We start from the raw sequence: 115,343 nt of genomic DNA on the forward strand, positions 1-115,343 counted from the left end.
CAATCTCTACGATCCCAAGGTGATCGCGCGCTACGGCATCGAATATTTCTCGATCGGCAGGATGGCGGCATGAGGGCGCCAACCAGACATCTTACTTCAACATGTCCGACAGGGCAGCTGTAGTTCCTATCGTTGTGGGCCGGAGCGCTTCTTCGGTGCGCAGCCCACGTTCTGCTCTCAATCCGGCACGGGATCCCTACTTCCAAGCGCCTCGAGCATCGTTGAGAAGATGCTGCCGACCTCCTCCGAGATCTCTTCCGATCGAATTCCAGCCTTTTTTGCGTCGCTGGTTAATCGCCTTGCAAGCTCTTGCGCTAAGATCGTGTCAGATGATGAATGATGCGGCAGATTGCTATCCATCCACTCCTGAAGGAATTTCAGGCCTCGTTCACTCACTGTAAAACCATTCCAGGGTTGTATCCATGATTACGTGCAATCAAGCTTGACCAGTTTTCCACGCTATAATTTGTCACCGCCGGGATCGTTCCCTATTCAAACTCGCATATGGCTCATATTGTCCGCGCATGGAACGACGGCACGCCATCCGGCGGGGAATGGACAGGCTTTGGGAGGTCTACGACGTAGGCGACCAAAAAGTTTTGCTCGTTGACGGAATTCCTTTGGCGCATTTGCGGGTCGAAGAAGCGCTGGACGCTCTGGACCTGCTAGAAGGCGGCTTCCTCGTTCCAAGTGACACTCCCCTGGTAGGGTGAAGTGATTGTCGACGGCCGTCCTTCGACGAATATCCCCAAACCGTTGCGACTCTCCTCTCCAACATAGCGCAACTAAACGCCTGGCTAGGTGAACCTCTTCACATGGCGGATGATCGGGTCCGCTGCGGCAACGCAGGCATATCCCGGTGTTGTTAGACCCAATGAGCTTTCACCTCCGACGCCCTCATTCATTTAGCCGATGCGCCGGCATGGCGGCGGTTCTAAGCGGGAGGATTGACGAGGTTAATTGCCGCGGCTTGAGAAAGCTCCAGCAGGCTCGATCGAAGGACTGACGCGTTTGCCGGCAACGGACACCTGCTCGCTGGTGGCGAGAATGACCTTTCCATTCGCGTTGGTGGGAATTGTTTTATTAGCTCTGCTGCCCGGCGCTATCCTCGATATGCTGGGCATGGGTTTCACGTTCAGTCACGACAAGCTCAATCATGCGGTCGCCTTCACGACTTTGGGGATCCTCGGCGGTCTCGGTTGGCCCAAGCAAAAATTGAGGCTGGTTGTATTCGTCCTTTTTGTAGGGGCGGCGATCGAGGTTCTTCAGGCCACCCCGCTGGTGGCGCGGGACATGGACATGTTCGACTGGATTGCTGATTTTGCAGGCGCGATCTGCGGACTGGCCATCGCCGCGTGGACAAACAGGATCGCCGGCGGAACTCGCTAAGTGCCGTCGATGCAAAACCGGTCGTATCGCCGGTCGTAGAGATTGCGGTATTTCCAAAGGACCGTCCGAAGGACAGCAACCGAGTCGATCGCGCGCTGCGCGCTGTAACTATCTTCAAAATTTTCTCAGTGGATATCGTGTAGCGAGTGGCTGAGCGCGACATGCCTTTTGGCAACACAGACCGTGGCGCTAGACGAGCCATTCAGAATGCAAATCTGCCCCGGCCCGCGCCGCGGCATCAGCTCTCCATGTCGCACGGCTGTTCTTTAGTCTGACGCCCCGCCGCCATGAGGCGGGCGCGAAATTTTTCGATGTACACCTCTAGCGTCGCCAGCATCATCAGAATGATCGATGAAATGGTTTGGGCGGGCGGCGATAACTGACGCTATCCATAGCGTGAGCCCGTCATGTCACCAGCCTACTCAGGATCGGAACTCGCGATTGAATATCCGCGGACGGATTCTCAATCGGCGGCAAATAACAAATGGACGAACGTCCCGGAATACGCTCTCGACCAAGGCGGCCCTGTCTTGCGCCCCTATCAGCGGATGGACGCTGATTATGCCGATGTCGCCATTGTCGATCATTTGAAAAATGTGGCCAGTCAGTATCCCGAAAAGCTGGCGATTACCGACGCAACCAACCGCTTCACTTATTCGGAACTCGTCTCGGCTGTCGAAGCACTGGCTAGCCGCATCCTCGCCATCACTCCCGCCGAAAACGCCGTCGGAATTCTCCTTGCGAATACGGCCTTCTTTCCTTTGGCGATGCTGGCGAGCATGGCCGCAGGGCGGCCTTTGGTACCCCTGAACACGAGGGATCCGGATACCAGGATCAATGCGATCGTGTCCGAGGCGCGGTTATCGACCATCATAGGGGATGGAGATGTCCGACCCACGGGCCTGCCGCGAACTGTCGGCTGGATAAATGTCTCGCCCCGCGGCGAACCGAAGAGCGATCGCGTTCCCCAGCTCCATCCGGTATCCGTGGATGCCCCCGCGATCGTCCTTTACACTTCGGGCAGTACAGGTCGGCCAAAAGGCATCGTTAACAGTCAACGCAGCCTGCTATGGCGTGTTCAGCAATATGTAAACGCCTGTCACATCAATGCGCAGGACGTATTTCTGCCTCTCACGGGACCGGCCACTATCGCTGGGTGTCGAGAGGTGCTCGCCGCCCTTCTTACCGGCGCCACATTGCATCTTCTTGAGGTCGAAGCCGTAGGCTTGCGCGCGGTTTTACACCGGATGCAAGCCGAGGGAGTGACTGTCACTTACCTGGTGCCGGCTCTCCTGCGGGCGCTTATGGCGAACAAATCAGAAGACGCATTCCGCAGTCTCAGGGTGGCTCGGATCGGCGGCGAAAAGGTTTCATGGTCTGACATCAAGCTGCTACGCGACGCCGTTTCAAGCAACTGCCTGGTGCAGATCGGCTACTCGTCAACCGAGACGACAGGATCACAATGGTTTGTACCGACCGATTGGCCGGAGCAGGCTGCCTCGGTTCCTGTTGGATGGCTCCTTCCAGGGATTAGTTTCGCGATCATCGACGAGCAAGGACGCCCGGTGCCGCCCGGCGGGACTGGAGAGCTTGTCATAAAAAGTCCGTATGTCTTGCTTGGCCATTGGGAGAACGGCGTCGTCGTGCCCGTGGCTGCAGACCCCGAGAACCCGTCCGTCCGCATCTTTGAAACGGGTGATCTCGTTCAACTGGACGACCATGGCCTGCTTCAGATCATGGGTCGCAAGGGACGTCAGATAAAAATCAATGGCCGACGCGTTGAACCCGCGGAGCTGGAGCGGGTTTTGCGTGGCGCGCCTTCCGTTGAGGACGCTGTAGCGATTGTGACGGCGTCAACGGAACTCATCGCCTTCGCCGTACCTCGCGGGCCGGCCACTTCCAACTTCGCGGACGATCTCCGCCATCTTGCGCGAACGACACTGCCGCCGCCTCTGTGCCCATTGAGACTGCACGCCATTGCCGAAATTCCACGCCTGCCGGGCGGGAAGGTCGACATGGCGAGGCTTGCCGAGTTGGACGGCGCAAGCGTGAGGCAGGACCGCATTGTCCAGGCTCCGAATACAGGACCCGAACGGACTATCCAGCAGATCGTGCAACGTGCCTGGACCAAGATTCTGAACACGCGCGTTGCCGCGGGACGTTGGGATGACGCCGGCGGCGATTCGCTGAAGCTGCTGCATTGTGTCATGGAGATCGAAAGCGTCCTCGGCCTGGAGATCGACCTTGAACCTTTCACCGTCGGAATGAATTTCGACGAAATGGTGAGGGCCGTCGCGGCCGCGAAAGCAGGTAACGAGCAGGCCAGCTCGCGCAAAGAGCATCCGCCAATTCTCTTCCTGCTCCCCGGGTCCGTCGGCTATGGCCCTAGCCTTGCCGCCTTCGCGGCCTCCATGGGTAGAACCGCCCGGGTTGTCCCGATCAGGTATCCCGCCTTGGCAATGATATTGCAGGGAAAAAACTCGGTCGCAGATATGGCCGAGGCCGCGCTCGACCAGATACGGCGCGCCCAGCCTGAAGGTAACGTACGACTTCTCGGCCATTCGCTTGGCGGCGTCGTTGCTTTTGAAGTTGCTTCAAGGCTGCTGGCTGTCGGGCGAAATGTGAAATTTCTGGGCATCCTCGACACCAGCCTGCTCGGTGAACGGAGCACTTACCGAGAGACGGTCGTCCGCACAATTCATCGAATCCGAACCAATCGTATTACCGCCTACAGAATGGCTTGCCGCGCCCTTGCAAAAGTCGTGGTCCGAATGGGCTACGAGATGCAACTGGCCCGCTTGCTTGATCGCTATGCCCAGGAGAAATTCAACGCGACCAGCTTCAGGGCCAAGCTGGAGCTTCAGGAAGTTTTGAGGGCCAAAGCGTTTTTTCAGTGGCTCCAGACGCCAAGACCCCGACTGCCGATCACGGGTACCCTATTTCGCTGCGCCCGTCCTGGAATGCCTCGCGCCATCGGGTGGGACAATGCTTTCGCAGACCTGGATGTGATCCCAATCATTGGCACCCACATCGACATGGTCTCAGAGCCTAACGTGGCCTTCAACCGACCGCTCATCGAGGCGGCCGTGGCCCGAACTTATCTGCCAGAAGAATCTCGCCAGGGGGAGGAACGGTCATCGACGTGATCTCCGGGTTTGGCAAGGATGCCCTGGTGCTCGACGCTCGTGCCGAGGTCGATCGCATCGTAGAAGCCTTGCGTCGACAGGTCTTTGGTGCACTCCGGCGCCGAGGCGTCGTTGTCGGCCTCTCTGGGGGCATCGACAGCTCCGTTGTCGCAGCACTCTGCGTCGGCGCGTTCGGGAAAGATAAGGTCCTCGGCCTATTCATGCCGGAATCCCATTCTTCCGGCGACTCGCTGCGGCTTGGCCGAACGGTTGCGTCGCAACTTGGTATCGATTCGATCGTTGAAGACATCACGCCTGCCCTGGAGGGCATCGGTGCCTATTCACGTCAGATCGAGGCGATACGGACCGTCGTTCCCGCCTACGGTCAAGGCTGGAAGTGCAAGCTGGTGATGGCGTCGGTTCTGGAAAGCAACGGCATCAACATTACCAGACTGACGGTCGAGGATCCGGATGGCAAAGTCGACACGGTCAGACTGCCACCCGCAACCTATCTGCAGATCGTCGCCGCCACCAACTACAAGCAACGCGTGCGAAAGATGACGGAGTATTATCACGCGGACCGTCTCAACTACGCGGTGGCAGGCACGCCAAACCGGCTGGAACACGACCAAGGCTTTTTCGTCAAACAGGGCGATGGAATCGCCGACGTGCTGCCGATCGTCCACCTCTACAAGACGCAAGTCTATCAACTTGCGGAGTATCTCGGGATAGACCCTGAGGTGCGGCGCAGGCCACCAACCACGGATACGTTCTCCATGGCGCAAAGCCAGGAGGAGTTCTATTTCGCATTGCCATATCACCTGACGGATTTGTGTCTCTATGGCCTGAACCACGGCATTTCTGCCAACGAGATCGCAGCGGTCGCCGGCCTCACTCCCGACCAGGTTCAGAAAGTCTTCAAGGACATTGAAAGCAAGCGGCGCGCAGCGCGTTATCTTCACGCGAGACCCCTGCCCGCCGTCGAGATGGACGAGGGCTGAGCGTGTGCGGCATAGCCGGAATCGTGGCACTGGACGCTACCGCGGCGCGGCCTTCGCGCGAGGCGCTTCTGCGCATGGCGGGGTCGCTCGTGCATCGCGGTCCGGACGAACACGGCCTCTACCGCGACAATCGCGCGGGGCTGGCCCACGCACGCCTTTCAATTGTCGACCTTTCGAATGGGCAACAGCCGCTTGCCGACACGAGCGGCAAGACCTGGATTGTCTTCAACGGCGAGATTTTCAATTACGTTGAGCTTCGCGAGAAGCTGGTCGCGCTCGGTCATCGCTTCCGCACCCGCAGCGACACCGAAGTGGCAGTTCATGCATATCGCGAATGGGGCGACTCCGCTTTTGAGCGGATGAACGGGCAATGGGCAATCGCGATCTGGGATTCGCTGGCCGGCCGCCTCGTGCTATCGCGCGATCGGTTCGGCATATGCCCCCTGCATTTTTGCGAGCACGCTGGGCGCCTCTATTTTTCCAGCGAAGTGAAGGCCATTTTCGCGGCCGACGCGGCTTTGCCGCGAGCCTTCGATCCAGCCGGCATTGATCAGACGTTCACTCTCTGGACGGTGGTCCCGCCGCAAGGCGTATTCAAAGGGGTCCGGGAACTCAAGCCTGGCCACATTCGGGTCTATGAGAACGGAACCGTTCGTGAGCAGGCATTCTGGAAACCCAGCTATCCGGAGGCGTTCGACGAACGCCATGAATTCCCGGGGTCGCTCGATGATGCCGTGGACGAAGTGCGCGAGGCTCTGCAGTCCGCGACGGCGCTGCGGATCGACCAGGCCGATGTGCCTGTTGGCTGCTACCTGTCTGGCGGACTCGACAGCTCGCTTGTCGCCATGATGGCAAGCCGCATCGCCGGCGACCGCTTCCAGACGTTTTCGCTGCGGTTTGCCGATGCTGAGTATGACGAGACCAGCTACCAGCGATTGGTGGCAGGCGCGACCGGCAGCGAGCACCACGAGGTGACGGTTTCTCGCAGCGATATCGCCGATGTCTTTCCGGAGGTGATCTACCACACCGAACGTCCGATCCTGAGGACCGCGCCGGCGCCACTGCTTCTGCTTTCAAGATTGGTACGCGAGCACGGAATCAAGGTCGTGCTGACGGGCGAAGGCGCGGATGAAATGTTCGCTGGCTACGACCTGTTCCGGGAAGGGAAGGTGCGCCGTTTCTGGGGGCATCAACCATCCTCGACGAGACGCGCGCGATTGCTGGAACGCCTGTATCCCTATCTCACTCGTTCCCCGGTGCATCAGCAAGCAATGGCGCGTCAGTTCTTCGGACATGATATCCATGCCCATGATGCGCCAGGCTTCGCACATGGTACCCGTTGGCGCACGACCAGCGCTCTCAAGCGGTTGTTTTCTGCCGACATGAAAGCCGAGACGGAACCGTACAACGCGGCCGCCGCGTTCCTTGCGCGCCTGCCCGACGAATTTTCGCGCTGGGACTCTCTAGCACAGGACCAGTATATCGAAATCCAGACTTTGATGTCCGGCTATCTGCTCTCCTCGCAGGGAGACCGAATGCTGATGGGCAACTCTGTCGAAGGGCGCTTCCCGTTCCTCGACGATGACGTTGTAAAACTCGCGAACTCGCTTCCAGCCAAATACAAGCTGCGCATTCTGGACGAGAAGCATGTGCTGAAGCGGGTGGCCGAGCCGATCCTGCCGCCGGAAATCATCGCCCGCAAGAAACAGCCCTACAGGGCGCCGAACGCTCAATGCTTCGTTGCCGACAATGCACCAGCCTATGTGCGCGAGGCACTTTCGGAAAGAGCGTTGCGCGACGCAAATGTCTTCGATGCGGAGTCGGTCGCGCGCCTGCTGGGCAAGTGTCGAGCCCGGACCGTGGACCAAGATCTTTCCAATTCCGACAACATGGCGCTGGTGGGCGTGCTCTCCACGCAGCTTCTTCACCAGCAGTTTATCGCAAGCCGCCCCATCGGCAGGCAGAAGATCGAGCTCAGCGTCGACGTTGACCATGAGATCAAGGAAGAGGTGTTGGCATGATGCAGGGAGCCATACCGCTGTTGCACGACTATCTCAGGCACTCGGCCGACCGGCTGGGTGACAAGGTGGCGCTGGTCTGCGGCGGGCAACGCGTGACCTATGCCGAGATCGAGACTCGTGCCAACAACGTTGCGCAACACCTGGCTGACGCTGGCGTGACGCGCGGCGATCGCGTGATGATCTTCGCCGACAACACCGTCGAGACGGTCGTCAGCTTCTGGGCCGTGCTCAAGGCGAATGCCGTGGTGTGCATCGTCAATCCGCTGACCAAGAGCGACAAGCTTCATTACCTGCTCAACGATTGCCTGCCAGCCGCGCTGATAACGGACAACCATCTGACCTCGGTCTTCAGTGAGCCGGCCCGCAACTGCCCGTCACTGCGCCGGATGATTGTCTCCGGGCCTATAGATGACGCCGAGTTGATGCAACTGCCTCATGCGGTTCGCTGGGATGTTGCGATTGCCGGCAACGGGGAGGCACCGGCGCGCCGATGCATCGACATTGATCTCGCCGCCATAATCTACACGTCAGGTTCTACCGGCGAGCCCAAGGGCGTGATGCTGACGCACACAAACATGATGGCGGCTTGCACCTCGATCGCATCGTATCTTGAGCTCGGCGAAGACGAAGTGATCCTCAATGTCCTGCCCTTGGCATTCGATTACGGCCTGTACCAGATGATCATGGCGTTCCGCACTGGCGCCCGTCTGGTGCTTGAACGCTCGTTTGCTTTTGCTGCGCAGATCCTTGGACTGATCAAGCAAGAACGGGTCACAGGTTTCCCCGGCGTGCCTACTATTTTTGCGGCGCTCTCGGAGCTCAAATCGCTGAAGGATCAGGATTTTTCGAGCATTCGCTATGTTACGAATACCGCGGCCGCCCTGCCGTTGAAGCATATTCTCATGCTCCAGGACCTTTTTCCGAGCGCGCGCATCTATTCAATGTACGGGCTCACCGAGTGCAAGCGTTGCACCTACCTGCCGCCAGAGGACCTTGAACGAAAGCCGTCGAGCGTCGGGATAGCCATCCCGAACACGGAAATGTGGATCGTCGACGACGACGACAAGCGGGTCGGCCCCGACGTCGTCGGCCAGCTCGTCATCCGCGGCGCGACCGTGATGAAGGGCTACTGGGGCAAGCCAGAGGCGACCGCAAGGAAGCTTAAACCTGGTCCTCTGCCCGGTGAACAGGTCCTCTACACCGGCGACTACTGTCGGATCGACGCGGAAGGGTACCTTTATTTCGTAGGTCGTGGCGATGAGATCATCAAATCCCGTGGCGAGAAGGTCGCGCCCAAAGAGGTTGAGAACGCGCTTGTTGGCATTCCAGGGGTGCGGGAGGCCGCCGTGATAGGCGTTCCGGACGAACTTCTTGGGCAGGCGGTGAAGGCGTTCGTCGTGATGGAGCAAGGAAAGTCCATCGACGAGAAACAACTGCAGAAGGAATGTCAGAGGCGCCTGGAAAATTTCATGGTCCCAAAATCAATTGTCATTGTACCCAGCCTGCCGATGACAGATACGGGAAAACTTAAGAAGACGGCTTTGTCATGAGGCGTTTTCCGCGAGACTTGGCGTCAATTTTCTTGTTTTAACCGGGGAAGCAAAATGTTGTCCAGCGAAGACAGGATAGAGACTTACAGCGAGAAAATTCGGGGGTTTCTGGCGTCCAACTTCTATGTTGCTGACGCTGAGGCTCTGGAAAACAATACGTCACTGCTCGACCAAGGTATCGTCGACTCGACGGGAGTCCTGGAGGTCATCGGATTCATTGAGGAAACCTTTGGCATTGTCGTCGAAGACAGCGAGCTTCTGCCTGAGAACCTCGATTCCATCCAAGGGATTGCACAATACGTCATCCGAAAAAAGAACTGATCATAGCTGTCTCCCGAACGACAGCATTGGGAAAAGCGGGTTGTCGTGAGCCAAGAAATCAGCGTCGAGGATGCCTACAGCAAAGGGCGCACCATCTTCATGGGGCTGGAGTTGCTCGTGGCACCTGGCGCGCTTGTGCCACGCCCGGAGACGGAACTGCTGGGCACAGCCGCCCTCGGCGCCTTGGATCAGTTGAGGACTGCAGAACCCCGCGTTATCGATATGTGCTGCGGCGCCGGCAATCTGGCATGCGCCATAGCGCACTATGCCCCCACCGCGCGGATCTGGGCGAGCGACCTAACGGATGGGTGCGTTAAAGCCGCGCGCCGCAACGTCGACCATCATGGATTGGCAGGGCGCGTTTCGGTGCTGCAGGGCGACCTGTTTGAGCCTCTCTCCGGCCCGGAACTTGTCGGCAGGATCGACATGATCGTCTGCAACCCGCCATACATCTCGGAAAAGCGGCTCGAGGGCGACCGCTCTCACTTGACCGAGCTCGAGCCGCGCGAGGCGTTTGCGGCTGGCCCTTACGGTCTGAGCATCCACATGCGGGTGATAAGAGACGCGCCGCAATACCTGCGGCCAGGTGGCATGCTGCTGTTCGAGGTTGGCCTTGGCCAGGACCGGCAAGTCGTGAGTCTGCTCAACCGCGCAAAGGCCTACGAGAATATTGGCACGATCTCGAACGAAGCTGGCGAGGGCCGTGTCGTTGTCGCCCATATGAAGAACCCCGATGAACCACGCGCGTCGAATGTCTGATCAGGTCACTTTCCTCATCCAACAGACACCAAAACGTGATCCGACAAAGGGCAGACCCCGTCGACCTTCAAATGGTCAATAAACGCTCGCTTTCCAGGGTCGGTTATCCCCAGCTTGTTCGTGGCGATTCACGATTTAGCGTCTGAGCGTCACGATTTTGCTGCATTTTGATAAAATTTGACGAATGTTAGCTTGATGTAATGTTCGGGGTGGGCGGGTCACAACGAAAGGTAAGATCTTGTCCTACGCTGACAGCGTCCACGAGGCCGTGCGACAATCTCGAGTGAGAGATCGCGCGTCGTGAGGGAACATCGTACGCAACATTTGCTCTCAGCCATGTCGGGTTGTTGGTCCGGGCTGGTTGGCATTGGTCTCTTTTCGGCGGTGATAAATATTCTAGCCCTGACCGGCTCCGTCTACATGCTGCAGGTGTATGACCGTGTGCTTCCCTCGCAGAGCGTTCCGACGCTCGTGGGATTTACGGTCGGCATGCTGGGCCTCTACGCCATATACGGGCTGCTCGATTTCGTGCGGCTTCGCTTGCTGGTTCGAATCGGCAATCGCCTGTACAGAAATCTGCAGCACAAGGCCTTCACCATATCGCTGTCGGTACCCCTGGTCGCCGGGCAGGAGGCGAACCGGGTGCAGCCGCTTCGCGACCTGGACCAGCTGCGCGGCTTTCTCTCCGGCCTGGGGCCGACCGTTTTTTTCGACGCCCCGTGGATGCCGTTTTACATGGTGGTCATCTACCTGTTGCACCCTTCCCTTGGGCTACTGGCAACCGTCGGCGCCGTTGTTGTCGTGCTTTTGACCGTGGTCGCAGAAATTGCCGGCCGCGGCCCCGCGGCCCGAACTTCCGAAACACTGGTTGCGCAACGCATCCTTGCCGATGCGGGCCGCCGCAACGCGGAAGTCGTTCAGGCGATGGGTCTCTCCGCCAGGCTTGGCCGACGCTGGGGAGAAGTCAGCCACGCCTATCTCAAGAACCAGGAACGGCTCTCCGACATCGTGGGCGGAACCGGATCATTGTCGAAGACACTCAGGATGGCCTTGCAATCGAGTGTACTCGGGCTGGGCGCTTATCTGGTGATCGGGGGGGACGCTTCCCCGGGTGTGATCATCGCATCTTCGATATTGCTTGGCCGCTCTTTGGCGCCGGTCGACGCCGCGATCGCAAACTGGAGAGGATTTCTGGCCGCACGCCGAAGCTACTCCGACTTGACTGCAGCGCTGGATGCTTTCGGTAGCCAAAGCGCTCCCATGGAGCTTCCCAGCCCGCGGGGGCAACTCTCCGTCGAGGAATTGACGATAGCCCCTCCAGGCGCACAACGGCCGACGGTTCTCAATGTAAGCTTTCGCCTGGCGAGCGGCGCTGGGATGGCAGTCGTCGGCCCTAGCGGTTCCGGGAAGACAACGCTGGTGCGTGCCCTGGTCGGAGTATGGAAGCCAATTCGGGGAACGGTTCGATTGGACGACGCTGCTCTCGATCAGTGGAGTTCGGAACTGCTCGGTGCTCATATCGGCTATTTGCCGCAGGATGTCGAACTGTTCGACGGAACGGTTGCCGACAACATTTCGAGATTTGGTGGCCAGAGCGACCCAAAAGGCGTCATGGCAGCCGCTCGAGCGGCTGGTGTCGACAAGATGATCATGCGATTGCCTCAAGGATTCCAAACACGAATCGGCGAAGGCGGGACGGCCCTGTCGGCCGGGCAGAGGCAACTGGTCGGATTGGCCAGGGCACTTTACGGCGATCCGTTTCTCGTCGTGCTCGACGAACCGAATTCCAACTTGGATTCAGACGGCGATGTTGCGTTGGCGGGGGCGATCCTGGCGGTGCGCCAGCGTGGCGGTATCGTGATCGTCGTGGCGCATCGCCCTTCTGCGCTCGTCAATATTGATCAGGTATTGGTCATGTCGAACGGGATGGTCCACGCATTTGGCCCGCGAGAAGATGTTCTCTCAAATGTCGTCCGCCCCTTCCCCCAGCCGGCAGTCGTTCCGCTGCAAAAAAATGCCGGTAACGCTTGAGGTCCTATTCCGTGTCTGACGCGACGATTTCCTATGCTCGTGTCAACGACGCAAGTCGTTGGCTCGGAACCAGGCTGATCAATGATCCGGATGGCATCCGCGCCAACCTGGTTCTGGGCTTGGCAACCACCGCCTTTCTGCTCGTTGGCGGAGGGACGTGGTTGGGACTAACCAAGATCGCCGGCGCTGTGATCGCGCCAGCGACCGTTGTGGTCGAAAGCAGTGTAAAGAAGGTCCAGCATCGGACCGGCGGCACCATCGGTGGAATCTTCGCCCAGGATGGTGATCATGTGCGTGCCGGCGCCGTGTTGGTCAGGCTTGACGACACGCTCACACGCTCAAACCTGCAGATTGTCAGTGAAGATCTCGACCGAGTCACCATCCGCCTGGCCAGGCTCGAGGCAGAGCGGCAAGGGCTGCCGGAAATGCAGGTTCCTCCCAGTCTGCGCGTGAGGATGAGCGACCCGCGGGTGGCTGCTCTTGTCAATGGAGAACGTGCCTTGTTTGAAAGCCGGGCTACGGCATTGGCTGGCCAAAAGGCGCAGTTGCAGAGCCGCTCGATGCAACTTCGACATCAGATTGACGGTCTCAAGGCTCAGCTTGCCGCGACGAATGACTCCTTGGATCTCCTTACCCGCAGCCTTGCCGACGTCCAAGCTCTTTACTCCAAGAAATTGGTGTCCAAGGAGCGACTGAGCAATGTCAGCCTGGAAGAGGCTCGTGCTCGCGGTGAGTCGGGGCGACTTGTTGCAGCAATCGCGGAGGTGCAAGCCCACATCAGTGAAACGGACTTGCAGGTGCTTCAGCTCGACGAGCAGATGCGCAGCGACGTGACAAGCGAGCTCCGCGAAAACGAAGCGAAGCGCACAGAGCTCGAAGAGCGCAAGATAGTGGCCGACGACGAGCTCGCAAGGACGGATATCCGATCTCCCCAGACCGGGACGGTACAAGAATCCTCTATCCACACCGTCGGAGGCGTAGTTGGACCGGGAGAGGTGCTCATGGTGGTTGTGCCCGACACCGACAACCTTGTCGTGGATGCGCTCATTCCGCCGACCCGGATGGATGATGTCCAGCCCGGGCAGCGGGTATCAATCCGCTTTCCCTCTTTCGACGTCGGAACCACACCTGTCTGCGAGGGTTCGGTGAAGCGTATCTCTGCAGATCTGATCAAGGATCAGGAACGCCAGCTTTCCTATTTTTCGGCTCGCATCCACGTCGACAACCAGGCCACCTGCCTGAAGGGTGAGAAAATCCTAAAGCCAGGCATGCCTGCCGAAGTTCACATAAGCACCGAGGAGCGCAGCGTCTGGTCGTATTTGCTTAAGCCATTGACCGATCAGATTTCCCGGGCCTTCAAGCAATAGCGGGATCGCAAACGCGGCCCCCTACTGGCTTGCTGCACGTCCTAGATCGCTGCTGAACCTCACCTCGATCGTATCTCCCGGAAGCACTTCTGAATCTTCTTCGACGAGTTGTTTGCGCCATTCTTCACCAATCTTGCGCACGATGGTGATCTGGGTCTGAATGGCTTCTCCGCTTACCGGCAGCGGCAGAGCGGACGCGCCAGCGGGTTGTAATTTCTGGCTGGTGGCGTGGAGCCTTGCGGTGGTGTCGGCAAGACGGACATCGGTATCTTTCAACTCGGTCAGCAAGCCGATCCTTCGCAGGTTTTCATTGCGCTCGCGTTGCCTGAGATAATCTTCCTGCTGGCGTCGCGCCCGCATGAGCTCGACCGATGTCTGAAGCTGCCCATTGGAAGAGAGTAGCGCGGAGCGCCTGACGTCAGACAGCCTGGCGTTGGTCAGATTGCCCGCTTGAAACAATTTCGTCACCCGAGCCAGGTCATCCTCATCCGCCTTGACCCCGTCGCTCTCGACCTGCTGGCGCTTGGTCAGAACGTCGATCTGCGCCGCGGCATCCTTTGCGCCCTGATCAACGTAGCTTTGTTCCTGCTGGAAGTTATCGAGAGAGATCTTCAGCGCCTCTCTTTCGGCGTCGGCAATGGCCGAGCTGAAGGCGGCAGACAATGGCGACCCTTGGGGGGGCTTGGTATCGAAACTTGGCTGATCCTGCAGTTCGGCGCGAATGCGAGCACTGTGGTAATAGTCGCGGGTGTATTCCCCCCAAAGCGATTCATAGTCGCGCTGCAGATCAACCGGGTCAGGACCGGTCTGATTTACGCGTGAGCGCAGAAGGCTGAGACCGCCAGACACAGCAATCGCCTGTCTCACCGTCATGAGAGGCCGATATGCCTGCTGGCCGGGAGTGAGCACCTCGCCAGTCACGTAGATCGGGCGATATTCCGCGACTATCGCGGTCACGTCGCCAGGTTGGACAACGATCATCTGCTCTCGCCCATCGGGCAAACGCTGCTGAAATATCTTGGTAGGCAAGATCGTTTCCATGCGGGCCTGCAGCTCGGCAGGCGTCAGACCGCCGATGGATATCTTCCCGACTTGGGGAAGCGCGATCGTACCGTCCATCTGGATTACCGCACGTTGAGTTCGTTCCGGTATCGAAGAGATTCCTATTTCGACGATGTCGCCGGGGGAGAGATGGTAGGCTGGCCGGTCGTTCGCCGCGGAGGCAGCATCAACCGCAGCCAGCACACCTATCGCTGCAAGAAGATTTCGGTTCATGAATGCCATCGGTGACATCTCCATTCAGTTCGACTTCGCCTCTTCCGACCAGTCGACGCGGGTGACGAAATCATAAACAGGTCCGCCGGGCACACCCCAGTTGCTGGACCAGATTACCTGCGAGCCATCGGGCGATGGCGAGGCATGGGTCTCGCTGCGGTAGTCGAAATCAACGCTGCGCGTTTGCGCTATGCGCCGAACCTCTCCGCTGCCATCGAGGCGCAGCGCGATAACCTCTCGTGCATAGGGTGCCATTTCCGGACGGGCCGAAACCACATTCGGGTCGCCGCCGTAGCTCAGGAACACCCAGCCAGGTTTGTTCAAAGCACGCAGAGAAGCATGCGAGGCCTCGCCGTATTTCATAAGCGAAGTTACTTTCCCGTCAGACAGCCGGCGTTTGATCACCTGATAGCTGTCCGGATAGGATTTGCTGATGCCGACGTAGATCTCGCTCCCATCGGCGTCGACCGTCATGTCGCCATGCCCCGGCCGATGATGCTCTGTCCACTGCTGGCCTGGAGCGCCGTCGATCGAAAAAATAAACGACTGTTCGGTGCCGTCCGCGAGTGCCTGGATGCAGAGAATGTTTTCGCCCAGAGGAGAGATCGAACAGTTCTCATTTACCCCAGCAAGCCGCCCAAGTGCAATATCGGCGAACTTGCTATGCTGCTTGAGATCGTACGCGAAGACGACCTCGGCACCGTCCGATCGAAGTGCACGCACTGCCAGGCGATTACCGTCTCGGCTCGGGTTACCTTTGCCTGGTCCGAAGTGCAGATCCCGATAGTCCTTTGAATCGAACAGCACATCCTCGTGATTGGTCCGCGGCGCCCAGGTCGATATTCGCTGGCCTCGAACGCAGATCATCAGATCCGCATTTTGGGGATGCCACTCACATTCCCCCGATCGATCGCGCATCAGCAGCGGTAGGAATGTGCGTCCGTCGAAAAAGCACATCCCGTTGCAGCCGTTGGTTATAACGAGAAGGCTCTGGTCCGCATTCCAGGCTTGGGCGCTGGAATAACGGTGGCTGCAATAATCTTTTATACACGCGACCCCATTTCCAAGCGGCCCGGATTTTGTGATTCGGGTGAATGTTTCCCCAAACGCGGGATCGACCGTAGGACGCAGATAGTCGGGCAACTGCATCGCCGGCGTCGCAACAAAGTGCGTTGACGTATTGCCCGCCTGGCTTGCGGCAGCATGCGGACCAAGGCACGCGACAGCGAAGATCATCGACAACGCATGTCGGCGACGACAAGTCATGTCATGTAGCCCATTTCCCGGCGCACCCGCCCCTCGCTGAGACGCGCTTTCCACCACGATATGGTGCGCTCCAACCCATCTCGCAGATTGGTACGGGCTCGCCACCCGGTCTGCGTTTCGAATTGCGTCGAGTCTGCAAGCAACGCGCGAACCTCGGAGTTCTGTGGGCGCAAGCGGCTTTCATCTCGATAGACAGGCTTCTTCGATCCGCTCAACTCGACCACCAGGTCCAGGACTTCCGCGATCGTCGCGGCACGCTGGCTTCCGGCATTGTAGGCATGGCCGAATTTGAGTTCCGCCACGCCTGCGGTCAGGAATGCTGCCGCCGTGTCTTCAACAAAGGTTAGATCGCGGATAGGGCTCGTATCCCCGACCATGATAGCCGAACAGTTCTTGTCGAGGGCCTGCCTGATTATGGTCGGCACTATCGCCCTCTCGCTCTGGCGTGGGCCGTAGGTATTGAATGGCCGCAGAGTTACGACGGGAACGTCAAATGACCTGGCGTAGGCTTCGGCCATCATGTCGGCACCGATCTTCGATGCCGAATATGGAGACTGGCCCTGCAGCGGATGAGATTCCTTGATAGGCATGGTCAGCGCCGTGCCGTAAACCTCGCTGGTCGAGGTGTGCACGACGCGTTCGGTGTCCCACTGACGCGCTGCCTCGAGAACATTCATCGTGCCCATGACATTGGTTTCTACGTATGACTGGGCAGCCGCATACGAATATGGAATCGCGATGAGAGCAGCCAGATGAAAAACCACAGCTTGGCCGCGCATGATCCTGTTCAGGAACGCGCTGTCGCGCACGTCGCCACGCACGGATTTCAGGTGGGCTCGGATGTTGTCCGGCAAATCGTCAAGCCAGCCGTGACTGTCGAACGAATTGTAGAGCGCCAATGCTGTGACATCCGCTCCATTGCGGACCAGCGCCTCGGTGAGATGCGATCCGATAAATCCATCGGCGCCCGTGACCAGTACCTTTTTGCCTTTGTAGTCCATGACCAATCGTCCCTCTTGCCATGTCCACTCTGACGGTGACACTCACCGGAGTGTCAGCCCGAATGCGCTTTAGTCGCGATCGGCGACGGCGGTACCCGGCCTACAACGGCTAGAAAACCGCGAGCCATCCAGACGGCGTCAGCCACCAGAGTTCGCTGCGGATAATAGGAAAGGTCGATCCTGGCCTTGGCGGGAAACAGGGTCTCGCGATAGTACTGCACCGGATCCGTGAACTTCGGATAGAAATTCGCTTCGTTGCGGAAGAGAACCTGGCTCGGACCGAGTAAGCCAGGCTTGTACTGCAAAACAGCCTCGGCGCCGCCGTGGAAACAGTCGGCGAACGCCAGGCTCTCCGGCCGCGGTCCGATGATTGCCATGTCGCCTATGATCACATTCCACAGTTGCGGCAATTCATCGAACTTTGTCGCGGCGAGCACGCGCCCTATCGTTGTCATGCGCTTGTCGTCGGCGACCGTCAGCGCGAGGCCGTGGGGATCGCATCGCACATCGAACTTGCGGAACTTGTACATGCGAAAAGGCTGAGCCCCGGCGCCCAGGCGGGTTTGTGCAAACAAAACCGGCCTACCGCCCTCGGCCAGAAGGGCGATGGCGATCAGCAGCATCAGTGGAGCAAACAAGACCGCAGCAACGCTCGCAATGGCAATGTCGATCAAACGCCGCGCAGACCCGTGGGCCGAGACTGCAACGAAGCGTCGGTGGAGGGATTGATCTGTCGCATTCATGCGGCCGTTCCTGCTTTGGTACAGCCGTTCACCGCAGTTGCCAGAGCCTCCACAACCGCTTCGACCACCGCTGAGGTCATCTGCGGGTGAAGTGGAATCGTCAACTCCCGCTGAGCAAAGTCTTCTGTTCGCGGCAATTGGGTCCCGGGAAAAAGCTCGCTGTACAACGTCATCCGGTGCACGGGCGGATAGTGGATCGTTGTTTGGATTCCCTGGTTGCGCAGTTCGTCGATAACGGCTTGCCTGTCGGCATATCGCGGTAAAAGTATCGGCATGATGTGGTGCGCCGATCGCCGCGATTCACTGAATGGAACGATTATTGCCGGGCAGTGCATTGCGATGAGTCGCCGATAAAGGACGACGAGGATACGCCTTACTTCGTTCCATTCTTGCAAGTTTCCTAACTGGACAAGTCCGATTGCGGCCCGCATCTCGTCCATACGATAATTGAACCCAAGCATGGTGACGTCATACTGCGGCGTGCGGCTGTTCAGCCGCTGGTGTGTGCCGGTGGTCATCCCGTGCCCGCGCGCTTGGCGAATCCTTTCGAGCAGTTCATGGTCTTGGGCGATTACGGCGCCGCCCTCGGCGGTTGTCATGTTCTTGTTGCCGTAGAAGCTGAAGGCCGCGGCAACGCCGAAGGTCCCTACTTCTCTCAAGCCAGGAGCATGCGCCGCGTCTTCAATGATGTGCAGTCCCCGAACACGAGCGAACCTTTGCCATTGTTCTCGATTGGCCAGATACCCGGCGAAGTGAACGAGAATAATGGCCTTCGTTCGCGGCGTGCATCGAGCCTCGGCTTCCGCAAGCGACATCAACGGCAAGTCGGCTGACTCAATATCGACAAAGACGGGAGTTGCACCGACATAGAGCACTGAGTTCGCGGTCGCCACGAAAGTTAGCGACGGAACCAGCACCTCATCGCCCGGACCAATGCCAAGTCCGTGCAAAATGAGATGAAGCGCCGCGGTACAGGAACTCACCGCAACGCAATCGTCCGCGCCATGCATGCGGGCAAACGACTCTTCGAACAATCGAACCTGCTCGCCCATGGTCAACCAGCTGCTATCAATGACCTTTGATAGAGCCGCCTTCTCCGGAACACCCAAAATCGGGGCACTGACCAAGAGCATGGTGACCTCACTCCCAAATCATCATTCGTGTTTGAGTTTCTCGCCGTTTGTCAGGCAGCCGCTGCCGCGACTTCGATCGAAGCCGACTGCTCTTCCCAGGAAATGGCTTGAGCATTCTGGAAATCGTCGACGCGGCCGATATCGAGCCAGAGTCCCTCATGCTTGTAGACATGGACGACCGTGCCTTGCTGCATCATCTGCAGCATCAGGTCGTCGAATCCGAATGGAATGCCGGAGGGAATAAAACTCAGAACATCCGGATTCATGCAGTAGATGCCCATGCTAACGAGATGAGAAAGCGTCGGCTTCTCGCGGAACATCTGCACTGCATTGTCGACTTCGTCGATGACGCCGAAATCCATCTTTATAAGACGGTTGGCGGTAGCGATGGTCACCGGATCCTTGTGCTTGCGGTGGGCAGCTGTGAATCGGCTGAGGCTAAGATCGGTGAGAACGTCGCCGTTCAGCACGATAAAGGGTTCGGTTAGTTCATCTCGGATAAGCGACAGTGGCCCGATGGTGCCCAGCGGCTCCATCTCCTGAGTGTACCGTATTTTCAGGTTCCATTGCGAACCATCACCGCACACGCTGCGGATGAGATGGCCGAGATACCCGGTCGTGATGTAGACCTCTTCAATGCCATTGCGTCGCAGCCACTTGAGAAGCAGCTCGAGCACCGGCCGGGCACCAATTGGCATCAGCGGCTTCGGCAACACCGACGTAAAGGGACGAAGTCGTGTTCCCATCCCACCGCATTGAATAACCGCTTTCATCCGATCCTCCATAGTTCAACGCCGCTTCAATGGTTGGTGCGTGGGTAGACGTGTTCAGACCTCTTCCGACTATGGGTCGGATAGAAAAGTCGCCACGTGTCCGTCCCGAGCATCTTATGAAGAACGGTAAGTGAGCGTTCGAAGGATGTCGTCGTGCAATCGAATGGCACCAATCCATTGCCTCCGCAGGTTCAGCGACTAGGCCGGTCCGCCCTGTCCGCCGCGAGGCACGATGGCACCGAATATGCCGACCTACATCTGCAAAATTGCTTGGCCACGAGACCTTCAAATGCCCCAGTGCGGACTTCAGAATCCACCTGCTGGAATTTACGTCTCGCTACTGCTCAAACAGCTGATGTCACATGGAATTTGGTAGTTGGCCATAGACGCGCCTGATCGCGATGTTGGCTTTCTGACAAAGGCAGAGACGGTGCGATTCAAGCCGGTTGAACGTTCCTCGGAAAAAAAAAGAGATTTTTCCGCCATAGAGGAATATATTAGCAATACGGCGCGCAAGTGGTGCGGATTTCTGGGCGTTCGACGAGTGGTTGGCCACCGCCAAGGCCATTCCCCGATTGATCGTTTAGCCGCATTAGGCGTTTCAGGGCCCGCTTTGTAGGGCCTGCGTTGGGGTGGAATGCAAATGTATCGAGTCGTCATTGCGGACGATCACGGTCTGTATCGTCGTGGGCTGAGTTTGGCGCTCAAGGCCGAGCTCCCGGAACTGGAAATATTCGAAGCTGGATGTTTTGATGCCGCTGCCAGTGTCCTGGCTCAGCGGGACATCCATCTTGCCATTCTGGATCTGAACATGCCGGGACTGTTCAACCAGCAAGTGCTCGGCGACGTTTTGTCAGCGTATCCGGACACCCGTTTTGCAATCGTTTCCGGCAATGATTCACGAGCGGAAATATTGAAAGCCCTGTCGATCGGGCTGCACGGCTACATCGTGAAATCTCAGACGGACCAAGAAGTGGTGTCGGCAGTGCGCGAGATTCTGGCAGGCCGCATCTATGTGCCGGCGCTGTTGTCTCGACCTTCCGGGGGTCCCGGGTCACACGCACCCCAATCGGCGAGGGCATGGACCCAACGGCGGATGGGAGCGGCCAGCCTTAGCAAGCTGACTTCAAGGCAACGTGACGTGCTCAAGCTGATGGCGGAAGGCTTTTCAAACAAGGAGATAGCTCGCGATTTGGACATTTCCGAAGCAACGACAAAAATTCACGCCGCTGCGGTAATGCGTGAGCTGGGAGTACGCAACCGCACCGAGGCAGCCGTCGCGCTACAAAACTGGCGTTCGAAATATATCGACTAGGGCGCGATTTCACGTCGAGACAGCCGCAGCGAGTATCGTAGACCGCCTTCAAATATTTCCAGCTTCGAGGCATGGCCGATAAGCGGCGCGGTGTTGACGCCCAATATCATCGAACCAATGCCATGGCCGATGTTCTTGGCCTTCCTGCGTCTTCCCGATTCTATCCAATCGAAGACGACGTCATCGCTTTCTCCACTATCGGCCCATCTAACCTCAAGGCGCCCTCGGGAACCGCCAAGCGCGCCGTGTTTGACAGAGTTCGTCGTAAGCTCGTGAACAACCATTGCGAAGGTTTCGGCAGCGCCGCTTGACATCATGACGTCAGGGCCATGGGTCTTTATCTTTCGCGTTTCCATGTAGGGCAACAGTTCCTGGACCACGAGATCCCGGAGCAATACCGAACTGTCGGTGCGACCGGAGATCATCATATGCGTGACTTCAAGCGCTCGTATCCGATCGATTAGGTCCTCCTTGAACTTCATGACATTGTTCGCCGGAGCACCAACCATTTTGACCAGCGCTATCACGACCGCGAAAAGATTGCTGAATCGATGGCGCTGTTCGATCAAAATACGATCCCGTCTCCTGACCGTGGCGCGCAAAAGCGTGGTCTGCCGACGTTCAGTCAGGTCAGCTGCTATCCCGATCAGCAGCTGCTGATCATGATACCGCTCCTCCCGTCCGCGCAGAGCGACCCAACGAATAGGTCCATCCGGACGTCGCACCCTTATCTCAACGTCGTAATTCGTGGTCGCGCCGGATTCTTTGGGGAGTGCAAGCTTTGGCCAGTCCGCGGGATAGACGACTGCAGCTAGCTCGTCTATCGGCCGGCTGGTGGCGCGCGGCAGGCCTAAGATTTCCCAAAATTTGTCGGAACCCGTGACGACGCCGCTTTGGAGGTCGACTTGCCAGGTTCCCAACCGCCCCGCCGAAAGCGCCAGATCAAGCCGTTCCTTCTGGACCCGGATCGCTTCGCGCGCCGTCCGTCTTTCCGAGATATCATCGACAACGATGATCGCGCTCTCTGAAAGGAGGCCGTCGGAACGGTACGACGATAGGTTCAGGCGAGCCCAGAATGTGGACCCGTCCTTCTTCTTCAATCGGGCTTCCATATCGAATGGCATCGCGGACTTGCCTTGATCGGCAAGCGCTTCAACAACGCTATCGCGATCATCGGGATGAACAAGCTGCGCAAGCGGAAATTGAGCAAGCTCAGCTTCGGTATATCCCGTCAGCTCACAAAGACGTTTGTTGGATTGCAGAAGCTCGCCTTTTTCATTCGTGTTCGCAAAGCCGAGGGCCGCACGCTCGAACACCGAACGGAAGCGGCTCTCGGTGGCCTCGACGGCGGCCAGTCGAGTTTCGGCGACCTTCAGGGCCTCGCTAAGGTCCTGCCGCAAGCGGTGGAACATGAAGGCGATCATGAAGCCGGAAACCAGGAGAAAGATTGCTCGCGGCCAGTCCTCTGCAGGAATCGAACCGCGCAGAAGTCGTTCGGCCCCGAGGCTGGCGGCGACTGTCACGAGAGTTGCAATGATTGCACCGCGACGGCCAACAAGATATGCAGCGACAATTATAGCTGGAATAGATGATATGAAGGTTGCTTCAGTTTCCGTCTGAATTAAGTTTGTTATTACGAATATTAGCGTGAAAACTAGCACCAACATGGAAGCCATGTGAGCTAGCGAGATGCCCTTCAAGGCCGAAACCGTTCTACGCAGATGCAGCCCCATACCTCACAGACTACAACTTTCGGATTAGTCCGTCGAGCCTAGAACTCCACCGCCTGATCTAATACCACTGCCGGATTGCGGCCCTCAAATCCAAGCTTACTATCATTTACGAAGAGCGTCCGGTTCGCCTGGACTCTTTGTAAGAGAGCATGAAGAAACCGATGCAAGCCTCTGAGATCAAAGATTTTTGGCAGAGAAATCTGTCTTGGAGTCAAGCGTAACGATTGGAGATCTTAGCGGTTTTCGGCCAACAGGGGTGGGAAGGCAATGTCTTTCATTGATAGGCACAACGATACCGTTGCGAATAAGCGCCATATTGAATTGAGCACTGCTTACGGCGGTGTCGCTCGCCTGGCACGCTACACGTCGGACAGGCAGGGCACAGCATGCGCGTCAAAGCGTCGGAGCCTGGAATCCGTCACCGGCATGCTGGACCGCATTGGCTGTGGCTTCCTGGTCCTCAATCGCGAGAAAAAGGTGGTGGAGTGGAACATTGCCGCTCAAAGCACCTTTGAACGACAGGGTGAGACGGCCGGCACGGCTCCGGAGCTTACGGCTGCGCTGAGGCGGCTGGTCGCGAACGTTCCAACCAACTTCCTGCCAGGTTCGTTGTCGTGGGTGGTGATCCGCACCACTGACGATCGGCCGGTGATACTCAATGAGGGCGGGGTGATTGCGCCCGACGGAACAAGTATCGTCGCGTTGTTAGACCGGGAGACCCGGTCCTCGGCTAATCCGCAGACATTGCAAAAGATGTTCGGCCTCACGAGCGCTGAAACTCAGCTTGCCATGAGGTTAGCTCAAGGGGACGCACCATTGGAAATCGCCCGCAGCTGGCATCTCAGCCGCACCACGATCCGGTCCCAGCTTGCCTCGCTTTTTGCCAAAACAGAAACCAAGCGCCAGGGTGAGCTGGTAGCTCTGCTCGGACGAATTTCCGTATTGCCGTGATAATGCCGCCTCGACCGCGAGGCGGCGCGTATCCGGTATGTTGGTTTGGCATTGCGTCTGTGCGAGCGCGTTCCTGCCTGATCCAGATATAAGCCGACGATCTCGATGCAAAAATTTCGAAGCGGGGCAATTCGTCATGGCCGGACATAATTCCAAGACCGCGGGCGTGCTTGACGCACAACCTGACAAATCCAGTTCAACAGGAACGAAAGCCGGTCGATCCAGTCCGGACATGGCGGTTATGCAGCTGGCACGAAAAGGTCCTGTCGTAGTCACCGGCGCCGCAGGCTTCATCGGGTTTCATGTGGCGTCGCGGCTTTTGCGTCACGGTGCGCGGGTCATAGGCGTGGATAATTTCACGCCCTACTACGATCTAAAGCTCAAGGAAGCGCGTTTTGCGCACCTCTGCGCCGAGCCAGGTTTCACTCCAATGCGTATGGATCTGGCGGATCGATTGTTGGTGCAAGCTTTGTTCTCCGACTTTCAACCATCGTATGTCGTCCACCTGGCTGCGCAGGCGGGCGTGCGTTACTCCCTTGTCGACCCGCATGCCTATGTTCATTCCAACATCGTGGCGTTTCTCAATGTTCTTGAGGGTTGCCGGCACTTCGACATCAAGCATCTGGTCTACGCTTCGTCCAGTTCGGTTTACGGCGCCAACCAAACCATACCTTTTTCCGAACATGGCGGCGCTAACCATCCAATAAGCTTCTATGCCGCCACCAAGCGCTCGAATGAAGCCATGGCGCATTCCTATAGTCATCTATTTCGCTTGCCGGTGACAGGATTGCGGTTCTTCACCGTCTACGGACCATGGGGCAGGCCCGACATGGCTGTCTACGCGTTTACCCACGCCATCGCCGAGGGACGCGTGATCGAGGTGTCCAATGCCGGCCGTGTCTGGCGAGATTTTACCTACATCGACGATATCGTCGAAGGGGTGGTTCGAATACTCGCAACGCCACCGTGTGCCGACCAGAATTGGGACGGTCACGCGGCTGATCCAGCCACCAGCTCAGCCCCATATCGCCTGTACAACATTGGCAATGACCGGCCAGAGGAGATCAATAGGCTAATCGCGATTATAGAGACAGCCGTAGGTCGCAAAGCTCTCAGGAGGGATGTGCCTTTGCCTCCAGGTGATGTTCTCGAGACGCGCGCCGATGTAGGCGATCTTCGCCGGGCCGTAGACTTCGCGCCGGCGACCACGCTCCAGGATGGCGTTGCCCGTTTTGTCGAATGGTATCGACACTTTCATGGAAGCGCGACGGACCCTGAGACGGAGCAACAAACGCTCGTGTCAGCGTAGATTGCCGGCAGTTCGCGCTGCTCACTCAGACCCGCGCGATCGGCTCACTGGCGTCGCCTGAAGGTGCGGCCCCTCTCAACGCGCTCGCCTCGCTGATCGGCAAGAACGAGGCATTCTCTGCGTCTCTTTCGTTTGGCGTTTCATCGAGACGCCGATACGCAAGCCCGCCAATCCGTACGTACCTTGATGCCTGCGTTAGAATGGATCACATCGCGCCAGCCGGGGTCTGTCGCCGGTCACCAATCCCAGAGCATCGAGTCAGCGCAAGAACCAAGTCCGCTGGGTGCTTTCGACCGTGCGGCGGTTAAAAGACGTAATCGCGTAGATCAGTCCGGGCGTGATCTTCAGTCGCTTGCGAATATAAATCGCCATGGCGACGTTCCATACGACCAAGGCAAGCGCCAGCCCTATTGCTGCGCCCAGCGGACCGTAGATCTCTACTCCGATAGCACAGCCGACGACACCAAAAGCTGCCCCAAGGATCATCGTCACAGCGGCCGCCCATTCGTTTCCGGTCATGGTCAAGAGATTGAGCTGCGGTCCGCACAGGGCCACGAATACGTACCCCAGCATTAGCACCCGCGCGATCGGTGCTCCAGTTCCGAAATCCTCACCGAACCAGCTTAAAAGCGGCCGAACAATCAAGAGCAACGGGATTGCCATTGCTATTGCGGCACCGGAGGAAAGCAGGGCAGCTCGTGAAAACAGCTCTTGCAAACCTCTTCGGTCGTTTTTTGCGTAAAGCGTAGCTGCCGTCGGCGAGAACATTGTAGAGACGGCCACCAACGAGAGACCGACAAGCAACGCGACATTGAGCCCCAGGGCGAAAATGCCTGCGTCGCGTATGTGGCCGGTCCAGCCGAGCACCATTACCCCCGCCCTGTTGATGAAGACGTCAAGACCCGCCATCAGCATGATAGGGGGGACCGCCGACCACCAATCCTTGGATGCATCGGCAGGTTCAGCATGTCGTAAACCCGGCGGCTGAAATCTTGCCAACAGGACAAAGACGAATGCGACTGTTACGGCCGAACTCGTCAGCACCGCTTGCATGACCAACGGTGCATTCAGAGTCCACGAACCGGACAAGGCGGCGGCACTTAGCAATGTGAGCAGCAGTCCATCACGCACAATGCGTTCTGGCAGAAGGGCAGAAACACCGCCGCCGAAGGCACGGATGAGAGCCGCGCCCAAGGCTGAAGTCGTGACCAGCGGAACGGCGGCCATACCCAAGAGCTGGCTGATCTCAAGTTCCCTGTTGTGTGAGGACGAAGACAGAAAGATGTAGGTCGCCCCTGCCAAGCCGAATAGAGACGCCACTGCCAACGAGCGTTGAAAGGCAAATCTGATTATGCCGTGGGCCAGGTCCAGGCGCCCCTGGGCCCTATAGGCAGATACGAAGCGCAACAACGATACGTTGAAGCCAAGGGTTGCGAGATATGCGAGCACCGATGTGGTTGAAAGGACGTAGGAGTAGATACCATAGCTGGTAGAGCCTACGATACGAGCAATCAGCAATTGCGCCAGGCTGGTTAGACCTGCCCCGGTCACATAGATCATGAGCGCAAAAACGGTGGCATAGCCCAGGCTACGGTTTATTTCTTGCTTCCCGAGCGTTACCGCATCGCTTCCAGCTGCGGAATTTACGGGGTTCTGTATTGTTATGGTATCCACGCCGTCATCAAGGTAGGCATTGTCTACCGTCAGCGGCTGCGATGAGTGGACAACTTGATGTCGGTACATGGGAGTGACCTGATCGCGGGCCATCTTGAAGGCGATCTTGCGGCTGACGAGTTCAACGCTTTTCGACAACGATGGGTCGTCGAGGGTTTCAACGGAGATTGTTTTCCTGTCGGTTGCCACAAGGATGTCGTTGATATTTTGAAACACTCCGAAAGCTCGCATGCTCGCTTCGAAATCCGCATCGAGAATGCGTTCGGCCGGAGCCGCTTGCATCATTCGCTCCCGCAACCGCGCCTCGGCTGCTGCACGAGGCAATACCACTCGCAAGGTAAAATCCGCGGTAGGAGTGACCTTCAGCGCTCTTGCAATCGCAACGTTGTCGACGCACCCGTGAAAAATCGACAGTGAAGCAACAGCCTGCACGTATCCCTGGTCGAATATTGTAATCTCTCTGCACTGTCGCGCTTGGTCCCAACGATTGGAAAGGTTTATGATTTTTTGCCAGACCCGAGCTCGCCAAATAAATTTCCTTGGCTCAATCGCCTTTAGCATCGACGACGCGATCGACAGATATTTTATCAAATCCGACGTATAGAAGAACAGTTTTGCAGTTGAAAATATTGCAGAAAATACTCTATAGATGAACATAAATATCCCGAGATCTACACTCCTTGACCTTCTACTTGCTTTGTGACTGAAGACCACCTTCGTAGCGTAGCCCTGCCCACGCAACGATTTGGCAAGCGCATGGGCAAAGACTGCTTTACCAGCACCAGGCGGTCCAAAGAGTTCGATAATCATTTCTCGCGACCCAGTGGGCTTGAGGGCTTTATCGTTTTCCGAACAGCAGAAGATCGCCACTGTCCCCAAAATGATATTTGGCGTGCTGCTTGAGATTTACTCCAGTGAGAGCAATCCCTACCGGAGCGGATCTCGAACCATCAGGCTGCAGCGATTCCAGAATACCGCGCGCGACACTGCGCGGTGTCTTGGCCCACCGGACAGCAAAGATAACGGCATCTGCCCAACCGCTGAGCAGTCGGGATTCCGGACCGTGCAACCCTGGCGGCCCGTTGAGAATGACGAGATTGTACACGGCGCCCAGCTTGTCCGCGAAGTGTCGCGGCACATCGACGTCGACCAACAGCTTCAAAAGATCGTCCGAAACTATGGGTGAGGCCATGAAATCGATGCCGATACCGGGCATGCTCACAACAGCCTCGTCTAACTCGCAGCGGCCCCTCACATAATCCGCAAACGACTTATGCGGCTTGGAAATGCTGAATTCGCGCACAAAGTCGTTGGTCAGTTGCTTATCCTGCGGGTCAAGATCGATGAACAGGACATTGCTGCCCAGGCGTGTGGCCGAGAGCGCCAAGCTCCATGCCAGCTCTGTTTTCCCATCACCTTTATCGCTGGAAGTGACGAGCACCATCTGCGACGATCGTCCGGGGGCCGGTTCGGGTGCCACATTGATCAATAGCGACAAGGCAGCGCGGCCATAGGCGGAATTTTTCTGGCTTAGAATGAGGGTCTGCAAGCGCTTCGCACTCGCTCTTGATGCCCTGGGCAATAGCCCAACGGAAGGGAAGCCGAGCGCTGCTTCTGTCTCAGCCTCACCGCGCATTATGCGGCTCATGCGATTTTTCAAGAGAACCAAGACGCCCCCGATGAGGCCGAATACGACCATACCCGGCGGGATGAGGAAGATCGGTGAAAGGCTCTTCGGGTTGCTCGGTGGCCATGCCGCCGAAATTATCGAAACTCCCGCAGACGGAACCGCGATGCGGTTCCTCAAATCCTGTTGCCTGTTCAGAAGATCATTGTACCGCTGCGTCAATATGGTGACTGCCGGCTCCAATGCGTGAAGCCCGGAAAGCCTGCCTGCCGTGTCGGCTACGACCGCGTCAAGCACATTCTTGCGCGCCTCCAGAGCGGAAACCTGCGCGCGATAGATGTCGGCTTCCGACTTGATGCGTTCGATGCTCTGTTCGATCTCGCGCTTGACGGCAACATTCAGATCCGCATCGGCCGCGGCGCCGCCCTGCCGGGCTATCAGATCGCTCAGCGTCGGCGATCCGATTGCGCTCGCAAGCGTGGCGCTCGTGGCGCCGGAGCGTTGCAATTCTTGTATATGCTGAACACGGGCCTCGGCTGTGGAGAGGTTTGCGCGAGACAATGACAGTTGCTGATTAAGCTCGGCCGTGTCGCGGACAGCATTGTCAACGGCACCCTGGTCGACAGTCCCGTGACTTAGCCTGTATTTTTCAAGACGGTCCGTCGCTTGCGCGAGATCGGACTGCACACCAGGCAGCGCAGCGACGACGGATTCGAGCTCCAACCTATCAGCGGCCTGAGCAGTCCGCGCGAGATCCTGGACATACACTTGCGCGAATGTGTTGGCCACGAATGCCGCCCGGACGGGATCCGGATCGGTAAAGCCGATGGTAATGACTCGCGATCGCAGTTCCTGCCCGACCCTGACGTAGCGCCTTAACGCCTTCAGCCTCGCAGCCTCCCTGCCCTCTGGGGTCATGTCAGCGTGATCCGGCCAAACCCCGGCCAAGAATGCACCTGCAAACGATTGCGATTCGGCTGGGGAAGCGGCGTTTTGCGCCGCGGGGCCGTTGAGGTTGGCCTGCCGATCGGGCGTTGCCTTGTAAATTGCGTCAATTACCCGACGCAGATGAGATTGCGAGGCCAGCATCGTCAGATGGTTGTCAATGCTGGTATCGAGCATATCCTGACCGCCCGTCGGCTGAGGAGTGCTTCTGGTCGGATTGTCGACGATGATTTGCGTGGTGGCCTCATACAGCGCCGGCCGGGCGAAGCCGGCTAGACCCGCGACCGCACCGCCCAAAACGACCATTGCGACCAAGAACCATTTGCGCGCCGCCAAGGTAACCAACAATTGGCCGAAAGGGGTCAGGTCTTCTCGGGGGTCACGTAGCGGACGCCGCATGCGCGGATTGGGCTCTCGCACTTCGACGCGCATCTCTGTGGCGCGCGGTAGCTTTGTTCGCCTGGCTATCGAACCTTCCATTTTAAACTCCCGTCATTTCAAGCAAGCGCGACTGTCTCGCGGGCACTGGAAGCCGGTTGGCGTCGGCGCGCCATGCCAGGAACATCAATGTTGCCCAAAGATCCCGGGAATGATCCCGCTTTCCGTTGACATGATCGCGCCAGCACGTCTGGACCTTATCGATGTCCAGAAGCCCATCTCCTGACTGGCGCATGTCGGCGAACAGGTCACTCGCCCATGCACGCAACGGTCCTGTCAACCAGACCGCAATCGGAACATCGAAGCCCTGCTTAGGCCTATCGATGAGCCGCCGGGGAACGTAGCGATGCAACAACTGTCGAAGCAGCCACTTGCCTCGTCCATGGCGGACCATTGCATCCGGTGGCAACCGCCAGGCGAATTCAACGACGCGATGGTCGAGCAGCGGGCAGCGGCCTTCCAGCCCGTTCGCCATGCTGGCTCGGTCCAGCTTCACTAGGATGTCGCCGGGCAGATATCCTGCCATGTCGTTGTAGAGGAGCCGGGACAGCAAATCGTCGAGTCGCGGAGTTCGCCGAGTTGACGCCCGGTGGCCAAATCGGGTCAGGCTTGTCGTCGATGACCCTGTCAGACGCTGGTACAGTTCTTCCTGGTCCGAAGCGGCGAGCAATTGAGCCAATCGCTCCAGCCGATCACCGCGCAACGCATGGCCGAAGAGCGCTGAAAGTGGCAGCCTGCCAAAAAAATCGTAACGGGTGGCGCGCGCCACAAGCCCGATGCATGCGGCAAGTGAACCACGCAGCGACGAAGGCAACCGACGACGCCGATTTGCTTGCGCCGCCATCAGATGGCGAGCGTAACCGGCGAAACATTCATCGCCTCCGTCGCCCGTCAGCGCCACAGTGACGTGCTGGCGAGCAAGTCGCGCCACCAGCAGAGTGGGGATTTGCGATTCGTCAGCGAACGGCTCATCCCAGGCACTGGGCAATTCCGGAATGACATCGCGCGCGGAAGCAGGGGAAAGGTGCAGTTCTGTATGATCGCTGCCTATGTACTGAGCAACCGCAGCAGCATGAGGAGCTTCATCGAATCCGTGCTCCCCGAAGGCGATCGTGAAAGTGCGAATAGATTTTCGGGATTGGACCTGCATTAGCGCGGCTACGGTCGAGCTATCTACGCCGCCCGACAGGAAGGCGCCGAGCGGCACATCCGCGCACATGCGCTCTCGAACAGAAAGCCGAAGCAGCCGATCGAGTTCATTCGTTAAATCCTCGTCGCTGCCGACGATCGGGTCTTGCCGGCCCTTCGCGGCGACGTCCGCCAACGACCACCAGAATCGAACTTTGTTTCGAACAGTTCCCGTACGGCGCGCTTTCGCGAAATCCGCTGCAGTCAAAGATAGGGCCGATCCCGGCGGCAATTTGAAAACGCCGCGCCAGATACAACTGTCGTCCGGCACCCAACCTTGCGACAGCATAGCCCTTACGGCGCTGGGATTGAGTTCTGGACGGAAATCCGGGAAACACCGAATGGCCTTGAGTTCGGAGCCAAAAACCAGGGCATGGCGGGTCGGGGCGACGTAGATCGGCTTTTCCCCCATCCGGTCGCGGGCCAGATGAAGAGTTCTCGTTTTTGCGTCCCACAATCCGAACGCGAACATGCCGACAAATCGCGTAAGCGCAGCTTCGAGCCCCCACTGCTCCACGGCCCCAAGCACAACTTCTGTATCGCATGTTCCGCGAAAGCTGTGGCCGGCATCCTCAAGCTCTCGGCGCAAGTCCCGAAAATTGTATATCTCCCCATTGAAGGTGATCACGTACCGGCCGCTGTCCGAGCGCATGGGCTGGGCGCCGGTTTCCGACAAATCCACGACTGCCAGGCGGCTGTGGCCGAAAGCGATACCAGCCTCCACATCTTTCCAGAAGCTTTCGCCGTCGGGCCCTCTGTGACGGAGGGCTGTTGTCATCTGCGCTATAGCTGCGAGCGGCCTTGTGCTGGGCGAGTCTGGCGCAAGAAGGATCCCGGCGATTCCGCACATATCAACGGCTCCTCGCTCCTGCAGTTGCCGCGATAAACTTGGGCTGCCCGGCTACGAGGCAAAGTGTGATCGAGAACCAAACGATCGGGTGGCGAATGACCAAATGCGGGAAGCCGAAGATGCCGATCGACAACGCAAGTGCCACCAGAGCGTCGAGCCTTGCACGCCAGGCAGAGATGGCCGCGAGGCCAAGGATCCACAACAGGGCGAGAACCGCTAGAATGCCTCCTTGAGTATACAAGTCCAGTAGCGTGCTGTGAGCCTCGAAAGGCAGGTCGATAAACTCCTTGGTCACGACAGATCTGTCGACATGTGGTCCCGGGCCGAGGCCCAGCGAAGCAGACCCCAACCCCTTGCCCAGAGCATTGGTCCAGATATTGATGCGCAGATTGGCTGTCTCGGCTGTCGCCTCACCACCCTCGCCTTTGGTCAGGCTCTTGGCGAAATTTTCAACAGTGCTCGTTTCCGCAAGCACATAGGGTGTTGCGGAGATTGCAAGAGGGACCAAAGCAAGCAACAGCAAAAGGCTGATTTGACGACCAAGAGTGACCCTTCCGCCAACCGCGACCCATCTCCGGACGCGCAACATCAGGAAAACCAAACCGGTTATCACTATTGTCAATAGATAGGTATCGCTCTTAGTCAATCGTCCGACGTATACTATGAGAACAATGCTTACTATGCCAAATGTCCTGGCTATCATATTACTTGTTGTCATTGAAAGGTATAGTGCAAGGGGACCGAACAGCGCGCAATAAAGTGCCAGTTGGTTTGGGTTGTCCGACCATCCTGTGAACCTGTCCCAAAACCAAGGGTTCACTCCGGACTGGTGGAGTAAGCCGAATCCAAGCGCCAGCTGGAAAACAAAACACGCGTTCGCAATGACGATCACCCACCACGCGGTGCGACGCAGATGGCGATCCGCCTGAGGATCAGCCGCAAGCAGACATGTAACGAATGCCAGCAACAGATAGGCAATCATGTCGTGAACCGGCGCGTCCATGTACTGAACGCTCGTAAGCATGCCGACAATCATGCCTAGCCCGAGAGCGAATGCCATGATCCCCCAGAGGGCGGCAAAAATCGACAGGGCCGGCGTGGCTTCAAGTCGACCACCGGCAAGTACGCGGCCAATCGAAATCAGTATCCAAACCGCCAGCAACAATTCGCTGATTCCGAACGGCGCGCCTGGAATTTCGAGTTGCGATGCATAAGCCATTGCAACGCCGCCGGCCAACAGGACGTCTCGGATCATTGGCGCACCTCGCCCAACGGACCAAATGCGGCATTCTTTTCGGTCTGCGAGGCCTGAACTGAGGCGCCAACGGCTTTGGCATCAAGAATATGCCGGTAAAGATCGCAATACTGGGCGACCACCAGCGGCAGCGCGAAATGCTGCTTGACGAATTCGATGGAACGAGCGCCCATGGCCGCCCCGGTGGGGCGGTCTGCCAAGACTTGATTTATCCTGGAAGCAAATGCCTCGGCATCGCCAGGCGGAACCAGGTATCCGTTCCAACCGGGCTGGATCACTTCGTTGCAGCCCGGCATATCTGACGCCACGATAGGCAGCCCAGCCAATCCCGCCTCGAGCAGGACGCGTGGCACTCCCTCCCGATATTGTGTCGGAAAGGCAAACAAATCCGCCATGCCAAGAAGGGCAGGAACATCGCGCCGTGGACCCAGGGCAATGACATGAGGGGAATGGCGTTCGATTTCCGATTTGTCGACGGCGAACGGCCCCTCGGATTCCCATGGACCAACAAGCACGAAACGCGCATTCGGCCTTTTTTCAAGAACGCGGGGTACTGCCTTAAGCAGCGTTGGGATGCCCTTCTCGCGCGTCAGCCGGCCGACAAAAATGATCACTTCAGCCGATGACAGCCCAAGCTGCTCGCGCATCGCCTGCGATGACGGAGCGCTCTGTCTTGCCCTGATAAAGCCATCGATGTCGATGCCGGAACTGCAGATCAGGCGACCAGTCCCGCGCCCGATGAGCCGGTAGCGCTCGAAGAACGCCTTGTCATCACGATTTTGGAAAACCGTGGCAGCCGTCCAGCGCGACGAAAGCCACTGCAGCCCCGAGAAGATCGGGCGCAGCGCCATGGCCCTCGGCTCACGGGAAGAAAACGTCCAGCCAAGACCATTGATGGTGCGGATGACCGGAACGGCCCCCCTTATCGCCAACGGCGTCAAGAGATTAGGCTTGGTATCAAAGCTCTGTACAATGTCCGGGCGCAGGTCCGAGATCAGTTTTCTGATCGTCCTTACGGCGCCTCCACTCCCGCTGGAAAATCGGTCGAAGCCGTAGCGTCGATGCGGAATGTCGTGCTGCGAAAATGCTGTATCCGGACCGCTCGACACCGCAGTGACTTGGAAGCCCTTCTGACGCAGCGACAGCAAAAACGGAATCCTGAAGGCGTGGTCCTCGCCTCCAACACACACAAGATGCGGATTCATGCTGTCTCCCCCGACCGCCCGTCAGACTTGGGTCGCGTGCACTGGTCAGCATTTCTTCGTGCTTCCATGATCCTGGTTCGCTACTCAGATACATGTTTTGCGCCAAGGTTCACGGTACGGGCAGGCTTGCCCAATGTCCTCGTCCGTTTGAATGAGCGGACCGATCTCGGGGTGCGCGCGGCTGCGTCGGAGCGCGAATTGAATGTCCATTTCGGCGAGGGGAATTCGAGGCTCGGCTGTCTCTGAGCCGGTGACAAGGCCTCAGCTTGAGTTGCGTCGGTTCAACCGTTCCTCAAGTCCAAGTTCGGCGAACGCGGTTCATCGCAGAACCCTGGATCTGACGAGCTATCGACGAAGATACGTTCCTAGCAAAATGCCTAGAGGAAGAGAGCACTCAAGCGAAGTGTCCTTCGCTCAAAAAAAGGGAGTGCCTCGCACTGGGCATACCCGAGAAAATTTCAAGTTTTCCCAAAAAACCGGGAATTGATCCTGACAACCGTTTCCTTATTGCTGTGTTCTGTGCCCAGCATCAATGATTCTACCGGTATCGGGTTGTTTTGGTTCCAGCAGCGTTTCGCTCGCCGCATCGTCGGTCTTTGCGGCCTGAAGGTTGAGCAACGGAATCGTGTTATCCCCGGCTAATTTGATGCATCATCGAACACCGAAATTCGATGCAAATCACTGTAAGATTAGGCGTTTTTGGTGCTGGTAAAGTACTCGATCAATCATTCTATCAGCATATTTCCGTATTTGATTTGGCGCTAATGTACCCTCTCGGTTAGGCAGGGGATGGGGCGCTTATCAATCGGAAGAAGGATGTTCGCATGGCTACCATGCATTACGCCTATGGCGCCCCCGCCTCCGGCGCCATAGCTAATGGCTTCAACTTGATCGACCTTCAGTACGCGTCATCGGTCAACGCGCTGCCTGACGGCACCAAGGCTTTGATATATCTCAACGAAAGCAGCGGGGTGACCCAGTCTTTCATAGACAAGGTGACGCCCCTCCTCGGCAATTCCAAGGTTTTTGGCTTTTATCTCACTGACGAGCCTGACCCCACGGGCAAATACCACACACAGGTCAGCGCTGCGAATCTGAAGGCCGAATCCGACTGGATTCACTCTCATTTCCCGGGTGCGAAAACCTTCATTACGCTGATGGACATGGGGTCGTTCACGGCCTCCGATTACACCAACACGTACAATCCCGCCAACACGGGGATCGACTATTACGGGCTCGATCCCTACCCCGTGCGCTCGACCGCGGTCGACTTCAACTACATCGACAGAGCCGTCGCTGCAGCGGAGAAGGCGGGCATTCCGCAGAGTGCGATCATTCCTGTGTTCCAGACGTTTGGCGGCGGCGGGTGGTCGACCAATACGGGCGGGTCTTATGTGATGCCTACCACCGCCCAGGAACAGACCATCATGGACCATTGGGCAAAGCTCGTCCCGTCGCCAGCCTTTGACATGGCCTATAAGTGGTCCTCGCAAAATGGCGAGACCTCGCTTGGCAACACGTCGTCGATGCAGGCGTTTTTCCTGGATCACAACACCCACACCAGCACCAACACTGGCACCAGTACTGGTAGTAGCACTGGCACCAGTACCGGCACGACAACCCCACCTCCCGTCACGGCCCCGATCGCCGACATAAAAGGCACCAGCGGCAACGACGTTTTGCGCCCGGCCGACAACGCCGCACACACGATGGCGGGCTATGGAGGCAATGACGACTACTATGTCAACAATGCCGCCAGCAAGGTGGTCGAGGCCGCTGGCCAGGGCCAGGACAGGGTGTGGACGTCGGTGAGTTATGCGCTTGCTGCCGGCTCGTCGATTGAGGTCCTCGGTACCCAGAAGGATGCCGGCACGACGGCAATCAATTTGACCGGCAACGAACTGCGTCAGCACATCATCGGAAATGCCGGCGACAACGTCATAAAGAGCGGCGGCGGCGGCGATTGGCTGACCGGCAATGGCGGCCACGACACCTTCGTTTTCAACAGCACCCTCAGCAAGAGCAATGTTGCCACGGTTACCGACTTCAGCCCGTCTGTGGACAAGATCCACTTGGATGACGCTGTCTTCAAGGGGCTCAGCGTTGGGGCGCTCGCAAGCAGTGCTTTCTATACCGGTACCGCCGCTCACGACAGCACCGATCATATCGTCTACAACAGCACGACCGGAGCGCTCTACTTTGACAGTGACGGCGCAGGCGGCGCAGCTCAGATTCAGTTCGCCGCCCTTTCCCCGCATCTTGCGGTTACGGCGAGCTCGTTCGCTGTGGTCTAGGACGGGCATGCTCTGGCGGTCTAGCGCAGACGCGTACCTGCCATAAGATCGCCGTCGATAGGAGCCTCCAAGCTCCGCAAAGCAGGGCATTACCGGCGACAATGTTCGCCGGTAATGCCTATTCCACCGTCACCGACTTCGTCAGATCTCGCGGCTGGTCGACGTCGGCGCCCATGAAGACGGCGCTGAAATAGCCAGCATCTGGATCTGCAGCGCATAGATGATTGCATGGATGCCACCACTTATGCTGGCTTGGCAGCAGCTCCGCCTCGAAGCGGGTCCATCGATCGAACAGATGAAGCCGAATTCTTCCGTACATCTTAGAAGGAGACCGATGCGGGGCGATTTGGTGGATAGTTGGAGCATGCCGACGTGTTCAACGTGCGGGTATGGCGCAGCGGTTCGAGCCGCGCAACCCATCAACTCGGAACCCGTCGCGCCAACACCTTGGTCGCCAAAGTTCACACGCATCGGCAATCTGTGCATGTCGACGTTGCTCATGATGCTGATCTGCAGCCAATCGGCGCTGTCTGCGGGTGGAAACGGCAAGACGCTTCACTACACCTCCGGTGGGCCGAGCGTTGCGATCGCGAGCGCGGGTTTCGACCTCGCCGATGTACAATCCGTAGAGCAGCTCAATGCCTTGCCGCCAGGGATGAAGGGGCTGATATGGCTAAATGAATCCAGCGGCGTGACGCCACGCTTCATCGCCAAGGTGAAGCCATTTATCGGCAATCCGCGGCTGTTCGGTTTTCGCCTCTGCGATGAGCCGGATATCACCGGCAAATACCATCCCCCAGCAGTTAGTCCGGCGGCCCTGAAGGCCGAGGCCGAGTGGATCAGAGCCAATGTCCCCGGGGCAGTTACATTTGTTACTTTGATGGACATGGGGTCTTTCGAAGCCCCCGCCTTCATGAATACCTTCAATCCCGCCAACACCGGGATTGATCTTTTCGGCCTGGATCCATATCCCGTCCGCGGCAAAGCTTTCGATTTGGATTTCATCGATCGAACGGTCGAGGCAGCCGTTGCCGCTGGCATCCCTCTCGACAGGATTGTGCCTGTATACCAGGCCTTCGGCGGCGGCAATTGGAAGACCCGTACCGGAGCGGCTGCGGACGTCTATGTACTGCCGACACCGGACCAGGCGAAGCAGATCTTCGCGCGCTGGGCCACCTACTCTCCGGCTCCTGTATTCGACTTTGCCTATGCCTGGGGTTCGCAGAACGGAGACACCAAGCTAGGCAGCGCCAGCCCTGAGGCGCTCGAACTTCGCTTGGCGTTCAAAGCGCACAACACGGCGCAGTAGCAACTGCCGCGATCATTTTAAAAGGTACCTCAGCTGTGCAGAACGCAGATCCTCATTGCTGCGCATCAGCCATTCAACAGCTAGAGCAATTCCAGGAAAAGTGTGAGCGGTTTTCCGTCCGGAATTGCGTAAAAAAACAAAGCGATAGGGCGTTTCCCCGTTTCCGTGAACCGGGAAACGCACTAGCCGAACAGACGATGAACTTGGCCGTTCAGCTGTATGCCGAGTCCTCGGCTGCGAAACTTATGGACGATTGACCTCTTCTCTTGCCAGCGACGCTTCTCAGCTTGACGCTCGTGGAACCAAAGGAGACCGCCAACAAGAAGACAACATACGCCAATGCCGAATACGAAGAGAGGATCGCCCTGTTCACCGCCACCAAAGAATATCGCCGAGACGATAAACACACCGCCCGCGAGCGCGCCGACCCAGGCTGCTATGCCGCATCTGGAAAGCCCATCGTGCTGGCCACAAAGAAAGCGGTAGCGCTCAGCAAGGCGCGCTTCGTCTTCGCTCAGATTTAGCGCGCAGTCTCCGTTGGCTTCATGCAGCATATTTCACCCCCTGCTTACTTTGCATACGGGGTATCGGCGACAAATGTTTCATTCAAGCGAGGGACAAATTGCAATTTTTCGCACCGTTATGATGCCGTCGCGATGCAATGTGCAATAACCGGGTCAGAGGTGATGCTCAGCGCGGCCGGGCCGCTCTATGAAGTCGCGACAATCCGTATGGCACTTTGCTTGGCCGTGATTCAGGGGCGGTGTCATTGAGAGCGGTCCTTCATTCGCACGGCGGAGGCTCCATCGAGATTTGTTATAACAGCGTCAGCCGGCGCCCTGTATCGAGTCCGTGCCCCCGCCGGTCAGGCCCGGCCCGTGGGCTCCCCCGTTCTCGTGCCGGGCCGCTCGCTTATTGAACAGCGATACGTAATACCGGACGATTTCTCAGAGGTCGACGAGGCCTGGCGGTTCAATCAACGACACTCCAGCGGGCGAGTTGTCGAGCCGCTTTCGCGGTCCGGCTTGCGATCAGCCAAACGCCGCTGAGTGCTTTTCGAACAACGCCAATTTGTCGGCATACCCGATGCGGTTCGCAGCTCCGCAGCCCTCGCATTTGAAGGTTGAGATCACCTTGAACCACGACCCTTTCCTTTTGAAGGCATGGTTACATTCCAAGCACTTGAATTCCAAGTCGGCATCATTCAGCGCCGCGGACAGGGGCATCGCTCACCTCCAATGACGTGTTCCTCATTCGCAATCATGCTGCCCGAAGACTATGAGCAAGATCACATGTTGATGCTGGGCCTGTTGCGGCTTGATGACAGGACCTCAGTCCCAATCGGCGTGCCCGCTGGCGATCGATGCCGCTCTCCTATCGCCCGATCAGCGTCAGCCCGAAAAGAATGGCGAGCCAAAGCCCGGTTGCCGCGACGGCGAGCCGCGGCAAGGTGCCTGTCAGATGCATGAACAGCAGGGCGATCAGGACCGCCTTGGCGGCCGCGATCGCCAGGTTGAGGGCGACATTGAAGCCGCCTAGATCGAGGAAGGAGGAAGCCACCGTCAGCGCCAGCAGCGCGAGCAGCCCGAGATAGCCGAAGGTGAGTTTGCGCAATTCGCTCATCGGTTGATCAGGTAAAGGACGGGGAACATGAACACCCAGATGATGTCGACGAAATGCCAATAGAGGCCGACGGCAGCCACCCGGCGCAGGCGGTTGGCAGGGCTGGAGGGCCGCCAGAATGCGATCATGCCGGCGATGACGACGATGCCGCCGATCAGGTGCAGCGCATGCAGCGAGGTCATCGTGAAATAGAGGCCGAAAAAAAGCTGGGCGTGCATGGGATCCGGTCCTGCATAGCGGAACGGCAGGTCCAGGACCGGCGCCAGTCCTTCGCTGATCTCCTTGCCGTATTCGATCCCCTTCACGATCAGGAAGCAGACACCCAACGCCGAGGTCGCGGCCAACGCCCAAACGGTAGCGCGCCAACGTCTCTGCAGCGTAAACCTGTGCGCCAATGCCATGGTGAAGCTGCTGGTGATCAGCACGGCCGTGTTGAAGGTGCCGAGCGGCAGCGAAAGATGCTTGGAAGCCGCCGCGAAGGCCGGGCCGAAATCGATGTGGCCGATGAGGAAGACCAGGAAAATCGCGCCGAACAGCATCGCCTCGGAGCCGATGAACACCCACATCGCGAAATTGTCGGCGCGCCGTTCGCGCTGGGGCGTGTCGAACGCGACGCTTTCGGTGCCGCTCATCGCGCCGCTTCCTCCCGATGCGGGCTGAAGCGCTCGTGCTCGAGCCCCTTCATGTCGTAGGCATAGGCCGGTCGCGTCACGACCGGCATGGTCTCGAAATTATATGGTGGCGGCGGCGAGCTCGTCTGCCATTCGAGCCCCGTGGCGTTCCACGGATTGTCGGGCGCGCGAGCGCCGCGAAACAGCGACCAGCCGAGATAGAACAACGGCATCAGATAGCCGACCGCCAGCACCACCGCGCCGCCCGAGGACAGGACGTTCCAGAACTGGAACTCAGGCGGATAGGTATGATAGCGCCGGGGCATGCCGTCGAAGCCCAGCACATATTGCGGGAAGAAGGTCAGATTGAAGCCGACGAAAGTGACGGTCGCCGCTATACGACCCGCGGTTTCCGAATACGTGCGGCCGGTCAATTTCGGCCACCAGAAATGCAGGCCCGCCATGTAGGCCGTCACCATGCCGCCAACCATGATGTAGTGGAAATGCGCGATGACGAAGTAGGTGTCGTGGACATGCACGTCGACCGCCAACGCCGCAAGGAACAGCCCCGCCAGCCCGCCGAAGGTGAATAGCGCCACGAAGAACAGGGCGTAGAGCATCGGCGTCTCGAAGCTGATCTCGCCCTTGCGCAGCGTCAGGCTCCAGTTGAAGACCTTGATCGCCGACGGGATCGCGACGCAGAAGGACAGGAACGAGAACACCACGCCGGCATAGGCCGACTGTCCGCTGACGAACATGTGGTGGCCCCAGACCAGGAAGCCGAAGACGGCGATCGCCATCGACGACATCGCCACCGCCTTGTAGCCGAACAGCGGCCGGCGGCTGAAACAGGGCAGCACCTCCGACACCACACCCATGCCGGGCAGGATCATGATGTAGACCGCAGGGTGCGAATAGAACCAGAAGAGATGCTGGAAGAGCAGCGGATCGCCGCCGAGATCGGGATTGAAGATGCCGATGCCGAACACGCGCTCCAGCACGATCAGGATCAGCGATGCAGCGAGCACCGGAGTGGCCAGCACCATCACCAGGCTGGTGGCGTAGAGCGTCCAGACGAAAATCGGCAGTCGGAACCAGGTGAGCCCCGGCGCGCGTAGCGTGTGCACGGTGACGATGAAGTTGATGCCGGTCATGATCGTCGAGAAGCCGACGATGAAGACGCCGAACGCGGCGGTCGAGACGAAGCCGTTGGCATAAAGCGTCGACAGCGGCGTGTAGAAGGTCCAGCCGGTATCGACGCCGCCGGCCACCACCGCAAACAGCGCGAACAGGCTGCCGAAAATGAAGACGTACCAACTGGCGAGGTTGAGCCGCGGGAAAGCGAGATCGCGCGCGCCGATCATCAGCGGCAAAAGGAAATTGCCCATGGTCGCCGGGATCGACGGCACCAGGAAGAACCAGACCATGATGATGCCGTGCAGCGAGAACAGCCGGTTGTAGACATCATCGGAGACGAGGTCGCCTGCCGGCGTCGCCAGCTCGATCCGCATCAGCACCGCCATGGCGCCGCCGAGAAAGAAGAAGGCCGTCAGCGAGACGAGATAAAGCCACGCGACGCGCTTATGATCGGTGGTGAGAAGCCATGCCCGCAGGCCGCTGCCTTGGCCGAGATATGTACCCTGCATCGCCGCATTGGTCATGGCCTGGCTCCAGCCGTTGGTCGAGGCGAAAGCGATTTCAGATAGGCAAGCAGCATCTGCAGCTCGCCTTCGTCGATCAGGCCGTCGAAGCTCGGCATGACCGGCTCGTAACCGGCAGCGATCTCCTTCTTCGGGTTGAAGATGGAGTCGCGCAAATAGCGCTCGTCGGCGATCACCGTCTGCTGATTGTCGAGCGCCACCGGCCGGCCGAAGATGCCGTCAAGCGAGGGCGCCCTCACCTTGCTGCTCGCGCCATGGCAGCCGGAGCAGCCCAGCGCGCGAAACAGTTTCTCGCCGCTTGCGGCAAGCGTCTCGCCTTCGCCCTGGCTGTTCAGCCACGCGGCATATTGCTCGGGCGCCATCACGGTCACCCAGCCGCCCATTTCGGAATGCTGGGTGCCGCAATATTGGGCGCAGAACAGGTGGTAGCGGCCGGGCTCGGTGGCAATGAACCAGATATGCGTCGTGCGTCCAGGCACCGCGTCCTGCTTGATGCGAAACGCCGGCACGTAGAAGGAGTGGATGACGTCCTGCGAGGCGAGCGACACGACGACCGGTTTGCCGACCGGGACGTGCAGCTCGTTGATCTCGCGCTGGCCGCCGGGTTGCCTGAACTCCCACATCCATTGTTTGCCCAGCCCCGTGATCTCGAGCGCGTCCGCCGGCGGATGATCGCGGCGAACGAAAAGCACTGCGCCCCAGCCGAAGAAGATGAAGGCAATGATCAAGCTGGCGACGGTCCAACTCATCTCCAGCCACATGGTGCGGGAACGCTGTCCCGTGCGATCCGCCGGCGACCCGACGCGGTATTTCACCGCGTAGCCGACGACCAGCCCGGTGAGCGCCAGCCCGAGCACGGCTGAGAAAACGAGCAGCGTGTAAAACAGCGCATCGACATGGCCGGCTTCCGACGAGGCTTCCTGTGGGAAGAAGGGAACGCCGAAGCTCACCTTGCCCTCCCCCGCATTTGCCAGAGCACCGTTGCTCCCAGGCCGAGCACCGTTGCCAGGCTGGCCACTTTCAGCGCCGCCCAGACTACGGGAGTATACTGGCCTTTCGAACTGTCGAACCCCGCGCAGAACAGGAAGACATGATCGGCAATCGACCCGAGCTTGTTGGCTGATGCTTCGACCAGCGCGAGCTGGAGATCGCGCGGCGTGAAGGTCAAGGCCGGCAATACCTGCGAAATTCGGCCGGAAGGCGTCAGCGCAATGACTGCGATCGGATGCACGAACTGATCGATACCCTTACGTCGGTCGAAAGTGATGCCGGCTTCGTTGGCGAGCGCCGCGCCGGCGCTCTCGCTGCTGGTCAGAAAACGCCAGGCGGACAATCCCGCCGGGCCTGCGGCGGAAGCGATGTCATCCCGCGCCGCTGCGGCATCGGCGGAGGTGTCATCGGGGTCGATCGAGATGAACAACGCGCGGTAATCTGCAGGGCGAAGGGATGTCTTCTTCAGGTCGGACGCGACGGCCTGCTGGGTGACGCCACAAAGGTTCCGGCATTTATCGTAGCCGAAGATGATAAGCGCCGGACGTCCGCCAAGCGTCTCGCCAAGCGTCAGCTTCCGGCCGCTTGTATCGACCAATTCTCGCTCAAGACTGAGCTGCGCACCGAGCTTCGGATCGAAGCTCGGTCGTTCGGCGGCAAGGGCCGTGCCGGCAACGAACAGACAAAGCGCGGCCAACAAGCTTCTCATCGCCCTGCCCCACGCTGCTGTTGGCAATTCTGGGCCTGCGGCGCACGGGGAACCGCCGCCGTGAGCAGGGCGCAATCGACAGGTCTCGCGGATGCACCCCCCGGCTGAGACCAATCAGGCAGGCCGTGGCTGACCACCGCCCACATGGCGTCATCGATCGGGATGCGCGCGATGCCGGCCTTGCGATCGACCCAGCCAAGCGTCTTGAGCTGGCGATCCTCTTCGGCGCGGCAAGCGGCCAAATCCTGCCATGGCGCGATCTGCAAGCCGGGGCCTTCCGGACCGGTGTCCGTCGGAAGCGGCAGCCAGGTCGGCGCGGTGTTGAAGACGAGCTTCACGCCGATCGCGGCTAAAGCGATGAACAGCAGCAGCCCGCCGCCGAAGGCGAGCAGCACACGCGGCTGGACATCGCGCGTCTCGGGATGACGGTGCGCCTTAGCCATGGGCGACCTCCCGTTTCCACCAGACGATCCTGTCTGGCCGGCGGAGCAGGAAAAGGAACAGCGCGAGCCACAGCCCGCCCATTCCCATCCAGGCGGCCGCATCATGCCACAATGCCGGGACTCCGCCGGCAAAGAGCGGTGGCCGGATTCGCCAGAAGACGTCGATGAAATGGCCAGCCAGAGCGACAGCGGCGAGCCAGACAAGGCCGCGATGGCTGCGTTTCAGGTTCCGGCTGAGCAGACCCGCGAAAGCCGAGACATGCAAGGCAATCAGCAGCCAAAGAAGATACAGCCAGCCGCCCGTGGAGCGCATGCCGTACCAGCGGATCTCGTCGGGCAAGTCGCCGCCCCAGACGACGACCCACTGCATGAACATGAGGTAGATCCAGGTCAGCACGAAGCCGAGCAGCATGTTGGCAAGATCCTCGCTGAGCGCGACATCCTCCTCGCCTCCGGGCATGACCTCCACCGCCCGCCTTGCCGCCAGCACCAGGATCGCCAGGGCGACAGCTCCGACAACCTCGGCGGCAGCTTCACAAAGCGCATAGATGGTCGAGGTGAATTCCGGCTCGATCGAAAGCATCCAGTCGATGGCAAAGACACTGACGGCAACCGCGTGGAGAACGAGGCCAAGGGCGAATTTCTTTCCGCTGCCAGGCTTTGCGGGGTCCTCTGTAGTTAGCATCGTCCAGGCCAGAACGAGCCAGACCGCGGCGCAGAAGGCGAAGCGCAGCAGGAAGAACGGCACATTGAGATAAGCAAGCTTCTCTCGAACCTGCTCAGAACGCATCGCGCTATCGGCGCCGGCCCATGGGAAGATCAGGTCGAGCCTCATCAGCACCAGCAGGAGCAAGATGAGCGCAAATGGCAGCATCGCGATCATGATCCGCAAAGGCTGGCGGACCGCATCGCCCCAGCGTCCACCGGTCAGCCCGTGCACCATCAGTATGGTCAGCGCGCCGAGCGGCAGGCTGAGCGCGAAGATGGCTGGCGCGAGCCAGGCGCCCAGCATCGCTTTGGCATCGAGCGATGCGCCTAGACCGCAGAGAACAAGTCCTACGGCGCCCGCCGCCAGAAAGCCTTGCTCGACGCGGCTCATGGCGACGCCTCGAGCCGCGCGCGCAAGCTTTGCGGAAGTTCGGCGACTGGAGCGGCCCGCGAATATTGCAGCGCGCGGATATAGGCAACGATCGCCCAGCGGTCCTGCGGCGGCACTCGCGCCGCGTAGGAATACATGGCGCCATAGCCGTTGGTGACGACATCGTAGAAGTGCCGGTCCGAGGCCTTGCGCAGCGCTTCCTGATGGTAGCTCGGCGGCGCCGGAAAGCCGCGCTGGACGATCATGCCGTGACCATCGCCGGTGCGGCCGTGACAGGGCGAGCAGAAGATGTCGAAACGCTGCTGCCCGCGCTGCAGCAGCTCGATCGTGATCGGATAAGGGATTTTATCCCGAACCGGCGTCAGATCGGCGTCGCGCGCCACCGTTCCTGTAACCGGCGTCCGCGCCGCCATGCCGTCGGCGAACTGGTTGCTTGCCTCCAGCGGATCGTAGCGCGGCTGGTCCTCCATATCCTGCCGGCAGCCGGCGACGGCCAGGGCACCGAGCATGAGCGTGAGGCCGAGGCGGCTCACGCCTCGACCTCCTCGACAGTCTCGGCGCCGAGCCGCGTCAGTTGGCCCCTGGTCACACCCTTGCGGTATTTGGGATCGGCCGCTTCGATCAGCAGATAGAACTTGCCGCCGCGCGCGTAGCTGAAGCTCTCGGCGTTGAAGACCGGATGGTGATAGCGGGGCAGCCCATTGGCCGCGAGCACGCCCAGGAAGCCCGCGAAGGCGGCGCCGAGAATGCCGGCCTCAAAGGCGATGATGACGAAAGGCGGCCAGGAATGCAGCGGCCGCCCGCCGACATTGACGGGGTAATCGATCTCGACCGAGTACCAGATCAGTGCATAGACGAGAGCCGCGCCGGCAATGCCGCCGGCGAGCACGGCCCAAGGCAGGCGCGTCTTCGGGATCTCCAGTATCCCGTCCAAGTCCTTGATCGGAAAGGGCGAGAACGCATCCATGCGCCGATAGCCGCGCTCGCGCATGCCGCGCGCCGCCGCGATGAGCGCTTCGGGACCGGCAAACACCGCCATGAGGCCGTAGAGGCTCATCGGATCTTGCCCTCCTCTTCGGCCAGTTCCTCGACCTCGAAGATGGTGATCGCCGGCAGGATGCGGATGAACAGGAAGACGAGCGCGAAGAAGGTGCCGATCGAACCGAACAGGATGCCGAAATCGAGCCAGGCCAGCGACTGCTCGCCCCAGGCAGACGGCAGGTAGTCGCGGCTCGGCCCCGTCACGACGATGATGTAGCGCTCGATCCACATGCCGACATTGATGGCGACGGCGATCGCGAACAGCAGCGGCATGTTGCGGCGGATGCGTCTGAACCACAGCAATTGCAGCACGCCGCAGTTCAGGCTCAGCATTATCCAGAACAGCGGCGCATAGGGACCCAGCGCGCGCTGCGCCATCATGGTGCGTTCGTAAGGCTCGCCCGAATACCAGGCGAAGAATGCTTCCGAGACATAACCATAGGCGACGACCATGCCGGCGGCGATCATCAGCTTGGCGGCATTGTCCATGTGCCTGAGCGTGATCAGGTCCTTGACCGAGAAGGCCCACCGCAATGGGATTGCAATGGTGAGCACCATGGCGAAGCCGGAGAGCAGCGCGCCGGCGACGAAATACGGCGGGAAGATCGTCGAGTGATAGCCGGGCGTGATCGCGAAGGTGAAATCGAGCGAAACGATCGAATGCACTGAAACGACCAACGGCGTGGCCAAAGCCGCGAGCAGGAAATAGACAACCTGGTAGCGCGCCCAATGATAGGCCGAGCCGCGCCAGCCGAGCGCCAATATGCCGTAGAAGAGCTGCGCCGGTCTCGACCTGGCGCGGTCGCGCAGCACCGCCAGGTCGGGCAGCAGCCCCATATACCAGAACAGCAGCGAAACGGTCGCGTAGGTGGCGATCGCCGCGAAGTCCCAGACCAGCGGACTTCGCCACTGCGGCCAGTGCATATGCACATTGGGCAGCGGCAGCAGCCAGTAGAAGAACCACGGTCGCCCAAGATGCAGGATCGGAAATAGGCCGGCCATGGCGACGGCAAACAGCGTCATGGCCTCGGCGAAGCGGTTGATCGAAGCGCGCCAGGGTTGGCGCAGCAGCAACAGCACCGCCGAGATCAGCGTGCCGGCATGGCCGATGCCGATCCACCAGACGAAATTGGAGATCATCGTGCCCCAGACCACCGGCATGTTGATACCGAGGCCGCCGACGCCGACCGCGATGAGATAAGTGATCGAATAGAACAGCAGCAGGACAAGCAGGAAGCAGAGCAGGAACGCTGTCCAGAAATGGCGCGGCAGGCGGCCGTTGAGCACAATCGAGCCGATGCGGCCGCTGATCTCGGGAAAATCGTGACGGCCACGCAGGACGGCAGGGCTGTTCGCGCTCGCTTCAGCCATCGGTCGCCTCGCCCGGTTTGGCAAGCTTGCCGTTCGGATTGGAAATCTTGCCGAGATAGGTGGTGCGCGGCCGTGTGTTCAGCTCCTCCAGCAGCGCGTAATTCTGCGGCGCGCTTTTTTCGCGAACGACCTTTGCATCTTTCTTGTTGCGGTCGCCGAAGGTGATGGCCTGGGTCGGGCAGGCCTGTTGGCAGGCGGTGACCACTTCGCCATCGGCGATGTCGCGGTTCTCGATCTGCGCCTGGATGCGCTTGGCGCTGATGCGCTGGACGCAATAGGTGCATTTCTCCATCACCCCGCGCGAGCGCACGCTGACATTGGGGTTATGGACGCCCTGCTCCGGACCTGCCACGTCCTTGTCGAAGGATTGATGATCGAGGAAGTTGAAGCGCCGCACCTTGTAGGGGCAATTCTGCGAGCAGTAGCGCGTTCCGATGCAGCGGTTATAGACCTGCGCATTCAGCCCATCATGCGTGTGCACGGTGGCATTGACTGGGCACACCACCTCGCAAGGCGCCTTCTCGCAATGCATGCAAGGCACCGGCTGGAAGAAAGTGTCGGGCGCATCGACCGGTCCGGCATAGTAGCGGTCGACCCGCAGCCAGTGCATCTCGTGGCCGCGCTCGCATTCCTCCGGGCCGACCGGCGCGATGTTGTTCTCCGCCTGGCAGGCCGAGACGCAGGCCATGCAGCCGGTGCAGGCCGAGAGGTCGATCGCCATCGCCCAGGCTTCCTCGTCGTACGGCCAGTCGGGATAGAGCGATTCCGTCGGCGCCGGCGGCGCATTCTTGCGCACGAAATCCGGGTTCTGTCGGAATGCATCGAGAGACGCGTGGCGCACGATGGCGCGGCCTTCCATCGCTTGGTGATGCTGCGTGGTGATGACCCGCATGCTGTTCCCGCGCGGCGCAATGGCAGCGCCGGTCGCGAACCATTCCGAACCACGGCGCAAGTCGAACGCGTCGTAGCCTTGCGATAGCGCAGCAACGGAACCGACTTTCCGTCCGAAGCCGAAGGACAGCGTTATCGTCTCGCCCGGGTGGCCGGGCACGATCCAGGCCGGCGCATCGATGTCCGCCCCGTCGGATGTGACGTTGATGACCTTGCCATTTGCGATCTTCAGCCGCTCCGCGGTGGCAGGCGAGATGAGTGCCGCATTGCCCCAGACGATCTTGGTCAGCGGCCGCGGCAATTCCTGCAGCCACGACGCATTGGCAAAGCGGCCGTCGCGCAGCCACGGATCGGCGACGAACCGTATCTCTATGCCGTCACCCGCTTTCGCCGCTGGCCTCAGTCCGCCCAGATCCGGCGGCACGGTGACGGGTACGGGCCTGGCAGCGCCGTTCGGCACAGTGCCGTCGCGCAACGCCTTCTTCCAGGCATCGTCATCGAGTGCCGGCCAATGTTGCCGGACCAGCGACAGCGGATCGGTCTCGAACTGGCCGCCAAGCACGGCAAGCAGCTCGTGTACGGTCCTGCCGTCATAGAGCGGCTTGATCAGCGGCTGCACCAGCGAGGTGCTGCCGTCATAGGCGCGGATGTCGCTCCAGCTTTCGAGCTCGTGCGCCGCCGGCACATGCCAGTGCGCCAGGAAAGCGGTCTCGTCGCGATCGAGGCCGTGATGGACTAGCAGCTTCAAGCTGGAGAATGCCTTGCGCACATCGAGGCCTGCCGGCGCGGTGTGCAGCGGGTTTGCGCCCAGTGCCACGACCGTATCGATCGCCTCGCGGCCAATCGCTTGGCACATCGCCTCCAGGTCGCCATCGACCTGCAGCGCATCCGGCGCTTCGATCAGCTCGACCGTGTTGCCAAGCGCGCCAAGCTTCGCATTGGCGGCAAGTGCGACCGCATGAACGAAGGCGCTCTGCTGCGCTCCGGCAATGACCAGCGCATTGCGGCCTGCCGCTTTCAGGTCGTCGACCAGCACCGTCATCAAGGCCTGGTCGATCGGCGAGCCGGAAGCTCCGGTTTTGCCGGTCAACGCCGCGTTCAATCCGGCAGCCACGGCTTCGATGTCGCTTGGCTTGATCGCAAGCCGGTGATCGGCGGCGGCTCCGGTGATTGTCGGCGTCGACTCCACTGCATAAAGCCGGCTCATCCGGTCGGACGGATCGCGTACACGTCGCCGCGCGGCAAAGTCGCGCGCATAAGCGAGCCGTCCCGGTCCTTCGCCGAGGAAATCGGCGTCGAGGCTGACGATCGCATCGGCCCGATCAAAGCGATAGATCGGCGTCAGCGCCGACCCGAACAGGGCACGCGACGCCTCCATCGCGGCCGGCATCGCCAACGGATCATGGCGATAGAGTTTCAGCCTCGGATAACGTGTCCGCAGCGCACCCAGCTGCGCCGCGAGCGTCGGCGAGGTGGTCGCTTCAACCAGCAACGCCCCGTCCTGCCCCTGCGATGCCGTCCATCGCGAAACGAGCCCCGCCATTGTCTTCAGGAAATCGCCGTACGATGCCGGCTGGCCATTCTTGAGCGGCGTGCGTGAACGGTCCGGGTCGAACAGCGTCAGCACGGCTGCCTGCATCACCGCGTCGGTGGCGCCGCGCGAGGCCGGATGGTCGGGATTGCCTTCGATCTTGGTCGGCCGCCCTTCATGGCTTTCGACGATGGCGCCGATACCGAAGCCGTCACTCGACAGCGTCGTCGCATAGTAGACAGGCTTGCCGGGGACCAGGATTTCCGGCTGGCGCACATAGGGCACGATGTTTTCCGCCCTGCTGCAGGCGGCCAGCCCGGCAAGCGACAGCGAGGCGCCCATCAGCTTCAGCAGCGTGCGCCGGTTCGGCTTTGCCGGCAGGCGTTCCGCGATTGCCGGGAACTCGGCATCGACGAAGCGGCGGAAATCGGCAGCGCCGGCGATCTCGTCGAGGCTGCGCCACATTTCACCGCCATGCGCCAGCCGCTTGCGCAGAGCCTCGATGTCGATGGCGGAACCAGGCCTATCAGCGATGGCAGACATAGCAATCCGTCATCGTCTCGGGATGGATGTCGAGCACGCCGATCAGCTGCCGCCTGATCTCAGCGATGTCCGCGGGCGGCTGCCAGTGCATCAGGAACACGTCCTGCAGGGGACGTAAATTCGGCTCCGGGTTGCGATGACAGCCGAGGCACCACTCCATGCTCAGTGTGCGCGCCCGCATCGTCAGCGGCATCTGGTCGACCTCGCCATGGCAGGTCTCGCAGGCGACGCCTTTGTTGATGTGGATCGCATGATTGAAGAAGACAAAATCCGGGACGCCGTTGACGCGCTGCCATTCGATCGGCTTGCCGCCGGCCAGGCTTGCACGCACCGGCGCCAGCATGCCGGCATTGGTGAAAAGCTGCGAATGGCAGGTCATGCAGACCTCGGTCGCCGGCAAACCCGCCGAAGACGAGGTCTCGACGCCATTGTGGCAATAGCGGCAGTCGATGCCGAGCTGGCCGACATGGTGCTTGTGGCTGAACGGCACCGGCTGCGCCAATGGCTCACCTACTCCCGTTACCAGGTCCGAACGGGGAAGGATTGTCCCGACCGCCGCGGCGATCAGCAAAACGGCAAAACTTCCCCAGATGACAGAGCGCGCAACGCCATTGGCGTTTTTCGAGAAGATTTGCGGCATCCCCTCGCCGATTCTGCTGAAGGCAAACCCAGAGTTGACGCCCCCTAACGGTGCTTTCGCCGCCAAGGTTCCGCGCCCGCGTCGGAATCACAGAATGGTGACTGCAACCGGGAACAGGTCGCGGATTTAATCCCCAACCACCGCCGCTCCCATGCGTTCGGCGGCCACCACTTCACGGAAACCAAGGTCGGCACGAAGTATCGCCCACGCTTTGCCGACCGGGTGACAGAGATCGGCCACCCGGGCTAAAGACTTCAGCGCTTCAGGTCGTTGCGACGCCGCCCCGTCGGCTGTGACGGACCGCCCTTCCGCTCCGCCGGCCGCCGGCTTCGGCGCCTGGCGAGGAAATACATCCAGACCAGAATGAGGATCAGAGGGATACCCGCGATGGGCAGCATCCACACCCCAAGGTGAAACATGGGTTTCGCCCTATTAGAGAAAATGCGCCTGCATCGCAGGCATGCTCAAGCGAGCAACTGCTCGATCCTGATCGGCAAATCGCGGATGCGTTTGCCGGTGGCATGGTAGACCGCGCTGGCAACAGCCGCGGCCGTGCCGACATTGCCCAGTTCGCCCAAGCCCTTCACGCCGGCCGGGTTGACCGCGTGGTCGACCTCCGGGACCAGGATCACCTGCAGGTCCTTGATGTCGGCATTCACCGGCACGAGATAGTCCTGCAGGTCGCGGTTGACGTAGCGGGCATAGCGGCTGTCGACTTCCGTCGCTTCATGCAGCGCCTGGCCGATGCCCCAGATCATGCCGCCCATCAGTTGGCTGCGCGCGGTGCGCGTGTTCATGATGCGGCCGGCCGCGAACGCGCCGACGATGCGCGGCACGCGGATCTCCCTCGTGTAGCGGTTGATGCGGACTTCGACGAACTCGGCGCCAAAGGCGTATTTCACCGAATCCTCATCCTGCTCGCCACCGTGGAATTCCGGCATGCCGGCATAGAGCTTCTTCAGCGCTTCGGGCGTCGCACCCTTGGGCGCGAACTCGGCATATTCCTCGATTGCGCCAACCTGCATGGTCTTCAGGACATCTTCGACCTTTGCCGAAGCGCCGCCCTTGGCCACGATCTTTCCGTCGGCGAGGTCGAGTTCCTCGTTGTGAGAGCCCGCCAGCGGCCCGCCCTCGGCGGTCGCGCCGGCATAGAGCTTGGCGCGGATGGCATCGCAGGCCTTCAGCACTGCCGAGCAGACGCTCGCGGTGGAGATCGAGCCCCCCGAGACAGGAGCGGGAGGCAGGCTGCTGTCGCCCATTTCGACGCTGATCCGATCGATGCTGACGCCGAGACGATCCGACGCCATCTGACCTGCCACGGTGCGCACGCCGGTTCCGATCTCGTGCGAGCCGCATTGCAGCCGCACATCGCCATCGACGGTCAGGCGCACCCGCGCCGCGCATGGCGCGACTGCGGTTGGATAAATCGCCGTCGCGCAGCCCATGCCGACCAGCCAGTCGCCGTCGCGCATCGCTCCCACTTTCGGGTCCCGCTTCGCCCAGCCAAAAGCCTCGGCCGCCTGGTCATAGCACTGGATCAGCGAGCGGCTGGAGAACGGCTTTTTGCCGATCGGCTCTGTCTTCGGTTCGTTGATCCGGCGGAATTCCACCGGATCCATGCCGAGCGCTACCGCCATTTCGTCCATGGCGTTTTCCAGCGCATAGACATAAGGCGTCTCGGGCGGCGAGCGCATGTAGCCCGGGGTGTTGCGGTCCGCCTGCACCAGCGAGACATGTGTCAGCACAGAACCGTAAGCATACATGCGGCCGGTTGCCGACGTGCCGCCCACGACATAGGAGTCCGGCCGCGAGGTGACCTCCCAGCCTTCATGCGCGAAGGCAGTGATGCGACCGTCCTTGCCGGCGCCGATCCGGATGCGGTGCCTTGTCTCGGCCCTATAGGTCTGGGTGCCGAAGGCCTGCATCCGGCTGGTCACGCAACGCACCGGTCGGCCGAGCCGCCTGGCGGCAACCGCGACGATGGCCGTGCGCGGTGTCATCGGCCCCTTGGAACCGAAGGCGCCGCCGATGAAGGGGCTGACGATGCGCACCTTTGCGGGATCGATCTTCAACTGCCTGGCAAGCTCGACCTTCCAGCCGGTCACGTTTTGCGAGGGCTCGTGGACGATCAGCTGGTCGCCCTGCCAGAAGGCGGTGGTCGAGAACAGTTCGATCGGATTGTGGTGCTGCGTGGGCGTCGAATAGCGCGCGTCGATCTTCACCGCGGCCTCTCGATAGGCGGCATCGAAGTCGCCGGCCTTCACGTCTTCCTTGAACAGAGGACTCTTGCCGGCGGCAGGAATGGTCGCCGTGCCCGGACTGTCGAAGCTCGCCGTGGGCGTCTCCGCATCATATTCGGCGCGGATCAACTGCGCCGCCTCTTCGGCGGCTTCGAATGTCTCGGCAACCGCGAGCGCGATGATCTGGCCGTCATGGAAGATCGTCCGGTCATGCAGCGGCCCGATCGAGGTGGCGCCGGAATTGCCGAATTTCGGCTTCTCGACAGTGTCCATGTCGCCATACGTGACGATGTCGAGCAACCCGGGCACGGCACGGGCATCGTCGAGATGAAGCTTGGCCACCTTGCCCCTGGCAATACTGCTGGTGGCCAGCGCACCGTAGGCGATGTTGGCGGTCGGCAGGTCGGCGGGATAATGCGCCTGCCCGGTGACCTTAAGCCGTGCATCGACGCGCGGCAGCGGTTGGCCCTGGTTCTCTTTCGGTCTCGGAGCGGCAGTGTCCATGGTCACACCTTCAGGTCGCGGGTTTCGAGCAGCGCGCGCACCAGCGTTCGCTTGCCGAGCTCGATCTTGAACGCGTTGTGCTGGCGAGGCTCGGCCCCTGCGAAGGCGGCATCCGCCGCCGCCCCCGCCGAAACCTCGTCGAGCGTCTTTCCTTGCAGGGCTTCCTCCGCGGCTTTGGCGCGCCACGGCACAGTCGCCACGCCGCCCAAGGCAATGCGCGCCTCGCGTACGTTGTCGCCGTCCAGGTCGAGCGCAACGGCGGCCGAGGCCAGCGCGAACGCGTAGGATTCGCGGTCTCGGATCTTCAGATAAAGCGAGCGCCGCGCCCATGGCACAGCCGGCACTTCTATGGCGGTGATGATCTCGTCAGCAGCGAGATCGGTCTCGATCTCAGGTGTATCGCGTGGCTGACGATGCAGCTTGGCGAGCGGTATCTTTCGCGCCCCACGCGAGCCTTCGGCACGCACGACGGCATCGAGCGCGATTAGCGCCTGGGCAAAGTCGCCGTGATAAGTCGCGATGCAGGCATCGCTGCCGCCCAGCACCGCATGCTGCCGGTTGAAACCCTCCATCGCAGCGCAGCCCGACCCTGGCACGCGCTTGTTGCAGTGCCAGGATGTCTCGCGAAAATATTCGCAGCGCGTGCGCTGCAGGACATTGCCGGCGAGACTTGCCATGTTGCGGATCTGGCCGCTTGCGGCCAGCCGCAAGCTGTCGGCAATAACGGGATAGCCGCGCTTGAGCTCAGCGTGATCTGCCGCCTCGCCCATCCGCACCAGAGCCCCGAAGCGGATGCCCTCGTCGGTCACCCGGATTTGCCTGAGGCCTGGATCCTTGAGCCGGTTGAGGTCGACCAGCCGGTTCGGCTCGGCAACGCCGAGCTTCATATAATCGGCAAGGTTGGTGCCCCCGGCGATGAACTGCGCATTCGCTCGCGTCGGCTGGTCGTCCTCGGTCGTGAAGCGGGAGGCGATCGCGACGGCCGCGGAAATGTCGGTCGGCTGTTCGTAGACGAAGGGACGCATATCAGGCTCCCTTCATCTGATCGCGTGCCTGCAGGATGGCAGCAACAATGTTTGGATAGGCGGCGCAACGGCAGATATTACCGCTCATATAGTCGCGGATGTCGTCTTCGGATTTTGCGTGCCCTTCATTGATGCAACCAATGGCCGAGAGGATTTGGCCTGGCGTGCAGTAGCCGCACTGGAAGGCATCGTGGTCGATGAAGGCCTGCTGCATCGGATGCAGCTTACCGTCGCTGGATGCCAGCCCCTCGACGGTCGTCACATCCTTGCCGGCATTCATCACCGCGAAACTGAGACAGGAGAGCACGCGTTTGCCGTCGACAAGAACCGTGCACGCCCCGCACTGTCCATGGTCGCAACCCTTCTTGGTGCCGGTTAGTCCGATATGATCCCGCAAGGCGTCAAGCAGGCTGGTTCTCGTATCGAGCGACAGGTCATAGGCCTGCTTGTTGATCCGCATCGACGTCACCACTGGCTCGCGAAGCTCCGCGCCAGCGGCGGCAGGCACTTCGGCTTTCGCCGATGAAACGAGCAATGGTGCCGCGGCGGCCGAGACTGTGCCTGTCATGAAATTGCGCCGGCTGAGGCCAAGCGTGGATGGGACGGAAGGCTGGGACATGGCTCGCTCCTGGCTGGCTGCTCATCGGGGGCTAACCATTCATGCAGGCCATTGTTCCGACCTGGCCGGCGCGGGATCCTAGGCCTCACAGAAGTGTGATCCTGCCCTTCGAAGATGCTCATCATGCGGGAACATGCATGCCGGGTTCGAGTTCTACGGCCAATACCAACGCTGATGGCGGGCCGATATGAAATCGAAACTGGTCGCACAGACTTCTGGACAAAGGACATTCGTGGTTGTGCTGGACCCAGGCGAGGAAGCATTTGCTGCCCTGTCCGACTTCGCCGGCGAGCAGGGAATCGCCGGCGCCTCGCTGACCGCGATCGGCGCATTCGAGAAGGCGACCGTTGGCTGGTTCGACTTCGGCTCGAAATCTTACCGCAAGATCCCGGTCGGCGAGCAATGCGAGGTTCTGAGCGCTGTTGGCGACATCGCGGTCGACGACGGCGGCAGACCGAGCCTGCACATCCATGCTGTCCTGGGTCTAAGCGACGGATCGACGCGCGGCGGCCACCTTGTTGAAGGCATCGTCAAGCCTACGCTCGAAGTCACGGTGACGGAATCGCCCGTTCACCTGCGGCGCACCAAACGCCCCGGCCTTGGCATCGCCTTGATCGATCTCGACGCCTGAGGGCCGACGATGGCAGCGGCCGCGACCGACGCGTTTCCTCTCCCCCTCGATACATCCCCGATGGAGGCTCGGATCGACGAAAAACTGCCGCAGGACAAAGGCGTCTGGCAGTTCGAACCGAAATGGGATGGGTTTCGCTGCCTCGCTTTCAAGAATGGTAAAACGGTCGATCTCAGGGCGAAGTCGGGCAAGCCGCTTGGGCGTTACTTTCCCGAACTCACAGCAATGATGCAAAACCTCGAAGCCAAGGATTTCGTGGTCGACGGCGAAATCGTCATCGAGATCGGCGGCGCCGCATCCTTCGACGCGCTGCAGATGCGGCTTCATCCGGCCGAGAGCCGCATCCGCAAGCTGAGCGCGGAAACGCCGGCGCGGCTGATCCTGTTCGATATATTGGTCGCGCCGGGCGGCAAATCGCTGCTCGAAGTCGCATTGACGCAAAGACGCACGGCAATTGAAGACTTCGTCGCGCAAGCAAACACGGGCGCTCTTCAGCTCTCGCCCTGCACCACCAGTTTCGCGACCGCCAGGCGATGGCTGGAGGACGCCGGGCATGGCTCTACCGACGGCGTCGTCGCCAAGCGGCTGAGCGATCCCTATCAGCCGGGCGAGCGCGCGATGATCAAGGTCAAGCGGCTGCGCACTGCCGACTGCGTGGTCGGCGGCTTCCGTTATCTGAACGGCAAGTCGCAGGTCGGATCGCTATTGCTTGGCCTCTACAATGAACGGGGCTTGCTTGACCATGTCGGCTTCACCTCGACAATCGCCAACGAGGAACGAGCCACGCTCACGAAGAAGTTGGAGGCGCTGCGTGGCGGGCCCGGCTTCACCGGCAAGGCGCCGGGCGGGCCGAGCCGCTGGAGCACCGAGCGCAGCGGCGAATGGGAGCCGTTGCGGCCGGAACTGGTCGTGGAAGTCCGCTTCGACCACGTCACCGGCGAGCGCTTCCGGCATGGCACTCGATTCATTCGCTGGCGGCCCGAAAAAGCGCCGCGCCAATGCACGTTCGAGCAGATCTCGTAGCAGCGCCCCTCCGGAACAATCGACCCCATCAAACGGTTTGTGGTTAGAACAGCCCGCGTCACGGACGCACCTATCTTGGAGACAGGAAAATGGATCCGCGCGACAAGCAGCGAGCCGCAGGGCGGGAAGAAACCGAAGCTCCCGGCATCGAACAACAGGACTGGGACGCTCTTGATAACGGTCGGGTGCCGCCTGGCAGCGTCGCCGTAAACGGCGATCCGGAGGACGATGCCGAAGCACAAGGCGTCCTCCCCGAAGAGGATGACGACAACCCCTATCAGGAGAGCGACGAAGCCTTGCCCGACGACGAGGAAGAACGTGTGCTGTCGCGGGATCCTTCCAAGGAAGGCAGTCGTTTTGACGAAGCATAGCGAAAGCTAGCGTGCCGTTGTTGATGGCCGGTGGTGCAGAGCACCTTTGAGGACTGTGGACCAGCTTCACTTTTGTCGGCCAGTTCGCGTCACGACATTTCGGCATCGCCACATCGGTAAGAGCAGCGATGGGATTTTCCCGCCTTCTATGGCCTGCAACGCTCCGCGGGCTGCGGGAGAAGGCATCGCCGCAGAGCAAGGCGGTCGCGGCGCCACATCAGAAGGCCGGCCATTGATCAGGTTACGTGGGATCACTAACCATGGCCGTCAAAAATCGGGGGCGCAAATCGGCAGTGGACCCTTCACTGTTTGTAACTGGGGGGAACAACGGAGTGTGGGACAAGTTTTTGATCAAGCAAGCCGCCTCATGTTTGACCTGCAACCATGGCCGAGAAACGCGACAACAAATCCACAGCCGCTCTTCTTAGGCGGCAATTCTCGAATGAAACCATGCGCCGGTATCTACGGAGCTTGCCTTTGTTTCACGTAAACCGCTGGCTTCCTGACAAACTGCGCGAATCACTCAAGCGTCTCGACCGCAAGCGTAAGTGAAACCAACCGCAATCCAACAAAAGGCGCGGGCCACGCTCTTGCCGTTTCAGACGAATGCGCCATCAGCTCTCCTTCACATTACGATCACAGTCCTTCGAGAGGGGCAGAGACTATGCATCCTTGCTTAAGCGTCCGCGTTTGTAATTCACAAATCCGGAGTTCAAGTCATGAAGGTCGACACTCTCCCTGCGCCTAAAGTCAACCCAGACCAGGTCGATATCCTCGTCAACAAACCGGGACACTTCGTCGAGGAGTGGATCGAGGGGCATGCGGTTAGACCGGCCGCCGAAGCATCCCCGGAGGCCGCGGCAGAAAGACTGGCGAGAGCTTGCATCGCGGACGCGGAGCGGGAAGGCATCCTCGCGGAAGAAATCAGCGATGAGGTCGGCGATTTGAAAGAGTACCTCGCCGACGCGCTCCTCGCCGAGGCCGGCCGCGAAACGGGCGTCGACACCGCTCCGACGGCGCAAGCATTCGGTGACACAAAGGCTTAGCTTTCACGGCAGGGAAGTTTGGATCGCGATGACGCCAATCTCAACACGAGCCGTCCACATTTGCGTTGACATGCAGATGATGTTCTTACCGCCTGGGCCATGGGCGGTTGAGTGGCTGCCCGCCATCCTGCCGAAGGTGCTTTCGCTTGTCGACGGCAGGCCGGAGCGAACGATTTTCACCAGGTTCATAACGGCGAGAAGACCTGGCGAAGGCCAGGGCCATTGGCGTCAATACTATGAGCGCTGGTCGCAGATGACTATCGAATGTGCCGGCCCGGGGAGCCTCGAGCTGCTGCCCGAACTGCGTGATTTCGTGCCGCCGGCCCGCGTTTTCGATAAGCCCGTTTACTCACCTTGGCTGACGGGCGAGCTCCACCGGAGCCTTCAGGCGGAAGGTGTGACCGAGCTCATCGTCAGCGGAGGCGAGGCCGACATGTGCGTGTTGGCGACGCTGCTCGGAGCGATCGACTTCGGTTACAGAACGATCCTGGTCGAGGATGCGATCTGCAGCACATCGGACGAAGCCTACGAAAATATACTCAAGCTGTTCACGACGCGATATTCGCATCATGTCGAAGTCGCCGCTGCGGAGGAGGTTCTGGATTTCTGGCGCTGACTCATCGCTCATCTCGCCCGGCACATGCCGGCCAAGGTGCCGCCCGCCAACGGATGAGCAGCCGTCCCTCGAATGCTCAGTCGTATCAGCAGGTGCGGTCGTCTAGCGCGAAAGACCGGTTGGCCACTGCCAAGTCTTGATCTAACCGGAGCCGGCAGTCGGCCGGCCGCCGACTGGCTTCAAGGCGCTGACCCGCAAGATGATCTCGATGAGATCTTTTTCCCGGAACGGCTTGTTGACCAATGGCACGTCCGATGGGCGGTTTGAAATTGCCTCAGCGTCGGCATAGCCGGTTATCATAACCGCTGGCCAATCGGAGCGCAGGTTGCGCGCGAAGCGAATTACCTCGACTCCGGACACGAGCGGCATTGCGAAATCGGTGACAATCACGTCGAACTCATGCGGTGTCCGTTCAATAATTGCCAGCGCCTCGGCACCCCCTGCTGCGCATGTCACTGTAAACCCGTGTTGCCGAAGCGATTCCGCGGTCAGCTGCCGCAATCCGCTGCTGTCGTCTATCAATAGAAGCGAAGGGAAAGCCTTCCCTGCAGTCTCGACCAGGACTCTCTCTCCATCCAGATCTGCCACATTGTCGGAAGGCTGCTCCGCTGAACGCGGCAGCCACAGCTCCATGGATGTTCCGCGCCCGACGAGGCTGTCTATGCGGAGCGCGCCGCCCGATTGCTTCATGAAACCGTATACCGTGCTGAGACCCAGCCCGGTGCCTTTCCCGACGGGCTTCGTCGTGAAAAACGGTTCGACGACCTTGGTCAGAATCTCCTTCGGGATGCCGGCACCGGTGTCCTTGACGGTGAGGACTACATACTCTCCGGCCGCCAGGTCTTCGGAAGGTATTTTGATGACCCGATTTTGCGCCTGCACGGCAATTGTCCCGCCGGAGGGCATCGCGTCGCGCGCGTTGAACACCAGATTCATCAACGCCAACTCCAATTGGCCGACGTCGACATGCGCGGGCCAAACGGAGTTGTCGACCTCCCACTCAAAGCGGATCAGGCCGCCGAGCACGGGAGCCACCAAGCCGTTCATCGTATCTTCCAGCGCGGCCAGCCGCACTGCCGTCGGCTTCAGATTCTGACGCCGCGAAAAGGCAAGCATGCGGTTGACAAGTTCGGCGCCTTGCTTCGCGGAGCGGCGAGTGAGTTCAACGATCTTCTTTGCTTGCTCGTCAAGCGTAAGCTGCCTCTCGAGCAATCCTAGTCCGCTCAGAACCGCGGCAAGCAGATTGTTGAAATCGTGTGCCAGCCCTCCGGTGAGTTTCCCGACCGCTTCGAGGCGCTGTGACTGAAGAAGTTGATTTTCGAGCTCACGCCGCTCGGTCACGTCAAGCAAAGTGCCGAGGATTTCAGGTCGGCGTCCGTCGACACCTTTCGACAGGATTCCTTGGTCGAGAAAGATACGATATTTGCCATCGGCGCACTGCCAGCGGAACTCGCATGTGTAGGAGCCTGTCACCTTTGCCGCCAATAAAGCTTCCCGCACCCTGGGTAGATCTTCCGGATGCACCCGGCTCAGCCCAAACCGCGGCTCGGACGTCAGTCGCTCAGGCGGGAATCCCGTCAGACGTTCGACACCTTTTGAAACAAACCGGGCTGCAAAGGGCGGCTCGGCGAACCTGGCGTGAAAACAGACGGGCAAGGATCCAAGAATGGCCTCCTGCCGTTCTTCGGCGCCGCGCAGCGATCGTTCGGCCTCGAGCTTTTGCTTTTCGGCCTGCAAGGCTTTCGCCAGCAGTGCCTGTTCGGCGACCGCATTGCGCTGGATCTCGAGCGTCTTTTCGTGAAGCTCGACGAATACAGCCACTTTCGATCGCAGCATGGCGGGGTCGAAGGGCTTGAACATATAGTCCACTGCGCCGGCGTCGTAGCCACGCAGCATATGAGCATCTTCCTTGTTGATGGCCGTGAGGAAGATGAGAGGGGTTCGTCTGGACTGTTCGCGCTGGCGGATCAACGCGGCTGTTTCGTAGCCGTCGAGGCCCGGCATCAAAACATCCAGCAAGATAACGGCGAAATCCTCCTTTAGGAGGCAGCGCAGAGCCTCCTCGCCGGATTGCACAGCGACGACTTCCGCGAGTGGAGTGAGAACTTCTTCGATCGCCAACAGGTTTCGTTCGTCATCATCGACCGCCAGGATGCGTGCCTTTGACTGATTGTCCGCCAACTGCACAATCTCCAGTTTCTTCGAACGTATCCGCGACAGCCTTTGCATCGGGCATCCCGTCAGCTGACTGACCTAAGCAGATTTTGGGATGTCTCGACCCGATCCCGAGAGCGACCGATCCAGACCCGCAGCAGTGCCAACAGCAGGTCGAGATCGACAGGCTTGGCAATATAGTCGGAAGCCCCGGCTTCCAGGCATTTCTGCCGGTCGCCTTTCATCGCCTTTGCTGTCACCGATATCAACGGAATATGCGCGATGGAGGGTGTGTTGCGGATACTCCTCATCGTCTCGTAGCCGTCCATCTCCGGCATCATGATGTCGATCAAGGCTGCGTCGACGTCGGCATTCTCCTCCAGCAACGCTATCCCATCGCGACCGCGCTCAGCGTGAAGGACTTCGATATCGTAGGTCTCAAGGACGCTCGTCAGCGAATAGATGTTTCGAATATCGTCATCGACGATCAGGACTTTCGCGCCCGCAAGATTCGACCTGTTGTCAGCTCGTTCGACACCTGCCCCGCTTTCCTCGCGCAGTCCTCCCGGAAGCGTCGCAGATATATGGAGAGCCAATTGAGCAAAATTCTCAGCTCGCGGGACTGAGGACAAAGCGGGATTCAACGCCAGCACCTGTTCAACTGCCTCTGAATGAGGGGCAAAAAACAGCAGCGGGGGAAGGCCGTCTGAAAACTGGTTGGTGAGTTCGTCAAGGGCCCGCGCATTATCCCTGGCAGACTTTCCAAGCCCAAGGACAACCGCATCGAATGAGGCGAGGTCGATGTCCTCCGCGGTTGCCGCGCGACTGATTGCGGTGACCGAGGTGACGCCGTCCCGGATCGTCTCGACCAGGGAAAGTCGGCGCTCGGGATCGGAGTCAGCCACGAGCACCCGGCGCTGGACGCGCAGGTTCCTCGAATGAATTTCCTGGAACACCTTCACCAGCTCTTCGGATGACACCGGTTTGGTCGAGATGCTCGATGCCCCTTTGCGAGCCAGGCTATCGATGTCTTCCGCTCCGGAAATCACATGAATGGGAATGCCGGCGGTCTTCGGATCATGGCGCAGCAGGTCGAAGAGCACCCATCCATCGATGTCCGCAAGGCCGAGGTCCAGCGTGATCGCGTCCGGCACCAGTTTGCGGGCCAGCGCCAAGGTTCCGGAGCCTGCGGTCGAAAGGACGCCTTTCAACCCGGCAGACCGTGCCAGGCCCAGCAGCAGACCGCCAAAGGTCGGGTCGTCCTCGACGATCAAAACGACCCTGTCTTGCGCCGATATAGCGTCGCGATCGTCCATCAATTCCGCCGACGGCAAACCGCTGGGCGCCGCTGTCGTCGCGATTGCCTCGGTGGCCGGAAGCAGTTCCGGCTGGCTGGCGGCGGCAACCCTGGGACCATCGATCGGAATGACGAGCGTGAACGTCGATCCTTTGCCGGGAATGCTTTCAACTCTTAGCTCACCGCCGAGCAAACGGGCGATCTCACGGCTGATCGAGAGCCCAAGTCCGGTTCCTCCATATTTGCGGCTGGTCGTGCCGTCGGCCTGCTGGAACGCCTCGAAAATCAATTTCTGCTTGTCTTCCGGGATGCCGATACCGGTGTCGGTCACCGCTATGGCAAGCGCTTTCCTGGGCAGCTTGGCGCCGTTGCGGCGTCCCGCCTTTTCCATTCTGAAACTCAGGCTGACCTTGCCTTCGGAGGTGAACTTGAAGGCGTTCGACAGCAGGTTGAGCACGATCTGCTGCAACCGCTTCTCGTCCGTACGCACGGTTTCCGGAAGAGCGGGATCGACATTGATGGTAAAGCCCAGACCCTTGTCGGCTGCAAGCTGGCGGAACGTCCGCTCCATATGCTGGCGCAAATGGGCGACTGGCATATCGTTGATGTCGATCGAGACCGTGCCGGACTCGATCTTCGACAAATCGAGAATGTCGTTGATCAGGCTGAGAAGATCCGTGCCGGCCGAATTGATGGTGCGAGCAAACTCGACCTGCTTTTCGTTGAGGTTGCCCTGCTGGTTCGTGGCAAGCAGATTTGAAAGAATGAGAAGCGAATTGAGCGGGGTTCTGAGCTCATGACTCATGTTGGCGAGGAACTCGGATTTGTACTTGGAGGTAAGCGCCAGCTGCTCGGCTTTCTCCTCAAGCGCCCGGCGCGCCATCTCGATTTCGAGATTTTTGTTTTCGACCTGCTTCTTCTCATTCTCCAGAAGTTGAGCCTTCTCCTGGAGTTCCTCGTTCGTGGCGTGCAGTTCCTCCTGCTTTTTCGTCAGTTCGGTCTGACGCGCCTGCAGCTCGGATGTCAGCAATTGCGATTGCTTGAGCAGGCCCTCGGTGCGCATCGTCGCCGCGATCGTGTTGAGGACGATGCCGACCGATTCCATCAGCTGATTGAGAAACGATTGGTGCGTGTCGCGGAACTCGCTGAAGGATGCGAGCTCGATGACAGCCTTGACCTCATCTTCGAACAAGGCAGGTAGAATGATGACGTTTGCCGGCGAGGCGCTGCCAAGCCCCGATGTGACGCGCAAAAAGTCCGGCGGAACATTGTCGAGCATAATGGCTCGCTTGTCGGCAGCACTTTGTCCGACGAGACCCTCACGCAGATCGAGGCGTTGCTTGATTGCCGCCTTGCTCTCGGCACCATAGGACGCCGCCAGTTCCAGATAGGACTCCTCCTCGTCCCGATTGGTCACGTAAAAGACGCCGTATTGCGCGTTCACAAGCGGAGCGAGCTCGGACATGATGAGACGCGATACCGTGGCGAGATCGCGCTCTCCCTGCAGCATGCGGGAGAAACGCGCGAGATTTGTCTTCAGCCAATCTTGCTCGGCGTTCTTCAACGTCTGATCCTTGAGATTGCGGATCATCTCGTTGATGTTGTCCTTGAGCGCGGCGACCTCTCCGGAAGCCTCGACGCTGATCGAGCGCGTCAGATCGCCCTTCGTCACCGCTGTCGAGACCTCGGCGATTGCGCGGACCTGCGTGGTCAGATTGGCCGCCAACTGATTGACGTTGTCCGTAAGATCGCGCCACAGACCGGCGGCGCCAGGCACGCGTGCCTGGCCTCCAAGCTTGCCTTCGATGCCGACTTCGCGCGCGACATTGGTCACCTGGTCGGCAAAGGTGGCGAGCGTTTCGATCATCCCGTTGATGGTGTCCGCCAGGGAGGCGATTTCGCCCTTCGCGTCCACAGTCAGCTTGCGTTTGAGATTGCCTTGCGCAACCGCAGTCACGACGTCGGCGATGCCGCGCACCTGGTTGGTCAGATTGGTGGCCATCAGGTTGACGTTGTCGGTCAGATCCTTCCAGGTGCCGGCCACGCCGCGCACTTCGGCCTGACCGCCAAGCTTTCCTTCCGTGCCGACTTCACGTGCGACGCGTGTCACCTCGCCGGCGAAGGAGTTCAGCTGGTCGACCATGGTGTTGATGGTCGACTTGAGCTCGAGGATTTCGCCCTTCACGTCGACGGTGATCTTCTTCGAAAGATCGCCTCGCGCGACCGCCGTCGTCACTTCGGCGATGTTGCGAACCTGGCCGGTCAGATTCTCGGCCATGGAATTCACGTTGTCGGTCAAATCCTTCCATGTACCGGCCACGCCTCGCACCTGGGCTTGGCCGCCGAGCTTTCCTTCGGTGCCGACTTCGCGCGCCACGCGAGTCACCTCGCCGGCGAAGGAGTTCAGCTGATCGACCATGGTGTTGATGGTCGACTTGAGCTCAAGGATCTCGCCCTTGACGTCCACGGTGATCTTCTTGGAAAGGTCGCCGAGCGCCACGGCCGTGGTCACTTCCGCGATGTTGCGCACCTGGCCCGTCAGGTTGGCCGCCATCGCATTCACATTGTCGGTCAGGTCCTTCCAGGTGCCGCCCACGCCTCTGACCTGCGCTTGGCCGCCGAGCTTGCCGTCCGAACCGACCTCGCGCGCCACGCGCGTCACCTCCGAGGCAAAGGAATTCAGCTGATCAACCATCGTGTTGATCACATCCTTGATCTGCAGGATCTCTCCCAAGGCATCGACGGTGATCTTCTGCGTCAGATCGCCGGTCGCGATCGCGGTTGCGACCTTGGACACGTCGCGCAACTGCACGGTCAGATTGCCGGCCATGGCGTTGACGTTGTCGGTCAGGTCTTTCCAAGTGCCGCCGACGCCTTCCACATGGGCCTGGCCGCCGAGCTTGCCTTCCGAACCGACCTCGCGCGCCACGCGCGTGACTTCGGAGGCGAAGGAGTTCAGCTGGTCGACCATCGTGTTGACGGTATCCTTGAGCTCGAGGATCTCGCCTTTGACGTCCACAGTGATCTTCTTGGAAAGGTCGCCTCGGGCGACGGCTGTCGTAACTTCGGCGATGTTTCGAACCTGGCCAGTCAGGTTGGCCGCCATCAGATTGACGTTGTCGGTCAGGTCTTTCCAGGTGCCCCCGACGCCCCTCACCTCTGCCTGCCCGCCGAGCTTGCCTTCCGTGCCCACTTCGCGCGCAACGCGCGTGACTTCGGAAGCGAAGGAGTTCAGCTGATCGACCATCGTGTTGATCGTATCCTTGAGCTCGAGAATCTCCCCCTGCACTGCCACCGTGATCTTTTTCGACAGGTCGCCCGAAGCAACCGCCGTCGTGACCTCGGCAATGTTGCGCACTTGGCCGGTGAGGTTCTCGGCCATGGAATTGACGTTGTCGGTCAGGTCTTTCCAGGTACCGGCGACGCCGCGAACCTGGGCCTGGCCGCCGAGCTTGCCCTCGGTGCCGACCTCGCGCGCGACGCGCGTGACCTCGGATGCGAACGAGTTCAACTGATCGACCATCGTGTTGATGGTGTTCTTGAGTTCCAGGATCTCGCCCTTCACGTCGACGGTGATCTTCTTGGAGAGATCGCCCAGCGCGACCGCCGTCGTCACCTCGGCGATGTTGCGGACCTGGCCGGTCAAATTCTCGGCCATGGAGTTCACATTGTCGGTGAGGTCCTTCCACGTGCCGCCGACGCCTTCGACCCGCGCCTGGCCCCCGAGCTTGCCTTCCGTGCCGACCTCGCGCGCGACGCGCGTCACTTCCGATGCGAACGAGTTCAACTGATCGACCATCGTGTTGATGGTGTTCTTGAGCTCGAGGATCTCGCCCTTCACATCGACAGTGATCTTCTTAGACAAATCGCCTGACGCCACCGCAGTGGTCACCTCGGCGATGTTGCGCACCTGGCCGGTAAGGTTGGTGGCCATGGCGTTGACGTTGTCGGTCAGGTCCTTCCACGTGCCGGCCACGCCCTTCACCCGCGCTTGTCCGCCGAGCTTTCCCTCCGTTCCAACCTCACGCGCGACACGTGTCACTTCGGAGGCAAAGGAAGCCAGTTGCCCCACCATCGTGTTGACGATCTTGCCTATGCGCAGGAACTCCCCGCGCAGCGGGCGGCCGTCGATTTCGACCATCATTGTCTGGGAAAGGTCGCCCTTGGCCACTGCCCCGATGACGCGGGCCACTTCGGCGGTCGGTTGAACCATGTCTTCGATCAGGTCGTTGACCGACCTGACGCTTGATTCCCAGCTGCCGGTGGCATTGCGGACATGACCCCGCTCGCCAATTCTCCCGTCCTTGCCGACGACCCTGCTCAGTCGCTCAAACTCCTTCGTCACCTGATCGTTGAGTTCGACGATCTGGTTGAAGGCATCGGCAATATAGGAATCGATTCCTTCGTAGATGTTATCGATCCGGATGGAGAAGTCGCCTCGCCTGAAGGCCTTTAAGGAATTGAGAATCTGACGACGATCTAATTGCGCCCTTGATGCCTGCACGCTCACAGTGCCCCTCCCCAGTCCATCTGCTTTTGAAGAAACTGATGATCAGATGAAGTCCCGCCCTCGCGGCGAGGTATACAATTCACCGCAAGCTCCACAACGTGGTGGGCGCCAATTTGTTCCGACGCGAGATCGAATCTTATCCGCACGCCGGCAAACGCTTAAAAAAGCGCGAAGGCTCGCCCGTTGTTTGGCTTGCTTTGCCTTGGAATTGCTTGGCGTATTCAGCCCAATCGGAAGCTGCGACACCGCCGCCCGCGGGCTCTTGTCAACTTTGGCGAACCGCTTCGTAAGCTATTGACGGATGAGGATTATGTTAGTCGCAGAGGGGCGATACCGCAGGCAGCCGGCAAGGCCGGCTCGCCTCATGCCATTTCGGGGCGTCTTGAAGCTTCGCGGATCGCCTTGTGAACATTGCGCTGCAGGTCCATGAACTCCGCGCTTTCCATGACCTCTTCCCGGCGCGGGCGCTCTATGTCGACGTTGAAGGTTCGCATGATGCGTCCCGGGCCGATCCCCATGACGACGATGCGGTCGGACAGATAGACGGCCTCCTCCACGTCATGGGTGACGAAGAGCACGGTCAGCCGGTGCTCCTCCCAGATCTGCGTCAGCAGCTCCTGCATCTGGTGCCTGGTCAAGGCGTCGAGCGCGCCGAAGGGCTCGTCCATGAGCAGCATCTTGGGCCGGTAGGACAGCGCCCGCGCGATGGCGACGCGCTGCTTCATGCCGCCCGACAGTTCGGACGGGTAGAGGTCGGCGCAGTGCGGCAGCTTGACGAGGTCGAGATGCTCGCGCGCGATCCTGCGGCAGGTCGAGCGATCATAGCCGGCGGCCTTGAGGGCAAATTCTATGTTCTGCTGCGCCGTCAGCCAGGGCAGCAGCGTGTAGGACTGGAAGACGACGCCGCGGTCGAGCCCGGGCTTGAGGATCGGCGAGCCGTCGATGTCGAGCTCGCCCGCGTCGAAATCCTGCAGCCCGGCAACGATCGACAGCAGCGTGCTCTTGCCGCAACCCGACGTGCCCACCAGCGAGACGAACTCGTTATCGGCAAGATCGAGATTGATGTCGCGCAGCACCTCGGTGCGCCGCTCCCCGGTGCCAAAGCTCTTGTGCAGGCCTTCGATGCGCAGTTTGGGCACACTCATCGGCCGAACCTCATTGCGCGTGGCCTTCCTGCCGGAACAGCACCTTTCCCAGCGCCTTCATCACCTGGTCGGTGATGAGACCGAGCACGCCCAAGAGCAGGATGTAGCCGATGATGGTGTTTGTCTGGAAATAACGCTGCGACACGGTGATGCGGTAGCCGAGGCCGGATGTCGCCGCGACGAGCTCAGCCAGTACGAGCCAGGTCCACGCCCAACCCAGGCTGATGCGCAGCGTGTCCCAGATGCCCGGCAAGGCGCTGGGCACCACGATGCGCGTCAGGATCTTGCGGTCCGGCAGGCCGAGCGTCCTGCCGAGGCCGACGAAATCCGTCGGAACCCGCTTCACATTGTCCATGATCATCAGGACCTGCTGAAAGAAGGTGCCGATGAAGATGATCAGGAACTTCTGGGCGTCGCCGGTTCCCGACCAGAGGATGGAAAGCGGCACGAAGGCGACGACCGGCATATAGCGGATGAAATCCACCAGCGGCTCGACGGCGGCTTCCCAGACCCTGAAGCTGCCGATCAGCACGCCGATCGGTATCGCCAGCGCCGAGGCGATCAGGAAGCCGATGGAGATGCGGTATATCGAGGCCTTGAGGTCCAGCCACAGCGTGCCGTCGCTCCAGAGCTTGCCGAGCTGCCCCGCCACGCTTTCCGGCGAGGGCAGGAAGATGGGCTTCACCAGCTCCAGGCCCGTTGCCGCCCACCAGGCAAGGCCGAGGCCGGCAAAAACGGCCACGGCGATCATCAGGAAACGCGACCGCGTGATGGGCGCGCCGATTCCGGAGGATCGGCGGCGCAATACCGGTCGCGCAGCCGATCTTTGTGCGGGGCCGGGCTGGCTCGTTTTGGCGGCGCGCTGCTCGGACATCCGCGCTACCACCGCGACGCAGCCTTCGTCATTCCGCGGCCTTGACGAATGACGGGTCGATCATCTGCTCCGGTGTCACGTCGGCCTGGAGCAGCCCGGCATTCTTGGCGGCGGCTTCGACATCGGCGAATGTCTTGGTGGAGAACTCGCCGGTCAGAGCGCTCTTGTTCTCGGCGAGAGAATAATAGCGCACGCCGTCGAAGGCCGTGTTGAGGTCCTCGACACTGGAACCGACGGCCTTGGAAATGATGGCGCGGCCACCGGCGGTATCGCCGTTGTAGTCCTTCAGGGCCGCATCCCAGGTCTTGATCATGGCAAGCACCTGGCCGGGTCGCGACTTGATCACCTCGTCGCGCACCACAAGCACGTCGCTGATCAGGCCGGGATCCTCGCCGGCGGTGAAGAGCAGCTTGACGTCCTTGTTCTGCGCCCTGGCCGCGGTGAGATAAGGTTCGTAGGTGACCGCGACCGGGACCTGTCCGGCAATCAGCGCGCTGCCGGCGTCGGCCGCCGGCATCGGCACCGGCTGCACATCGGCGATGGACATGCCGTTCTTGGCAAGGGCGTATTTGAGCAGGATGTCGCTGGTCGTGCCCTCCTCGAAGGCGACCTGCTTGCCCTTGAGGTCGGCGACGGAGGAAATATCCTTGCCGGCGATCATGGCGTCGGCCGTCATGCTGACGTCGAGCAGCAGCACGATCTTCACCGGCAGGCCCGCCGCAACCATACCCATCGCGGTATGGGTCGCGATGTTGGCGGCATCGAGCTGGCCGCTCGCGAGCGCGGCATTGATGTCCTTGTCTTCCGCGAAGTTGACGATTTGGACGTCCGACAACCCACTTGCCTTGAACAGGCCCTTGGCCTCGGCGACGTGCCACTGGCCATAGCCGAGCCATGGCTCGATGCCGATCTTGAAGGTGCCCGCTTCAGGCGTCGCGGGAATGGCCGCGTCGGCGGCAAAGGCCGCCGGGGCGAACCCGATGACAGCAGCCGCGACGAGTGCACGAAATTGTCCTGCTAGGTTACGCATCATCTCTGTTCCCCTTTATGATCGCGCCGCTCTTTGAACTGCATATCCGGCCTGGATGAGAATGCGGGCTTATGCTCTTGCGGCACTGTGCCTCGGCGTCTTACCTGCCGCTTCAACGGAAGCGCAAGGATACTCGACGTCGGCGGCGGTGAATGTCAAGACTAAAATACATACATGCATATACAAGTTGGACGGGTTGGGTTCGCAACTTTCGGAACATCAGACCGCATTCGTTTGCCGCATGGCGTTATGGCCGATGGCATCCAGGAAGTCCGTCACGCGATTTGCGCCGGAACAGGGCTCGCCTTGCCGCGATCAGCCGCTTTTGGAAGGAGAGTACCGGCTGCCGAGCGAATAGCGGCTGCCGACATAGGTCAGCTTGCTGATCGTGGCGACGATCGCTCCCGTCCACGTCCGGCGGTGCAGAAGCAGGCAGCAGCTGCCGGCATCGATGCCTAGATGCCGCGCCGTCTCGGCATCGGCTGGGATTGCCGAGATGATGTGCTCGACCTCGGTCACCGGTGTTTTCTGCATCAGATAGTCGTAGGTCGCGGTCTTGGAAAAATCCTGCTTGTCGTAGTCGGGTATCAGGCTCGGATTGACGAAGCGCTCTTCCAGTTGCACAGGCAGATCGTTCTCGAAATTGACGACGACGGAGTGGTAGACCGACGAACGCCTGGCGAACTCGAAGGACAGCGCAAGCTCCTTTTCCGGCATGATTTTTTCGAGGACGAGAACCTCGGAACGATGCTTGTTGCCGCGTGCCAGGATCTCGGCCGCGATATTGTTGATCTCGATCAGGGCCGATTGCGGCCGCGGCGGCGCAATGAATGTTCCCACGCCCTGCAGCCGGATCAGAAATCCCGCCGAGGTCAGTTCCCGCAAGGCACGGTGGATCGTCATCCTGGAGACGCCAAGCGCTGCCACGAATTCATTTTCGGACGGCAGCTTGCGGTCCTTGCTCCACCGGCCGGTTCCGATGTTCGTCAGGATGTAGTCCTTGACCTTCTCGTAGAGGGGGCTGGCCGTATCGGGCAGAGTGTTCATTTCAGATGTCCTTTCCGGCAAGCACGAAAATCAGGAATGCTCAAGGGGTTGCCGCATCCGGATGATTGTTTTCAAGCCGTCGCCCTGGCCTTCCAGCAGCCGCCGATAGGCTGCGGGGACGTCATCCAGGCCGATCTCGCGGTCGATCAGGCTGATCAGCGGCTCGCTCAGCTCACCCAGCATCCGGATGGCATCGGGAAGCTCGTCGGCGAAGGCGTGGCAGCCCAGCAACGCGATCTCCCGCTCGACCAGCATGTTGGGGTCGATGTCGAGCCGGCCGTGGAAGATGCCGACCATCGCAATGCTGCCGCCCGGGCCGAGAACACCCAGCAACTGACTGAGCGCGGCGACGCTGCCTGTCGCCTCGATGGCCGCGAGCAAGGGGGTATTCGCAGTCGCTGAGGCGATGGCGTGCGGGTCTAGATCGACGATCGTGGCGCCGGTCACGCGCGCGACGCGAGCGCAGCGAGCCTGGTTGCGGTCGGCGATCAGCACGGTGCCCGCTAACGTCCGCGACAGCAGCAAGGCGGCAAGGCCGCCGATGGTCCCGCAGCCGAGGACAAGCACCGAGCCTGCTGTTTTCGGCAGGCGCCGTACCGCGTGCAGCGCAACGGCGAGCGGCTCGGCCATCGCCGCCACCCGTGCATCAAGCGCGGCATCGACGCTATGCAACAGGCGCGCGGGGAGCACGGCCTGTTCGGCAAATCCGCCGTCGCATATTTCGCCGACGAAGCCTAGCGACGTGCAGAGATGGCGCCTGCCGGCACGGCATTGCGCGCACTCTCCGCACCAGAAGCGGGAATCGGCGACCACCCGGTCGCCAATGGCGATGGTGTCGACGCCCTCTCCGACGGCGATCACCGTGCCCGTCAATTCATGGCCGGCCGTCGAAGGCGAGCGGCTTATCCATTGGCCCGTGCGGAAATTGTGCAGGTCGGAGCCGCAGATCCCCGCGACGTCCACCTTGAGCTTCACCCAGCCCGCATCGGGGACGCCCGGGGCGGCGATATCCTCAACGCGCAAGTCGCCGGGCCCGTAAAGTCGCGCGGCCTTCATCGTCTTCGCTTCCGCTCAGACCGAGAGATAGCGGCTGCGGATTTCCGAGACCGCGTTTTCATGCGAGCTGAAGCCTTCGTAGCGGGCGAGCCTGCGCGCATGCCGGGCGAGTTCCGGATAGGCCGCCGACGTCACATAACCGACTGACGAGCGCTTGACGAAATCCGTGACCGACAGCGGCCCATACGTGCGCGCCCACCGGCTGGTCGGCAACACGGCATTGGGCCCGAGGACAAAGTTGGCGAGCGTCACCGGCGTATGCGGACCCATGAGGATCTCGGCCGCTTCGGTGATGTGCCCGAGATGCGCGAACGGTTCCTTCGACAGGATCTCGAGATGCTCCGGAGCGTAGTCGTTGATGAAGCGATAGCTGTCCTCCAGGGACGCGGTCAGCACGATGCCGCCGCGCGTTCCGGTCAGCACAGCGCGCGAGAATTCGACGCGCTGTTCGCTCATGCGGGACCAATGCTGCGGCAGCGCGGCAAGCGCGGCCTCGGCGACCTTGCGGCTGTGCGTCACCAAATAGGCCGAGGAATCCGGTCCGTGCTCGGCTTCGATCAAAAGGTCCAGCGCGGCAAGGCCGCCATCGACGCTATCATCGGCAAAGATGATGGCTTCGGAAGGGCCGGCCGGAAGGCCGGTGTTGATGACCGAGGACAGCAGGCTCTTTGCCGCCACCACCCAGGGACTGCCCGGCCCGACGATCTTGACGGCGGGCTTCACCGTCTCGGTGCCATAGGCGACAGCAGCGACCGCCTGGGCGCCACCGCATTTGTACACGGTCTCGACGCCGGCGAGACGTGCGGCAACCAGGGTCGCGGCATCGACGGATCCATCGGAAGTCGGCGGCGTCACGATCGCTATCTGGGGCACGCCGGCAATCACAGCCGGGACCGAGGTCATCATCGTCACCGACGGGAAGGCGCCCTTGCCGCGCGGAACGTAAAGCGCCACGGAGGCGATCGGGGTGTATCTGTCACCTGCATAGGCGCCCGGCCGGACTTCCTTCAGCCACATCGTTTCCGGACGCTGCTCCTCGTGGAAATGCCGGATGTTCTCGATACCGAACCGGATGCTCTCCACGACATCCTTTTCGACCTTGTCGAATGCCGCGTCGAACTCCGCTTCCGAGACCTTGAGCCCGCCATCGGCCACATCGGCCTTGTCGAGCTCGCGCGCGAACCGAAGCAGGGCGGCGTCACCTTCGGTCCTGACCGCCTCGATGATCGGACGGGCTTTTTCGACAAAGACCGAAAGATCGGCTTCGGCGCGCCTCAGCAAGCTGGCCCGCCGGTCGGCGTCGAGGGTCGACAGGTCGTGGAAGCTGATATCGGACATGGCTGCTCCTTCTCCCGGAACGCAGTGGCGGTTGGCGATGGCCGGTCACACGCCTGGAAGACCTTTGAGACCGGCAATACGAGGCAAGGGCCGCAGGTGGAACATTGCCAGCCTGCAAAAGTATATACATGTACACATAACGGCTGCCAGCATTGTCTGCGTCCCGCCAACTCGAGCTCAGCTGATGAGAGGCCATCTTCAGATCGACGCGAGAAAGCCGCCATCGACCGGGATGGACTGACCGGTGATGTAGGCCGAGGCATCGGAGGCGAGGAATACCGCAATCCCGTGCAGGTCCGACAGGTCGCCGAAGCGATGCTGCGGGATTTTGGCGAGCATCGATTGCCGCCATGCCTCATTGCCGTAGAACACTTCCGTCATTGCCGTCCTGAAATAGCCGGGGGCGATGGCGTTGACCCTGATCCCCAGATCCGCCCACTCGGCCGCCAGAGCGCGCGTCATGCCGAGCAGGCCCGACTTCGACGAGCCATAGGGCACAGCCGTCGGAATCCCGACTTCGGAGGTGAGCGAGCAAAGATTGATGATGGCGCCCGGCCGGCCGGCGTCCTTCATGCGCTGCGCGGCGGCCTGGGCGCAGAAGAATGCGCCTTTGAGATTCGTGTCGACGATCCTGTCCCAAAGCGCCTCGTCGACATCGAGCGAGGGGCGGACTTCCTCCATCCCGGCATTGTTGACGAGAATATCGAGACCGCCGAGCAGGCCGGCGGCCTCTGCCGTCGCCGCCCTGCAGCGGCCGACATCGGTGACGTCCAGGACGATGGCATGCGCTACCCCGCCGGCGGCGCGGATGGCTGCCGTCGTCTCCGCAAGCGAGGCAAGGCTGCGTGCCGTGACGGCGACATCGGCGCCGGCCGCGCTCAGCGCCTCGGCAATGGAACGCCCGATGCCGCGGCTTGCGCCGGTGACGAGCGCTTTCCGGCCCGAAAGGTCGAAGAGCGGAGCGTTGCGCATGCGATCCTCCTTGGACGGCCGGCTTGGCGATCTCGCCTTGAGCCTAATGGATCGAACTTACCTATACAAGCATATACAAATCAACTGGGTTGCGGTAGTGGTTGAGGGCATGCGCGACAACCGGTCGATCTGGAACCAAGACCGCGAAGTCGCGCCGTCATTCATGGATTTGAGAGGCACGATCGATGCGCCGCTTGGTTGACCATGGAGCGATGAGCGCTGCCGGTTATGCTACGCCCTGGAGCGTAAGGCCCGGCCAGCGGGTGGAACTTGGCCTCTCCTGCAGCCGGCCGGTGGAGAGCGTGCGGATATGCCGGCTGGACACGCAAGCCGCGGATTTTGTGAATTGGCCGATCGAGGCGACATCCGAGCCGGACGCCCATCGCAGCTTCGATCATGGATCGTACCTTCGCCTGCGTGCCGAGGAGCTTGCAAAAGCGCCTGCCGTCAAGGGCATCCGCTTTGAGCTGTTTCTCACCCGCAATACGGGGCCGCGCACGATCCTGGAAGTGGGGTCCTTTCTGCTGAGCCTTCGCGATGGGGCGATCGCCTTGGAGATGCGGAATGATCGTCTGTTGTCTGCGCCGGTTCCGCAAGGGGTTTGGCTGACCGTCGAGCTCGGCCTGCATGAGGACGAGCCGTTCTTCAAGCTGAAATCTCACGACCTCCTCGCCCCTTACGAATTCAAGCGGCGCCTGCACGACGCCGAATGGCATCCACAAGGGCGCGACATCCTCTTCGGCGCGAGCGGCTCTCGAAGCGAGCTGACTCTCAATGCGAGATTTGCAGCTATTCGGCTGGAGACTTCTCAGGGGCCAATCGCCTGGAATTTCCCGACTCTGCTGCCGACGGGACCGATCCTGTCGTCAGGCGGACCGGTTCCGCTGGCGCTCGATGTGATAAATCAGCCTACATTCTGCGTGACATCGGCGCGCTGGGACGGATCGAGCTTCGACCCCCGGCTCGTGCCTTCGCACTACGATGCCGTCCATTGCCATGACGATGACATGGGACCGCTCGATTGGCCTGCTTCCCACCGCGCCGCGGTGCCCGAGAATGCGAAGCCGGGCGTATACGCTTTCCAGGTGGAATGGGACGGCGGCTACGAGCGCATCGTGTTTTTCGTCACCACCGCGCGTGCCTCCTCACCGCTGCTTTATCTGCTGCCGACCGCGACCTATCTCGCTTACGCGGACGAGTATCTCCCCGACCATCTCTATGAATGGAAGTGCGACGATCGCGGACACCGCTTTGCCATCGCAAACAGCCTCAAGTCGCTCTACGACTATCACTCCGATCTCAGCGGCGTGTCGATCTGCTCCTATCGCAAACCCAAAGTGACATTGCGGGACGACTACAACTACCCGCTATGCGGCTGCCCTCACAACTTGCCGGTCGATCTGCACTTCCTCAGATTCTGCAACGAGAACGGCGTAGCGCTCGACATCGTCACCGATCACGATCTGCATCGGCAGGGGATCGAGGTTCTCCGCGGGCATCGGGCCGTCGTGACCGGAAGCCATCCGGAATACATGTCGACCGAGATGGAAGGGGCACTGCGGCAATTCGCGGCCGAGGGCGGCAGCATCGCCTATCTCGGCGGAAACGGCTTTGCCGGAACGGTCGCCTTCAAGGACGACCTGATGGAATTGCGCCGCTCGCCCCTGGAACCTGGCCGCACTTGGGATGGTCCGGTCAGCGAACAATATCTGTCGATAACCAACGAGCCTGGCGGCCACCTTCGCTCCCGGGGCCGCGGCGAGTTTTCACTGGTCGGCGGCGCGATTTCGCTGATGGGTTTCGACGGCGCGCGCCCGTTCACGCGAACGCCCGAAAGCCACGCGCCGGAATGCTCATGGTTGTTTGAAGGCATCGAGGACGAAACCTTCGGTTCGGAAGGCATCGTATTGGGTGCCGCCGCGGGTTACGAGGTGGATGCGACGAACCCGGCCCTGGGCACGTCGGCCGACACCGTCGTGATCGCCCGCGCGACGGACTTTCCGGCCGGCTTCTTCCAGGATCCCTCGCGCTGGTACGCGGGCGGGGACGAAGAGCGCGTCGGGCGTCGCTGCGCCGAAATGACGTTACGAAATCTTGCTGCGGGCGGCCTGATCTTTTCAGCAAGTTCGGTCGCCTGGTGCGGCGCGCTGCCTGCCGGCAAAGCAATGAACGACGTGGGGAGGATCACCCTGAACCTGCTCAACCGTCTCTCGGCATTGCAAAGCAGGAGGCCAACTCCGACGGTCTGGCCTGACGACGCTCTCAAAAACAGATGCTTCAGCGATTGAGCACGATGTAGATAGATAGAATATCAGCTTCATTGCCGAGGTTTTCTATGAACGAGCAAAATCGCTGTTCCTGGCGGGAACGCATGACGATCCTCGGCGATGTCGAGGTGGCATCCTTTCTTCCGTGGATCGAGCGTCATGCCGCCAAGCTCGGGCTCGCGCATGCGATATGCATTGCCGGTCCCGACCGCATTGAACTCGACATTGCCGGTCCGGTCGAACTCATCGACATGATGGAGATGGGGTGCTCTCTTGGACCAATCGATGTCTGGGTCGAGACCATCCGCCGGGCACCGATCGAGAGCGAATCGGGCTAGGTTTCTGGGCCTGGGGCCCTCTCCCTGCCGAGGTGTCATGCACCTTTTTTAGGCATTATTGCCAGTGAGGAAATGTTGTGCAAACGTAACCCGGCGTATTAGCATATCCTTGACCGCGAACCTTCGCTCGGGAAGATGCTGGTGCCGTTTTGAAAGTTGATGCATGCCGTCTTATCCCACCGGCTCATGGATGCCTGTTGCCCTCTCCGCGGACTTGCCGGCGGGAACCGTAATGCCGGCGCAATCCCCGGCCGGACCGGTTGCCCTTTGGCGAACCCGCTCCGGCCGTGCGGCGGCCTTCGCCGACAGATGCCCCCATCGTGGCATGCGCCTTTCCCACGGCTTCGTACGCGGTGAGACCCTGGCCTGCATCTATCATGGCTGGAGCTACGCCAAGGCGGGAAACTGCCAGCGCATTCCGGCCCATCCGGCATTGACGCCGCCGGACACGATTCGGGTCGCGACGCAGCACGTCGAGGATGGCGGCGGCATCATATGGATTTCGGTTGGCGAACCCGCCGCCGGGCCGCCGCGGTTCGAGGGCCTTGCGCCGCTCCGCTCCATGGTGGTGGAAGCGGGCATCGTGGCGCTGGAGGCGGCCGCGGGCACGACGGCCGCTGGAGACCTGCTCGACTACACCTATGATGACCGGACCGTCCGGCTGCTGCTTGCTCCCGATGGACAGGCGCGCACGCTGATGCATGTTTTGGTGGACGAGGACAGCAATCCGGACGAGCGCATCGCCGCGTCGAGGGCCGCCGAGGCGCTGCGGCGGGCGGCCGAGGATATTGCACGCGCCGGGATCGCCCGATGACCCGCAACACGATGATCGACGGATGGTACCCTGTCGGCCTTGCGAGCCAGCTCGATGCGCATGGGTGCAGGACGGCCCTGATGGGCGAGCCGATTGCGGTGAGGCGCGGCGAAGATGGAAACGCGAAGGTCACGGGCGGCAACGGACGTGACCTGCCGGCCTGCATCCGCTATGGCCATGTCTGGTCATCGCTCGGCAATCCACAAAAGCCGCTGTTTGCGATCCCCGAGGCCGATCAGCCGGGCCGCCGGCTCGTCGATGTCGGGGTGGTGCGCGTGCGCTGCTCGCCATTGCGTGCGGTGGAGAACTTCCTGGACATCGCGCATTTTCCTTTCGTGCATACCGACATACTGGGGGCCGAGCCGCATACGGAGGTGCAGAACTACAAGGTCGAGATCCGAGAGGACGAAGACGAGGTTTGGGCCACTCAGGTGAAGTTCTACCAGCCGCAGGCCGCCAAGTCGGCGGAAGGTGGCATCACCACGGAATACATGTACCGCGTGCCCGCGCCGACCTGCTCGGTGCTCTACAAGACCTGCCCGCCTCGCCCGGCGGAATGGGACGTCATCACACTTTTCGTGCAGCCACTTGCCGAAGACGTATGCGACGTCTGGCCATGGATGGCGCTGTTCGATGACGAAACACCGATGGCCGACCTGATCCATTTCCAGCAGACGATCTTCGTTCAGGACCGATCGATCCTCGAAAACCAAATTCCGACGCTGCTCCCGCTCGATCCCGGCATGGAGATTCCCACGCGCGCCGACCTTACCTCGGTTGCCTACCGGCGCTGGCTGAAACGCCACGGCTACACCTACGGCGCGCAACTGGTGGCGCAATGAAGCTCTACGACTACGTGCTGTCGCCGAGCTGCTACAAGGTGCGCCTCATGGCTGCGCTGATCGGGGTGACGCTCGACATCCGTCCTGTGGACTTCCATCCCGGTCGCGAGCATCGCGGTCCTGAGCTCATGGCGCTCAATCCGGCCGGTTCGATCCCGATCTTGGAGGATGGCGACCTCGTACTGACCGAATCCTCGGCCATGCTGGTCTATCTCGCCGCGAAGGCGGCACCCCAATGGCTGGGCAATGATACGGCCGGGCGGGCGGCGCGCGTCCAACAATGGCTCTCCTTCTCGCACCGGCTGACCGCGAGCCTTGGGGCGGCGCGCTTGCACGAGATGCTGCTGCGTCCGGGCAATATCGCCGCCCTTCGGGAGCAGGCAATAGCGGCCCTGCGGGAGCTGGAAGCCGGCCTCGTCGAACAGCATATCCGCGGCCAGCGCTTCCTCGCGTCGGATCGACCGACGATCGCCGACATTGCCTGCTTTCCCTATGTTGCGCTGGCGCCCGACGGCGGCGTTTCGCTCGACCCCTATCCCGCAATCCGGCTCTGGTCGCGGGCGGTCCGCAGTCTCGAGGGTTTCATCGAGATGCCGGGCATCCACCGGCTGCACGAACTGACACCCGCGCCCGTCCTCGAAGTCGGCGAGGCCTGACGTGGCGGGCTATTTGCTGAAGGGCTGCGCTGCGGCCATCGTGGACGAGGGCAACGGTCCGGACATCCGACGCAATGTCGATGTCTTGACCGACGGCCCGGCAATACGGGCCATCGGCGCAGGCCTGGACAAGGCAGAGCTGCCCGTTGGAACAATCACGCAGGACGCCGCTGGCTGGTTCGTCTATCCCGGCCTCGTCAACACCCACCACCACTTCTTTCAATGCTTCGTGCGCAACCGCGCCGATCTGGACTGGACGAAGCTGTCGGTCATCGAATGGCTCGACCGCATCTATCCCATTTTCTCGCGGCTGACTGAGGAATGCTTCTACCATGCATCGGTCACGGCGATGGCCGAGCTGATAAAGCACGGCTGCACGACGGCATTCGACCATCAGTATTGCTTTCCGCGGCAGGCGGGCAAGCGGCTGATCGACCGGCAGTTCCAAGCAGCCGAACTGCTCGGCATGCGCTTCCATGCCGGACGTGGCGGCAACACGCTGCCCAAATCGGAAGGCTCGACCATCCCCGACGCCATGCTGGAAACGACCGACGAATTCATCGCCGACTGCGCCCGGCTGATCGACGCCTACCATGATGCCGGTCCCTTCGGCATGCGGCAGGTCGTCGTCGCGCCTTGCCAGCCAGTCAACTGCTATCGCGACACCTTCGTGGAATCGGTGGCGCTGGCGCGCGACCGTGGGGTGCGCATGCATACCCATGTCGGCGAGGGCGAAAGCCCGGTAATCGAGGCCCGTCACGGCATGCGCACGGTGGACTATTGCGCGGACATCGGCTTCTGCGGGCCGGATACCTTCTATGCCCATTGCTGGGAACTGACCCACGACGAGCTGCGCAAGATGGCCGCGAGCGGCACCGGCGTCGCCCACTGCCCGGAACCGGTCTATCTCGTCGGCGCCGAAATCACCGACATTCCGGCGATGTCGGCCTTCGGCCTCCGTGTGGGTCTGGGCTGCGACGGGGCCGCCTCAAACGACAATTCCAACCTGATGCACTGCATCCATTCCGCCTACATGCTGCAGTGCCTGTCGGCGTCGACGCGCGACCATCCGGTGCCGCCGCCGGCCGATTTTCTCGGTTATGCGACGACCGGAGGCGCGGCATTGCTCGGACGCGGCGACATCGGCAGGCTGGCGCCCCGCATGGCCGCCGACCTTTTCGCCATCGACACGCGGCGCATGGACTATGTCGGCACACGGCACGATCCGCTGAGCCTGCTGGCCAAGGTGGGCATCGGCGCGCCGACCGACATGACCATGATCAACGGCCGCATCGTCTGGGCCAAAGGCGAATTCCCGGGGCTCGACGAGGCCAGGCTGTTCGCGCAAGCCGAGGCGGCGCTTGCGACGGTAGAATTTTAGAAACCAAAACAAGGGGAACCGACATGCTGACAAATCTTACCCGCAGAACATTGATGAAAGGCGCGGCCGCCTCTGGGCTCGTCGTGGCAATGGGCGGCCGCGCGCTTGCCGCCGACGAACCTCTGGGCATCGTGCTCGTGGTCCCGTCGCCGGTCGGCGATGTCGGCTGGGGCCGTGCGCTCGCCGACGGGCTTGAGCCTGTGAAGGCAGCCTACGGCGACAAGGTGAAGGTGACCATCATCGAGAACATACAGGAAGGACCCGATGCCGATCGAATCATGAACAAGGCGGTCGCCGACGGGAACAAGTTCCTGGTCGCCGGCTCCTTCGGCTATCAGAACGGCGCCCTGCAGATCGCGCGCCGCAATCCCGACGTAACCGTGCTGCACGCTTCCGGTTTCCAGGTGGCGCCGAACTTCTCGCCCTTCGCGGCCCAATATTCCCAGGGTACCTACCTTATGGGCATGGCGGCAGCCGCGCTTTCGAAGACTGGCAAGCTCGGCTCGGTCTCTGCCTTCGCCATTCCCGAGCTGATCACCTCCATCAACGCTTTCACGCTGGGAGCGCAGGCGGTGAAGCCTGATGTCGAGGTTTCGGTCGTATGGGTGAACTCCTGGTTCGATCCGGCCAAGGAGCAGGAGGCCGCCAAGGCGCTGCTAGCGCAGAAATGCGACGTGATCTTCTCCAACGCGCAGGACACGCCCTCCGTCGTCTCGGCCTGCGAAGAGGCCGGCGTCCCCGCCTTCAACCTCAACTCGTCGATGAAGAAATACGCGCCCAAAACCTATCTCGGCTGCGTGGCGACCGACTGGTCGCCCTTCTTCAAGGCCTCGGTCGACGCCCACATCGCCGGCACCTTCAAGGGCGCAAACGCTTTCCTGGGTGTGGGCGACAAGGTGGTCGAGGTCGTTGACTGGAACCCGGGAATCCCGGCCGACATGATGGCCAGGATCAAGGACGTTGAAGCCAAGATCGCCGACGGCAGCTTCTCGCCCTTTACCGGTCCGATCGTCAAGGCCGACGGCAGCGAGGGCGTGCCCGCCGGCAAGACGATGACCGAGGCCGAGATCGTTGCCATGGACTGGCACGTCAAAGGCGTCACCACGCCGCTGCCCAAGTGACCGTGACCGTCCCGCTCCTGTCGCTGCGCGGCATCTCCAAGAGCTACGGCCAGATTCATGCCAATCGAGACATCGATCTGGATGTGGCTCCACGCTCGATCCATGCGATCCTCGGGGAAAATGGAGCGGGCAAGTCGACGCTGATGAAGCTGATCTACGGCGTCGAGCAGCCGGACGCCGGAATGGCGACCTGGAAAGGAGACCCCCTGGCCCTCGCTTCCCCCGCGGATGCGAGGCGCAAGGGGATCGGCATGGTCTTCCAGCATTTCTCCTTGTTCGAAACACTGACGGTGATGGAGAACATCCGCCTGGTCGTGCCCAAGGGCAAATCGGATCTCGCGGAACACATCCGTGCGCTCGGCCGCGACTTCGGACTCGAGGTCGATCCGCTTGCCCATGTGCACGCGCTCTCGGTGGGAGAACGGCAGCGGGTGGAGATCATTCGCTGCCTGATGACCGAACCCCAGCTTCTGATCCTCGACGAACCGACCTCCGTCCTGCCGCCGCAATCGGTGGACAAGCTGTTCGAGACTTTGCGGCGGCTGCGCGACGGCGGCGTTTCGATCCTGTTCATCTCGCACAAGCTGGAGGAGATCCGGGCGGTCTGCGATCGAGCGACCATCCTGCGCGGCGGGCGCGTCACCGGCCACGTGGACCCGCGCGACCATGACGCGCACGACCTCGCCCGCATGATGATCGGCCGCGACATGCCGCAGCCCATGCCGGCGTTGGCGCATTCCGGCGGCGAAAAGCGCCTCGAAATCGTGGGCCTGGACCATCAGCCCGATGATCCCTTCGCCGTGCCGCTTTGCGACGTCAATCTGACGGTGCGTGCCGGTGAGATCCTCGGCATAGCGGGCATATCGGGCAACGGGCAGAGCGAACTCGCGGCGCTGATCTCGGGCGAAACGGTGCTGCCGCGCCAAAAGTCCGATTGCATCTACATGATGGGAAAGGATGTCGGCGCGCTCGATACGGCCGCCCGCCGCCGACTGGGCTTCGCTTTCGTTCCGGAGGAACGGCTCGGCCGCGGCGCGGTGCCGGAAATGTCGCTCGTCCTCAACAGCCTTCTGACCGCCCATCCGTTCGGCCTGCTGAAACGCGGCCTTGTCGACACAGCCCGGGCGAAGGCTTTCACCGAGGACTGCATCCGGCAATACGACGTGCGCACGCCCGGTTCCGAAGCGGAGGCCGGCGCGCTTTCGGGGGGCAATCTGCAAAAGTTCATCGTCGGCCGCGAGATCATGCTGTCCCCGAAATTGCTGTTCGTGGCGCAACCCACCTGGGGCGTGGACATCGGCGCGGCCTCCGCCATCCGCCGGCGCCTTGTCGCGCTGCGCAACGAGGGCATGGGCATCCTCGTCATCTCGGAGGAGCTGGAGGAACTGTTCGAACTCTGCGATTCGATCCAGGTGATCCATCAGGGCCGGCTGATCCCGCCGCTGGTGACGCGCGACACCAGACCCGAGGAGATCGGCCGCTACATGATCGGCGCGCAATCAATGGCCACGAAGGTCCCGGCATGAGCGCTCTTTCCAGGCCGTTCCTTCCGGTTCTGGTTCGCCGGGAGCATGCCTCGCTTACCGTGAAGCTGGTCGCCCCGCCCATGGCGCTCGCCCTGGCGACGCTGCTTAATCTCGGCCTCTACCTCCTGATGGGCCGCGATCCGGTCGCTATTTTCCACGCGATGCTCCTGGAGCCTTTCCTGTCCTGGGCCTCGTTCTCGGAAGTTCTGCTGAAGACGGGGCCGCTCCTGCTGATCGCGCAGGCGCTTGCGATCGGCTTTCGCGCGAAGGTCTTCAACATCGGCGCCGAGGGCCAGTTCATCCTCGGCGCGATCTTCGCATCCGCCATTCCCGTCTGGTTCCCGCAGGCAACGGGCCAGTGGATCTGGCCATCCATGCTGTTCATCGGCGCGCTGGGCGGCGCGCTGTGGGCGTCGCTAACGGCCTTCTGGCGCGTGAAGCTCAACGCAAACGAGATTCTCGTGTCGCTCATGCTGGCGCTCGTTGCCGCGCAATTGCTCAATTATCTGCTTCTCGGCCCCTGGAAGGATCCGAATGGCTTCAACTTCCCGCAATCGGTGATGTTCCAGTACGACGCGATGGTGCCGATCCTGATCCCCGGCACCCGCGTCAACGTCTCGCTGCTTGTCGCCTGCGCCTTCTCCCTCGGCGCCTGGGTGTTCATGCAGAGGAGTTTCGCAGGGTACAAGCTGCAGGTCGGCGGCCTCGCGCCGCGCGCCGCCGGATACGCTGGCTTCAACGAAGGACGCGCGATCTGGCTTTCGCTCCTCGTCGGTGGCTTCGCGGCAGGCCTCGCCGGAGCGGCCGAGGTCGCCGGGCCGCTCGGACAGTTGCAGCGCTCCATCTCGACCGGCTACGGCTATGCCGCCATCATCGTCGCCTATCTCGGAGGCCTTCACCCGGTCGGTATCGTCCTTTCCGCGTTGCTCATGGCGGCCCTCTATATCGGTGGCGATAACGCCATGGTCTCGGCAAATCTGCCGGTCGCTGCGGTCAGGGTCTTCCAGGGCAGCCTGCTGCTTGCCTATCTTGTCGCTATCGCCTTCGTCCGCTATCGGCTCGAATGGCGCCATGCCGCCCACGCAAGCACGCCATGAACGCCGTGGAGTTCATCATCGCCGGGATGTTGGCGGCGGCTACGCCGTTCCTTCTGGCGGCGCTCGGCGAACTGGTGGCAGAGCGCGCCGGGGTCCTCAATCTCGGTGTGGAGGGCCTGATGGCCCTCGGCGCAGTCATCGCCTTCATCATCGTCTATCAAGGCGGCGGGCATCTCCTGGGTTTCCTCGCCGCTGGTCTCGCCAGCGCCGCTCTTTCCCTTGTCTTTGCGGTCGTGGCGCTGGGATTCCGGGCGAACCAGGTTGCGACGGGCCTTGCCATAGGCATCCTCGGCCAGGGCCTGTCGGCGCTGTTCGGCAAGAGTTTTGAGAGCCTCACGGTCAAAGGGCTTCCGAAGCTCTCATTGCCCTGGCTTTCAGATATCCCGGTCATCGGCCGCCTGTTCAGCCAAGACATTGTCGTGTGGCTTTCGCTCGCTGCGACCGTCGCCATTTGGGCGGTGTTCGCCTACACCAAGACCGGCCTCGTCATCCGCGCCGTCGGCGAGAATCCCAAGGCGGCCCGTGCGCTCGGCTATCCGGTAATCGCCGTGCGCTTCGCCGCGGTCGCTTTCGGCGGCGCGTTGGCGGGTTTTGCCGGTGCCTACGCGGCCGTGGTCTACACTCCGCTCTGGGCCGATGGCATGATCGCCGGGCGCGGCTGGATAGCGATCGCGCTCGTCGTCTTCGGCACTTGGCTTGCCAGCCGTATCTTCCTTGGTGCTTGCCTCTTCGGCGCCGTGTCCCTCGCAAGCCTCGCGGCCCAGACAACTGGGCTCGACGTTTCCTCGCAACTTCTATCGAGCCTACCTTATCTCGTGACAATCGTCGTGCTGGGCATCATTTCTTCGAACCGGCGTCTGCTCAAGCTCAACGGCGTGGCTTCGCTGGGAGAGCCTTTCGAACCATAGTGCCCCTCGCCGCCCGGGCGCTATAACCCGACATCTGAGCTCAGGTCGCACCATACCCCTGGCGCATGAAGGGCTGCACGCAAACCTCAAGTCCATGCCTTAAAATGCTGAGCTGATCCCGTCCCAGGCATTGGTGAACTACCCCATAAAAAACTAATAAATAACGATAATGGTGGGCCGGAGGGTGTGAGAGTTTCGAAGAAAATCAAGGGTTTAGCGGATGGTTAGCCAACCCGTATCCTTCATATGAGCTCGTATGGTCCGGCGAACCTAAGGACCAGGATATGGACTAGTTTTCGCAGTCTCTGTCTTTCCCCACACAACGAACGCATGGTTGATCATAACGGATGCGAGCGCGCTGAAAAGTCAGCGAGCTGTCCGTTAATCTCTGCGAAGATCGTGGAACCTCGCACTATGAGTGCCCGCATCCCTTCTGATGGGTTGCGCACCCCTTTTAATCAATTTTGGTGGTCCAATCGGTGATGGCGGCGATCTGCCTGAATTGCCATCGACGCCGTTGACCGTGGATCGGCGCGCTCAAGCCAATTTTCCCCCTATGCGATCCATTCAACGACGCTCCGTCCCTCGATCTCAGAAGACGGACCGACCTTCATTGACCGTGGTGCCGCGAGAAAATCACGGACGTTGCATGCTCACGGCAGTCCTGCGCCATCTCCTTGGCAGGCTGCCACAAGGTACGGAAAGTAGCCTTGATCGAAAACGGCCATCGGGCGCTACAAGGACACATCGTCCGACGTCGACAGGCCCGCTCCTTTGCCGCCCAAAAGATCGAGCTTGCCACCGGTTGCGCTGTTCTCAACCGCATGCTGGTCTGTGCACGCTCGGGAGTCCGTTCGTTGCGGACAAAGCAGAGTCGAGCCGGCGGCATCAAAGATCCTATTGCGCGGCAAGTCGCACCCTTGCTCCAACGCCCCCAAAATCCTGATCTAATAATGATTGTGTTGAATGCGTTTCGCTGATTAGCTGTCTTGCATAAGTCCGGGACAAGGTTGGCAATGTTGTCCGGGGAGGACCGCGATGCCGGTGCTTGAAGTTCGCCATGTTTCCAAGAACTTTGGAGCCATCCAGGCCCTGACCGACGTCAGCTTCCAGGTAGAGCGGGGCGAAGTCGTGGGTCTCATGGGGGACAACGGCGCCGGCAAGTCGACGATAGTCAAGACAGTGGCCGGGAACTTCCCGCCGAACGACGGCGAAATCGTAGTGGACGGCGAGGTTTGTCAATTCCACAAACCCGTCCAGGCGCGTGCCAAAGGAATCGAAGTCGTCTATCAGGACCTGGCGCTCGCCGACAATCTAACGGCCGCGCAGAACGTCTTTCTTGGCCGTGAGATCAAGAAGGGCTTCTGGCCGATCAGGGTGCTCAATAAGCAGGCGATGATCGACCGCTCGGCAGCGCTGTTCGAAGAACTCAAATCGGAAACCCGACCGCGCGACCTGGTCAGGAAGATGTCGGGTGGGCAGCGCCAAGCGGTAGCCATCGCACGAACCCGGCTTTCGAACGCCAAGCTGGTGTTGATGGACGAGCCGACCGCCGCAATCTCCGTACGCCAGGTGGCGGAAGTGCTCGAACTGATCCGACGCCTCAAGGCGCAAGGGGTCGGGGTCATGTTGATCAGCCACCGCATGCCTGACGTTTTCGCCGTCGCAGATCGTATCATCGTGCTGAGGCGAGGTTCGAAGGTTGCCGACAAGCAGGTCGACAACACCTCGCCCGAGGAAATCACCGGACTAATAACGGGGGCCATCCGTGGCGAATAGTGCTCGGCAGTCGGTTAGCGTCAGGGAGTCGCTCGTGGAAACCAGCCGCCCGGCCATGGCGGACTTCATCCCGACCAAGGAGAAGACGGCACTGCAGCGTGTGGTTTCAAGTCAGCCATTCTGGGTGACAATCGCGCTCATTGCTCTCGTCATGTTGATGACAGCCATCGAGCCGAGCTTCGGCACCTCCGAAAACGTCGCCAACGTCACGCGCAACTTCGCACCTTTCGGCCTCATGGCGCTCGGCATGACGGTGGTGATCATCACCGGTGGCATCGATCTGTCGGTCGGCTCGATCATGGGCCTGGTGGCCATCGTCGCCGGCCTGTTCCTGACCTGGCACTATCCTTGGTACGTCGCCTTCGCCATCGGCCTTTTCTCCGGTCTGGCCTGCGGCGCGGTCAACGGGTTCTTTGTTGCTTATGTCGGAATGCCGTCCTTCGTGGTCACCCTCGGGATGCTGTCCGTGGCGCGTTCGCTGGCGGTCGTGTTCTCGGCCAACCAGATGCTCTACCAGTTCGGGCCCGATGCTCCGATCGTGAAGGCGATCGGTCAGGCGAGATGGCCGCTGCATGGGCCGCAGGACTGGGCACCCCACTGGATACCGGGACTGTCATCGCAGTTTTGGACTATGGTGATTCTGGCCCTGATCGTCGGCTTCGTGTTCAATTTCACCGCCTGGGCCCGACATCTCTTCGCCATCGGGGGTAACGAGGAGGCCGCCCGGCTTACCGGCGTGCCGGTCGACTGGATCAAATTCCAGGCCTATGTCTTCTCGGCTTTCACCGCCTCGCTCGCCTCGCTGCTGCTGCTTGGTTACAACGGCTCGGCCATCAACGCCATGGGCCAAGGTTATGAGCTGCGCGTGATCGCCGCGACAGTCATCGGCGGAGCCAGCCTCATGGGCGGCGCCGGCACGGCGTTCGGCGCGATAATCGGTTCGGCCTTCCTCGAGGTGATCAGGAATGCACTGCTGATGGCCGGCATCGATTCAAATTGGCAGGGTGCCTTCGTGGGCGCCTTCATCGTTCTTGCGGTTCTTTTGGGCATGCAAACCGGCGGCAGATCGATGCTCGCAGCGTCGCTGGCAGCCTTGATGCCCAAACGAAGCCGTTAGAAACCCGCCGGCGGGAGGCCTGCGGGATCACACCAAGGAGGAGAACGTCCCATGAGAAAACATCTGTTGACGGCGGCCGTGGCGCTTGGCGCAATGGTGCTCGCCGTTTCCGGCGCCCAGGCGAAATACACCTTCGCCCTGGTGCCGAAGAACATGAACAATCCTTTCTTCGACCAGGCACGCGACGGCTGCAAGAAAGCCGAAGCCGAATCGAATGGGGCCCTGGAGTGCATGTATATTGGCCCCGGAGAGCATGGCGGCGGCGACGAGCAGGTACAGATCGTGCAGGACCTCGTTGCCAAGAAGGTGGACGGCATCGCCGTGTCGCCATCGAATGCCGCGGCGATGGCAGTCGCGCTGCAGGCCGCCAAGGAAGCCGGCATCCCGGTCCTCACCTGGGATTCCGACCTCCTGCCCGAGAACAAGGATCTTCGCGCCGCCTATATCGGGACCCACAATTATGAGATCGGCGTGAACCTTGCCAAGCTTGCCATGCAGATTAAGCCCAAGGGCGGCACGATCTGTATCCAGTCGGGCGGCGCAGCGGCGGCCAACCACAATGAGCGCATGCAGGGCATTCGCGATACGCTTTCGGGCACCAAATCGGCAGCCTCGCCCGGGGATCGGCTGACGGGCCAGAATGGCTGGACCGAAATCGAAGGCTGTCCGCTCTATACCAACGATGATTTCCCGCTTTCGGTGCAGCAATTCGAGGACATAATGGGGAAAAACCCGAACCTCGACGCATTCATCCCAACCGGTGGCTTCCCGCAGTTCATCCCAGATGCCAACCGAGCTGCGGTGGCCCCGTACAAGGACAAGATCGCCTCGAAGGCCCTGGCCCTTGTCGTCGCCGACACGCTTCCCGTCCAGATCGATCAGATGAAGGAAGGTCTCTCCCTTGGCCAGGTCGGCCAGCGGCCGTTCGAAATGGGCTACAAGACGATGATGGCATTGAAGGATATGAAGGACGGCAAGGCTCCGCCGGCTGACCCGACCTACACCGGCCTCGACGTCTGCACTCCGCAGACGGCGGATACCTGCGTCGCCAAATAGGGCTTTGGGCGGGAGGAAACTCCCGCCCTTTCGTTGAAGCGAGATGCGGCTAAACTGAAGCATTCTCATCTCGCTCCAGGGGCTTCAATGTCGGAATTGTTCTCGCTCAAGGGCCGTGTCGCACTGGTCACGGGTGCTTCGCGCGGCCTCGGTTTCGCCATGGCCAAAGCACTTGCGGAAAACGGTGCGACGGTAATCGTCAACGCCCGCGGCACGAACGCCCTCTCCGCGGCGGCCGACAGCATCGGGGCCGAAGCCCTGCCGTTCGACGTTACCGACGCGGCGATCTCAAGGGCGGCGCTCCAAGGGATCGTCGAACGCCGCGGCCGCCTCGATATTCTGATCAACAACGCCGGCATCCAGCATCGCAGGCCTTTGGTCGAATGGGAGGACGAGGATTTCGACCATGTGATTGCCGTCAATCTTTCGGCCTGCTTTCGCATGATGCGTGATGCAGTGCGTCTGATGCTGCCGAACAAATTCGGGCGCATCATAAACACTGGATCGGTTGCGGCGATCCTTGGCCGTCCCACCATTCACGCCTATGTGGCGGCAAAGGCGGGCCTGCATGGGCTGACGCGCTCCGCCGCCGCCGAGATGGGCCGTCACGGCATAACAATCAACGCGATCGCCCCCGGCTATTTCGCCACCGAGCTCAATACCGCGCTTATCAACGACGAGGCTTTCACCAAATGGGTCGAGGCACGAACCCCTGCAGGCCGCTGGGCCAAGCCTGAGGAACTCGGCGGAGCCGTGGTGTTTCTCGCCTCTAACGCTGCCGGTTACGTCAATGGACATGTGCTGGCGGTTGACGGCGGGCTATCGGTTTCCCTCTGACCTGCGAACCGCAGCCCGTCGGAGCCTATTCCGGATGACACCGTCGGTTTCGACCTCACGGCCGCGCCGGCGCCTTCGTTAGGACCCGCCGATGTGAGCCAGCGAGTTGGCTATGCAAGTACCGCGAGCAGGTTTGTTCTCTGCGCGGGACATCTTGCCGACTTCAGTCAAGCCCGGGCAGACGCACTCCTGCCAAGCCGGCCGGCGGAGACCCGTTCTTTCTTCTGCTCGCCTGTCGTTTCGGGCGCAAGCTCGCTGATGTCGCCGGCCACGACGGCACGTGTGCGCTCCAGCATCGCGGGGATCTCCCGAGCCGGTAGTGGCCGACTGAACAGGAAGCCTTGCGCTTCCGTGCAGCCCTCTCTTCGCACCCGTTCCAGTTGCTCGGCCGTCTCTATCCCTTCTGCGGTGGTCTGCATCCCAAGGCTGTTGCCGAGGGTGGTGACGGCCCGGATGATGGCGACGGAGCTGTCGATATCCTCGGGGTCCTTTACGAAGGACTGGTCAATCTTGATCTTGTCGAACGGAAACGAGCGCAGATAGCTCAAACTTGAATATCCGGTCCCGAAGTCGTCCATCGCGATATGGACACCCAGCAAGTGGATCTGTTGCAGCATCGCGAGAGTGGCCTGGGTGTTGGCCAGCAGCACGGTCTCGGTGATTTCAAGCTCGAGACGGCTCGCGGGCAATCCCGACGCATCCAACGCTGCGACAATCGTCGAGAGCAAGCGGGCATTGCGAAACTGCGTCGGCGACAGGTTGACGGCAACCCTGATGCCTTCGGGCCAGCTTGCCGCGTCGAGACAGGCTTGCTTGATCACCCATTCCCCAATCGGAACAATCAAGCCGATCTCTTCAGCCAAGGGGATGAACTCGGACGGCGAAACGATACCCCGCGTCGGGTGATGCCAGCGCAACAGCGCCTCGAAACAGCTGACCTCGCCGCTTTCGAGATTGAGGAGCGGCTGGTAGTAGATCTCGAACTGCTGCCGTCCCAACGCGTCGCGCAGATCGAGTTCGAGAACCCGCCGCGCCTGCATGCGAGCATCCATGTCCGGCTCGAAGAACCTGTATGTTCTGCGACCCTCCGCCTTTGCCCGATAGAGCGCCATGTCGCCGTTCTTGAGCAACTGGTCGGCGTTTGTGCCGTCGTCAGGCGCAATCGAGATGCCGACGCTGGCGCTGACGGTGACGCCATGGCCGTCGGCGATATAAGGGGCGCTCAGCGCATCAATGACGCGTTGCGCAAGGGCGGTGGCCTCGACCGGCTGATCGACCCCATTTTGAATGATCACGAACTCGTCGCCACCTAGTCTGGCAACAGTGTCGTCCTCGCGCACGATCTGCTTCAGCCTTGCGGCGACCTCCTTGAGCAAGGCGTCGCCGACCGGATGCCCTAGCGTGTCGTTGACAGTCTTGAAATGATCGAGATCGAGGCAAAGGAAGGCGACCTTGCCATCTCTGCGAGCCATCTCGGCCAAGGCGTCCTCGGCGCGTTCGCGAAACAATACCCGGTTTGGAAGATCGGTAAGCCCATCATGGCGAGCCATGTGCGATATGCGAGCCTCGCTGCGCCGCAAGTCGGTCACGTCGTGATGCGTGGCAAGCCATCCGCCGCCCGGCAGTGGCTGATGAATGAGGTCGATGGTGCGCCCGTCCCTGAGCTCCACCAGGCTCACGACGCGCTCGGCGCGGTCGATGGTCGCCGAGAGCTCTTCCAGATATCTGTCCGGGTCCTGGCCTACATAAAGTCCCGCCGCAATCCGGAAACGCATCAAATCGGCCCACCGGGAACCAGGGTGGGTCAGGGCCTCCGGCAGGCGATAGAAGTCGGCATAAGCCTGATTGCAGAAAACCAGCCGTCGGCCGGCATCGAACATACACAGGCCCACAGGCATGTTCGCGGCAGCGGCAGCCAGATTCTGCCGCTCCAACTCGGCATCACGAGCCAGGGCGATGCTGCGCTCCAGGCTGGCACGGTAGCCGGCAAAGGCCGTGAACAATATTCCGACCTCGTCGCGCCGATCCTTTCTGAGCGCAACCAGCGTCGAGCGGTGTTCCCCTCGCGTCAACCGGTGCATCGCTTCGCTCACGGCCAGGATCGGCTTGCTGACATTATGGCGAATCCAGGCGACAAGCACGCCAAGGCACACGGCAGCAAAGGCGATCGCGGCCCAAACGAGCCGCTGCGCGATGGTGTAGGTGCGGTCCGCGATGGCTGCGGCAGCCTTGCTGCGCTGATTGGTGAGTGCCAAGAGGCCATCCAGCCGCTGAGCCGCCGCCGCAATCGTGGGGAGCGACACCGCCTCGAACTCGTTAGCTGCCTTCGTTCGCTCCGCGGTATCGAGAAGTGGAATGATCGACGACAGGGAGTCTTGATACGCCGTCCAGAGGTTGACGAATTGATCGAACAGCTCCTGCTCGGCAGGTGATCCGGCGCTCCTGCGGTAGGCGCGCCGATCTTGGAGCATTTCTTCGCTCTCTCTCGCCATCTCCTTGTCGATGTCAGCGATTTGCTGAGAATTTTCGGCACGCATGCGCAGCGTCGCGTAGAGCCGGTGCTCCGCAAGGTTGCGCTTCATCTCGTCGACGATCTGCACCTGGGGCAACCAAACTCCGGTGATCTCGCTCGTGACCTTATTGAGCGACCGCAGCTGTGCGACCCCAAATACCCCGACCGTCACGGTGCAAAGCAGTGCCAATCCAAAGCCCAGCGTGAGCTTGCTGCCGACACTTATGTCCTTGAACCGTTTCATGTTAACGCTGACCTGATGAGGTCAGTCCCGCCCGCAGGCGCCAATAGCGGGACTGATTGGAAGCGCCTCGCCAATCTCGCGCTGAAATGTATTAAGGCTGACTTAAGATGGCGTTCAGCGTAATCTGCACTTCGTCGTTGTCTGCTTCAACGATATGACGACCGGGGCACTTATCCTTTGCGCTTGTGAACAAAGAGATATTCGCCGCTCAACAGGATGGCGGGTCAATACTCTTCTGGACGCTGAGGTAATCCGCTACATATTTAACGATCAGGCAGCTGTCGAAGGAGACCGCCTAGGCACGCGACTGCTGCCAAAGGGACCCGCTGATTTCGGAATGGAGGAAAGCCGTGGAAAATCACGCCGGCTCGGCACCCAATGTAGCTGACTTTGTCATTCACAAGGTTCTGGACACGTTCGAATACTCCGACCGCGGCGCGGTGGTCACGATGGTCGATCCGCGGGGCGCACGCATCCGTCTCCACGTCACCATCGTCACCGGGGAGTTGCTTTGCGAGCATATTGCCGAAGCGCTGGAGCAGCGATACGGGAAATAGAATGTCTCCTGCAACAGCACACTCATTCAACAGCGAGCCCTCGGAATCAAAGAGCAAGGCGGCATGACACGGGCATTGCTCAACCTACGAATACCCCGGTGTAGCAGCCACCTGCTACCAACGATATCAATTTCGGCACTAACTAATATGAATGGCGGACCCGACTGTGGCAGTGTAAGGTCCGCTGCAAGCAAGAAAAATTGCCATACCGGCACTGCCGACGAATCTGGGAGGATTCATGGTCGAAATCATCTCCAAGCGGGATGGCCCGCGGCGCGAGGATGCTCAAGTCAAAAGGCTGATTGAGCAGAACCGCTCAACCATCGTGCGCCTTGCCGACCAGCTCAGCGCCGGCGGTTATTCAGCTTCGAAACAGCCACGTCAGAAACCGAAGGCTCAAGGCCTTATCTTTCATGTTGGCGGCGCAACCGGATCTGTGGCCGAGGCCAACCCGTCCGTGCATGTCAGCATCAATGGGCGTGTGATCTCGAAGGATCAAAACACAGGCCGTCAGCTTCATCATATCGGCGATATCCGCGATCGCGGCGGCGAGCACATTTTCGTATTGGCCACCAAGCAGAACGGCTACTTCGCGCCGGTCGACGAAGCCGTCGCCGCGAAGCTTGCCGAAGTGGACGGGCGTCGCCTCACCGCCACCTACTCCGAAGAACAGCTAGCCACCGACATCGGCGCGAAACTAGGCATCAATTGACCGGTAAGCGATTGGACCGGCTTCGGCACGTCCGATCCAAGACAGCATACAGCATTGGCATGCCTCGAAGGTTCCGTAATGACTGAATGAAACGCGATCCTGGGCCTAATCAGATGAAGATCGATGCTCTTCCGACGCGTGCGTCGTTGGCCGGCAATCAAATCGCTCTGGGCAGCATCGACTATGACGAGCGCGCCACCATGCGCGCTTGGGAAGATTTTCTGGCGGACGAGCCCAAATGTGTCCGCGATCCGATCCGCCCAAGCCACGTCCGCTCCCTCATTCACGACTCCTGGTATCGCAGCGCCACCGGCGGCATCAACGCTCAGGGGATCGAAGCGCCGCTGAGCAGCGATCGCGACGAAATCGAGTACCTGACCCGGGCCAATGCCGAACTGCTCTCGGCGGCGCGCCGATCCTTCGCCTCCATCGGTCAGTTGCTGGAGGGCACCGGCGCGATGCTGGTTCTTGCCGACAGCGACGGCGTGCTGATCGATGCCATCGGCGACAAGAAGACCCTGCATGACGGCATGGATATTCATCTGGCCATCGGCGGCAAATGGAATGAGGGCGCCGTCGGGACCAACGGCATCGGCACGGCGCTGTGGACCGGGGAACCGACTTTCGTCCATGCGGCGGAGCACTTCTGCGCCGGCATCAAGTCCTGGACCTGCGCCGGGGCGCCGATCCGCGACCCGCTGGACGGCAAGATAGTCGGGGTCGTCGACTTGTCAGGCTACTCGCCGATCTTCCGACCGCACAACACCGCGCTTGTCGCCGCCACGGCCCGCCAGATCGAAAAAGCATTGGCAGAGCAGCAACAGGAGCAGCGCACACGCCTGCTCGAAGCTTTCATTTCCTCGGCTCCCGGCTATCGCCGAAAAGATGGACTGGTGATCGTCGATCATCGCGGGCGCGCGATCTACCGAAACAACCTGCCCGACGGCGAAGCCGCCGAAATGACCAGCGGCCCGATAGACGCGGGTCGCGGCCGCTGGCTGATGAACCTTCCGTCATCCGGTTCGGAGGCCGATATCGCCAGGGCTCTGCCGGCTCATCTGCGTTCCTGCCACATCACACCGCTCAAGCTCGATGGCGACTTGCGCGGCGCTGCGCTGGTGTTCCCGTCGGCGCCGACAGTTTCGACCGTGATCAAGCGGGAGGCGGACAAGCATCTTCAAGACGCAGCCGCAATGATAGTCGGCGAGAGCGAGGCACTGCTTGCCGCAGTCGATGTCGCCTGCCGCGTCGCGCGATCGAAAAGCGTCGCCTCGCTGCTGGTCGAAGGCGAGACCGGCGTCGGCAAGGAGCTGTTCGCGCGGCTCGTCCATGCCGGCAGCCGGCGTACGGACAATGACCCGTTCATCGCGATGAATTGCGGCGCTATCACAAAGGACTTGTTCGGCAGCGAGCTGTTCGGCCATGTCGCCGGCGCCTTCACCGGCGCATCACGCGACGGCAAACCGGGTGTCTTCGAGCTTGCCAATGGCGGCGTGCTCAGCCTCGACGAGATCGGCGAGATGCCGCTCGAGATCCAGCCGTTTCTGTTGCGTGTCCTGGAAGAGCGCGTGGTCCACCGTATCGGCGACAACCGAGGCCGGCCAGTCGACGTCCGGCTCGTCGCCTCGACCAATCGAGACCTCAAGCAGGAAGTCGCTGCGGGTCGTTTCCGCCGCGACCTCTATTATCGGATCGGCGCCGTCTCGATCACTGTGCCGCCGCTGCGCGATCGCGGCGAGGACGTGCTGCTGCTGATCGAACATTTCAACCGGAAGATCGCCGCTGCATCAGGCGACGAGCCGCTGGAATTCTCGCAGGAAGCTGTCGCTGCATTGCTCGCCTATCGGTGGCCGGGCAATGTGCGCGAGCTGAAGAACCTCGTCGGACGGCTGCACGTCCTGGCGCGCGGCCGCGGTATCGGACTGCACGACCTTCCCGAGGAAATCACGGATGGCGGTTCCGAGCCGCAGCCGGGCAGCAACACGGCAGTCTCCCCCGAAGAGCCCGCTGGCACGCTAGCCGAGGCGGAACACCAGGCGTTGAAGAATGCGCTGACCGCGGAGGGCGGCAATCTCAGCCGGGTGGCGCAGCGGCTGGGCATTTCCAGGCCAACGCTCTACCGCAAGCTCGAGCAATATGGCATCCGGCGCGGCTTCGTCTGAACACGCAGCAAAAAGAAACCCATGGCGTTCCGCCATGGGTTGGGGAACTCTTACCGACAAAAAGGCAGCGGCCGATCAGGCGAGCTGCGGTGCCGGTTCGCTGGCGCCGATCATCCCGGTGCGCAGCACCAGTCCGGCCGCGGCAGCGCCCAGGCAAGGCGCCACGATATAGAGCCAGAGCTGCGACAGCGCGCTTCCGCCGGCAAACAACGCGGGCCCTAGCGAGCGAGCCGGATTGACCGAAGACCCTGACACGGCAATGCCGGCGAGGTGGATCATGACCAGCGTCAAACCGATCGCCAGGCCGGCCAGAGCACCCGCGCCGTCCTCCGCAGTGGCACGCAAAATGACGAGCAGAAAGAGGAATGTGGCGACTGCCTCGAACAAGAACGCCGAAGTCGCCGAATAGGCCGACCAGCCGTTCTGGGCAAAACCATTCGCCGCGACGTCATAGCCGCCGCCTTTGCCTTGCGCCATCACGTAGAGCACCGCCGAGGCAGCGATCGCCCCCAGACATTGCGCGACCACGTAGCCGGCGAGATCGTTGGACTTCATCCGGCCGGAAACGAAGACGCCAAGGCTTACCGCCGGGTTGAGATGCGCGCCGGAAATCGGCCCGATCGAATAGGCCATCGCAATCACCGACAGGCCGAAGGCCATTGCAACACCGAGCAGTCCGACCTCGGAACTCATGAACAGAACCGTCGCGCAGCCGAAGAAGACCAGCGCGAAGGTTCCGACGAATTCACAGATGTATTTGTTCATTTTTTCCTCTCCGGATTGTGACGTCTGGACCGGATACCGCGGCTTTCCGCGCGCCATCCGGGCCCAAGGTTTTCAGGGAACGATGACGCCGCGGCCGGTGAAGCGCCGGTTCTTGAAGTCATCGAGCGCGGTGTTGATGCTGGCGAGATTGTATTCGGTGTAGTGCATCTTGACCTTGCCGTCGGCGTTGAGCTCCATCAGCTCGACGAGCTCGGTGAAATTGCCGACCAGGCTGCCGCCGATGTTGATTTCCTCGATGACCAGATGCGCGGTCGGCACGTTGACGGCGCCGCCATAGCCTACCACGAACAGCTGGCCGCCCTTGCGCACCATCTTCCAGCAGATGTTTTCCACGCCAAGCTCGCCGACGAAATCGATGACCACATGGGCGCCGCCGCCGGTGATCGCCTTTACTTCTTCGACGACGTTCGGCCCGCCATCGAGGACGAAGTCGGCACCGAGATCCTTGGCCAGCACGCGCGCGGCAGGCTCACGATCGACGGTGATTATCCGGCAGCCTGAAATCGCATGCAGCGACTGCAGCGCGATGTGTCCGAGCCCGCCGATGCCGAGCAGGACGCAGTAGCTCCCCGGCCGCAAAAGCTTCGCCGCCCGTTTGGCGGCGCGATAAGCGGTGATGCCGGCATCTGCCAGCGGCGCCACTTCGATCGGCGTGACATTGGCATTGAGCTTGATCAGCGAACGTTCACTGGTGATGAAATATTCGGCGAAGCCGCCATTCATGCCGAGCCCAGGGAACTGGCCATTGTCGCAGTACATATCCTCGCCGTGCCGGCAGTTGAGGCAGATGCCGCAAGAGCGGAACGGATGGCAGATCACGGCATCGCCGCGCTTGACCGATCTGACGCCGCTGCCGACCTCCTCGACCCAGCCGGCGTTCTCATGACCCATGATGTAAGGCAGAAGGCTGCCGTCGGGGTCCATGGTCGGTTTCCACACACCTTCAATGATATGGAGGTCGGTGCGGCAGAGGCCGGCGGCACCTACCCGCACGATGACCTCGTCCGGGGCCGTGATCGTCGGCGCCTTGACCTCCTCGATCTTGAGCTTGACGTTCATGTGCGGGTCGTATTCGTAAAGTCTTGCGGCTTTCATTGTCGTGTCCTTTCAGGTCCGGAATTGTTTCAGGCGCGGCCAAGCTTTTCCGCGCCGCCGCCGAGCGCCGGCCCGGCCGTCGGGTCCTCATCCTCGGCAAGATCGCCGATGAGTGTCTCGGTGGTCAGGATCAGCGTCGCCACGGAGGCGGCATTGGCCAGCGCGGTGTAGGTGACGCGGACAGGATCGATGATCCCGGCTTCGAACATGTTCTGGTAGCTGCCGGCGGATGCGTTATAGCCGTAGCCGCCGTTGATGCGCGTCACCTCGGCCACCACGGCTTCGGGATCGGCGCCGGCATTGGCGGCGATGCGCCAGAGCGGCCGTGTCAGCACCGACCGGACCAGGCGCACGCCTTCGGCGACATCGCCGTCGACACCGGTCGCCACCTTGTCGAGCAGAGGCGCGATCTGGGCCAACGCCGAGCCGCCACCGGCAACCACGCCCTCCTCGGACGCCGCGCGCACCGCATTCAGCGAATCCTCGATCAGCTGGATGGTCCGTTTCTGCTCGACCGGCGTGACGCCGCCGGCATAGAGGATTGCGGTGCCGCCGGAGAGCTTGGCCAGGCGCTCGCGCAGCTTGTCCTGCTCGATGTTCGGCGGCGCGGCCTCATACTGCCGCTGCACCTGGGCGCGGCGCGCCGCGATCGCGTCATGGTCGCCGCCGCCGCGAATGATCGAGGTGTAGGATGAGCTGGTTTTCACCCGGTCAGCGGTCCCAAGATCGTCGACTGTGATGTCCTCCAGCCGGCCGCCGAGGTCGCGGGCTATCACCCTACCGCCGGTGATGATCGCCAGGTCCTCCATCATGGCCTTTCGCCAATGGCCATATTCCGGCGGATGGACGACGAGGTATTTGCCTGGCCCCTGCTTGCCGAGCAGCGTGACCACAACTTCCGGCGACACTTCCTCGGATACGATCAGCAACGGGCGCCCCGCCTCGTCGGCGATACGGCGCGCAGTCTCGAGCGCCGTGGGCTCCTTGATCTTGAGATCGGTCATCAGGATGAAGGGCCGCTCGAGCACGGCCTCCATCTTCTCCTGGTCCGTCACCATGTGATGCGAGAGGTAGCCGCGGTCGAAGGACATGCCCTCGACCACGTCCAGCGTGGTCTCGGTGGTCACGCTGAAATCGGTGGTAATGACGCCTTCCGCGCCGACGCGCTCATGCGCTTGCGCCACCAGCGCGCCAAGCTTGGCATCGGTCGCGGCGATGTTGGCAACCGAGGCGAGGACGCCATTGCCCTTGGCGGGCTTGGCCGATGCCTTGAGGGCCGTCACGACCGCCGCCACGGCAAGGTTGATGCCCTTGCAGAGATCGACTGATTTGGCGCCGCGCTCATTGGCCTCGATGCCGCCCTGGATCAGCGCGTTGGCGAGCACGATGGCGGTCGTCGTGCCGTCGCCGGCGACCTCGTTGGTCTGCATCGACACCTCGCGGACGACCTGCGCGCCCATGTTCTCGAAACGGTCATGCAGCTCGATCTCTGAAGCGATGCTGACGCCGTCGCGGGTCACCATCGGCGTTCCGATCGGCCGGTCGATCATGGCGTTCATGCCTTTGGGACCGAGCGTCGGTTCGACTGCCGCCGCCAGCCTGAACACGCCACGGGCAAGGGCCCGGCGGGCCTCGGAATTGTGAAGCATAATTTTAGGCATGATTCCTCCTTCCGCCTTACGGGCGGGTTGTTGGTTGGGGGCCTCGTGCGAGGGAGGCCGTTGCTTTCGACGCTGCTTAGACGGCCGGCGCGTTTCGAGCCGGCACGCGATCCATGATGAAGTCGACCAGCGTCGGCTCGCCTTCGACCACGCTCAGTTCCTTGTATCTTGTCTGCTTGAGCCCACGGCAAAGCGCACCGTTGAACTCCATATTGACACGCACACCGCGCAACTCGGCGAGATGGGCACTGAGCGCGGCAGGCGGAATTTGCCGCCCTTCCCAGGTGACGAAGACGGGATCGTCCATACGGCGATCGGGAAACCGCTCCAGCAGCGCTGCCCGGTACCGTGGCTTCTGCATGGCCGCCTCGCCCGGCTCGAAGCTGGCGGCATCGTATGCCAGCAGGTCCATGCCGAGGATTTCGACATCCGTCAGGCCGTGCTGCCGAAGTTCGCGCAGGACCGCTTCCTGGCGGCGCTTGAATGCTTTCATCCTGAAGGTTTCGCGCACGGCGCCGAGATCCGCGTCTGCGGCTAACTCGGCGAATATGTCGCCGAATGCCTTGCCGGCTTCGATGCCGCGATTGACCTCCTCCGCGAACATATGATCGTGCAGTTTCACGCGATAGGCGGGCGACCAGGAAAGCTGGTCGAGCGCCTTGCGGACGCCGTCGAGCATGAGGAAAGCGAAGTTGGGCGAGCACCAGTAGGTCGGCAGGCGGAAATCGACCTCCACGCTGCCGTCGCCCGTCATCTCGGCCCGCTCGACGAAGCCCATCTCGGTAATCGGCTCGTCGAGTTCCGGGTCATTGACCTCGCCAAGGCGCCGCCAGAGTTCCTTCTCGCGGCTGTCGGAAACGCTGGCGGTTGCCATGGCCCTACTCCGCCGCGATGCTGAAGGGCGAACTTGCGAGCGCCTTCTTCTTCGCTTCGACGTCGATCTCGTAGAGGCGCGCGGCATTCAGCCCGAGGATCTTCTCCTTGATCTCGTCGGTCAGCTGCACGCCGCGTTCCGCGGCGATATCCTCGGGGATCTGATACGCCCAGAATTTCTCGACGAGCCAGCGCGGCGTCCAGATCGCATAGTCGGAGCCGAACAGGATCTTCTCCGGCCCGATCCAGAACAGCAGCTCGGCAATGACCTCGCCGAAATAGCGCGGGCGCGAATGGATGAAGGGCAGCGCCACGGCAAGGCCGCCATAGACATTGGTTTCCTGCGTCGCGATCCAGCAGAAATCGTCGAGGCGCGGCAGGCCGCAATGCTCGATGATCCAGTTCAAGCCCTGGAAATCCGTCGCTGCGTGGTCGACGTCATGCACGTCGAACGCGTCCTTGCTGAGCGGGATGATTGTCGGGCCCTTGTGGACGTGAATGTTTTTGATGCCGAGTTTTTCACAGAGCTCGAAGCACCTGTAGGCATCGGGATCGGTGAGCTTCCAGCCCTTGGAGGCGCCATTCCACTCGGCCGTGTACATCTTCACGCCCTTGACGTCATAAGTCTCCTTCATGAAGTGGATGTATTCCAGCGCCTTCTCGCCGTCGCGCGGATCGAAGGACCCATTGATGATGAAGCGCTCCGGGTAGCGCTTGGCGACCTCCGCGTTGCGCTCGATCGTGTTGAACCCGTTCTTGTAGAAATCCTTCAGATAGGTCGACTGGACGATCGCCACGTCGTCCGGACCGTCTATGAACAGGTCGCGATAGAGATCGTCGGCGCTGTATTTCTCGAACTTGCCCTTCTCCCAAAGCTGCTCCTTCGGGCTCAGTCCCGTATGATAGGCGTAGAAGCAGTCGATGAACTGCTTGCCGTGGATGTTCCTTTGGTTCTCCGGGCTGCCGTCCCAGAAATGGGTGTGGCCATCGACCACGAAAATGTCTTTGCCTTCAGGTGTCCTGTACATTCTTGCCTCCGCAATCGGCGCGTTGATGCCGTCCTGTTGATGGAGTGGGCGCGCCGCGATCGGGCGGCGCGCCGGTGCCCGGCTTCCTCAGATGTATTCGAAGACCTCGTCCATGTTTCCGAACAGGATCACGGTGTTGTCGTCGACGCGCACCATGCGGCCGTAGTGGGTAGAGGTGTTGACCTCGAAGATCTCGGCGGTCATGTCGCGGCCGAGATATTCGCTGATCTCATCCATCTTGAAGATCAGCTTGCCGTTCCCGTCGATGCGGATCATGGCCGGCTGGTAAGTGACGATAACCCCCGGCTTCTTGCCCATGAATTCGGCGATGGCGCGCGCCTCGACCGAGTCGTTCATGGTGACGCCGCACTGGTGCGAAATCGTCTGCTCAAAGGTGATGTCCTTCATCGATTTGAAGATGTTGGACTGCGAGGCGTCGCGTGCTGCTACTGACATGTTGGTCTTCTCCCTGTTCAGCGCTTGAGGCCGAGTTCGCCGAGGATCTGGCCGATCCGTTCCTCGGATTGGGCGCGAACGTCGGTGAAGGAAATCGGCTTGGAATGCGGCATCGACCAGATCGGCTGAAGGCCGGTGGCTGCCTTGTCGGCAAGCGCGCCGTGCTTGTTCACCCAGCCCTGGAAGAGCTTCCTGTTCGCCGCGCCATGCTTCTCGTCATTGGCAAGCAGGTAGGCCAGGTCGATGGTGTTGGCGAGGTTGCGCTCGTAGTCGGCTTCGGCCGCCGAGATCACCGGCGGTGTGATGAAGTCGTGGTTGGCCGCCGCAGCCTGCATCAGGAAGCCGGAGCGGAACAGTTCGCCGACCAGCGGTTCGAACACGATGTTGATGGCGAAGTACTGTTCCAGATAATCGGTCGTGCCCATGATGGTTTCGACCGCCTCGCGGGTGCCCTGCCAGACACCGTCCTCCAGCCAGTGCTTCTTGCCGAGTTCGTCGTCCCAGCCGGCGATGTCCATGCCGATCTCAGCGAGATAGAGCGTGATGTCCTGGGCGAGCCTCAGCTTGTAGGACGAATTGGTCAGCGTGGCGTTGTTGATCATCTGCGTGTAGCCGTAGCGCTGCGCCTGCATCAGCGAAGTGCCTAGGCCGAACTCGGCATGTTTCCACGCTCCGAGATGCGCCTGCAGGAGCTTGGCCCACACCTTGTCGAAGGTCTTCGGCGCGCCGGCGCGGCGGGCATTGGTGATCACGCTCTGCACCATCGTCTCGATTTTCGACTGGCGCTGGTAATGCGTGCGCTCCCACTCCTGGTCGGGAGCCCGGAAGGCATGCCAGTTCGAGCTCTTGGCAGCCGTATTGTCCTTGATGTAGGCGCCCTTGCCGTTCGAGAAGGAGATGATCCAGTCCTGGATCAGGTAGCGCTCGGGGTCGGGCTGCACGTCGACCGTGACATCCTCGTAATGGGTGGCGCGCTGGCCTTTCGGATCGAAATACCGATATTTGCGGCTGTCGGAATCGGCGAAGATCGCGGCTCCCGCGGCTCCCGATCCGACTGAACTCGACGTTGCTACCATTGTCTTCACTCCCTTGTTGCAGTTGCTTTGGTGTCGCTGGCTCCGGGCCGTCTCAATGGCTCGGGGTGGCGCTGGACGACGTGGTGAACCGGTCGAAGAAGATGCGTTCGCTCTCGAAGCCGTTCATGAACAGGACCGGCTGCAGCGCATCGATCATGGGCGGAGGACCGCAGGCGTAGACGTCGCCCTGCCCGTCGACCGCCAGTTGCTTGAGCTTGGCATCGACGCTCTGGTGGACGAAACCGCGCTCGCCGTCCCACGCCTCGCCATTCACATGCGACAGCACCGGGATGAAGTTCAGCTCCGGATGGCGGCCGGCAAGCTCGGCGATCCTGTCAAGATAGAACAGGTCGGTGGGGGTCCGCGCGCCGTAGAAGAAGAACACGTCCCGCTTCTCGCCGCTCTTCAGGTGATCGTTGAGGATCGACCAAACCGGCGACATGCCGGAGCCGGCGCCGACCAGGATCAGGGGACCTTGCCGTTCCTCCCGCCGGAAGCAGGTTCCATAGGGTCCGGCGACAGTGACTTCGGCTCCGACGCGGATGCCTCCGGAATCAAGCTCTCCGGAGAACTTTCCTTCGGGATATTTCTTGATGATGAAGGAAAGTTTTTGGGTTTGGTCCGGCGTATTTGCCATGGAGAACGAGCGCGTAATCGTCTCCCCTTTTTGCGTGGTGACCGTGATGTCGACATATTGCCCAGCCCAGAATTTTATCGGCGAGCCGAGCTCGATCTCGATGCCGCGGATGTCATGGGTCAGATGTTCGAATTTTGAGATCCGGCCTTTGAATGTCTTCACCGCGATTGATTTCGCCAGCACCTCCTCGTCGTAGTTGAGAAGCTCGACATGCATGTCGGAATAGGCGATGGACCGGCACAACAGGATGTGCCCGGTATCCTTCTCCGTGTCGTTGAGGGCGAAGGTTGAGTATTTTAGCATGTCGACCTCGCCTTCGAGCAGCACGCATTTGCAGGCCGAGCATTGCCCTTCCTTGCAGCCATGCGGCAGCGCAATGCCTTGGCGGAATGCCGCGTTCAGGACCGTCTCGCCGTTTTCGACCTCGAACTCGACGCCGACCGGCTCCAGGCGCACGGTGTGAGCACCAGTCATCGATAACCTCCCAATTCCTCTCCGGCCCGTCCGCAGGACAGGAGATGGCCTTCCTCTGGAATGTCGCGGGGGTCGGAACCCGGCCCCCGCGCTCGTATGGTCAGTTGAAGGGCGTGATCGTGAAGCCGGCCCGATACTCGGCCAGGTGCTTCTCACGATCGGCCGGCGACATGCCGCGAAGCGCCTTGAGCGGCGATCCGAGGATGTTGCCGCGCACGTCGTCGAGCGTCCACTGCTCGTCGGCGCCGAAGCGCAAATGCGGCTGCGGGATCAGCGTCTTGCCATCGGAACGGACGAAGTTGAGGTCCTTGATCGCATCGGCGAGATCCCAGCCGTCATAGAGCGTCTCCCACTCGCGCTTGCCGCTGAAGCGGCCCATCGCGGGCGTCGGACGGCCTTGATACTCGTCGGCGAAGGCTTCGACAGCGGTCCAGCGGTCGAGCTCGTGGGCGAAGGTATGCAGCTGCCCGTCGATCTCGTCGACCACGATGTCCTCGCGGATCAGGCAAGGCACGAGGCAGGACCAGCAGCGGTGCGGATAGACGTAACCGACATCGCTGTTGAACAAGAGCACCTTCTCGCCCTTGTGGCTGAGCTTGGCATACCATTTCCAGAAGTCGCCGAACTCGGCGTACCAGCCCGGATATTTGTGCTCGAACCACTCGAAGTCCTTGTCGGTCTGAGCCTCGATGCGCCAGAAGTTGACCGGCCAGCCAACCGCGAAGAACTGGCCGACCTTGTGGACGTAGTTCTTCTTGGTGATGCGCTCCCAGGCTGCCTGGACATCGTCATGGTGGATCTTGATGCCGTACTTCTCGAGCGGCAGCATGTAGGTGCGATAGTAGTCTTCGTAGATCCAGCGGTGCCACATCTCCGCGTAGGATTCCTTCGACTTGTCGCGATTGGTGGTGCCGTATTCGATGAAGGTGCCGATTGCGGCATCGACGATGGCGTGGTTCTGCCAGAAGGCGTAGCGCATGTCGCGCTCGAGCAGCAGATGGTTCTCAGGCTCCTTCAGCGCAGCCATAAGCAGCGAGTGGCCGTTGCCGATGTGCCGGCTCTCGTCGGACTGCACCGAAAGGAACACGGTCGGCAGCGCGTAATCGCCGTTGCGGGCGGCCTCCGAGGGCATGGCGACGAAGAGCGTGTTGGTGAACGCCGTCTCAGCCACGACGGTCAGGTACATGCACGCGGCCGTCATCGTGTCGCCGGTGATGAAGCCTTCGCCGAACTGGCGGCCGATGGTCGTCGCATAGCACTTGCCGAAGGCTTCCTCGGTGATGTCGAAGCCCGCCGGATCGATGTAGTTCTCCATGTACCACTTCTTCAGGTTCATCTGGATCGTGGAGTGGCGGAACTCGTCGACCATTTGCATGGTGAAGCCGGTCCTGAGATCCTCGCCCGGCGCCAGCCGCGCCACCATCGCCATCGAACGGGCGGCGGAGATTTCCGGGAAGGGAATGATGGCGAGGAAGAGCTTCATCCATTCCACCCAGCGCGGCTCGACATTGCGGAACATGTCGCCGCGAAGAGCGGCATCGAGCGCGCCATAGACGCGATTGTCCTTCTCCTCCTGCATGGGGAAGTAAGAGCGCAGTACCTGCTTCATCGGATCGCGCGGCGCCTTGGCGATCTTGTAGTCGGTCGGAAACGTCATCGCTTCCTGGACATAGGTCGGGTTCCAACCGAGGTCGGAAATCTTCTTCGTCGCCTCGCCTACGGAAATGCCGCGTTGCGAGGTAATCTTGTTGAGCGTCAAAGACGACATCGTCATAAGCCTCCACCAGGTTTGAGCCGAGGATCCCTTGATCCGGGCGTGAGACGGCAAACAGCGCCGCCAGTGAGAGTGCGAACGGCACGACAAAGGGTTGCGCATTCAGGCGCGACCGACGGCCGGCTGTTCAAGTGGATCGCGGCAAAGGTTTGTGAGGGGTCTGGCGCGGCTCGCTACGCCAACCGCACTTGCGATGGCGTATCGAAGCGGACCTGCTTCCTCCGTTCCTTCGTTCTTTTAGCACCGCGACGAGAGCGCGATGGGCTTCTTATGGAAATAGACAAAGCAAGCGCCGTGCCAGTTTGGAAATAAGGGCGCATCCGGCCGCTGGGAACAACCCACGCGCATTTCGACGGCAGAGATCGCCATCAACTGTAACGTTATTTTACAATTGTAACTTACGGCTGTAATGATTTTCTTCTATTCGCAATCGCAATATATTACTTAGCACCTGCAGCATGCAGAAAAATACACGCCATCTATTAAATTCTTCTGGTCTCTCTATTATTTCAACGTGACGGCCCATGCGGCTCAGCAGGAGAGAGGCTATGCCGAACGACAGGGACAACCGGAGCCGTCCGCCGCCAACATCCGATCTGTCCGACGGCGTTGCCGGCGATCTGGTAAGGCTGATGCCCCGTGATCTGGTGTTTGTCATGCGTTTCATGGGCGAGAGCCAATTGCGCCTGCAGAGCCACTTCCAGAGCTTCATCCGGGCCGAACTTGCGGCCGGCGGCGTCACCGCCGAAACGCATCCGATGATCCATCTGTTCATCGAGAGCCACGCCATCCTGCTGCGCGACTTCGTATTTTCCGGCGTTTCGCTGTCGCGCCAGTTCCGCGTCGAAGAAATCGAGCGCCTCACCGGGGACACGACTGCGATGATGCGCGTCGACATCTGGGACCAGCTCAAGAGCCACATCGAGACGGCCGAAAAGCAGTTCCAGTCACAGGCCGGCACACTGCCCGGGCTGCTGGCGGCATTCGAGCAACCGCCAGGTCCGGTGCCTGGAAACGAAAAGTGACAGGAGGGTCCGATGGGGCAAACCGAAAGCCGTGACGCGCTGCTCGCCCGCCGCCTCGATCTCGTCGCGAGCGTCTGCGCGCTCACCGCCGAGGCGCAGCGTCTCAACCAGAAACTTGCCGGCGTCGAGATGGATGTGCTGCGCCTGGAACTCGAGATCGGCAGACGCGGCACGAACGCGCAACTGGTGCAGGACTTGCATGAAGCCGAGGAGAGTGCCGCGGCATTCAGGAACGCATGCACGGCGTGCGAGGAACGTATCGCGGCCGCCGAAGGTGACATTGACGATGTCGACCGTCGCCTGGCGAAGACCGTGAACTGACGAAGGGAGTGGCCATGAACCAGCACGCGATACAGAACCTCACCTTGTTCGACCTGCTGGCGAGAAGCTGGTGCCGTCCATCGGCGATCGCCGATCTGCGCTTCAGCGCCGATGGCTCGACCGTCGCCTTCACGTGCATCGACGGAACGGTTGCCATAGCGGCAGTCGCGGACCAGGAACCGCCGGAGCAGCGGATCAGGGTGAGCGGCGATCTCGGCCAAACGACGATCCGCCCAAGGGAAAAGCCGCCGGTGCCACTGGTAGCGACCGCCGTTCTGGCTGATGGCGATGTTCCGCTCGCAAGCTACCTTGGGTCCGACTTTCTCGTCGGGACGGCGGCCGGCGATGTGGCCCGGCTGAACGCGGACGGCTCTGTGATGGAGACGCTGGTCAAGATCGCCGGACCTGCCGTCGCAATCGACTATAGTCCTCGGACGGGCATGGTGGCCGTCAGCAGCGGGCAGGACATCTTTTTGGCGCGCGGCGGGATCGAAGCAGTGAGGCTGCAACGCGACGCGCCACCATCCACGGACGCGCTTGCCTTCTCACCAGACGGGAGGAGGCTTGCCTGTGGTCAGGAGCACGGGTTGTCGACCTGGATGGTCGAAGGCGAGCCCACCCCGATGCGCGATTTCGCCTTTTCAGCGCACCCGATGTCAATTTGCTGGAGTGGCGACGGCGCCTGGCTGGCCTGTGGGCTCGAAACCGGAGGCCTTGCTCTGGTCAGCGCAAGTGATGACCGAACTGCAATCGTGGCGGGATTTCCATCGTCAGTCCGGACGGTATGCTGGAGCGCGCCGGGGGACGCGCTGTTTGCGTCGGGCGCATTCCGGATTGCCGGCTGGTCGATGACCGCGCCGCCACTTGACGGCGAAACCTCCGGCGCTCTGGAGACGGGCCGCGCCGGGTTAGTTCCGGTCGAGGCCGTGGCCGCCCATCCGCAGAAGAAACTGATTGCGGCCGGCTATGCCAACGGTCGGATCACCGTCGCCCAGATCGGAACGCGGGACGAACTCCTCGTCAGACCCCTGGGCAGCGCGGTGACCGCGCTTGCTTGGTCCGGCGACGGACGGCACCTGGCGCTAGGCGCCGTCGACGGTACCGCCGCGATCATCACCTTTCCCGCCCAGATGTTCAAATAGGCCAATACGGGCCGCAAGCGACAGGAGAAGAAGGATGCAGACCGAACTTACCCCTGAGGACAAGAGCAAGGATGAATTCTTCGAACGGCTCGCCAAACTGTCGGAAGAAATGGTCGCCAAGCACGGTAAGGATTTCAGCATGGGCGCGCTGGTGCTGGCTGCCCGCTGGATTGCGGAGAACCGTGTCGGTCAATTGAAGACCAATTGACCATCAAGACGCTCGTGACAGGTCGCGCTCCAACATCAGCTCCTCGAAATTCGCTGGAAAGATCGAAACAGCCTATTGTCTCGAAAGGTGCTATGCCGACCAAACTTCCGAAGCGGCGGATCGAGGGGGGTTCGAGCCAACGTTTTGGGCCATATCTAAAAACATAAAGATATCAATGTATTACAGTGATATTTTGGTAGGCCCGGAAGATGTCCGAATGTTGTTGATTTCCTTGGCTTTTTGTGGGCCGAAGTCGGACGACTTCCCGTATCGTTCCGTATGGTTCCGCGAGCAACCCAGAGAGTACCTGCGGAATCCTCCATCGCAGCGTCCTTGAGCGTAGGAGGTTCAAATCATGGACGCGCTTGAGGATAGTGTTCGGTCAGGCCTCGCGCTTTGGCAAGTTCACCGTCCGAGGAGATTCTTCTCGACGGTTTTGAGATGAGTCAGCATCGCTGTCTTGGCGCCATCCGGATCGCGACAAACCAGAGCGTCCAGAAGTACTTGATGCTCCCGGCAATACGCTTGGCGCCGCTCTTCCGAAAACGAGCGCTTCTTCATCTCGAACCAGGGTGACTGGTTGCGGATGGCACGCATCAGGTTGTGGATCTCTTTGAGGAAGTCGTTGCGGCAGCAGGCGAACACCCGGTGGTGGAATTCGGCGTCCCAATGCTCGAAATCCGGCATGTCGCTGGCCTCGCATGCGGCCTGATGCGCTTCACGAACGGCATTCAACTCGGTTGCGCTGGCATTTGTCGCGGCAAACGCGGCCGCGGCCGGTTCGAGCAGTTGCCTTATTTCCATCATGTCGGCCGGGCTGGTTCCCTCCATGCGCGAGACCATCGCCGGGATTGAGGTCGGATCGGTCGCGGTCAGAAAGGTGCCGCGCCCGACATGCCGGACGACAGTCCCGTCCTCCTCCAGGAAGCCGACGGCACGGCGCACCGTGTTGCGCGCGACGCCGAATTCTGCGGCGAGGTCGCGTTCGGGCGGCATGCGGCCGTCCTGGAACCATTCGCCTGCGGAAATCCGCTTCTTCAGCATTGTGGCAATATCGTTGGCGACGAGTTTCGGCATTTGTGAACGGCTTTATCTGATCCAATATTGAGCCAATGTAGCTGACCAATTGCCCCTTGGTCTAGTGCTTTAAACAAAGAACCCGACGCCAGCGGGTTTTTCGCATCAGAATTCCCTTGAAGGGTGAACCAATAAGCGATAGCGTGTAGCGAAAGAGCCAATATTGGTTCAAAAAAGGCTCAGGGAGGATGGAATGCGGGTCGCGACCTTTTCGATGGCCGGCGAACGTCGCGTCGGCCTTGTCGACCTCGAAGCGCAGACAATCGCCCCTTTCGATTTTCCCGTCGACCAGGTCAGCACCGGCATTCTCGCTTTGATCGAGCGCAACGGATCCGGCCTGCCGCGCACGCTGTCGCCGGTCCCACTGGCGCAGGTGGAGATCGAGGCGCCGATCCCGCAGCCGCGCCGTAACATCTTCTGTGTCGGCAAGAATTACCATGAGCATGCGCATGAGTTTGCCCGCTCGGGCTTCGATTCCAGCGCCGGCGCTGGCGCGATCCCCAAGCATCCGATTATCTTTTCCAAAGTGCCGGAATCGGTCGTCGCCAACCATGCCAGCGTGCTGATTGATCCCTCGGTCTCGACTGCGATAGACTATGAGGCGGAACTCGCCGTCATCATCGGCAAGGGCGGGCGCGGCATATCGAAAGAAAACGCGCTCGATCATGTCTGGGGCTACACTATTGTCAACGACGTGACCGCCCGCGACCTGCAGGGCAAATATAGTCAGTGGCTGATCGGCAAATCGCAGGACACATTCTGTCCGATGGGTCCGTGGGCGGTGACTAGGGACGAACTCGACCTGGAGACCGCCGGCATCCGTTGTTTCGTCAACGAGGATCTGCGCCAGGATTCGCGCATCTCCCTGCTGATCTTCGACATCCCGACCATCATCGCCACGCTGTCGCAAGGCATCACCCTGAAGCCCGGCGACATCATCGCCACCGGCACGCCGGTCGGCGTCGGCATCGGCTTCGACCCGCCGAAATATCTTAAGCCCGGCGACGTCGTGCGCATCGAGATCGACGGCATCGGCACGCTGGAGAACCGCTTCGTGGAGAGGCCCCAATGACGACCGTGACTGTCGGCCAGGTCGTCGCAGAGGTCGTCGGCGAAGGCGCCGCCGTGGTGATGATCCACGGCCTTGGCGGAACCTCGAACATGTTCCAGCCGCAGATAGGCGCGCTCTCCGGCTACCGCATCGTCCGGATCGACCTGCCGGGCTCGGGCCGTTCGCCGCGCCCGATCGAGCCGCTGACCATCGAGGGGATGAGCGAAGCCGTGATCCGCGCCATGGCCGGCATGGGCGTAACCTCGGCGCATTTCGTCGGCCATTCGATGGGCACCATCGTATGCCAGCAGATCGCCGCGATGCAGCCGGCGCTGGTCGCCTCGCTGACACTGTTCGGCGCCCTTGCCGAACCGGCCGAAGCGACCCGGCAAGGCCTGGCCAACCGGGCGCGCCTGGCGCGCTCCGGCGGCATTTCTGACATAGCCGATCAGATCGTCGCCAACGCGATTTCAGCCCATACGCGAGAAACATCGCCCGCGGCAGCGGCGTTCGTGCGGGAATCAATTACGCGCCAGGATGCCGAATCCTATGCCCGCACCTGCGAGGCGCTGGCAAAAGTCACCGCCGTCGATGCGCGCCGGATTTCCGCGCCGACCCTGCTCGTCACCGGTGACGCCGACACGGTCAATCCGCCGGGCGTCGCCCAGGCGCTTGCCGACAAGATCAAGGGAGCCGTATTCTCGTCGATCGATCGGTGCGGACACTGGGCCACGGTAGAAAGTCCGCGCGAGAGCAGCTCGAAGCTCGCCGATTTTTTGAGACGGGTTGATAGGTGAGGATTTCGCATCGGGCGTAGAATTCTACGTTCGGCAAGTTGGGAGGCTTGTTATGGCAGACGACAGCTGGACCGGAAACGGATCGAGCGGCACGCTCTTCACCAATGTGCGCGTGCTCGACGCCACTGGTGAATATCCCTACACCGGCGAGGTACTGGTGCAGGGCAACCGTATCAAGCAGATCACCAAGGGCTCGTCGCGCTTCGGTTCGTCCTCGTCGTCTTCCTATAGCGGCGGCGCAACCGTGATCGACGGGATGGGCGCGACGCTGATGCCCGGCATGATCGACGCCCATCTGCATCTGTCCTGGAACAACGCCCCCGGCATCGATCCCATCCAGATGATGGAGATCGAGGAGCACATGCTGGTCACCATGGAGATGGCCAAGCTGGTGCTGGACGCCGGTTTCACCGCCGGACGGGGGGCGGCCGCAGCCAAGCCGCGGCTCGACGTCGTCGCCAAGAAATTCATCAACCAGGGCCGGTTTCCAGGACCGCGTTATCTTGCGGCCGGACCGGAGATCACGACGGTCGGGGGCCTCGGCGATTCCGCGCCCTCGCATATTCCGCACGAGGGGCTCAATCTCGGCATCGTGGTATCCGGACCGGAGGAAATCCGCCGCACGGTGCGCCAGTTGATCAAGTACGGCGTCGATTCGATCAAGCTCAACCTCTCCGGCGAAAGCATCACCGGCATGGGCGCGGAGGAAACTCCGATGTCCGAGGAGGAGGTCGCGATGGCCGCTTCCGAGGCGCGCTGCCGCAACAAGGTGCTGTCGGCGCATGCCCGCTCTTCCGGGTCGGTCAAGCAGTGCGTCCGCCACGGCATCCAGAACATCTACCACGCTTCCTTCGCCGACGAGGAAGCCCTCGACATGCTGGAAGCGGTCAAGGACAAGCATTTCGTTGCGCCCGGCATCGCCTGGCTGATCAATACCGCGCGTTATGCCGAGCAATGGGGCATCAAGCCCGGCTCGCCGCTGTCGCTTGAATATGAGCGCGAGCTGGAAATGTGCATCGACACGATGAAGAAGATGCACCGGCGCGGCATCCGCGTGTGCATCGGCGGCGACTACGGCTTCGCCTGGACGCCGCAGGGCACCAACGCCAAGGATATCCAGACCTTCGTCGAGATGCTCGGTTTCTCGCCGATGGAGGCGATCCAGGCCGGCACCAAATATGGTGGGCAGATCATGGGCATGGGCGACGAGCTCGGCCTGATCAAGGAAGGCTATCTGGCAGACATCCTCTTGATCGACGGCGATCCGATTGCGGACGTGCGGATCCTGCAGGACAAGAACCGCATCCTCGCCATCATGAAGGACGGCAAGTTCCACAAGGCGCCGCGCTTGAACGAGCAGCGCCGGCGGCTGACCGCATGAGCATACTCGACCAGCCATCGTCCTCGTCATTGTCTGGCGGCGGCATGACGCGCCGCCAGGCCTGGGGTCTGGTCGGCCTGCTGGCCGTCGCGGCGGTCGCCTGGCTGGTCTTCGCCGTCTGGCCCGCCTGGCTGAACGCGATCCTGATCTCCAAGAAGGCGTTCGTCAGCGCCATCCTCAACGGACTGACGCTGGCCGGCCTCTATTTCTTGGTCGCCAGCGGGTTCACCCTGATCTTCGGTCTGATGCGCAACATCAACCTGGCGCATGGTTCGCTCTATCTGCTCGGCGCCTATATCGGTTACGAAGTCACAAGCCGCACCGGCTATTGGCTGCTCGGTGTCGCTGCCGGCTTCGCCCTGCTCGCCATCATCGGCGTCGTCATGCAGGTTTTCATCTTCCGCCGCCTGGAGGGCGACGACCTCAGACAGACCCTGGTGACCATCGGCATCTCTATCGTCGCCGCCGACCTGATGCTGGCGGTCTGGGCCGGAGGCACCTACCAGATCGCCACGCCGGAATGGCTCGACGGCGCCTTGACCTTGCCGGTCATCACAGCGGTGCGTTCGAACGGCGCCACGGTCTTCCTTACCTATCCGCTCTACCGCGTGGTCGTGCTGGTGGCGGCGATCGTCATCGGGGTCGCGCTCTGGCTGATGCTCAACAAGACGCGCGTCGGCATGATGATCCGCGCCGGCGTCGACGACCGCGCCATGCTGTCGGCTTCCGGCGTCAACGTGCATGCGGTGTTCGCTGTCGTCTTTGCGGTCGGCGCCGGACTTGCCGGCTTCGCGGGCGTGGTCGGCGGGTCGGCGCTCTCGGTCGCGCCGGGCGAGGACGTGCGCTATTTGCTTGCCTCGCTGGTTGTGGTCATCGTCGGCGGCATGGGTTCCATCACCGGCGCGGCGATCGGGGCGTTGCTCATCGGGCTGGCCGAGCAGATCGGCCTCGTCTACTTCCCGACCTATGGCGTGGTGCTCACCTTCGTCATCATGGTGGTGACGCTGGCCGTGCGGCCGCAAGGCATCATGGGGAAGGCACGATGAGCCTGGCCACAGCCGCCGACGGCGCAGCGCCGCAGCAGAACTGGCTGGACAAGATCGGCTCGGGTCACGTCATCCTTGCCGTCGCGCTGCTTCTCTATCCCCTGGTGGCGTCGGATTTCTTCCTGACGCAGATCGCCGGCTATTCGATGATCTTTGGCGTGCTTTCGCTGTCGCTGATGCTGCTGGCAGGTTATGGCGGAATGCTCAGCCTGGCGCAGATCACGGTCGCCGGCATCGCCGCCTATGCCGTCGCCATCCTCGGCAGCAACAATTCCAACGTACTGGGTTTCGGCTGGCCCTGGTGGATCGTCGTTCCCTTCGCGGTCGCCGCGGCGGCGGTGTCGTCGGCGCTGATCGGCTGGATCTCGGTGCGCACGGAAGGCATCTACACGCTCATGATCACGCTGGCGATCGCGACGGCGACCTTCTACTTCGCCCAGCAGAATTACGCGATCTTCAACGGCCATTCCGGCTATGCCGGCATCCACGCGCCGGTGTTCTGGGGCATCAACTGGCGGGACCCGAAACCCTTCTATTACCTCTGTCTCGGCCTTGCGATGCTGTCCTACGCGGCGGTGCTCTACGGCTCCCGCTCCACATTCGGCATGACCTTGCAGGCGATCCGTGACAACCCGCGCAGGATGCGGGCGCTCGGCTACCATGTCACCGCGCACAAGGTCTTCGCCTGGTTCCTGGCCGGCGTCCTTGCCGGGCTGGCGGGCGTGCTTCTGGTCTGGTTCAACGGACGCGTCTCGCCCGGCACGATCGGCGTCGACGTGGCGATCGACATCCTGATCATCGCCGTCATCGGCGGCCTGCGCCATCCGATCGGGCCGTTCGTCGGCGCGATCGTCGTCATACTGATGCAGACCTTCGCCATCGACATCGTCGGCGCCGAGCGTTTCAACACGCTGATCGGCCTGGTGTTCCTGGTGATCGTCTTCATCTCGCCGGACGGAATTCTTGGGTTGTGGGGGAGGATCAAGCCACATCTTGCCCAGGAGTCCTTG

General features: G+C 61.0%; 95 protein-coding genes (1 of these 95 running past the window's edge). 45 read left to right on the top strand and 50 right to left on the bottom strand.

Annotated elements, in window-relative coordinates:
* Positions 1–177 precede the first annotated feature (177 nt).
* Positions 178–360 carry a DUF768 domain-containing protein gene (locus tag LB535_RS00005; protein WP_095768678.1) on the bottom strand — a complete coding sequence of 61 codons (183 nt, stop codon included), beginning with the start codon at positions 358–360 and terminating at the stop codon, positions 178–180.
* Between the two features lie 600 nt (positions 361–960).
* Here LB535_RS00005 and LB535_RS00010 point away from each other — a divergent pair.
* The 9 genes from LB535_RS00010 (at position 961) to LB535_RS00050 (ending at position 13,564) form a co-directional block, all read left to right on the top strand.
* Positions 961–1,389, top strand: a complete 429-nt coding sequence (locus LB535_RS00010; RefSeq protein ID WP_224630744.1) for a hypothetical protein — start codon at positions 961–963, stop codon at positions 1,387–1,389.
* A gap of 407 nt (positions 1,390–1,796) precedes the next feature.
* Positions 1,797–4,535: a non-ribosomal peptide synthetase gene (locus LB535_RS00015; RefSeq protein WP_224630745.1), complete on the top strand. Its 2,739-nt coding sequence runs from the start codon at positions 1,797–1,799 to the stop codon at positions 4,533–4,535.
* Positions 4,532–5,515, top strand: coding sequence for an NAD(+) synthase (gene nadE / locus LB535_RS00020; protein ID WP_224548567.1), 984 nt, complete (start codon positions 4,532–4,534; stop codon positions 5,513–5,515). Before LB535_RS00015 ends, nadE begins: the two co-directional genes overlap by 4 nt.
* A gap of 2 nt (positions 5,516–5,517) precedes the next feature.
* On the top strand, positions 5,518–7,536 hold the full coding sequence (gene asnB, locus LB535_RS00025; protein WP_224625619.1) for an asparagine synthase (glutamine-hydrolyzing): 2,019 nt from the start codon (positions 5,518–5,520) through the stop codon (positions 7,534–7,536).
* Positions 7,533–9,086: a class I adenylate-forming enzyme family protein gene (locus LB535_RS00030; protein WP_224630746.1), complete on the top strand. Its 1,554-nt coding sequence runs from the start codon at positions 7,533–7,535 to the stop codon at positions 9,084–9,086. Before asnB (LB535_RS00025) ends, LB535_RS00030 begins: the two co-directional genes overlap by 4 nt.
* A 54-nt stretch (positions 9,087–9,140) precedes the next feature.
* Positions 9,141–9,407 (top strand): acyl carrier protein, encoded by a 267-nt coding sequence (locus LB535_RS00035; protein ID WP_095768673.1) that lies wholly within the window; start codon positions 9,141–9,143, stop codon positions 9,405–9,407.
* 45 nt (positions 9,408–9,452) lie between these two features.
* On the top strand, positions 9,453–10,166 hold the full coding sequence (locus LB535_RS00040) for a N5-glutamine methyltransferase family protein (RefSeq protein ID WP_140545345.1): 714 nt from the start codon (positions 9,453–9,455) through the stop codon (positions 10,164–10,166).
* 336 nt (positions 10,167–10,502) lie between these two features.
* Positions 10,503–12,197, top strand: coding sequence for a type I secretion system permease/ATPase (locus LB535_RS00045; protein WP_224523343.1), 1,695 nt, complete (start codon positions 10,503–10,505; stop codon positions 12,195–12,197).
* An 11-nt stretch (positions 12,198–12,208) separates the two neighbouring features.
* A complete protein-coding gene (locus LB535_RS00050) occupies positions 12,209–13,564 on the top strand; it encodes an HlyD family type I secretion periplasmic adaptor subunit (RefSeq protein WP_224522968.1) in 1,356 nt (451 codons plus the stop codon).
* Positions 13,565–13,585: 21 nt separating this feature from the next.
* Here the strand turns inward: LB535_RS00050 and LB535_RS00055 are convergent, their stop codons facing one another.
* Genes LB535_RS00055 through LB535_RS00080 form a run of 6 tightly spaced genes read right to left on the bottom strand, consistent with a single transcriptional unit; the run spans position 13,586 to position 19,755 of the window.
* The gene (locus LB535_RS00055; protein WP_224600663.1) at positions 13,586–14,848 is read right to left on the bottom strand and encodes a polysaccharide biosynthesis/export family protein; all 1,263 of its coding nucleotides are present in this window, start codon (positions 14,846–14,848) and stop codon (positions 13,586–13,588) included.
* Positions 14,849–14,863: 15 nt separating this feature from the next.
* Positions 14,864–16,075: a hypothetical protein gene (locus LB535_RS00060; RefSeq protein ID WP_224630747.1), complete on the bottom strand. Its 1,212-nt coding sequence runs from the start codon at positions 16,073–16,075 to the stop codon at positions 14,864–14,866.
* Between the two features lie 26 nt (positions 16,076–16,101).
* Entirely contained in the window at positions 16,102–17,106 is a 1,005-nt protein-coding gene (locus LB535_RS00065) for an SDR family NAD(P)-dependent oxidoreductase (protein ID WP_140839031.1), read from the bottom strand.
* A 53-nt stretch (positions 17,107–17,159) separates the two neighbouring features.
* Positions 17,160–17,849, bottom strand: a complete 690-nt coding sequence (locus LB535_RS00070) for a sugar transferase (RefSeq protein ID WP_224600661.1) — start codon at positions 17,847–17,849, stop codon at positions 17,160–17,162.
* Entirely contained in the window at positions 17,846–18,982 is a 1,137-nt protein-coding gene (locus tag LB535_RS00075) for a DegT/DnrJ/EryC1/StrS family aminotransferase (protein ID WP_224600660.1), read from the bottom strand. Before LB535_RS00075 ends, LB535_RS00070 begins: the two co-directional genes overlap by 4 nt.
* Positions 18,983–19,032: 50 nt before the next feature.
* A complete protein-coding gene (locus tag LB535_RS00080; RefSeq protein WP_095768666.1) occupies positions 19,033–19,755 on the bottom strand; it encodes an NDP-sugar synthase in 723 nt (240 codons plus the stop codon).
* A 643-nt stretch (positions 19,756–20,398) separates the two neighbouring features.
* Here LB535_RS00080 and LB535_RS00085 point away from each other — a divergent pair.
* A complete protein-coding gene (locus LB535_RS00085) occupies positions 20,399–21,070 on the top strand; it encodes a LuxR C-terminal-related transcriptional regulator (RefSeq protein WP_095768696.1) in 672 nt (223 codons plus the stop codon).
* Here LB535_RS00085 and LB535_RS00090 read toward each other — a convergent pair.
* Positions 21,067–22,494 carry a sensor histidine kinase gene (locus LB535_RS00090; RefSeq protein ID WP_224630748.1) on the bottom strand — a complete coding sequence of 476 codons (1,428 nt, stop codon included), beginning with the start codon at positions 22,492–22,494 and terminating at the stop codon, positions 21,067–21,069. The genes LB535_RS00085 and LB535_RS00090 overlap by 4 nt on opposite strands.
* A gap of 576 nt (positions 22,495–23,070) precedes the next feature.
* Between LB535_RS00090 and LB535_RS00095 the strand changes: the two genes are divergently transcribed.
* Both LB535_RS00095 and LB535_RS00100 read left to right on the top strand, forming a co-directional pair.
* On the top strand, positions 23,071–23,754 hold the full coding sequence (locus tag LB535_RS00095; protein WP_224522975.1) for a helix-turn-helix transcriptional regulator: 684 nt from the start codon (positions 23,071–23,073) through the stop codon (positions 23,752–23,754).
* 241 nt (positions 23,755–23,995) lie between these two features.
* Positions 23,996–25,063 (top strand): NAD-dependent epimerase/dehydratase family protein, encoded by a 1,068-nt coding sequence (locus LB535_RS00100; protein ID WP_224523344.1) that lies wholly within the window; start codon positions 23,996–23,998, stop codon positions 25,061–25,063.
* 258 nt (positions 25,064–25,321) lie between these two features.
* Here the strand turns inward: LB535_RS00100 and LB535_RS00105 are convergent, their stop codons facing one another.
* The 5 genes from LB535_RS00105 to LB535_RS00125 are packed head-to-tail and all read right to left on the bottom strand — an operon-like array spanning position 25,322 to position 34,245.
* Positions 25,322–27,547, bottom strand: coding sequence for a lipopolysaccharide biosynthesis protein (locus LB535_RS00105; RefSeq protein WP_224630749.1), 2,226 nt, complete (start codon positions 27,545–27,547; stop codon positions 25,322–25,324).
* Between the two features lie 28 nt (positions 27,548–27,575).
* Positions 27,576–29,789, bottom strand: coding sequence for a GumC family protein (locus LB535_RS00110; protein ID WP_224630750.1), 2,214 nt, complete (start codon positions 29,787–29,789; stop codon positions 27,576–27,578).
* A 1-nt stretch (position 29,790) separates the two neighbouring features.
* A complete protein-coding gene (gene asnB / locus LB535_RS00115) occupies positions 29,791–31,785 on the bottom strand; it encodes an asparagine synthase (glutamine-hydrolyzing) (protein ID WP_224630751.1) in 1,995 nt (664 codons plus the stop codon).
* A 1-nt stretch (position 31,786) separates the two neighbouring features.
* Positions 31,787–33,040, bottom strand: coding sequence for an O-antigen ligase family protein (locus LB535_RS00120; protein WP_095768660.1), 1,254 nt, complete (start codon positions 33,038–33,040; stop codon positions 31,787–31,789).
* Positions 33,037–34,245 (bottom strand): glycosyltransferase family 4 protein, encoded by a 1,209-nt coding sequence (locus tag LB535_RS00125; RefSeq protein ID WP_224630752.1) that lies wholly within the window; start codon positions 34,243–34,245, stop codon positions 33,037–33,039. The genes LB535_RS00120 and LB535_RS00125 overlap by 4 nt, the downstream gene beginning before the upstream one ends.
* 824 nt (positions 34,246–35,069) lie before the next feature.
* Between LB535_RS00125 and LB535_RS00130 the strand changes: the two genes are divergently transcribed.
* Positions 35,070–36,539 (top strand): calcium-binding protein, encoded by a 1,470-nt coding sequence (locus tag LB535_RS00130; RefSeq protein WP_224630753.1) that lies wholly within the window; start codon positions 35,070–35,072, stop codon positions 36,537–36,539.
* Positions 36,540–36,680: 141 nt separating this feature from the next.
* Here the strand turns inward: LB535_RS00130 and LB535_RS00135 are convergent, their stop codons facing one another.
* Positions 36,681–37,040 carry a hypothetical protein gene (locus tag LB535_RS00135; protein ID WP_224630754.1) on the bottom strand — a complete coding sequence of 120 codons (360 nt, stop codon included), beginning with the start codon at positions 37,038–37,040 and terminating at the stop codon, positions 36,681–36,683.
* On the opposite strand from LB535_RS00135, the gene LB535_RS00140 reads away from it, so the two are divergent.
* Positions 37,024–37,848, top strand: a complete 825-nt coding sequence (locus LB535_RS00140; RefSeq protein ID WP_224630755.1) for a hypothetical protein — start codon at positions 37,024–37,026, stop codon at positions 37,846–37,848. The two genes, LB535_RS00135 and LB535_RS00140, sit on opposite strands and share 17 nt — an antisense overlap.
* A 182-nt stretch (positions 37,849–38,030) precedes the next feature.
* Here the strand turns inward: LB535_RS00140 and LB535_RS00145 are convergent, their stop codons facing one another.
* The 16 genes from LB535_RS00145 to LB535_RS00220 all read right to left on the bottom strand — a co-directional run bounded on the left by LB535_RS00145 (position 38,031) and on the right by LB535_RS00220 (position 55,389).
* The gene (locus LB535_RS00145) at positions 38,031–38,402 is read right to left on the bottom strand and encodes a hypothetical protein (protein WP_224630756.1); all 372 of its coding nucleotides are present in this window, start codon (positions 38,400–38,402) and stop codon (positions 38,031–38,033) included.
* Between the two features lie 820 nt (positions 38,403–39,222).
* Positions 39,223–39,471, bottom strand: coding sequence for a cytochrome C oxidase subunit IV family protein (locus tag LB535_RS00150; RefSeq protein ID WP_140543006.1), 249 nt, complete (start codon positions 39,469–39,471; stop codon positions 39,223–39,225).
* Positions 39,468–40,103, bottom strand: coding sequence for a cytochrome c oxidase subunit 3 (locus LB535_RS00155; protein WP_224630757.1), 636 nt, complete (start codon positions 40,101–40,103; stop codon positions 39,468–39,470). Before LB535_RS00155 ends, LB535_RS00150 begins: the two co-directional genes overlap by 4 nt.
* Complete coding sequence (gene ctaD, locus LB535_RS00160; RefSeq protein ID WP_224630758.1) at positions 40,100–41,743, bottom strand: cytochrome c oxidase subunit I; 1,644 nt, start codon at positions 41,741–41,743, stop codon at positions 40,100–40,102. The genes LB535_RS00155 and ctaD overlap by 4 nt, the downstream gene beginning before the upstream one ends.
* Positions 41,740–42,693, bottom strand: a complete 954-nt coding sequence (coxB, locus tag LB535_RS00165) for a cytochrome c oxidase subunit II (RefSeq protein ID WP_224630759.1) — start codon at positions 42,691–42,693, stop codon at positions 41,740–41,742. Before coxB ends, ctaD begins: the two co-directional genes overlap by 4 nt.
* Positions 42,690–43,442 carry an SCO family protein gene (locus LB535_RS00170; protein WP_224630760.1) on the bottom strand — a complete coding sequence of 251 codons (753 nt, stop codon included), beginning with the start codon at positions 43,440–43,442 and terminating at the stop codon, positions 42,690–42,692. Before LB535_RS00170 ends, coxB begins: the two co-directional genes overlap by 4 nt.
* On the bottom strand, positions 43,439–43,885 hold the full coding sequence (locus LB535_RS00175) for a hypothetical protein (protein ID WP_224630761.1): 447 nt from the start codon (positions 43,883–43,885) through the stop codon (positions 43,439–43,441). Before LB535_RS00175 ends, LB535_RS00170 begins: the two co-directional genes overlap by 4 nt.
* Complete coding sequence (locus tag LB535_RS00180; protein ID WP_224630762.1) at positions 43,878–44,984, bottom strand: hypothetical protein; 1,107 nt, start codon at positions 44,982–44,984, stop codon at positions 43,878–43,880. Before LB535_RS00180 ends, LB535_RS00175 begins: the two co-directional genes overlap by 8 nt.
* Positions 44,981–45,517 (bottom strand): c-type cytochrome, encoded by a 537-nt coding sequence (locus LB535_RS00185; RefSeq protein WP_224630763.1) that lies wholly within the window; start codon positions 45,515–45,517, stop codon positions 44,981–44,983. The genes LB535_RS00180 and LB535_RS00185 overlap by 4 nt, the downstream gene beginning before the upstream one ends.
* The gene (locus LB535_RS00190) at positions 45,514–46,041 is read right to left on the bottom strand and encodes a DUF3341 domain-containing protein (RefSeq protein WP_224630764.1); all 528 of its coding nucleotides are present in this window, start codon (positions 46,039–46,041) and stop codon (positions 45,514–45,516) included. Before LB535_RS00190 ends, LB535_RS00185 begins: the two co-directional genes overlap by 4 nt.
* Positions 46,038–47,396 (bottom strand): NrfD/PsrC family molybdoenzyme membrane anchor subunit, encoded by a 1,359-nt coding sequence (nrfD, locus tag LB535_RS00195; protein WP_224630765.1) that lies wholly within the window; start codon positions 47,394–47,396, stop codon positions 46,038–46,040. Before nrfD ends, LB535_RS00190 begins: the two co-directional genes overlap by 4 nt.
* Positions 47,389–50,361 carry a TAT-variant-translocated molybdopterin oxidoreductase gene (locus LB535_RS00200; protein ID WP_224630766.1) on the bottom strand — a complete coding sequence of 991 codons (2,973 nt, stop codon included), beginning with the start codon at positions 50,359–50,361 and terminating at the stop codon, positions 47,389–47,391. The genes nrfD and LB535_RS00200 overlap by 8 nt, the downstream gene beginning before the upstream one ends.
* A complete protein-coding gene (locus tag LB535_RS00205; protein ID WP_224630767.1) occupies positions 50,345–51,001 on the bottom strand; it encodes a cytochrome c3 family protein in 657 nt (218 codons plus the stop codon). Before LB535_RS00205 ends, LB535_RS00200 begins: the two co-directional genes overlap by 17 nt.
* A 464-nt stretch (positions 51,002–51,465) precedes the next feature.
* Positions 51,466–53,745 carry a xanthine dehydrogenase family protein molybdopterin-binding subunit gene (locus LB535_RS00210; protein ID WP_224630768.1) on the bottom strand — a complete coding sequence of 760 codons (2,280 nt, stop codon included), beginning with the start codon at positions 53,743–53,745 and terminating at the stop codon, positions 51,466–51,468.
* A gap of 2 nt (positions 53,746–53,747) precedes the next feature.
* Positions 53,748–54,770: an FAD binding domain-containing protein gene (locus tag LB535_RS00215; protein ID WP_224630769.1), complete on the bottom strand. Its 1,023-nt coding sequence runs from the start codon at positions 54,768–54,770 to the stop codon at positions 53,748–53,750.
* 1 nt (position 54,771) lies between these two features.
* The gene (locus LB535_RS00220) at positions 54,772–55,389 is read right to left on the bottom strand and encodes a (2Fe-2S)-binding protein (protein ID WP_224630770.1); all 618 of its coding nucleotides are present in this window, start codon (positions 55,387–55,389) and stop codon (positions 54,772–54,774) included.
* Between the two features lie 187 nt (positions 55,390–55,576).
* Here LB535_RS00220 and LB535_RS00225 point away from each other — a divergent pair, with 187 nt between their 5' ends.
* From LB535_RS00225 to LB535_RS00245, 5 genes are all read left to right on the top strand, one after another.
* Complete coding sequence (locus LB535_RS00225; RefSeq protein WP_224548663.1) at positions 55,577–56,020, top strand: PPC domain-containing DNA-binding protein; 444 nt, start codon at positions 55,577–55,579, stop codon at positions 56,018–56,020.
* 9 nt (positions 56,021–56,029) lie between these two features.
* Positions 56,030–57,043, top strand: coding sequence for an ATP-dependent DNA ligase (locus tag LB535_RS00230; protein WP_224630771.1), 1,014 nt, complete (start codon positions 56,030–56,032; stop codon positions 57,041–57,043).
* 89 nt (positions 57,044–57,132) lie between these two features.
* Positions 57,133–57,414 carry a hypothetical protein gene (locus LB535_RS00235; RefSeq protein WP_140839079.1) on the top strand — a complete coding sequence of 94 codons (282 nt, stop codon included), beginning with the start codon at positions 57,133–57,135 and terminating at the stop codon, positions 57,412–57,414.
* A gap of 719 nt (positions 57,415–58,133) precedes the next feature.
* The gene (locus LB535_RS00240) at positions 58,134–58,460 is read left to right on the top strand and encodes a DUF768 domain-containing protein (protein ID WP_140839081.1); all 327 of its coding nucleotides are present in this window, start codon (positions 58,134–58,136) and stop codon (positions 58,458–58,460) included.
* Positions 58,461–58,488: 28 nt separating this feature from the next.
* Entirely contained in the window at positions 58,489–59,076 is a 588-nt protein-coding gene (locus LB535_RS00245) for a cysteine hydrolase family protein (RefSeq protein ID WP_224610024.1), read from the top strand.
* 141 nt (positions 59,077–59,217) lie between these two features.
* Here LB535_RS00245 and LB535_RS00250 read toward each other — a convergent pair whose 3' ends face one another.
* The 9 genes from LB535_RS00250 to LB535_RS00295 form a co-directional block, all read right to left on the bottom strand.
* Positions 59,218–61,305, bottom strand: coding sequence for a response regulator (locus LB535_RS00250; RefSeq protein ID WP_224630772.1), 2,088 nt, complete (start codon positions 61,303–61,305; stop codon positions 59,218–59,220).
* 11 nt (positions 61,306–61,316) lie between these two features.
* Positions 61,317–67,031, bottom strand: a complete 5,715-nt coding sequence (locus tag LB535_RS00255; protein WP_318012257.1) for a HAMP domain-containing protein — start codon at positions 67,029–67,031, stop codon at positions 61,317–61,319.
* Positions 67,032–67,399: 368 nt separating this feature from the next.
* Positions 67,400–68,182, bottom strand: a complete 783-nt coding sequence (locus LB535_RS00265) for an ABC transporter ATP-binding protein (RefSeq protein ID WP_095768634.1) — start codon at positions 68,180–68,182, stop codon at positions 67,400–67,402.
* Positions 68,183–68,192: 10 nt separating this feature from the next.
* Positions 68,193–69,056 carry an ABC transporter permease gene (locus tag LB535_RS00270; RefSeq protein WP_411969120.1) on the bottom strand — a complete coding sequence of 288 codons (864 nt, stop codon included), beginning with the start codon at positions 69,054–69,056 and terminating at the stop codon, positions 68,193–68,195.
* Positions 69,057–69,084: 28 nt separating this feature from the next.
* Entirely contained in the window at positions 69,085–70,086 is a 1,002-nt protein-coding gene (locus tag LB535_RS00275; protein ID WP_095768689.1) for an ABC transporter substrate-binding protein, read from the bottom strand.
* A gap of 315 nt (positions 70,087–70,401) precedes the next feature.
* Positions 70,402–71,133, bottom strand: a complete 732-nt coding sequence (gene hutC, locus LB535_RS00280) for a histidine utilization repressor (protein WP_095768633.1) — start codon at positions 71,131–71,133, stop codon at positions 70,402–70,404.
* A 30-nt stretch (positions 71,134–71,163) separates the two neighbouring features.
* Positions 71,164–72,189, bottom strand: a complete 1,026-nt coding sequence (locus tag LB535_RS00285; protein WP_224630773.1) for a zinc-dependent alcohol dehydrogenase — start codon at positions 72,187–72,189, stop codon at positions 71,164–71,166.
* Positions 72,190–72,204: 15 nt separating this feature from the next.
* On the bottom strand, positions 72,205–73,527 hold the full coding sequence (gene hisD, locus LB535_RS00290) for a histidinol dehydrogenase (protein ID WP_224630774.1): 1,323 nt from the start codon (positions 73,525–73,527) through the stop codon (positions 72,205–72,207).
* A gap of 198 nt (positions 73,528–73,725) precedes the next feature.
* Positions 73,726–74,499 carry an SDR family NAD(P)-dependent oxidoreductase gene (locus tag LB535_RS00295; RefSeq protein ID WP_224630775.1) on the bottom strand — a complete coding sequence of 258 codons (774 nt, stop codon included), beginning with the start codon at positions 74,497–74,499 and terminating at the stop codon, positions 73,726–73,728.
* 185 nt (positions 74,500–74,684) lie between these two features.
* On the opposite strand from LB535_RS00295, the gene LB535_RS00300 reads away from it, so the two are divergent.
* From LB535_RS00300 to LB535_RS00370, 14 genes are all read left to right on the top strand, one after another.
* Positions 74,685–76,787 carry a N,N-dimethylformamidase beta subunit family domain-containing protein gene (locus LB535_RS00300; RefSeq protein ID WP_224630776.1) on the top strand — a complete coding sequence of 701 codons (2,103 nt, stop codon included), beginning with the start codon at positions 74,685–74,687 and terminating at the stop codon, positions 76,785–76,787.
* An 83-nt stretch (positions 76,788–76,870) separates the two neighbouring features.
* Positions 76,871–77,104, top strand: coding sequence for an acylphosphatase (locus tag LB535_RS00305; protein WP_224630777.1), 234 nt, complete (start codon positions 76,871–76,873; stop codon positions 77,102–77,104).
* A gap of 163 nt (positions 77,105–77,267) precedes the next feature.
* The gene (locus tag LB535_RS00310; RefSeq protein WP_224523004.1) at positions 77,268–77,918 is read left to right on the top strand and encodes a Rieske 2Fe-2S domain-containing protein; all 651 of its coding nucleotides are present in this window, start codon (positions 77,268–77,270) and stop codon (positions 77,916–77,918) included.
* On the top strand, positions 77,915–78,760 hold the full coding sequence (locus tag LB535_RS00315; protein ID WP_224630778.1) for an aromatic ring-hydroxylating oxygenase subunit alpha: 846 nt from the start codon (positions 77,915–77,917) through the stop codon (positions 78,758–78,760). The genes LB535_RS00310 and LB535_RS00315 overlap by 4 nt, the downstream gene beginning before the upstream one ends.
* Entirely contained in the window at positions 78,757–79,416 is a 660-nt protein-coding gene (locus LB535_RS00320) for a glutathione S-transferase family protein (RefSeq protein ID WP_224630779.1), read from the top strand. The genes LB535_RS00315 and LB535_RS00320 overlap by 4 nt, the downstream gene beginning before the upstream one ends.
* Position 79,417: 1 nt before the next feature.
* Positions 79,418–80,797 (top strand): amidohydrolase, encoded by a 1,380-nt coding sequence (locus tag LB535_RS00325; RefSeq protein ID WP_224630780.1) that lies wholly within the window; start codon positions 79,418–79,420, stop codon positions 80,795–80,797.
* A 26-nt stretch (positions 80,798–80,823) separates the two neighbouring features.
* Complete coding sequence (locus LB535_RS00330; protein ID WP_224631169.1) at positions 80,824–81,918, top strand: BMP family ABC transporter substrate-binding protein; 1,095 nt, start codon at positions 80,824–80,826, stop codon at positions 81,916–81,918.
* A gap of 2 nt (positions 81,919–81,920) precedes the next feature.
* Entirely contained in the window at positions 81,921–83,444 is a 1,524-nt protein-coding gene (locus LB535_RS00335) for an ABC transporter ATP-binding protein (protein WP_224631170.1), read from the top strand.
* A complete protein-coding gene (locus tag LB535_RS00340; RefSeq protein WP_224630781.1) occupies positions 83,441–84,541 on the top strand; it encodes an ABC transporter permease in 1,101 nt (366 codons plus the stop codon). The genes LB535_RS00335 and LB535_RS00340 overlap by 4 nt, the downstream gene beginning before the upstream one ends.
* Positions 84,538–85,449: an ABC transporter permease gene (locus LB535_RS00345; protein ID WP_224630782.1), complete on the top strand. Its 912-nt coding sequence runs from the start codon at positions 84,538–84,540 to the stop codon at positions 85,447–85,449. Before LB535_RS00340 ends, LB535_RS00345 begins: the two co-directional genes overlap by 4 nt.
* 1,038 nt (positions 85,450–86,487) lie before the next feature.
* Positions 86,488–87,228, top strand: coding sequence for an ATP-binding cassette domain-containing protein (locus tag LB535_RS00355; RefSeq protein WP_140839132.1), 741 nt, complete (start codon positions 86,488–86,490; stop codon positions 87,226–87,228).
* A gap of 34 nt (positions 87,229–87,262) precedes the next feature.
* Positions 87,263–88,345, top strand: coding sequence for an ABC transporter permease (locus tag LB535_RS00360; protein WP_224517261.1), 1,083 nt, complete (start codon positions 87,263–87,265; stop codon positions 88,343–88,345).
* Positions 88,346–88,396: 51 nt separating this feature from the next.
* On the top strand, positions 88,397–89,401 hold the full coding sequence (locus LB535_RS00365) for a sugar-binding protein (protein WP_224523067.1): 1,005 nt from the start codon (positions 88,397–88,399) through the stop codon (positions 89,399–89,401).
* Between the two features lie 87 nt (positions 89,402–89,488).
* Positions 89,489–90,238: a glucose 1-dehydrogenase gene (locus LB535_RS00370; protein ID WP_224630783.1), complete on the top strand. Its 750-nt coding sequence runs from the start codon at positions 89,489–89,491 to the stop codon at positions 90,236–90,238.
* Between the two features lie 167 nt (positions 90,239–90,405).
* On the opposite strand, the gene LB535_RS00375 is transcribed toward LB535_RS00370, so the two are convergent.
* A complete protein-coding gene (locus LB535_RS00375) occupies positions 90,406–92,994 on the bottom strand; it encodes an EAL domain-containing protein (protein WP_224630784.1) in 2,589 nt (862 codons plus the stop codon).
* 350 nt (positions 92,995–93,344) lie between these two features.
* Between LB535_RS00375 and LB535_RS00380 the strand changes: the two genes are divergently transcribed.
* The 3 genes from LB535_RS00380 to LB535_RS00390 all read left to right on the top strand — a co-directional run bounded on the left by LB535_RS00380 (position 93,345) and on the right by LB535_RS00390 (position 96,425).
* Complete coding sequence (locus LB535_RS00380; RefSeq protein ID WP_140839140.1) at positions 93,345–93,551, top strand: hypothetical protein; 207 nt, start codon at positions 93,345–93,347, stop codon at positions 93,549–93,551.
* A gap of 238 nt (positions 93,552–93,789) precedes the next feature.
* Positions 93,790–94,263 carry a hypothetical protein gene (locus LB535_RS00385; protein ID WP_224542957.1) on the top strand — a complete coding sequence of 158 codons (474 nt, stop codon included), beginning with the start codon at positions 93,790–93,792 and terminating at the stop codon, positions 94,261–94,263.
* Between the two features lie 113 nt (positions 94,264–94,376).
* A complete protein-coding gene (locus LB535_RS00390; RefSeq protein WP_224630785.1) occupies positions 94,377–96,425 on the top strand; it encodes a sigma-54-dependent Fis family transcriptional regulator in 2,049 nt (682 codons plus the stop codon).
* Positions 96,426–96,500: 75 nt separating this feature from the next.
* Here LB535_RS00390 and LB535_RS00395 read toward each other — a convergent pair whose 3' ends face one another.
* The 9 genes from LB535_RS00395 to LB535_RS00435 all read right to left on the bottom strand — a co-directional run bounded on the left by LB535_RS00395 (position 96,501) and on the right by LB535_RS00435 (position 106,285).
* On the bottom strand, positions 96,501–97,190 hold the full coding sequence (locus tag LB535_RS00395) for an MIP family channel protein (protein WP_224630786.1): 690 nt from the start codon (positions 97,188–97,190) through the stop codon (positions 96,501–96,503).
* A gap of 72 nt (positions 97,191–97,262) precedes the next feature.
* Positions 97,263–98,306 carry an NAD(P)-dependent alcohol dehydrogenase gene (locus tag LB535_RS00400; RefSeq protein WP_224630787.1) on the bottom strand — a complete coding sequence of 348 codons (1,044 nt, stop codon included), beginning with the start codon at positions 98,304–98,306 and terminating at the stop codon, positions 97,263–97,265.
* Between the two features lie 29 nt (positions 98,307–98,335).
* Positions 98,336–99,967: a molecular chaperone GroEL gene (locus LB535_RS00405; RefSeq protein WP_140839148.1), complete on the bottom strand. Its 1,632-nt coding sequence runs from the start codon at positions 99,965–99,967 to the stop codon at positions 98,336–98,338.
* Between the two features lie 76 nt (positions 99,968–100,043).
* Complete coding sequence (locus LB535_RS00410) at positions 100,044–100,841, bottom strand: iron-sulfur cluster assembly protein (RefSeq protein ID WP_224600593.1); 798 nt, start codon at positions 100,839–100,841, stop codon at positions 100,044–100,046.
* A 4-nt stretch (positions 100,842–100,845) separates the two neighbouring features.
* On the bottom strand, positions 100,846–101,868 hold the full coding sequence (locus tag LB535_RS00415; RefSeq protein WP_224523074.1) for an amidohydrolase family protein: 1,023 nt from the start codon (positions 101,866–101,868) through the stop codon (positions 100,846–100,848).
* Between the two features lie 87 nt (positions 101,869–101,955).
* On the bottom strand, positions 101,956–102,324 hold the full coding sequence (locus LB535_RS00420) for an MmoB/DmpM family protein (protein ID WP_112097527.1): 369 nt from the start codon (positions 102,322–102,324) through the stop codon (positions 101,956–101,958).
* Positions 102,325–102,341: 17 nt separating this feature from the next.
* Positions 102,342–103,400 carry an aromatic/alkene monooxygenase hydroxylase subunit beta gene (locus LB535_RS00425; RefSeq protein WP_224523075.1) on the bottom strand — a complete coding sequence of 353 codons (1,059 nt, stop codon included), beginning with the start codon at positions 103,398–103,400 and terminating at the stop codon, positions 102,342–102,344.
* A 52-nt stretch (positions 103,401–103,452) separates the two neighbouring features.
* Positions 103,453–104,511 carry an NADH:ubiquinone reductase (Na(+)-transporting) subunit F gene (locus LB535_RS00430; protein WP_140839155.1) on the bottom strand — a complete coding sequence of 353 codons (1,059 nt, stop codon included), beginning with the start codon at positions 104,509–104,511 and terminating at the stop codon, positions 103,453–103,455.
* A gap of 100 nt (positions 104,512–104,611) precedes the next feature.
* A complete protein-coding gene (locus tag LB535_RS00435; RefSeq protein ID WP_224600592.1) occupies positions 104,612–106,285 on the bottom strand; it encodes an aromatic/alkene/methane monooxygenase hydroxylase/oxygenase subunit alpha in 1,674 nt (557 codons plus the stop codon).
* 548 nt (positions 106,286–106,833) lie between these two features.
* On the opposite strand from LB535_RS00435, the gene LB535_RS00440 reads away from it, so the two are divergent.
* The 4 genes from LB535_RS00440 to LB535_RS00455 are packed head-to-tail and all read left to right on the top strand — an operon-like array spanning position 106,834 to position 108,981.
* Positions 106,834–107,310, top strand: coding sequence for a hypothetical protein (locus LB535_RS00440; protein ID WP_224600591.1), 477 nt, complete (start codon positions 106,834–106,836; stop codon positions 107,308–107,310).
* A 12-nt stretch (positions 107,311–107,322) separates the two neighbouring features.
* Complete coding sequence (locus LB535_RS00445) at positions 107,323–107,631, top strand: hypothetical protein (RefSeq protein ID WP_140839161.1); 309 nt, start codon at positions 107,323–107,325, stop codon at positions 107,629–107,631.
* Positions 107,632–107,645: 14 nt separating this feature from the next.
* Positions 107,646–108,773, top strand: coding sequence for a WD40 repeat domain-containing protein (locus LB535_RS00450; protein WP_224600590.1), 1,128 nt, complete (start codon positions 107,646–107,648; stop codon positions 108,771–108,773).
* A 34-nt stretch (positions 108,774–108,807) separates the two neighbouring features.
* Positions 108,808–108,981: a hypothetical protein gene (locus LB535_RS00455; protein ID WP_181174704.1), complete on the top strand. Its 174-nt coding sequence runs from the start codon at positions 108,808–108,810 to the stop codon at positions 108,979–108,981.
* Positions 108,982–109,386: 405 nt separating this feature from the next.
* Here LB535_RS00455 and LB535_RS00460 read toward each other — a convergent pair whose 3' ends face one another.
* Positions 109,387–110,058, bottom strand: a complete 672-nt coding sequence (locus tag LB535_RS00460; protein WP_224630788.1) for a FadR/GntR family transcriptional regulator — start codon at positions 110,056–110,058, stop codon at positions 109,387–109,389.
* A 193-nt stretch (positions 110,059–110,251) separates the two neighbouring features.
* On the opposite strand from LB535_RS00460, the gene LB535_RS00465 reads away from it, so the two are divergent.
* The 5 genes in view from LB535_RS00465 to LB535_RS00485 are tightly spaced (at most 52 nt apart) and all read left to right on the top strand, a layout consistent with a single transcriptional unit that may run on beyond the window.
* Positions 110,252–111,130 (top strand): fumarylacetoacetate hydrolase family protein, encoded by an 879-nt coding sequence (locus LB535_RS00465; RefSeq protein ID WP_224630789.1) that lies wholly within the window; start codon positions 110,252–110,254, stop codon positions 111,128–111,130.
* Complete coding sequence (locus LB535_RS00470; protein WP_224630790.1) at positions 111,127–111,906, top strand: alpha/beta fold hydrolase; 780 nt, start codon at positions 111,127–111,129, stop codon at positions 111,904–111,906. Before LB535_RS00465 ends, LB535_RS00470 begins: the two co-directional genes overlap by 4 nt.
* A gap of 52 nt (positions 111,907–111,958) precedes the next feature.
* The gene (locus tag LB535_RS00475; protein WP_224630791.1) at positions 111,959–113,287 is read left to right on the top strand and encodes a metal-dependent hydrolase family protein; all 1,329 of its coding nucleotides are present in this window, start codon (positions 111,959–111,961) and stop codon (positions 113,285–113,287) included.
* Entirely contained in the window at positions 113,284–114,333 is a 1,050-nt protein-coding gene (locus LB535_RS00480; RefSeq protein WP_411969510.1) for a branched-chain amino acid ABC transporter permease, read from the top strand. Before LB535_RS00475 ends, LB535_RS00480 begins: the two co-directional genes overlap by 4 nt.
* Positions 114,330–115,343, top strand: the 5' portion of a protein-coding gene (locus LB535_RS00485) for a branched-chain amino acid ABC transporter permease (protein WP_224630792.1). Its footprint extends 15 nt past the window's final position; 1,014 of the gene's 1,029 nt are visible here — the first part of the coding sequence; its start codon is at positions 114,330–114,332; the stop codon falls past the right edge of the window. The genes LB535_RS00480 and LB535_RS00485 overlap by 4 nt, the downstream gene beginning before the upstream one ends.

Origin of the sequence: Mesorhizobium sp. CA10 (genome assembly GCF_020165285.1) — a bacterium.
Classification (GTDB): Bacteria; Pseudomonadota; Alphaproteobacteria; order Rhizobiales; family Rhizobiaceae; genus Mesorhizobium.

Excerpts from the sequence above, each read along its gene's own strand:
- LB535_RS00005 (WP_095768678.1), bottom strand. The coding sequence starts at position 360 with ATGGATAGCAATCTGCCGCATCATTCATCATCTGACACGATCTTAGCG.
- LB535_RS00015 (WP_224630745.1), top strand. The coding sequence starts at position 1,797 with ATGTCACCAGCCTACTCAGGATCGGAACTCGCGATTGAATATCCGCGG.
- LB535_RS00030 (WP_224630746.1), top strand. The coding sequence starts at position 7,533 with ATGATGCAGGGAGCCATACCGCTGTTGCACGACTATCTCAGGCACTCG.
- LB535_RS00035 (WP_095768673.1), top strand. The coding sequence starts at position 9,141 with ATGTTGTCCAGCGAAGACAGGATAGAGACTTACAGCGAGAAAATTCGG.
- LB535_RS00045 (WP_224523343.1), top strand. The coding sequence starts at position 10,503 with ATGTCGGGTTGTTGGTCCGGGCTGGTTGGCATTGGTCTCTTTTCGGCG.
- LB535_RS00055 (WP_224600663.1), bottom strand. The coding sequence starts at position 14,848 with ATGGCATTCATGAACCGAAATCTTCTTGCAGCGATAGGTGTGCTGGCT.
- LB535_RS00060 (WP_224630747.1), bottom strand. The coding sequence starts at position 16,075 with ATGATCTTCGCTGTCGCGTGCCTTGGTCCGCATGCTGCCGCAAGCCAG.
- LB535_RS00065 (WP_140839031.1), bottom strand. The coding sequence starts at position 17,106 with ATGGACTACAAAGGCAAAAAGGTACTGGTCACGGGCGCCGATGGATTT.
- LB535_RS00070 (WP_224600661.1), bottom strand. The coding sequence starts at position 17,849 with ATGAATGCGACAGATCAATCCCTCCACCGACGCTTCGTTGCAGTCTCG.
- LB535_RS00075 (WP_224600660.1), bottom strand. The coding sequence starts at position 18,982 with ATGCTCTTGGTCAGTGCCCCGATTTTGGGTGTTCCGGAGAAGGCGGCT.
- LB535_RS00080 (WP_095768666.1), bottom strand. The coding sequence starts at position 19,755 with ATGAAAGCGGTTATTCAATGCGGTGGGATGGGAACACGACTTCGTCCC.
- LB535_RS00085 (WP_095768696.1), top strand. The coding sequence starts at position 20,399 with ATGTATCGAGTCGTCATTGCGGACGATCACGGTCTGTATCGTCGTGGG.
- LB535_RS00090 (WP_224630748.1), bottom strand. The coding sequence starts at position 22,494 with ATGATCGCCTTCATGTTCCACCGCTTGCGGCAGGACCTTAGCGAGGCC.
- LB535_RS00095 (WP_224522975.1), top strand. The coding sequence starts at position 23,071 with ATGTCTTTCATTGATAGGCACAACGATACCGTTGCGAATAAGCGCCAT.
- LB535_RS00100 (WP_224523344.1), top strand. The coding sequence starts at position 23,996 with ATGCAGCTGGCACGAAAAGGTCCTGTCGTAGTCACCGGCGCCGCAGGC.
- LB535_RS00105 (WP_224630749.1), bottom strand. The coding sequence starts at position 27,547 with ATGATTATCGAACTCTTTGGACCGCCTGGTGCTGGTAAAGCAGTCTTT.
- LB535_RS00110 (WP_224630750.1), bottom strand. The coding sequence starts at position 29,789 with ATGGAAGGTTCGATAGCCAGGCGAACAAAGCTACCGCGCGCCACAGAG.
- asnB (WP_224630751.1), bottom strand. The coding sequence starts at position 31,785 with ATGTGCGGAATCGCCGGGATCCTTCTTGCGCCAGACTCGCCCAGCACA.
- LB535_RS00120 (WP_095768660.1), bottom strand. The coding sequence starts at position 33,040 with ATGATCCGAGACGTCCTGTTGGCCGGCGGCGTTGCAATGGCTTATGCA.
- LB535_RS00125 (WP_224630752.1), bottom strand. The coding sequence starts at position 34,245 with ATGAATCCGCATCTTGTGTGTGTTGGAGGCGAGGACCACGCCTTCAGG.
- LB535_RS00130 (WP_224630753.1), top strand. The coding sequence starts at position 35,070 with ATGGCTACCATGCATTACGCCTATGGCGCCCCCGCCTCCGGCGCCATA.
- LB535_RS00140 (WP_224630755.1), top strand. The coding sequence starts at position 37,024 with ATGTCGACGTTGCTCATGATGCTGATCTGCAGCCAATCGGCGCTGTCT.
- LB535_RS00135 (WP_224630754.1), bottom strand. The coding sequence starts at position 37,040 with ATGAGCAACGTCGACATGCACAGATTGCCGATGCGTGTGAACTTTGGC.
- LB535_RS00145 (WP_224630756.1), bottom strand. The coding sequence starts at position 38,402 with ATGCTGCATGAAGCCAACGGAGACTGCGCGCTAAATCTGAGCGAAGAC.
- LB535_RS00150 (WP_140543006.1), bottom strand. The coding sequence starts at position 39,471 with ATGAGCGAATTGCGCAAACTCACCTTCGGCTATCTCGGGCTGCTCGCG.
- LB535_RS00155 (WP_224630757.1), bottom strand. The coding sequence starts at position 40,103 with ATGAGCGGCACCGAAAGCGTCGCGTTCGACACGCCCCAGCGCGAACGG.
- ctaD (WP_224630758.1), bottom strand. The coding sequence starts at position 41,743 with ATGACCAATGCGGCGATGCAGGGTACATATCTCGGCCAAGGCAGCGGC.
- LB535_RS00170 (WP_224630760.1), bottom strand. The coding sequence starts at position 43,442 with ATGAGAAGCTTGTTGGCCGCGCTTTGTCTGTTCGTTGCCGGCACGGCC.
- LB535_RS00175 (WP_224630761.1), bottom strand. The coding sequence starts at position 43,885 with ATGGCTAAGGCGCACCGTCATCCCGAGACGCGCGATGTCCAGCCGCGT.
- LB535_RS00180 (WP_224630762.1), bottom strand. The coding sequence starts at position 44,984 with ATGAGCCGCGTCGAGCAAGGCTTTCTGGCGGCGGGCGCCGTAGGACTT.
- LB535_RS00190 (WP_224630764.1), bottom strand. The coding sequence starts at position 46,041 with ATGAGCCTCTACGGCCTCATGGCGGTGTTTGCCGGTCCCGAAGCGCTC.
- nrfD (WP_224630765.1), bottom strand. The coding sequence starts at position 47,396 with ATGGCTGAAGCGAGCGCGAACAGCCCTGCCGTCCTGCGTGGCCGTCAC.
- LB535_RS00200 (WP_224630766.1), bottom strand. The coding sequence starts at position 50,361 with ATGTCTGCCATCGCTGATAGGCCTGGTTCCGCCATCGACATCGAGGCT.
- LB535_RS00205 (WP_224630767.1), bottom strand. The coding sequence starts at position 51,001 with ATGCCGCAAATCTTCTCGAAAAACGCCAATGGCGTTGCGCGCTCTGTC.
- LB535_RS00210 (WP_224630768.1), bottom strand. The coding sequence starts at position 53,745 with ATGGACACTGCCGCTCCGAGACCGAAAGAGAACCAGGGCCAACCGCTG.
- LB535_RS00215 (WP_224630769.1), bottom strand. The coding sequence starts at position 54,770 with ATGCGTCCCTTCGTCTACGAACAGCCGACCGACATTTCCGCGGCCGTC.
- LB535_RS00220 (WP_224630770.1), bottom strand. The coding sequence starts at position 55,389 with ATGTCCCAGCCTTCCGTCCCATCCACGCTTGGCCTCAGCCGGCGCAAT.
- LB535_RS00225 (WP_224548663.1), top strand. The coding sequence starts at position 55,577 with ATGAAATCGAAACTGGTCGCACAGACTTCTGGACAAAGGACATTCGTG.
- LB535_RS00230 (WP_224630771.1), top strand. The coding sequence starts at position 56,030 with ATGGCAGCGGCCGCGACCGACGCGTTTCCTCTCCCCCTCGATACATCC.
- LB535_RS00235 (WP_140839079.1), top strand. The coding sequence starts at position 57,133 with ATGGATCCGCGCGACAAGCAGCGAGCCGCAGGGCGGGAAGAAACCGAA.
- LB535_RS00240 (WP_140839081.1), top strand. The coding sequence starts at position 58,134 with ATGAAGGTCGACACTCTCCCTGCGCCTAAAGTCAACCCAGACCAGGTC.
- LB535_RS00245 (WP_224610024.1), top strand. The coding sequence starts at position 58,489 with ATGACGCCAATCTCAACACGAGCCGTCCACATTTGCGTTGACATGCAG.
- LB535_RS00250 (WP_224630772.1), bottom strand. The coding sequence starts at position 61,305 with ATGCAAAGGCTGTCGCGGATACGTTCGAAGAAACTGGAGATTGTGCAG.
- LB535_RS00265 (WP_095768634.1), bottom strand. The coding sequence starts at position 68,182 with ATGAGTGTGCCCAAACTGCGCATCGAAGGCCTGCACAAGAGCTTTGGC.
- LB535_RS00270 (WP_411969120.1), bottom strand. The coding sequence starts at position 69,056 with ATGTCCGAGCAGCGCGCCGCCAAAACGAGCCAGCCCGGCCCCGCACAA.
- LB535_RS00275 (WP_095768689.1), bottom strand. The coding sequence starts at position 70,086 with ATGCGTAACCTAGCAGGACAATTTCGTGCACTCGTCGCGGCTGCTGTC.
- hutC (WP_095768633.1), bottom strand. The coding sequence starts at position 71,133 with ATGAACACTCTGCCCGATACGGCCAGCCCCCTCTACGAGAAGGTCAAG.
- LB535_RS00285 (WP_224630773.1), bottom strand. The coding sequence starts at position 72,189 with ATGAAGGCCGCGCGACTTTACGGGCCCGGCGACTTGCGCGTTGAGGAT.
- hisD (WP_224630774.1), bottom strand. The coding sequence starts at position 73,527 with ATGTCCGATATCAGCTTCCACGACCTGTCGACCCTCGACGCCGACCGG.
- LB535_RS00295 (WP_224630775.1), bottom strand. The coding sequence starts at position 74,499 with ATGCGCAACGCTCCGCTCTTCGACCTTTCGGGCCGGAAAGCGCTCGTC.
- LB535_RS00300 (WP_224630776.1), top strand. The coding sequence starts at position 74,685 with ATGCGCCGCTTGGTTGACCATGGAGCGATGAGCGCTGCCGGTTATGCT.
- LB535_RS00305 (WP_224630777.1), top strand. The coding sequence starts at position 76,871 with ATGACGATCCTCGGCGATGTCGAGGTGGCATCCTTTCTTCCGTGGATC.
- LB535_RS00310 (WP_224523004.1), top strand. The coding sequence starts at position 77,268 with ATGCCGTCTTATCCCACCGGCTCATGGATGCCTGTTGCCCTCTCCGCG.
- LB535_RS00315 (WP_224630778.1), top strand. The coding sequence starts at position 77,915 with ATGACCCGCAACACGATGATCGACGGATGGTACCCTGTCGGCCTTGCG.
- LB535_RS00320 (WP_224630779.1), top strand. The coding sequence starts at position 78,757 with ATGAAGCTCTACGACTACGTGCTGTCGCCGAGCTGCTACAAGGTGCGC.
- LB535_RS00340 (WP_224630781.1), top strand. The coding sequence starts at position 83,441 with ATGAGCGCTCTTTCCAGGCCGTTCCTTCCGGTTCTGGTTCGCCGGGAG.
- LB535_RS00345 (WP_224630782.1), top strand. The coding sequence starts at position 84,538 with ATGAACGCCGTGGAGTTCATCATCGCCGGGATGTTGGCGGCGGCTACG.
- LB535_RS00355 (WP_140839132.1), top strand. The coding sequence starts at position 86,488 with ATGCCGGTGCTTGAAGTTCGCCATGTTTCCAAGAACTTTGGAGCCATC.
- LB535_RS00365 (WP_224523067.1), top strand. The coding sequence starts at position 88,397 with ATGAGAAAACATCTGTTGACGGCGGCCGTGGCGCTTGGCGCAATGGTG.
- LB535_RS00370 (WP_224630783.1), top strand. The coding sequence starts at position 89,489 with ATGTCGGAATTGTTCTCGCTCAAGGGCCGTGTCGCACTGGTCACGGGT.
- LB535_RS00375 (WP_224630784.1), bottom strand. The coding sequence starts at position 92,994 with ATGAAACGGTTCAAGGACATAAGTGTCGGCAGCAAGCTCACGCTGGGC.
- LB535_RS00385 (WP_224542957.1), top strand. The coding sequence starts at position 93,790 with ATGGTCGAAATCATCTCCAAGCGGGATGGCCCGCGGCGCGAGGATGCT.
- LB535_RS00390 (WP_224630785.1), top strand. The coding sequence starts at position 94,377 with ATGAAGATCGATGCTCTTCCGACGCGTGCGTCGTTGGCCGGCAATCAA.
- LB535_RS00395 (WP_224630786.1), bottom strand. The coding sequence starts at position 97,190 with ATGAACAAATACATCTGTGAATTCGTCGGAACCTTCGCGCTGGTCTTC.
- LB535_RS00400 (WP_224630787.1), bottom strand. The coding sequence starts at position 98,306 with ATGAAAGCCGCAAGACTTTACGAATACGACCCGCACATGAACGTCAAG.
- LB535_RS00405 (WP_140839148.1), bottom strand. The coding sequence starts at position 99,967 with ATGCCTAAAATTATGCTTCACAATTCCGAGGCCCGCCGGGCCCTTGCC.
- LB535_RS00410 (WP_224600593.1), bottom strand. The coding sequence starts at position 100,841 with ATGGCAACCGCCAGCGTTTCCGACAGCCGCGAGAAGGAACTCTGGCGG.
- LB535_RS00415 (WP_224523074.1), bottom strand. The coding sequence starts at position 101,868 with ATGTACAGGACACCTGAAGGCAAAGACATTTTCGTGGTCGATGGCCAC.
- LB535_RS00420 (WP_112097527.1), bottom strand. The coding sequence starts at position 102,324 with ATGTCAGTAGCAGCACGCGACGCCTCGCAGTCCAACATCTTCAAATCG.
- LB535_RS00425 (WP_224523075.1), bottom strand. The coding sequence starts at position 103,400 with ATGGTAGCAACGTCGAGTTCAGTCGGATCGGGAGCCGCGGGAGCCGCG.
- LB535_RS00430 (WP_140839155.1), bottom strand. The coding sequence starts at position 104,511 with ATGACTGGTGCTCACACCGTGCGCCTGGAGCCGGTCGGCGTCGAGTTC.
- LB535_RS00435 (WP_224600592.1), bottom strand. The coding sequence starts at position 106,285 with ATGACGATGTCGTCTTTGACGCTCAACAAGATTACCTCGCAACGCGGC.
- LB535_RS00440 (WP_224600591.1), top strand. The coding sequence starts at position 106,834 with ATGCCGAACGACAGGGACAACCGGAGCCGTCCGCCGCCAACATCCGAT.
- LB535_RS00445 (WP_140839161.1), top strand. The coding sequence starts at position 107,323 with ATGGGGCAAACCGAAAGCCGTGACGCGCTGCTCGCCCGCCGCCTCGAT.
- LB535_RS00450 (WP_224600590.1), top strand. The coding sequence starts at position 107,646 with ATGAACCAGCACGCGATACAGAACCTCACCTTGTTCGACCTGCTGGCG.
- LB535_RS00455 (WP_181174704.1), top strand. The coding sequence starts at position 108,808 with ATGCAGACCGAACTTACCCCTGAGGACAAGAGCAAGGATGAATTCTTC.
- LB535_RS00460 (WP_224630788.1), bottom strand. The coding sequence starts at position 110,058 with ATGCCGAAACTCGTCGCCAACGATATTGCCACAATGCTGAAGAAGCGG.
- LB535_RS00465 (WP_224630789.1), top strand. The coding sequence starts at position 110,252 with ATGCGGGTCGCGACCTTTTCGATGGCCGGCGAACGTCGCGTCGGCCTT.
- LB535_RS00470 (WP_224630790.1), top strand. The coding sequence starts at position 111,127 with ATGACGACCGTGACTGTCGGCCAGGTCGTCGCAGAGGTCGTCGGCGAA.
- LB535_RS00475 (WP_224630791.1), top strand. The coding sequence starts at position 111,959 with ATGGCAGACGACAGCTGGACCGGAAACGGATCGAGCGGCACGCTCTTC.
- LB535_RS00480 (WP_411969510.1), top strand. The coding sequence starts at position 113,284 with ATGAGCATACTCGACCAGCCATCGTCCTCGTCATTGTCTGGCGGCGGC.